Origin of the sequence: Kribbella sp. NPDC023855 (genome assembly GCF_040639475.1) — a bacterium.
Classification (GTDB): Bacteria; Actinomycetota; Actinomycetes; order Propionibacteriales; family Kribbellaceae; genus Kribbella.
In genome coordinates this window covers 54,494-166,838 of sequence record NZ_JBFAAA010000010.1, presented here as the reverse complement: position 1 = coordinate 166,838, position 112,345 = coordinate 54,494, and the positions used below count along the sequence as shown (strand labels likewise).

111 protein-coding genes (2 of these 111 cut by a window edge) are annotated in these 112,345 nt (G+C 68.1%); 56 read left to right on the top strand and 55 right to left on the bottom strand.

Going from position 1 to position 112,345, the window contains the following annotated elements; translation table 11 throughout:
- The 5 genes from AB0F51_RS29675 to AB0F51_RS29655 form a co-directional block, all read right to left on the bottom strand.
- On the bottom strand, positions 1-580 hold the 5' portion of the coding sequence (locus AB0F51_RS29675) for an ABC transporter ATP-binding protein (RefSeq protein WP_360285185.1). The gene continues 491 nt to the left of window position 1, outside the view; the window shows 580 of its 1,071 coding nt (coding positions 1-580); it begins with the start codon at positions 578-580; its stop codon lies off the left edge, out of view.
- 16 nt (positions 581-596) lie between these two features.
- Positions 597-986 (bottom strand): ABC transporter permease, encoded by a 390-nt coding sequence (locus tag AB0F51_RS29670; protein ID WP_360285184.1) that lies wholly within the window; start codon positions 984-986, stop codon positions 597-599.
- Positions 874-1,599, bottom strand: coding sequence for an ABC transporter permease (locus AB0F51_RS29665; protein WP_360285183.1), 726 nt, complete (start codon positions 1,597-1,599; stop codon positions 874-876). The genes AB0F51_RS29670 and AB0F51_RS29665 overlap by 113 nt, the downstream gene beginning before the upstream one ends.
- Positions 1,600-1,602: 3 nt before the next feature.
- Complete coding sequence (locus tag AB0F51_RS29660) at positions 1,603-2,649, bottom strand: ABC transporter permease (protein ID WP_360285181.1); 1,047 nt, start codon at positions 2,647-2,649, stop codon at positions 1,603-1,605.
- 144 nt (positions 2,650-2,793) lie between these two features.
- On the bottom strand, positions 2,794-3,183 hold the full coding sequence (locus AB0F51_RS29655; RefSeq protein WP_360285180.1) for a (deoxy)nucleoside triphosphate pyrophosphohydrolase: 390 nt from the start codon (positions 3,181-3,183) through the stop codon (positions 2,794-2,796).
- Between the two features lie 40 nt (positions 3,184-3,223).
- On the opposite strand from AB0F51_RS29655, the gene AB0F51_RS29650 reads away from it, so the two are divergent.
- The 11 genes from AB0F51_RS29650 (at position 3,224) to AB0F51_RS29600 (ending at position 15,250) form a co-directional block, all read left to right on the top strand.
- Positions 3,224-3,877, top strand: a complete 654-nt coding sequence (locus tag AB0F51_RS29650) for a hypothetical protein (RefSeq protein ID WP_360285179.1) — start codon at positions 3,224-3,226, stop codon at positions 3,875-3,877.
- 96 nt (positions 3,878-3,973) lie between these two features.
- Positions 3,974-4,267: a hypothetical protein gene (locus tag AB0F51_RS29645; RefSeq protein ID WP_360285177.1), complete on the top strand. Its 294-nt coding sequence runs from the start codon at positions 3,974-3,976 to the stop codon at positions 4,265-4,267.
- Positions 4,267-5,067 carry a hypothetical protein gene (locus tag AB0F51_RS29640; protein ID WP_360285176.1) on the top strand — a complete coding sequence of 267 codons (801 nt, stop codon included), beginning with the start codon at positions 4,267-4,269 and terminating at the stop codon, positions 5,065-5,067. The genes AB0F51_RS29645 and AB0F51_RS29640 overlap by 1 nt, the downstream gene beginning before the upstream one ends.
- 19 nt (positions 5,068-5,086) lie before the next feature.
- Entirely contained in the window at positions 5,087-6,964 is a 1,878-nt protein-coding gene (locus AB0F51_RS29635; protein ID WP_360285174.1) for a fumarate reductase/succinate dehydrogenase flavoprotein subunit, read from the top strand.
- A complete protein-coding gene (locus AB0F51_RS29630; RefSeq protein ID WP_360285173.1) occupies positions 6,961-7,713 on the top strand; it encodes a succinate dehydrogenase/fumarate reductase iron-sulfur subunit in 753 nt (250 codons plus the stop codon). Before AB0F51_RS29635 ends, AB0F51_RS29630 begins: the two co-directional genes overlap by 4 nt.
- Positions 7,714-8,419: 706 nt before the next feature.
- Positions 8,420-10,396 carry an AarF/UbiB family protein gene (locus AB0F51_RS29625; RefSeq protein ID WP_360285172.1) on the top strand — a complete coding sequence of 659 codons (1,977 nt, stop codon included), beginning with the start codon at positions 8,420-8,422 and terminating at the stop codon, positions 10,394-10,396.
- Positions 10,397-10,444: 48 nt separating this feature from the next.
- On the top strand, positions 10,445-11,830 hold the full coding sequence (locus AB0F51_RS29620; protein ID WP_360285171.1) for an MFS transporter: 1,386 nt from the start codon (positions 10,445-10,447) through the stop codon (positions 11,828-11,830).
- A 69-nt stretch (positions 11,831-11,899) separates the two neighbouring features.
- Positions 11,900-12,478, top strand: coding sequence for a TetR/AcrR family transcriptional regulator (locus AB0F51_RS29615; RefSeq protein WP_360285170.1), 579 nt, complete (start codon positions 11,900-11,902; stop codon positions 12,476-12,478).
- A 1-nt stretch (position 12,479) separates the two neighbouring features.
- Positions 12,480-14,060: a carboxylesterase family protein gene (locus tag AB0F51_RS29610; protein WP_360285168.1), complete on the top strand. Its 1,581-nt coding sequence runs from the start codon at positions 12,480-12,482 to the stop codon at positions 14,058-14,060.
- 19 nt (positions 14,061-14,079) lie between these two features.
- Positions 14,080-14,367 (top strand): 4a-hydroxytetrahydrobiopterin dehydratase, encoded by a 288-nt coding sequence (locus AB0F51_RS29605; RefSeq protein ID WP_360285167.1) that lies wholly within the window; start codon positions 14,080-14,082, stop codon positions 14,365-14,367.
- 55 nt (positions 14,368-14,422) lie between these two features.
- Positions 14,423-15,250, top strand: coding sequence for an acyltransferase domain-containing protein (locus tag AB0F51_RS29600; protein WP_360285166.1), 828 nt, complete (start codon positions 14,423-14,425; stop codon positions 15,248-15,250).
- Between the two features lie 21 nt (positions 15,251-15,271).
- Here AB0F51_RS29600 and AB0F51_RS29595 read toward each other — a convergent pair whose 3' ends face one another.
- From AB0F51_RS29595 to AB0F51_RS29585, 3 genes are all read right to left on the bottom strand, one after another.
- Positions 15,272-15,901, bottom strand: a complete 630-nt coding sequence (locus AB0F51_RS29595; protein WP_360285165.1) for a DedA family protein — start codon at positions 15,899-15,901, stop codon at positions 15,272-15,274.
- Positions 15,902-16,009: 108 nt separating this feature from the next.
- Positions 16,010-17,185, bottom strand: coding sequence for a cytochrome P450 (locus AB0F51_RS29590; protein ID WP_360285164.1), 1,176 nt, complete (start codon positions 17,183-17,185; stop codon positions 16,010-16,012).
- A 10-nt stretch (positions 17,186-17,195) separates the two neighbouring features.
- Complete coding sequence (locus AB0F51_RS29585; protein ID WP_360285163.1) at positions 17,196-19,976, bottom strand: AAA family ATPase; 2,781 nt, start codon at positions 19,974-19,976, stop codon at positions 17,196-17,198.
- A 99-nt stretch (positions 19,977-20,075) separates the two neighbouring features.
- Here AB0F51_RS29585 and AB0F51_RS29580 point away from each other — a divergent pair, with 99 nt between their 5' ends.
- Genes AB0F51_RS29580 through AB0F51_RS29565 form a run of 4 tightly spaced genes read left to right on the top strand, consistent with a single transcriptional unit; the run spans position 20,076 to position 24,037 of the window.
- On the top strand, positions 20,076-21,143 hold the full coding sequence (locus AB0F51_RS29580) for a class I SAM-dependent methyltransferase (protein WP_360285161.1): 1,068 nt from the start codon (positions 20,076-20,078) through the stop codon (positions 21,141-21,143).
- Between the two features lie 40 nt (positions 21,144-21,183).
- The gene (locus AB0F51_RS29575) at positions 21,184-23,274 is read left to right on the top strand and encodes an alpha/beta fold hydrolase (RefSeq protein ID WP_360285160.1); all 2,091 of its coding nucleotides are present in this window, start codon (positions 21,184-21,186) and stop codon (positions 23,272-23,274) included.
- Positions 23,275-23,313: 39 nt separating this feature from the next.
- Positions 23,314-23,631, top strand: a complete 318-nt coding sequence (locus tag AB0F51_RS29570) for a metalloregulator ArsR/SmtB family transcription factor (protein ID WP_360285159.1) — start codon at positions 23,314-23,316, stop codon at positions 23,629-23,631.
- Positions 23,621-24,037 carry an SRPBCC domain-containing protein gene (locus tag AB0F51_RS29565; RefSeq protein WP_360285157.1) on the top strand — a complete coding sequence of 139 codons (417 nt, stop codon included), beginning with the start codon at positions 23,621-23,623 and terminating at the stop codon, positions 24,035-24,037. The genes AB0F51_RS29570 and AB0F51_RS29565 overlap by 11 nt, the downstream gene beginning before the upstream one ends.
- Before the next feature lie 49 nt (positions 24,038-24,086).
- Here the strand turns inward: AB0F51_RS29565 and AB0F51_RS29560 are convergent, their stop codons facing one another.
- Positions 24,087-24,266: a DUF5302 domain-containing protein gene (locus tag AB0F51_RS29560; RefSeq protein WP_360285156.1), complete on the bottom strand. Its 180-nt coding sequence runs from the start codon at positions 24,264-24,266 to the stop codon at positions 24,087-24,089.
- A 180-nt stretch (positions 24,267-24,446) separates the two neighbouring features.
- Between AB0F51_RS29560 and AB0F51_RS29555 the strand changes: the two genes are divergently transcribed.
- The 3 genes from AB0F51_RS29555 to AB0F51_RS29545 all read left to right on the top strand — a co-directional run bounded on the left by AB0F51_RS29555 (position 24,447) and on the right by AB0F51_RS29545 (position 25,971).
- Positions 24,447-25,097, top strand: coding sequence for a LysE family translocator (locus AB0F51_RS29555; protein WP_360285154.1), 651 nt, complete (start codon positions 24,447-24,449; stop codon positions 25,095-25,097).
- A 248-nt stretch (positions 25,098-25,345) separates the two neighbouring features.
- Complete coding sequence (locus AB0F51_RS29550) at positions 25,346-25,582, top strand: hypothetical protein (protein ID WP_360285153.1); 237 nt, start codon at positions 25,346-25,348, stop codon at positions 25,580-25,582.
- On the top strand, positions 25,579-25,971 hold the full coding sequence (locus tag AB0F51_RS29545) for a type II toxin-antitoxin system VapC family toxin (RefSeq protein WP_360285151.1): 393 nt from the start codon (positions 25,579-25,581) through the stop codon (positions 25,969-25,971). Before AB0F51_RS29550 ends, AB0F51_RS29545 begins: the two co-directional genes overlap by 4 nt.
- Before the next feature lie 33 nt (positions 25,972-26,004).
- Here the strand turns inward: AB0F51_RS29545 and AB0F51_RS29540 are convergent, their stop codons facing one another.
- The 3 genes from AB0F51_RS29540 to ychF form a co-directional block, all read right to left on the bottom strand.
- Complete coding sequence (locus AB0F51_RS29540) at positions 26,005-26,733, bottom strand: class I SAM-dependent methyltransferase (protein WP_360285150.1); 729 nt, start codon at positions 26,731-26,733, stop codon at positions 26,005-26,007.
- A 54-nt stretch (positions 26,734-26,787) separates the two neighbouring features.
- The gene (locus AB0F51_RS29535) at positions 26,788-28,104 is read right to left on the bottom strand and encodes a replication-associated recombination protein A (protein WP_360285148.1); all 1,317 of its coding nucleotides are present in this window, start codon (positions 28,102-28,104) and stop codon (positions 26,788-26,790) included.
- A 139-nt stretch (positions 28,105-28,243) separates the two neighbouring features.
- Positions 28,244-29,320, bottom strand: a complete 1,077-nt coding sequence (ychF, locus tag AB0F51_RS29530; RefSeq protein WP_360285147.1) for a redox-regulated ATPase YchF — start codon at positions 29,318-29,320, stop codon at positions 28,244-28,246.
- A 234-nt stretch (positions 29,321-29,554) separates the two neighbouring features.
- On the opposite strand from ychF, the gene AB0F51_RS29525 reads away from it, so the two are divergent.
- The 3 genes from AB0F51_RS29525 to AB0F51_RS29515 are packed head-to-tail and all read left to right on the top strand — an operon-like array spanning position 29,555 to position 33,107.
- Positions 29,555-30,346, top strand: coding sequence for a polysaccharide deacetylase family protein (locus AB0F51_RS29525; protein WP_360285146.1), 792 nt, complete (start codon positions 29,555-29,557; stop codon positions 30,344-30,346).
- Between the two features lie 45 nt (positions 30,347-30,391).
- Positions 30,392-31,813: an MFS transporter gene (locus tag AB0F51_RS29520; protein ID WP_360285144.1), complete on the top strand. Its 1,422-nt coding sequence runs from the start codon at positions 30,392-30,394 to the stop codon at positions 31,811-31,813.
- A gap of 46 nt (positions 31,814-31,859) precedes the next feature.
- Positions 31,860-33,107, top strand: coding sequence for a DNA recombination protein RmuC (locus AB0F51_RS29515; protein WP_360285142.1), 1,248 nt, complete (start codon positions 31,860-31,862; stop codon positions 33,105-33,107).
- Between the two features lie 6 nt (positions 33,108-33,113).
- Here AB0F51_RS29515 and AB0F51_RS29510 read toward each other — a convergent pair whose 3' ends face one another.
- A complete protein-coding gene (locus tag AB0F51_RS29510; protein WP_360285141.1) occupies positions 33,114-34,193 on the bottom strand; it encodes an enolase C-terminal domain-like protein in 1,080 nt (359 codons plus the stop codon).
- A 224-nt stretch (positions 34,194-34,417) separates the two neighbouring features.
- Here AB0F51_RS29510 and AB0F51_RS29505 point away from each other — a divergent pair, with 224 nt between their 5' ends.
- Genes AB0F51_RS29505 through AB0F51_RS29495 form a run of 3 tightly spaced genes read left to right on the top strand, consistent with a single transcriptional unit; the run spans position 34,418 to position 36,430 of the window.
- On the top strand, positions 34,418-35,608 hold the full coding sequence (locus AB0F51_RS29505) for a glycoside hydrolase family 64 protein (protein ID WP_360285140.1): 1,191 nt from the start codon (positions 34,418-34,420) through the stop codon (positions 35,606-35,608).
- Between the two features lie 43 nt (positions 35,609-35,651).
- On the top strand, positions 35,652-35,987 hold the full coding sequence (locus AB0F51_RS29500; protein ID WP_360285138.1) for a metalloregulator ArsR/SmtB family transcription factor: 336 nt from the start codon (positions 35,652-35,654) through the stop codon (positions 35,985-35,987).
- Positions 35,984-36,430, top strand: a complete 447-nt coding sequence (locus AB0F51_RS29495) for an SRPBCC domain-containing protein (protein ID WP_360285137.1) — start codon at positions 35,984-35,986, stop codon at positions 36,428-36,430. Before AB0F51_RS29500 ends, AB0F51_RS29495 begins: the two co-directional genes overlap by 4 nt.
- Positions 36,431-36,435: 5 nt before the next feature.
- On the opposite strand, the gene AB0F51_RS29490 is transcribed toward AB0F51_RS29495, so the two are convergent.
- Entirely contained in the window at positions 36,436-37,044 is a 609-nt protein-coding gene (locus AB0F51_RS29490) for an NAD(P)H-binding protein (RefSeq protein ID WP_360285136.1), read from the bottom strand.
- Positions 37,045-37,130: 86 nt separating this feature from the next.
- Between AB0F51_RS29490 and AB0F51_RS29485 the strand changes: the two genes are divergently transcribed.
- The 3 genes from AB0F51_RS29485 (at position 37,131) to AB0F51_RS29475 (ending at position 38,833) form a co-directional block, all read left to right on the top strand.
- Positions 37,131-37,529, top strand: a complete 399-nt coding sequence (locus AB0F51_RS29485; RefSeq protein WP_360285135.1) for a helix-turn-helix domain-containing protein — start codon at positions 37,131-37,133, stop codon at positions 37,527-37,529.
- A 68-nt stretch (positions 37,530-37,597) separates the two neighbouring features.
- Complete coding sequence (locus tag AB0F51_RS29480) at positions 37,598-38,134, top strand: SigE family RNA polymerase sigma factor (protein ID WP_360285133.1); 537 nt, start codon at positions 37,598-37,600, stop codon at positions 38,132-38,134.
- A 3-nt stretch (positions 38,135-38,137) separates the two neighbouring features.
- Positions 38,138-38,833 carry a hypothetical protein gene (locus tag AB0F51_RS29475; protein WP_360285131.1) on the top strand — a complete coding sequence of 232 codons (696 nt, stop codon included), beginning with the start codon at positions 38,138-38,140 and terminating at the stop codon, positions 38,831-38,833.
- A 3-nt stretch (positions 38,834-38,836) separates the two neighbouring features.
- Here AB0F51_RS29475 and AB0F51_RS29470 read toward each other — a convergent pair whose 3' ends face one another.
- Complete coding sequence (locus AB0F51_RS29470) at positions 38,837-39,868, bottom strand: 4-hydroxy-3-methylbut-2-enyl diphosphate reductase (protein WP_360285130.1); 1,032 nt, start codon at positions 39,866-39,868, stop codon at positions 38,837-38,839.
- Positions 39,869-40,172: 304 nt separating this feature from the next.
- On the opposite strand from AB0F51_RS29470, the gene AB0F51_RS29465 reads away from it, so the two are divergent.
- From AB0F51_RS29465 to AB0F51_RS29455, 3 genes are all read left to right on the top strand, one after another.
- Positions 40,173-40,712 (top strand): TetR family transcriptional regulator, encoded by a 540-nt coding sequence (locus AB0F51_RS29465; protein ID WP_360285128.1) that lies wholly within the window; start codon positions 40,173-40,175, stop codon positions 40,710-40,712.
- Positions 40,713-40,782: 70 nt separating this feature from the next.
- Positions 40,783-41,997, top strand: coding sequence for an exodeoxyribonuclease VII large subunit (gene xseA, locus AB0F51_RS29460; protein ID WP_360285126.1), 1,215 nt, complete (start codon positions 40,783-40,785; stop codon positions 41,995-41,997).
- A complete protein-coding gene (locus AB0F51_RS29455) occupies positions 41,994-42,224 on the top strand; it encodes an exodeoxyribonuclease VII small subunit (protein WP_360285124.1) in 231 nt (76 codons plus the stop codon). Before xseA ends, AB0F51_RS29455 begins: the two co-directional genes overlap by 4 nt.
- 77 nt (positions 42,225-42,301) lie before the next feature.
- On the opposite strand, the gene AB0F51_RS29450 is transcribed toward AB0F51_RS29455, so the two are convergent.
- Positions 42,302-42,928: a helix-turn-helix domain-containing protein gene (locus AB0F51_RS29450; RefSeq protein WP_360285122.1), complete on the bottom strand. Its 627-nt coding sequence runs from the start codon at positions 42,926-42,928 to the stop codon at positions 42,302-42,304.
- A 42-nt stretch (positions 42,929-42,970) separates the two neighbouring features.
- On the opposite strand from AB0F51_RS29450, the gene AB0F51_RS29445 reads away from it, so the two are divergent.
- Positions 42,971-43,570 carry a flavodoxin family protein gene (locus AB0F51_RS29445; protein WP_360285121.1) on the top strand — a complete coding sequence of 200 codons (600 nt, stop codon included), beginning with the start codon at positions 42,971-42,973 and terminating at the stop codon, positions 43,568-43,570.
- Entirely contained in the window at positions 43,570-43,890 is a 321-nt protein-coding gene (locus tag AB0F51_RS29440; protein ID WP_360285119.1) for a multidrug efflux SMR transporter, read from the top strand. The genes AB0F51_RS29445 and AB0F51_RS29440 overlap by 1 nt, the downstream gene beginning before the upstream one ends.
- Before the next feature lie 12 nt (positions 43,891-43,902).
- Here AB0F51_RS29440 and AB0F51_RS29435 read toward each other — a convergent pair whose 3' ends face one another.
- Both AB0F51_RS29435 and AB0F51_RS29430 read right to left on the bottom strand, forming a co-directional pair.
- A complete protein-coding gene (locus AB0F51_RS29435) occupies positions 43,903-44,577 on the bottom strand; it encodes a nucleotidyltransferase family protein (RefSeq protein WP_360285117.1) in 675 nt (224 codons plus the stop codon).
- 116 nt (positions 44,578-44,693) lie between these two features.
- Complete coding sequence (locus AB0F51_RS29430) at positions 44,694-45,311, bottom strand: DUF4245 domain-containing protein (protein ID WP_360285115.1); 618 nt, start codon at positions 45,309-45,311, stop codon at positions 44,694-44,696.
- A 62-nt stretch (positions 45,312-45,373) separates the two neighbouring features.
- Between AB0F51_RS29430 and glpX the strand changes: the two genes are divergently transcribed.
- Together glpX and AB0F51_RS29420 are read left to right on the top strand one after the other, a co-directional pair.
- On the top strand, positions 45,374-46,408 hold the full coding sequence (glpX, locus tag AB0F51_RS29425) for a class II fructose-bisphosphatase (protein ID WP_360285113.1): 1,035 nt from the start codon (positions 45,374-45,376) through the stop codon (positions 46,406-46,408).
- Between the two features lie 151 nt (positions 46,409-46,559).
- Positions 46,560-47,516 carry a carbohydrate kinase gene (locus AB0F51_RS29420; protein ID WP_360285111.1) on the top strand — a complete coding sequence of 319 codons (957 nt, stop codon included), beginning with the start codon at positions 46,560-46,562 and terminating at the stop codon, positions 47,514-47,516.
- On the opposite strand, the gene AB0F51_RS29415 is transcribed toward AB0F51_RS29420, so the two are convergent.
- Together AB0F51_RS29415 and AB0F51_RS29410 are read right to left on the bottom strand one after the other, a co-directional pair.
- The gene (locus AB0F51_RS29415; protein WP_360285110.1) at positions 47,517-47,906 is read right to left on the bottom strand and encodes a hypothetical protein; all 390 of its coding nucleotides are present in this window, start codon (positions 47,904-47,906) and stop codon (positions 47,517-47,519) included. It abuts the gene before it with no gap.
- A gap of 142 nt (positions 47,907-48,048) precedes the next feature.
- Positions 48,049-48,774 carry a DUF1707 domain-containing protein gene (locus AB0F51_RS29410; protein ID WP_360285108.1) on the bottom strand — a complete coding sequence of 242 codons (726 nt, stop codon included), beginning with the start codon at positions 48,772-48,774 and terminating at the stop codon, positions 48,049-48,051.
- Between the two features lie 143 nt (positions 48,775-48,917).
- Between AB0F51_RS29410 and AB0F51_RS29405 the strand changes: the two genes are divergently transcribed.
- On the top strand, positions 48,918-49,403 hold the full coding sequence (locus AB0F51_RS29405; RefSeq protein ID WP_360285107.1) for a hypothetical protein: 486 nt from the start codon (positions 48,918-48,920) through the stop codon (positions 49,401-49,403).
- A gap of 119 nt (positions 49,404-49,522) precedes the next feature.
- Positions 49,523-51,193, top strand: a complete 1,671-nt coding sequence (locus AB0F51_RS29400; RefSeq protein WP_360285105.1) for a fumarate hydratase — start codon at positions 49,523-49,525, stop codon at positions 51,191-51,193.
- A gap of 387 nt (positions 51,194-51,580) precedes the next feature.
- On the opposite strand, the gene AB0F51_RS29395 is transcribed toward AB0F51_RS29400, so the two are convergent.
- From AB0F51_RS29395 to AB0F51_RS29380, 4 genes are all read right to left on the bottom strand, one after another.
- Positions 51,581-51,742, bottom strand: coding sequence for a hypothetical protein (locus AB0F51_RS29395; protein WP_360285104.1), 162 nt, complete (start codon positions 51,740-51,742; stop codon positions 51,581-51,583).
- A 71-nt stretch (positions 51,743-51,813) separates the two neighbouring features.
- Positions 51,814-52,341 carry a hypothetical protein gene (locus AB0F51_RS29390; protein ID WP_360285103.1) on the bottom strand — a complete coding sequence of 176 codons (528 nt, stop codon included), beginning with the start codon at positions 52,339-52,341 and terminating at the stop codon, positions 51,814-51,816.
- 341 nt (positions 52,342-52,682) lie between these two features.
- Complete coding sequence (locus AB0F51_RS29385; protein ID WP_360285101.1) at positions 52,683-53,372, bottom strand: DUF402 domain-containing protein; 690 nt, start codon at positions 53,370-53,372, stop codon at positions 52,683-52,685.
- Complete coding sequence (locus tag AB0F51_RS29380; protein WP_360285099.1) at positions 53,369-54,772, bottom strand: class II fumarate hydratase; 1,404 nt, start codon at positions 54,770-54,772, stop codon at positions 53,369-53,371. Before AB0F51_RS29380 ends, AB0F51_RS29385 begins: the two co-directional genes overlap by 4 nt.
- A 122-nt stretch (positions 54,773-54,894) precedes the next feature.
- Here AB0F51_RS29380 and AB0F51_RS29375 point away from each other — a divergent pair, with 122 nt between their 5' ends.
- Positions 54,895-55,287, top strand: a complete 393-nt coding sequence (locus AB0F51_RS29375; RefSeq protein WP_360285097.1) for a DUF3224 domain-containing protein — start codon at positions 54,895-54,897, stop codon at positions 55,285-55,287.
- Here AB0F51_RS29375 and AB0F51_RS29370 read toward each other — a convergent pair.
- The 4 genes from AB0F51_RS29370 to AB0F51_RS29355 all read right to left on the bottom strand — a co-directional run bounded on the left by AB0F51_RS29370 (position 55,272) and on the right by AB0F51_RS29355 (position 60,397).
- On the bottom strand, positions 55,272-55,817 hold the full coding sequence (locus AB0F51_RS29370) for a hypothetical protein (RefSeq protein ID WP_360285096.1): 546 nt from the start codon (positions 55,815-55,817) through the stop codon (positions 55,272-55,274). The two genes, AB0F51_RS29375 and AB0F51_RS29370, sit on opposite strands and share 16 nt — an antisense overlap.
- A gap of 95 nt (positions 55,818-55,912) precedes the next feature.
- Positions 55,913-56,611, bottom strand: coding sequence for a hypothetical protein (locus tag AB0F51_RS29365; RefSeq protein WP_360285095.1), 699 nt, complete (start codon positions 56,609-56,611; stop codon positions 55,913-55,915).
- Between the two features lie 158 nt (positions 56,612-56,769).
- Complete coding sequence (locus AB0F51_RS29360) at positions 56,770-58,104, bottom strand: PhoH family protein (protein WP_360285094.1); 1,335 nt, start codon at positions 58,102-58,104, stop codon at positions 56,770-56,772.
- 1,513 nt (positions 58,105-59,617) lie between these two features.
- Complete coding sequence (locus tag AB0F51_RS29355; protein WP_360285093.1) at positions 59,618-60,397, bottom strand: isoprenyl transferase; 780 nt, start codon at positions 60,395-60,397, stop codon at positions 59,618-59,620.
- 224 nt (positions 60,398-60,621) lie between these two features.
- Between AB0F51_RS29355 and AB0F51_RS29350 the strand changes: the two genes are divergently transcribed.
- From AB0F51_RS29350 to AB0F51_RS29340, 3 genes are all read left to right on the top strand, one after another.
- Positions 60,622-61,341 (top strand): hemolysin III family protein, encoded by a 720-nt coding sequence (locus tag AB0F51_RS29350; RefSeq protein ID WP_360285091.1) that lies wholly within the window; start codon positions 60,622-60,624, stop codon positions 61,339-61,341.
- 117 nt (positions 61,342-61,458) lie between these two features.
- On the top strand, positions 61,459-62,649 hold the full coding sequence (locus AB0F51_RS29345) for a phosphotransferase (RefSeq protein WP_360285090.1): 1,191 nt from the start codon (positions 61,459-61,461) through the stop codon (positions 62,647-62,649).
- Between the two features lie 179 nt (positions 62,650-62,828).
- Positions 62,829-67,484: a PxKF domain-containing protein gene (locus tag AB0F51_RS29340; protein ID WP_360285089.1), complete on the top strand. Its 4,656-nt coding sequence runs from the start codon at positions 62,829-62,831 to the stop codon at positions 67,482-67,484.
- Here AB0F51_RS29340 and AB0F51_RS29335 read toward each other — a convergent pair.
- Entirely contained in the window at positions 67,481-67,951 is a 471-nt protein-coding gene (locus AB0F51_RS29335) for a nitroreductase/quinone reductase family protein (protein ID WP_360285088.1), read from the bottom strand. The two genes, AB0F51_RS29340 and AB0F51_RS29335, sit on opposite strands and share 4 nt — an antisense overlap.
- Before the next feature lie 44 nt (positions 67,952-67,995).
- On the opposite strand from AB0F51_RS29335, the gene AB0F51_RS29330 reads away from it, so the two are divergent.
- Positions 67,996-68,502 carry a hypothetical protein gene (locus tag AB0F51_RS29330; protein ID WP_360285087.1) on the top strand — a complete coding sequence of 169 codons (507 nt, stop codon included), beginning with the start codon at positions 67,996-67,998 and terminating at the stop codon, positions 68,500-68,502.
- A 4-nt stretch (positions 68,503-68,506) separates the two neighbouring features.
- On the opposite strand, the gene AB0F51_RS29325 is transcribed toward AB0F51_RS29330, so the two are convergent.
- From AB0F51_RS29325 to mca, 7 genes are all read right to left on the bottom strand, one after another.
- Complete coding sequence (locus AB0F51_RS29325) at positions 68,507-69,925, bottom strand: M28 family metallopeptidase (protein WP_360285085.1); 1,419 nt, start codon at positions 69,923-69,925, stop codon at positions 68,507-68,509.
- A gap of 115 nt (positions 69,926-70,040) precedes the next feature.
- Positions 70,041-72,119, bottom strand: coding sequence for a M4 family metallopeptidase (locus tag AB0F51_RS29320; RefSeq protein WP_360285084.1), 2,079 nt, complete (start codon positions 72,117-72,119; stop codon positions 70,041-70,043).
- Between the two features lie 225 nt (positions 72,120-72,344).
- On the bottom strand, positions 72,345-74,354 hold the full coding sequence (locus tag AB0F51_RS29315; protein WP_360285082.1) for a thioredoxin domain-containing protein: 2,010 nt from the start codon (positions 74,352-74,354) through the stop codon (positions 72,345-72,347).
- A 16-nt stretch (positions 74,355-74,370) separates the two neighbouring features.
- Positions 74,371-74,742 (bottom strand): hypothetical protein, encoded by a 372-nt coding sequence (locus AB0F51_RS29310; protein ID WP_360285080.1) that lies wholly within the window; start codon positions 74,740-74,742, stop codon positions 74,371-74,373.
- 47 nt (positions 74,743-74,789) lie between these two features.
- Entirely contained in the window at positions 74,790-75,818 is a 1,029-nt protein-coding gene (locus AB0F51_RS29305) for a CopD family protein (RefSeq protein WP_360285078.1), read from the bottom strand.
- A gap of 209 nt (positions 75,819-76,027) precedes the next feature.
- A complete protein-coding gene (locus AB0F51_RS29300) occupies positions 76,028-76,324 on the bottom strand; it encodes a hypothetical protein (RefSeq protein WP_360285076.1) in 297 nt (98 codons plus the stop codon).
- A 40-nt stretch (positions 76,325-76,364) separates the two neighbouring features.
- Positions 76,365-77,228 carry a mycothiol conjugate amidase Mca gene (gene mca / locus AB0F51_RS29295; protein ID WP_360285074.1) on the bottom strand — a complete coding sequence of 288 codons (864 nt, stop codon included), beginning with the start codon at positions 77,226-77,228 and terminating at the stop codon, positions 76,365-76,367.
- Positions 77,229-77,263: 35 nt separating this feature from the next.
- Here mca and AB0F51_RS29290 point away from each other — a divergent pair, with 35 nt between their 5' ends.
- Positions 77,264-77,704 carry a DUF4307 domain-containing protein gene (locus AB0F51_RS29290; protein WP_360285073.1) on the top strand — a complete coding sequence of 147 codons (441 nt, stop codon included), beginning with the start codon at positions 77,264-77,266 and terminating at the stop codon, positions 77,702-77,704.
- 206 nt (positions 77,705-77,910) lie between these two features.
- Positions 77,911-78,423: a transcription elongation factor GreA gene (gene greA, locus AB0F51_RS29285; protein WP_360285071.1), complete on the top strand. Its 513-nt coding sequence runs from the start codon at positions 77,911-77,913 to the stop codon at positions 78,421-78,423.
- A gap of 85 nt (positions 78,424-78,508) precedes the next feature.
- Here greA and AB0F51_RS29280 read toward each other — a convergent pair whose 3' ends face one another.
- Both AB0F51_RS29280 and AB0F51_RS29275 read right to left on the bottom strand, forming a co-directional pair.
- Positions 78,509-79,348 (bottom strand): ABC transporter permease, encoded by an 840-nt coding sequence (locus AB0F51_RS29280; protein WP_360285069.1) that lies wholly within the window; start codon positions 79,346-79,348, stop codon positions 78,509-78,511.
- Positions 79,345-80,367, bottom strand: coding sequence for an ATP-binding cassette domain-containing protein (locus tag AB0F51_RS29275; protein WP_360285067.1), 1,023 nt, complete (start codon positions 80,365-80,367; stop codon positions 79,345-79,347). The genes AB0F51_RS29280 and AB0F51_RS29275 overlap by 4 nt, the downstream gene beginning before the upstream one ends.
- A gap of 159 nt (positions 80,368-80,526) precedes the next feature.
- Here AB0F51_RS29275 and AB0F51_RS29270 point away from each other — a divergent pair, with 159 nt between their 5' ends.
- Positions 80,527-81,798: an MFS transporter gene (locus tag AB0F51_RS29270; RefSeq protein ID WP_360285066.1), complete on the top strand. Its 1,272-nt coding sequence runs from the start codon at positions 80,527-80,529 to the stop codon at positions 81,796-81,798.
- Positions 81,799-81,906: 108 nt separating this feature from the next.
- On the opposite strand, the gene AB0F51_RS29265 is transcribed toward AB0F51_RS29270, so the two are convergent.
- The 3 genes from AB0F51_RS29265 to AB0F51_RS29255 all read right to left on the bottom strand — a co-directional run bounded on the left by AB0F51_RS29265 (position 81,907) and on the right by AB0F51_RS29255 (position 86,664).
- The gene (locus tag AB0F51_RS29265; protein ID WP_360285065.1) at positions 81,907-83,163 is read right to left on the bottom strand and encodes a hypothetical protein; all 1,257 of its coding nucleotides are present in this window, start codon (positions 83,161-83,163) and stop codon (positions 81,907-81,909) included.
- 91 nt (positions 83,164-83,254) lie between these two features.
- A complete protein-coding gene (locus AB0F51_RS29260) occupies positions 83,255-85,054 on the bottom strand; it encodes a protein kinase (protein ID WP_360285063.1) in 1,800 nt (599 codons plus the stop codon).
- Between the two features lie 107 nt (positions 85,055-85,161).
- On the bottom strand, positions 85,162-86,664 hold the full coding sequence (locus AB0F51_RS29255) for an MFS transporter (protein ID WP_360285061.1): 1,503 nt from the start codon (positions 86,662-86,664) through the stop codon (positions 85,162-85,164).
- Positions 86,665-86,752: 88 nt separating this feature from the next.
- On the opposite strand from AB0F51_RS29255, the gene AB0F51_RS29250 reads away from it, so the two are divergent.
- The gene (locus AB0F51_RS29250; protein WP_360285059.1) at positions 86,753-87,175 is read left to right on the top strand and encodes a MarR family transcriptional regulator; all 423 of its coding nucleotides are present in this window, start codon (positions 86,753-86,755) and stop codon (positions 87,173-87,175) included.
- A 3-nt stretch (positions 87,176-87,178) separates the two neighbouring features.
- Here the strand turns inward: AB0F51_RS29250 and AB0F51_RS29245 are convergent, their stop codons facing one another.
- The 5 genes from AB0F51_RS29245 to AB0F51_RS29225 are packed head-to-tail and all read right to left on the bottom strand — an operon-like array spanning position 87,179 to position 92,256.
- Complete coding sequence (locus tag AB0F51_RS29245; protein ID WP_360285058.1) at positions 87,179-87,985, bottom strand: carbohydrate ABC transporter permease; 807 nt, start codon at positions 87,983-87,985, stop codon at positions 87,179-87,181.
- The gene (locus AB0F51_RS29240; RefSeq protein ID WP_360285057.1) at positions 87,982-88,860 is read right to left on the bottom strand and encodes a sugar ABC transporter permease; all 879 of its coding nucleotides are present in this window, start codon (positions 88,858-88,860) and stop codon (positions 87,982-87,984) included. Before AB0F51_RS29240 ends, AB0F51_RS29245 begins: the two co-directional genes overlap by 4 nt.
- Positions 88,857-90,203 (bottom strand): extracellular solute-binding protein, encoded by a 1,347-nt coding sequence (locus tag AB0F51_RS29235; protein ID WP_360285056.1) that lies wholly within the window; start codon positions 90,201-90,203, stop codon positions 88,857-88,859. Before AB0F51_RS29235 ends, AB0F51_RS29240 begins: the two co-directional genes overlap by 4 nt.
- A gap of 9 nt (positions 90,204-90,212) precedes the next feature.
- Positions 90,213-91,418, bottom strand: a complete 1,206-nt coding sequence (ilvA, locus tag AB0F51_RS29230) for a threonine ammonia-lyase (RefSeq protein WP_360285055.1) — start codon at positions 91,416-91,418, stop codon at positions 90,213-90,215.
- Between the two features lie 40 nt (positions 91,419-91,458).
- Positions 91,459-92,256 (bottom strand): hypothetical protein, encoded by a 798-nt coding sequence (locus AB0F51_RS29225; protein ID WP_360285054.1) that lies wholly within the window; start codon positions 92,254-92,256, stop codon positions 91,459-91,461.
- A gap of 166 nt (positions 92,257-92,422) precedes the next feature.
- On the opposite strand from AB0F51_RS29225, the gene AB0F51_RS29220 reads away from it, so the two are divergent.
- Entirely contained in the window at positions 92,423-93,646 is a 1,224-nt protein-coding gene (locus AB0F51_RS29220; protein WP_360285053.1) for an aminoglycoside phosphotransferase family protein, read from the top strand.
- Here AB0F51_RS29220 and AB0F51_RS29215 read toward each other — a convergent pair.
- From AB0F51_RS29215 to AB0F51_RS29200, 4 genes are read right to left on the bottom strand one after another with little or no spacing between them, the layout of a single operon-like run.
- A complete protein-coding gene (locus tag AB0F51_RS29215; protein ID WP_360285051.1) occupies positions 93,639-94,442 on the bottom strand; it encodes an ABC transporter permease in 804 nt (267 codons plus the stop codon). The genes AB0F51_RS29220 and AB0F51_RS29215 overlap by 8 nt on opposite strands.
- Positions 94,442-95,224, bottom strand: coding sequence for an ABC transporter permease (locus tag AB0F51_RS29210; protein WP_360285049.1), 783 nt, complete (start codon positions 95,222-95,224; stop codon positions 94,442-94,444). The genes AB0F51_RS29215 and AB0F51_RS29210 overlap by 1 nt, the downstream gene beginning before the upstream one ends.
- On the bottom strand, positions 95,224-96,171 hold the full coding sequence (locus AB0F51_RS29205) for an ABC transporter ATP-binding protein (RefSeq protein ID WP_360285047.1): 948 nt from the start codon (positions 96,169-96,171) through the stop codon (positions 95,224-95,226). The genes AB0F51_RS29210 and AB0F51_RS29205 overlap by 1 nt, the downstream gene beginning before the upstream one ends.
- A gap of 42 nt (positions 96,172-96,213) precedes the next feature.
- Positions 96,214-96,972 carry an SDR family oxidoreductase gene (locus AB0F51_RS29200; RefSeq protein ID WP_360285045.1) on the bottom strand — a complete coding sequence of 253 codons (759 nt, stop codon included), beginning with the start codon at positions 96,970-96,972 and terminating at the stop codon, positions 96,214-96,216.
- A gap of 89 nt (positions 96,973-97,061) precedes the next feature.
- On the opposite strand from AB0F51_RS29200, the gene AB0F51_RS29195 reads away from it, so the two are divergent.
- The 5 genes from AB0F51_RS29195 (at position 97,062) to AB0F51_RS29175 (ending at position 100,657) form a co-directional block, all read left to right on the top strand.
- Complete coding sequence (locus AB0F51_RS29195) at positions 97,062-97,604, top strand: MarR family transcriptional regulator (RefSeq protein WP_360285044.1); 543 nt, start codon at positions 97,062-97,064, stop codon at positions 97,602-97,604.
- The gene (locus AB0F51_RS29190; RefSeq protein ID WP_360285043.1) at positions 97,601-99,217 is read left to right on the top strand and encodes an MDR family MFS transporter; all 1,617 of its coding nucleotides are present in this window, start codon (positions 97,601-97,603) and stop codon (positions 99,215-99,217) included. The genes AB0F51_RS29195 and AB0F51_RS29190 overlap by 4 nt, the downstream gene beginning before the upstream one ends.
- Before the next feature lie 145 nt (positions 99,218-99,362).
- Entirely contained in the window at positions 99,363-100,040 is a 678-nt protein-coding gene (locus tag AB0F51_RS29185; RefSeq protein WP_360285042.1) for a nucleotidyl transferase AbiEii/AbiGii toxin family protein, read from the top strand.
- Entirely contained in the window at positions 100,037-100,396 is a 360-nt protein-coding gene (locus AB0F51_RS29180; protein ID WP_360285041.1) for a hypothetical protein, read from the top strand. Before AB0F51_RS29185 ends, AB0F51_RS29180 begins: the two co-directional genes overlap by 4 nt.
- A 135-nt stretch (positions 100,397-100,531) precedes the next feature.
- Positions 100,532-100,657 (top strand): hypothetical protein, encoded by a 126-nt coding sequence (locus AB0F51_RS29175; protein WP_360285040.1) that lies wholly within the window; start codon positions 100,532-100,534, stop codon positions 100,655-100,657.
- Positions 100,658-100,710: 53 nt separating this feature from the next.
- Here AB0F51_RS29175 and AB0F51_RS29170 read toward each other — a convergent pair whose 3' ends face one another.
- From AB0F51_RS29170 to AB0F51_RS29160, 3 genes are read right to left on the bottom strand one after another with little or no spacing between them, the layout of a single operon-like run.
- Positions 100,711-102,012 carry an AI-2E family transporter gene (locus tag AB0F51_RS29170; RefSeq protein WP_360285039.1) on the bottom strand — a complete coding sequence of 434 codons (1,302 nt, stop codon included), beginning with the start codon at positions 102,010-102,012 and terminating at the stop codon, positions 100,711-100,713.
- 30 nt (positions 102,013-102,042) lie between these two features.
- A complete protein-coding gene (locus tag AB0F51_RS29165; RefSeq protein ID WP_360285037.1) occupies positions 102,043-103,413 on the bottom strand; it encodes a glutamate mutase L in 1,371 nt (456 codons plus the stop codon).
- The gene (locus AB0F51_RS29160) at positions 103,410-104,564 is read right to left on the bottom strand and encodes a cystathionine gamma-synthase (protein ID WP_360285035.1); all 1,155 of its coding nucleotides are present in this window, start codon (positions 104,562-104,564) and stop codon (positions 103,410-103,412) included. Before AB0F51_RS29160 ends, AB0F51_RS29165 begins: the two co-directional genes overlap by 4 nt.
- A gap of 159 nt (positions 104,565-104,723) precedes the next feature.
- Between AB0F51_RS29160 and AB0F51_RS29155 the strand changes: the two genes are divergently transcribed.
- Together AB0F51_RS29155 and AB0F51_RS29150 are read left to right on the top strand one after the other, a co-directional pair.
- On the top strand, positions 104,724-105,305 hold the full coding sequence (locus AB0F51_RS29155) for a hypothetical protein (RefSeq protein ID WP_360285034.1): 582 nt from the start codon (positions 104,724-104,726) through the stop codon (positions 105,303-105,305).
- Between the two features lie 7 nt (positions 105,306-105,312).
- Positions 105,313-106,638 (top strand): hypothetical protein, encoded by a 1,326-nt coding sequence (locus AB0F51_RS29150; RefSeq protein ID WP_360285033.1) that lies wholly within the window; start codon positions 105,313-105,315, stop codon positions 106,636-106,638.
- Positions 106,639-106,720: 82 nt separating this feature from the next.
- Here AB0F51_RS29150 and AB0F51_RS29145 read toward each other — a convergent pair whose 3' ends face one another.
- Positions 106,721-107,308, bottom strand: a complete 588-nt coding sequence (locus AB0F51_RS29145) for a helix-turn-helix domain-containing protein (protein ID WP_360285031.1) — start codon at positions 107,306-107,308, stop codon at positions 106,721-106,723.
- 92 nt (positions 107,309-107,400) lie between these two features.
- Here AB0F51_RS29145 and AB0F51_RS29140 point away from each other — a divergent pair, with 92 nt between their 5' ends.
- Entirely contained in the window at positions 107,401-109,563 is a 2,163-nt protein-coding gene (locus AB0F51_RS29140) for an MMPL family transporter (RefSeq protein ID WP_360285030.1), read from the top strand.
- Positions 109,564-109,696: 133 nt separating this feature from the next.
- Here the strand turns inward: AB0F51_RS29140 and AB0F51_RS29135 are convergent, their stop codons facing one another.
- The gene (locus AB0F51_RS29135; protein ID WP_360285029.1) at positions 109,697-110,368 is read right to left on the bottom strand and encodes a hypothetical protein; all 672 of its coding nucleotides are present in this window, start codon (positions 110,366-110,368) and stop codon (positions 109,697-109,699) included.
- 61 nt (positions 110,369-110,429) lie between these two features.
- Between AB0F51_RS29135 and AB0F51_RS29130 the strand changes: the two genes are divergently transcribed.
- Together AB0F51_RS29130 and msrA are read left to right on the top strand one after the other, a co-directional pair.
- Positions 110,430-111,869, top strand: coding sequence for a PLP-dependent aminotransferase family protein (locus tag AB0F51_RS29130; protein ID WP_360285027.1), 1,440 nt, complete (start codon positions 110,430-110,432; stop codon positions 111,867-111,869).
- A 96-nt stretch (positions 111,870-111,965) separates the two neighbouring features.
- Positions 111,966-112,345, top strand: the 5' portion of a protein-coding gene (gene msrA, locus AB0F51_RS29125; protein ID WP_360285026.1) for a peptide-methionine (S)-S-oxide reductase MsrA. Its footprint extends 265 nt past the window's final position; the window shows 380 of its 645 coding nt (coding positions 1-380); it begins with the start codon at positions 111,966-111,968; its stop codon lies beyond the right edge, outside the window.

Below are 112,345 nucleotides of genomic sequence, written 5' to 3'. Positions count from 1 at the left end.
CGGCGATCAGCAGCTGCGGGTCACACATCAGCGCCATCGCGATCATCGCGCGCTGCCGCATACCGCCGGAGAACTGGTGCGGGTAGTCGAAGAACCGCTTGTCCGGCGACGGGATGCCGACCCGGTCGAGCAGGTCGATGGCGCGCTTCTTGGCGACCGCCTTGGTCACGTTGTTGTGCACCCGGTACGCCTCGACCAGCTGGTCGCCGACGCGGTAGAAGGGGTGCATCGCCGACAGCGGGTCCTGGAAGATCATCGCCACCTGCTGGCCGCGTAGCCGGCGGATCTCCGGTACGGACATGCCCACCAGCTCGGCGCCGTCCAGCCAGATCTCACCGCCCACCTTGGCCCGGCTGCCCTTGTGCAGGCCCATGATGGCCAGGCTCGAGACGCTCTTGCCGGAGCCCGACTCGCCCACGATGCCCAGCGTCTTGCCGCGTTCCAGCGAGAAGCTCAACCCGTTGACGGCCTTCACCAGGCCGTCGTCGGTCGGGAAGTGCACCTGCAGGTCCTTCAGTTCCAGGAACGGCTTGCCGGTCCCGGCATTCGTGCTCGCTGTGGTTGTCACAGACTCGGTCACTTGTCTCCTCGTCGGGTCAGGACAACCGCACGCGCGGGTCGATGAAGGCGTACAGGACGTCGACGATCACGTTGGCCAGCACGACGAAGATCGCGGCGAACAAAACGACGCCCATGATCGCCGGCAGGTCGTTGCTGAGCACCGAGTCGATGGCGAACCGGCCCAGGCCGGTGATGCTGAAGATCTGCTCGGTGATCACCGCGCCGCCGAGCAGGCCGCCGACGTCGAGACCGAAGATGGTCACGATCGGCGTCAGCGCCGAGCGCAGCCCGTGCTTGAAGATCACCGTGCCCTCACCCAGGCCCTTGGCCCGGGCGGTACGGATGTAGTCCTCGTTCATCGTGTCGATCATGTTGGCCCGGGTGAGCCGGGTGTACAGCGCCGCGAAGACCAGCGCGAGCGTCATCCACGGCAGGATGTAGAACTGCATCCATTTCAGTGGACCGACGGTGAACAGCGCCGAGTTCGCGGTGTCCGGGAACGGGCCACTGGAGTTTGACGATGAACAGGTACAACAGCAGGTAACCGAACACGATGGTCGGGAACGAGACCCCGAACAGGGCCAGTCCCACGCTCAGCTTGTCGATCGCCTTGCCCTTGCGCAAGGCGGCGATCAATCCCAGCAGGACACCGAAGAACAGCCAGATGACGGCGGCCCCGGAGGCCAGCCAGAAGGTCGCCGGGAAGGCGGTGGAGATCGACTCCCAGACCGGGATGCCGTTCTGGTACGACTCACCGAAACACGGCCACGCACAGGTGCGTTCGTTGCCCTCGGAACCGATCTCGCGGCCGGTCGGGCTGACCAGCCCCTTCATGTACGTGCCGTACTGGACGATCAGCGGCTTGTCGAACCCGTAGGTCGCGTTCACCGTCGCGACCGTCTCGGTGTTGCAGTTCCGGCCACAGATCAGCAGGGCGGGGTTCGCCGGGGTGATCCAGAACAGGAAGAACGTGATGGCGCTGATCACCCAGAGGATGACGATCGTCTGGAGCAGACGCCGGATCAGATAACGGCCCATGGGTCAGCTCCTCCCGGCGCGCGGGTCGAGGGCGTCCCGCACGGAGTCGCCCAGCAGGTTGAAGGCCAGCACCGTGATGAACAGCGCCAGGCCCGGGAAGAACAGGTACAGCGGGTTGCTCTCGATCCAGTCCGAGGCGTCGTCGATCATCCGGCCCCACGAGGAGGTCGGCTCCTTGATCCCGACACCCAGGAAGGACAGCGCGGCCTCCGCGGTGATGTTGCCGGGGATCAGCAGGGTGGTGTAGACGAGCAGCGTCGGGATCAGGTTCGGCAGGATCTGCTTGAAGATCACGTACGCCGGACCGGCGCCCAGCGACCGGGCCGCCTCGACGAACTCCCGCTCGCGCAGCGACAGCGTCTGGCCGCGCACGATCCGGGCCAGGTAGGCCCAGCCGAAGAAGCCGAGCACGAACATCAGCACGCCTAGTCGGAGTCTGTTGTCGTCGGGTATGCCCAACAGGTCCTGCCCACGGTCCGCGACCACCGGCGTCAGCGCCATGATGAACAGCAGTGACGGGAAGCTCAGCATGATGTCCATCAGCCGGCTGAGCAGCGTGTCGACCCAGCCGCCGAAGTAGCCGGCCACCATGCCGATGATGGTGCCGAGCACGATCGCGATCAGCGTGCCGCCGAGCGCGACCAGCAGCGACACCCGGGTGCCGTAGACGAGCCGGGAGAAGACGTCGCGGCCGTTCTGCGGCTCGACACCGAGCCAGTGCTCGCTGCTCGTACCGCTGCCCCACAGGCCGCCGATCGGGATACCGCCGTCGCGGGTGTTCAGCAACGGGTTGCCGTTCGCGTCGACCTTGTTGAACTGGTCCGGCGGGAAGCCGTTGAGCTTGACGATCAACGGCGCGAAGATCGCCACCGCGATGATCAGCAGAATGATGATCGCGCTGATCACCGCGATCTTGTCCTTCTTCAGCCGGGCCCAGGCGATCTGCCCGAGGGAGCGCCCTTCGATCTGTTTGGCCTCAGCGGTCTCAGCCAAACCATCTGCCGGCAGACCGCCTTCTGGAGACAGGTCGTCCGAAACCCCCAGCGTCATCGCTGTTGCCTACCTTCCGCTTTTGGTCGCACCGCCGTCACCCGGACGGTCGAGTTGCCGGGAACCCTACGGATCTCGCACTGTGGACGCCACTGGGCTGGCGTCGATGTCACGGAATCGTGACGGATCTCGTGCGCTTAACACTTAGATGTCACAAACCATTACTTTGCGTAGCGCGGAGAGGAACGGACGGTCAGCGGGAAGCCAATCCAGTCCGTCCAGTTCGCTCACCTCGACCCATTTGATTGCGCTGTGTTCCTGCAATATTGGTTCACCGCTCAACAGATCGGCGGCGTATACCTTAAGCAAGTACTTTTCGCCGATCGCCTGGGGTGGTCCCAACGAGGCCCGTGGCTTGATCTCCAGGGCGAGTTCCTCGCGCAGTTCGCGGACGGCGGCCTGCTCGTCGGTCTCGCCCGGCTCGACCTTGCCGCCGGGGAACTCCCAGCCGCCGTCCGGTCCGGGACGCAGCGCGGCCAGCACCCGGCCGGCCCGGATCACGGCCACCCCGACGACGATCTGCGGCTCACTCATGGGCATGCACTGTGTCACGTCCTGCGGCGATGATGGTCGGGTGCCGCAACAGAACAGGCCGCTACAGAACAGAGTGCTGCCGACCCAGGAGATCGTGGCCGAGGCCGGCCGCGGTCTGCTGATGGGCAATCGGGGCACGCTGCACCGACCCGACCGCACCCTGGGCGTCACCCGCTGGCGGTCGAACGCCTGGATCTGTTGCGTCCTGGACTGGAAAGGCGTCCAGCGCGACCCGATGCCGCCCGGCCGCTGGACCGCACTGTTCTTCTTCGACGAGGCCGTCGCCCTGGCCGCCGGCCATCGCCCGTGCGCCTACTGCCGCCGCCGCGACTACCTCCTGTACGCCGGTGCGTGGGCCGCCGGGCGTGGTCTGTCCGAGCGTCCGCGAGCCGCCGCGATGGACCGCCAGCTGCACCTAGAACGCGTTGAACCCCGAACCCGCCGGCAACGCACCACCGTCGCCGAACTGGACGACCTGCCCGACGGCGCGATGATCCGGCTCGACGGACGGCCGGCCCTGGTCCTCGGCGGTTCGGTACTCAGCTGGTCCTGGGAGGGGTACGCCGTACCGACGCGACCCGCCGGGTTGCGGCAGGTCGAAGTACTGACTCCGCCCGCGAATCTCCTTGTCCTGAAGGCCGGATTCGCCCCATTACTCCACTCGTCGGCTCCTCGGCAACTGAGGCAGCCCTAACTAGAAACACGCCGTACCAAGGGGTCTTCCGTTGTGCGCCCGGCAGGGGCAAAGTGTGCCCATACTTACAGCGACAAAACCATCACTGGAGTCGGCATGGGTGACGGCAACAGCACCGTGGCAGCGGTGCAACGCGCTCTCGAAGCGCTGCATGCCAGCGTCGGAAAGCTCAGTCAGGAGTACGGTGACACTCTCGGCGTTCGCCGATTGGTGTCGGACGTGGCCCGGCTGAGTGACGACCTGGCCGAGCTCGGCCCGCCCGACCCTCATCACAGACCCGGACCAGTTCCGGAGGAACTCGAGGAGATCCCCGACGTGGAATACGACGCGTCCATGTGGACCGACGCGGAGCACGAAGGCTTCGGCGCACCGGACCGGCACGCCCCCTGATGGCTACTGGCACAAGCGCTCCCGGTCGCGCGCAGATCGGGCAGAAGACGCTGCGAACCGACCGCTGGTGGCTCGCGCCGCTGCGGATCGGGGTGATCCTGGGCTTCTTCGTCGTCTACGCGACGGTCCGGATCTTCATGAACAAGTGGTATTGGGTCGACGACTTCCACTACCTCACGCCGCTGTACTCGCCGTGCATCACCGAGTCCTGCGTCCCGGGCTCCAGCCACCTCGGCACCTGGTTCGGCGAGTTCCCGCGGGTGATCCCGTTCAGCATCATCACCTTCGCGGTGCTGGCCGGCTTCCGGGGTACCTGCTACTACTACCGCAAGGCCGGCTACCGCTCGCTGTTCTTCGCGCCGGCGGCCTGCGCCGTACCGGAGCCGCACAAGAGCTACACCGGTGAGCGGAAGTTCCCGCTGGTCGCGCTGAACCTGCACCGCTACTTCTTCTACGGCGCGCTGGTCTTCGGTGTGCTCAACGTGTACGACGGTGTGCTCGCCTTCCATGGCGAGGACGGCGGCTTCGGCATCGGCCTGGGCACCGTGATCATCTGGATCAACCTGGTCTTCCTGTGGCTGTACACGCTGTCCTGCCACGCCTGCCGGCACATCGTCGGCGGCCGGCTGAAGAACTTCTCCAAGCACCCGCTGCGCTACCGGTACTGGACCTTCGTGTCCAAGCTGAACCCGAAGCACGGCACCTTCGCGATGATCTCGCTGTTCACCGTGATCCTCACCGACGCGTACATCATGTCGCTGTCGGCGGGCTGGTTCTCCGATCTGCGCTTCTTCAACTGATACGGACGTCTGACTTCTTATGACTGAGCTGGAACGACACCAATACGACGTCGTCGTGATCGGGGCCGGCGGCGCCGGCCTGCGCGCGGCGATCGAGGCCCGCGAGCAGGGCAAGCGCACCGCGATCGTGTGCAAGTCGCTGTTCGGCAAGGCACACACCGTGATGGCCGAGGGTGGCTGCGCGGCGGCGATGGGCAACGCGAACTCCAACGACAACTGGCAGGTCCACTACCGCGACACGATGCGCGGCGGGAAGTTCCTGAACAACTGGCGGATGGCCGAACTGCACGCGCAGGAAGCCCCCGACCGGGTCTGGGAACTGGAGTCCTACGGCGCGCTGTTCGACCGGACGCCGGACGGCCGGATCAGCCAGCGCAACTTCGGCGGTCACTCCTACCCGCGGCTCGCCCACGTCGGCGACCGCACCGGCCTCGAACTGATCCGCACCCTGCAGCAGAAGATCGTCTCGCTGCAGCAGGAGGACTTCGCGGCCACCGGCGACTACGAGGCCAACCTCAAGGTGTACGCCGAGTGCACCGTGACCGAGCTGCTCAAGGACGGGGACGCGATCTCCGGTGCCTTCGGCTACTGGCGTGAGTCCGGCCGGTTCATCCTGTTCGACGCACCGGCGGTGATCCTGGCCACCGGTGGGGTCGGCAAGTCGTTCAAGGTCACCTCGAACTCGTGGGAGTACACCGGTGACGGTCACGCGCTCGCGATGCGGGCCGGCGCGACGCTGATCAACATGGAGTTCATCCAGTTCCACCCGACCGGCATGGTCTGGCCGCCGTCGGTGAAGGGCATCCTGGTCACCGAGTCGGTCCGCGGTGACGGCGGAGTACTGAAGAACTCCGAGGGCAAGCGGTTCATGTTCGAGTACGTGCCGGACGTGTTCCGGGCGCAGTACGCGGAGACCGAGGAAGAAGCCGACCGTTGGTACAAGGATGCCGACAACAACCGGCGTCCTCCCGAGCTGCTGCCGCGCGACGAGGTCGCCCGGGCGATCAACTCCGAGGTCAAGGCCGGCCGCGGTACGCCGCACGGTGGCGTCTTCCTGGACGTGTCGTCCCGACTCCCGGCCGAGGAGATCAAGCGCCGGCTGCCGTCGATGCACCACCAGTTCAAGGAACTCGCGGACGTCGACATCACCGCTGAGCCGATGGAGGTCGGCCCGACCTGTCACTACGTGATGGGTGGCGTCGAGGTCGACCCCGACACGGCGTCGTCCGTCGTACCGGGTCTGTTCGCGGCCGGTGAGGTTGCCGGTGGCATGCACGGGTCGAACCGGCTGGGCGGCAACTCGCTGTCCGACCTGCTCGTCTTCGGCCGCCGGGCCGGGATGGGCGCGGCGATGTACGTCGACTCGCTCGGCGCGAACCGGCCGAAGATCGCCGAGGCGGACATCGACACCGCGGCGGCCGAGGCGCTGGCGCCGTTCGAGCTCGAGGGCGGGGAGAACCCGTACACGATCCACCAGGAACTGCAGCAGGCGATGAACGACCTGGTCGGCATCATCCGCAAGGCCGAGGAGATGGAGCAGGCGCTGGCGCGGCTGGCCGAGTTCCGCGGCCGGATCGCGAAGATGACCGTCGAGGGCCACCGGCAGTTCAACCCGGGCTGGCACCTCGCGCTCGACCTGCGCAACATGCTGACCGTCTCGGAGTGCGTCGCCAAGGCGGCACTGGAGCGGGAGGAGTCGCGCGGCGGTCACACCCGCGACGACTTCCCGGGCATGAACGCCGAGTGGCGCAAGGTGCTGCTGGTCTGCGGGCTGAACGCCGACGGCAGCGTCGACGTGAGCCGCAAGGACCAGATCCCGATGCGCGAGGACCTGCTGGAGCTGTTCGAGCTGGACGAGCTGAAGAAGTACCTGACCGAGGAGGAGCTGCCGGCATGACCTACAAAGGCAAGTTCCGGGTCTGGCGGGGTGACGCCGAAGGTGGTGAGCTCCAGGACTACGAGGTGGACGTGAACGAGGGCGAGGTCGTCCTCGACGTCATCCACCGGCTGCAGGCGACCCAGACGCCGGACCTGGCGGTCCGCTGGAACTGCAAGGCCGGCAAGTGCGGCTCCTGCAGCGCCGAGATCAACGGCATGCCCAAGCTGATGTGCATGTGCCGGATGAACACGTTCGAGGAGGGCGAGACCGTCACGGTCACCCCGATGCGGACGTTCCCGGTGATCCGCGATCTGGTCACGGACGTCTCGTTCAACTACCAGAAGGCCCGCGAGATCCCCTCGTTCACTCCCCCGGCCGACCTGAAGCCCGGCGAGTACCGGATGCAGCAGGTTGATGTGGAGCGCTCGCAGGAGTTCCGCAAGTGCATCGAGTGCTTCCTGTGCCAGGACACCTGCCACGTGATCCGCGACCACGAGGAGAACAAGGAGTCCTTCTCGGGCCCGCGCTTCCTGATGCGGATCGCCGAGCTGGACATGCACCCGCTGGACGCCGCGGACCGCCAGCACCAGGCACAGGACCAGCACGGCCTCGGCTTCTGCAACATCACCAAGTGCTGCACCGAGGTCTGCCCCGAACACATCAAGATCACCGACAACGCCCTCATCCCGATGAAGGAACGAGTCGCCGACCGCAAGTACGACCCCATAGTCTGGCTAGGCAACAAAATCCGCCGCCGCCCAGCCTGACAACACCCGAAGGCCGCCCCCAGCACCAGCTGCGGGCGGCCTTCGCACGTCTACCAACCAAAAGAAGTGAAAAGTAAAAGAAGAAGAAATTAGGCTGCTGCCGCAGGCCGGCGGGAAGCTTCGGCGCTGCGGGCGCTGAGGCCGACAAGCCCAAGAGAACAACGAAGAAGACCAACAGTGCTGCCGTAGGCCGTGATCAACACTCAGGTCAGCGTACGCTCGCCGCGCTCTCCGAGGCTTCCTGGAATGCCTCTCGGACCGCCACTCCTCACAAACCTACCCAACGCAACCCGAGGCGCCCGGCTGTCCAGAGCTAGCGCGCGGTCGCATTCAAGAAGGCGACCCGGGGACTTGAGGTAGGCGGCGCGGGCGTTACCGCTGAGGCCTGTCATCGCGAGAAACCTCAGCGCGCGCCCGGCCGAAGATATCCAACAGCCGGCGGCAGCCCTCTATCTCTTGCTCTTGCTCTGCTCTTGCTCTTGCTCTTGTCTTTGCTCTTGCTCTGCTCTTGCTCTTGCTCTTGTCTTTGCTCTTGCTCTTGCTCTTGTCTTGCTCTTGTCTTTGCTCTTGCTCTTGTCTTTGCTCTTGTTCTTGGTCTTGTTCTTGTTCTTGTTCTTGTTCTTGTGGTCTGTGCTCCCTCTGGTGGCGGGGGTGGTCCCCCGGGTGGGTGAGGTGGGTGGGGTGCGGGGGCGCTTAGGGTGCGGGCATGGATGTGGTGGTTGTGGGGTTGGTGAATGTCGGTGTGTTCATGGTGGTGTTCGTGCCGTTCTCGCAGCGGTTGCTGGGGGTGCGGTTCGGGCTGGGGCGGTTGGCGGTCGGGGCGGCGTTGACGCTGGCCATGTTCGGGCCGTTGCTGACCGCGCTGGCGGGGCCGTTGCCGTGGAGCGGGTCGAACGGGGCGGCGTTCGCGTTGCTCGGGTTGACGGCGTTGTGCTCGATGCTGACCGGGCTGATCTTCCTGGTGCTGTCCGAAGCGCTGGTGCCGACCGGGTCGTTGCCGAGGGCCCGTGATCTGCGCCGGGACGTGAGCGGCCGGATCGCGCGCACTCGGCGCTACCTGCAGATCCTCCGGATCGCCATCAAGCACGGCCTCGGCCCGTACCTACGCGGCCGCCGCCGCCCAGGTCACGAGAACGCGGCCGGGCAGGCCGATCTGGCTCGTTCGCTGCGGCTCGCGCTCGACGAGGCCGGTGTCACCTTCGTCAAGCTCGGGCAGGTGCTGTCGACCCGCAGCGACGTCATCCCCGCATCGGTCGCGCTCGAGCTCAGCCGGCTGCAGGACCAGGTCTCCCCCGCACCCTGGGAACAGGTCGAGGCAGTGCTCACCGAGGAACTCGGCGCGCCGCCGCGCCAGGTGTTCGCCGACTTCGCCACCGAGCCTCTCGCCGCCGCTTCCGTGGCTCAGGTGTACGCCGCCCGGCTGGACGACGTACCGGTCGTGGTGAAGGTGCAACGGCCCGGTATCGCGAGTGTTGTCGCGCGGGATCTGGACATCGTGCAGCGACTCGCGCGGCTGCTCGAGCGCAACACCGACTGGGGCCGGTCGATGGGCGTGCGGTCGCTGGCCGAAGGCTTCGCGGACGCGATGCGCGAGGAGCTCGACTTCACCGTCGAGGCGGGCAACATGGCCAGCGTCGCGGCCGGCAAGTCGGTCACCAACAACCCCGACATGGTCGTACCGGAATTGCACACGCGCTTCTCCACGAGACGGGTGCTCACGATGCAGCGGCTCGACGGGATCGGGCTCGGGGCGGCCTCTCCCTCGATTGCCGAGCGCGGTCTCGATCCCGCCCGGCTGGCGAAGGTGCTCTTCGAGTGTCTGCTCGGGCAGGTCGCGATCGACGGTGTGTTCCACGCGGATCCGCACCCGGGCAACTTCCTGCTGCTGACCGACGGCCGGATCGGCATGCTCGATCTCGGCTCGGTCGGGCGGCTCGATCCGTCCACCCGCGAAGCGCTGCAACGGTTCCTGCTCGCCGTCGACCACGGCGACCCGGTCGCGGCGACCGACGCGTTGCTGGAGATCGTCCACCGGCCGGACGTGATCGACGAGCAGAGCCTGGAGCGCGCGGTCGGGCAGTTCATGGCGCGTCATCTCGGTGCGGGCGCCCAGCTCGGGCCGGCCATGTTCAACGACCTGTTCCGGATCATCGCGTCGCACGAGCTGGGGGTGCCACCCGAGGTCGCCGCGGTGTTCCGCGCACTCGCCACCGTGGAGGGCACGATCGCGCGGATCTTCCCGGGCTTCGATCTCGTCGGTGCGTCCCGCCAGTTCGCCGCCGCGCACGTCACCGATCGACTCGCCCCCGACGCACTGCGCCGTACGGCGACCGAGGAACTGGCCACCTTGCTGCCGATGCTCCGGCGGCTGCCACGCCGGATCGACCGGATCGCGGCTGCGGCGGAGAGCGGTCGGCTCAACCTCAACGTCCGCCTGTTCGCCGACGAGCGCGACCGCCGGCACCTGACCGGGCTGCTCCACCAGGCACTGCTGGTGATCCTCGGCTCGACCGCGGGACTGATGGCGGTCCTGCTGCTCGGCACGCCGGGAGGCCCGCGAGTGACCGCTTCGCTCACCCTCTACCAGCTCTTCGCCTACAACCTGCTGGTCATCTGCGCAGTCCTCGTACTCCGCGTCCTGGTGCTCGTCTTCCGCCTACCCGACAGCCGATCCCGCACGTAAATCCCCCCGGTTGACCTCAAGCGCGCTTTAACCCTGAGGATTGCCGGCATGTCTGCCACTGAGGTCTCCCCACCGCCCCGGCTGTTCAGCGGAACCCACCTGCCGCTCGTTCTCGGCGTCATCTCGCTGGTCACGCTGGCCGCGTTCGAGAACCGCGCGGTGGGAACCGCGCTGCCGACGATGGTGCAGGAGTTCGACGCGTTGAGCGCCTTCGGCCTGGCCAATGCCGCGCCGAACGCGAGCTACTTGGTGTCGCTCGCGATCGCCGGGTTGTGGAGTGATCGTCGCGGGCCGATCCCGACTCTGCGGGCCGGTGCGATCGCCTTCGCGCTGGCCCAGCTGCTGGTCGGTACCGCCCAGGGCATGCCGATGGTGGTCGCCGGCCGATTGCTGAGTGGTTTCGCGGAAGGTCTGCTCGACGTCGCCCTGATGGTGCTGGTGGCAAGGACTCTTCCAGCCGTACTACGCCCGCGGATGTTCTCGTTGTTCGCGGCAATGTGGATCCTCCCGTCGGTCGCGGGCCCATTCTTGACCGGCTTGGTGACCGAGCAGGCCGGCTGGCGATGGGTCTTCCTCGGCGCACTCTTCTTGCTGCTGCCGAGCTGGTTCCTGCTCCGGCCGGCGATGCGAGTCGCCGCCCGCACGCCCGCACCTGAACGCAGTACGGAGGATGCCGCGGAGCTGGCCGCGTGGCGGGCTGCCCTGCCGTGGGCGTTCGCGGCATCCGTTGCGCTCTTCTCGATGACGTTGGCCGGGGACCATCTGGAGCATCACCGCTGGCCGGCCGGGGTGACGATCGCGGTGAGCGTCGTGGTGCTCGCCACGGCCGCGGTTCGGGTGATGCCTCGGGGCACGTTCGTACTCCGGCGCGGCTTCCCGTCCGTCGTCGCGGCGCGCGGGCTGACCGGCGCGGCCTTCGCGGGCACTGGCGCCTACCTGCCGCTCCTGCTCACCCTGCAACACGACTTCAGCCCGTCCCGCGCCGGCATCACGTTGTCGATCACCGGTGTCAGCTGGGCGTTCGGCTCGTGGCTGCAAGGGCGCGAGCACGGCTTCCAGCGGGTGACGGTACTGCGTACAGGCCTGACGCTGATGACCGCCGGACTGGCCGGCACCACCCTGCTCGCGTGGGCCGGCGACATCATCTGGCTCGGCCTGGTCGGCTGGACGATCGCCGGAATCGGGATGGGTCTCAGCTCGTCGAGCCTGTCGGTGCTGACCCTCGATCTGTCCGACGACAGCAACTCGGGCCGCAACGTCAGCGCCGCCCAGATGGCCGGGACGATGAGCATCTCCACCGCGCTGGCGATCAGCGGCACCTTGCTCGCGCTCAACGCCGGCGATCCCCGCCCGTGGGTCTTCGGCGTCATCCTCTCCGCCGGCGTCGCCCTCGCGCTGGCCGCCCTCCTCACCGCGAGCCGAATCCGCACCTGAGGCGACCCGGCGGCCGCGTCAATGAGCTGCTAGCCACCACATTTTGCTCGACTGAGCTAATATTTGCTTATGCGAGCAAAACGGACCCTGACCGAGCAGGCGCGCCGGGCCCAGATCGTCACGGCGGCGATCGAGGTGATCGCCCGGGACGGCGTCGCGCAGGCGTCGTTCAAGGAGATCGCCCGCGAGGCCGGGCTGAGCAGCACCGGCCTGATCTCCTACCACTTCGCCGGCAAGCAGGAGCTGATCGAGGAGGTCGGCCGCGAGATCCTGACCCGGTTCGGCGAGTTCGTCCTCGCCCGGACCGACGGCGTCGAGGAGCCACTCGCCGTCCTGCACGGCTTCGTCGAGGCGAACGTCGCGTTCCTCCGCACCCATCGCAGCCACGCGTCCACCCTGGTCCGGATCAAGAACGATCTCGCGCTGGCCGAGCTGACCCGCTCCGACCAGACGGCCCTCGCCACAGTGCTCGAGCAGGGCCAGCGGACCGGCGTACTGCGGGACTTCGATCCGCAACTCGTTGCCGTGTTCCTCCTCTCGATTCGCGACGGTCTGATCCGCCAGCTCGACCTGGACCCCGAACTGGATCTCGACGCGGCGGCCCGGGAGTTCGCGACGCTCGTCGACCTCACCACCAGGAAGGCCTGAGATGAAACGTCTGACGACACTCGCCCTCGCCCTCCTCCTCACCGCCTGCAGCCAGACCCCAGCGCCACAAGCAGAACCGCCCGGCCCGGTCGTCCACACCGACACCGGCGACGTCCGCGGCATCGTGCATCCCGACCGCCGCGTCTTCAACGGCATCCCGTACGCCGCGCCGCCCGTCGGCGACCTGCGCTGGGCAGCACCCGCACCGGCCAAGCCGTGGACCGGCGAACGCGCCGCCACCAAACCCGGCAGCGCCTGCCCACAGAACAAGAACGCGATCGCAAACCTTGCCAGCAGCAACGAAGACTGCCTGTTCCTCAACGTCACCACGCCGAAGACCGCCTCACCCGAGCACCGCAAGCCGGTGATGGTGTGGATCCACGGCGACGGCGCGATCGGCGCGGGCGACCAGTTCGACCCGGCGCGACTCGCGGTCACCGGCGACGTCCTGGTGATCACCTTCAACTTCCGCCTCGGTGTCTTCGGCGGCTTCGGGTTCCCCGGCCTCGAGCACTCCGGCACGATCGGCCTGCAGGACCAACGCGCCGTACTGCGCTGGGTCCAGCGCAACGCGGCCGCCTTCGGTGGCGACCCGGCCAATGTGACGCTGTTCGGCGTCTCGTACGGCGCGACCGCGACCAGTGCTCACCTGATGTCGGAACAGTCGCGCGGACTGTTCCACCGGGTCATCATGCAGAGCGGGTTCACCCTGATGGACATGCCTGCCGGCGCGACCTACCCGGGGCTGCCCGCATTGCCGTGGTACGGGTGGACCACGACGAAGGATGCCGACACGCAAGGGCAGGTAGTTGCGAAACAGCTTGGCTGCAAGGATCTCGCCTGTCTTCGCAAGGTGCCGGTACCCAAGCTTCTCGCCATACCTCAGGTGATGAACATCTTCCAGCCGTATGCCCTGGGCAACGATCAGCTACCGGCCGATCCGGACAAGGCGCTTGCTGCTGGCAACTTCACCCAGGTGCCGGTGCTGTCGGGGACGACGCGGGACGAGCACACCACGTTCGTCGCGTTCTTCCGTGAGCTGGCGGGCAGTCCGGTGACCGCGGCCGGCTATCCGGAACTGCTTCGCACGGCGTTTGGCGACCAGGCGGCGAAGGTCGCCGCGGAGTACCCGTTGAAGGACTATCCGACGCCGGCCAGGGCATGGGCCGCAGTGATCACGGACCGGATGTGGGCCCGGGCTCAGCTCCGGCAGAACCAGTTGCTCTCGGCAAAGAACCCGTTGTGGTTCTACGAGTTCGCCGACCGGGACGCACCACTCGACATCCCGTTCCCGAAGGGCTACGACCCAGGCGCCTGGCACGCCGGCGACGTGGGCTACCTGTTCCGGGACGACAAGAGCGCCGCGGCGATGCGGCCGGACCAGGTCGCCCTGTCGGACACGATGATCCGCTACTGGGCGAACTTCGCCCATCGCGGCGACCCGAACGGCACCGGAGTACCGGAGTGGAAACGGTTCAGCGGGCCTGGGACCGTCCAGTCGCTGGCGCCGGGCAAGATCGCTCCAGTCGACTACGAGCAGGAGCACCGGCTGGCCTTCTGGCGGTCATTGGGCCAGGGGTAGACGCACTAGAGTGTCGGGTATGGCTGAGCTGCTGACCGATGACCAGATCGACGCCGCGTTGCGTGACCACCTGCCCGAGTGGAAGGTCGTGGACAACGCGCTGGTGCGCAGCGTGAAGAAGCCGTCCTTCATGGACGGCATCCGGCTGGTCGCGACGGTCGCCCAACTGGCCGAGTCGATGAACCACCACCCCGACATCGACATCCGCTACACCACGATCACCTTCCGCGTCACCAACCACGAAGCCGGCGGCCTCACCGACGACGACCTCGTCCTGGCCCGCCACATCGACACCGCCGCCGGCTAACCCAGTTACCGGAAACCCGGAGGCTCCGTAACTATCCAACGGCTACGGTTGAGGTGTGACTAGCGCTGACGAGTACCGCCTGCTGGGATTCACCGACGCCGATCGGGAGGCGGCGGAGCGGTTCGAGGCTGATCCGGGGGCGGTGGAGAAGCTGGCTGGGCAGCTTCGTGCTGCGATCGGGACGTTCCGGCCCGAGGGGGACGGGCTGGAGATGCCGGAGGACCCGCGGATCTCGGTCGCGGCGTTCCTGGAGACGTTGCCCGACATCCGGCGGTACCACCAGGAGCGTGGGGTCAGCGACGAGGTCAGCTGGGCGACACTGGCCGATCTGGGTCAGCAGCTCGACGTGCACCGCCGGACGTTCGGCGAGTACGGCCTGGCGACGCACTGGTGGATGGCGATCCACTGGAGTGGCGTGCTCTACGCGCTCGGCCGGCTCCAGTTCCTGCTGCACCAGGTGCCGGCGAACAACCCGGTGCCCGGTACCGAGCCGGGTGAGTGGGTCATCGGCGTCCACATCCCCGAGACGGGTCCGCTGACACCTGAGGCGATCGACGACAGTTTCGCTCAGGCTCGCGAGTTCTTCCCGCGGGTGTTCCCGGAGTACCCGGTGAAGGCCGCGACGCTCGGCTCCTGGCTGCTCGACCCGTACCTGCTGGACAACCTGCCGCAGGACTCCAACATGGTCCGCTTCGGCCGCCGCTTCACCCCGTACGGCGAACCGCGCGACTCTCAGGACAGCGCGATCTTCTTCACCTTCCGCAGCCACGACCTCGACAAGCTGGACGAGTTCCCGCAGGACACCAAGCTCCAGCGCCTGATCGTCGAGCGCATCAAGGCCGGCGGCACCTGGCAGACCGCCTTCGGCTACTTGAGACTCTGAAGCCGCACGCTGGAGAGCGCGTCAGCCCGCCGTGACCCTGGAGGCGCGGCGGCGGACCGCGATCCGGCGGCTGGTCTCGATCACGAGACCGATCGTGAAAGCCATGCCGAGACTGAACGCGAGTGCCTTGAGCGAGTCGTGCGCGAACGCGTCCCCGCCCAGGTAACCGAGCAGCGCCACGTAGGTGTACGCGACCGTGACGCCGGCCGCGGTGAACAGGATGAACTTGCGGAACGAGTACGCCGTCGCGCCCGCGGTCAGCGTCGCGACCATCCGCGCGCCCGGGACGTAGCGCACCGTCATCAGGATCAGCCCGCCGCGCGAGTGCAGTGCCTTGGACACCTTCTCGAACATCCGCTGCCGGGCGTCGCGGCGGCGCATCCAGCGATGCAGCGCGGGACCTGAACCGCGTCCGAGCAGGTAGCAGACAGACTCGCCGATGATCGAGCCGGCCATCGCGGCGACGATCACCAGCAGCAGATTCTGGTGTCCGGCCGCGGCTGCCATGCCCGCGGTGACGACCAGGCCCTCGCTCGGCACGACCGGGAAGACGGCGTCGATGGCGGCGGCCAGGAAGAGCACCAGGATCAGCCAGGGCGAAGCCATCGCGATCCCGAGCACGTGCCGGGCGGCCTCCATCAAGTCTGTCACGCGTTGAAGCATGCCATCCGAAGTCAACCCCCACCGAATCGACGAACCCACCGTCAGGCGGGAACCCACCAAGAATTCATCCCAAAGGACCACGGTGTTCCAGCGGTTCTACAGCCTCACCGGCAGGCGGGTGATGGCATTGATCAGCAGCCCCTGGCTGCGGATCGGGTCGTCCTCCGAGGCCAGTTTCAGCTCGGGGAAGCGGTCGAACAGCATGCCGAGCGCGATCCGGCCCTCCAGCCTGGCCAGCGGCGCACCGAGGCAGTGGTGGATGCCATGGCCGAACGCGACGTGCGAGGCGTCCCGGGTGATGTCGAGCTGATCGGGCTGCTCGAACTTGCCCGCATCACGGTTGGCGGCGAGCAGCGCGAACACGATCACCTCGCCGGTCCCGATCACGTTCCCGCCGATCTCGATCGGGGCCTTGGCGATGTACGGGATCGCGGCCTGCAGCGGGCCGTCGTACCGGAGGAGCTCCTCGACGGCGGCCGGCAGTCGCTCGGGCTCGGCTTTGAGCGGGGCCAGCTGGTCCGGGTTCCGCAGCAGCGCGTGGGTGCCGTTGGTGATCAGGCTGACGGTGGTCTCGTGCCCCGCCGCGAGCAGCAGGTAGACCATCGAGGTGAGTTCGTCCTGGCTCAGCCGGTCGCCGCCGTCGCGGACCGCGATCAGGTCCGACAGCAGGTCGTTCGAGGGGTTGACGCGCTTGTCCTCGATCAGCTCGCGGATGAACGTCACCATCGCGGTCGCGGCCTCGACGTAGACCTCGGCCGGGTGGACGGCCGCGTTGACGACGACCGACGACCAGCGCCGGAAGTCGTCCCGCCGGATCGCCGGGATGCCGATCAGCTCGCAGATCACCGTGATCGGCAACGGGTAGCTGTAGGAGTCGACCAGGTCGACCTCGCCACCCACGGCCGCCATCTCGTCCAGCAGGTCAGCGGCGATCTCCCGGATCCGCGGTTCCAGCAGCTCGATCCGGCGCCGGGTGAAGGCGGCCGAGACGAGCTTGCGCAGGCGGGTGTGGTCGGGCGGGTTGGCGCTGAGCATGTGCTGCTCCAGCGACTCGATCAGCTCGTCGGTCACCTGGTCGCGGTGCGGCCCCTCCAGGGCCGACCTGACCACGTCGGGATGCGCCAGCAACTCGCGCGTCTCGGCGTACCCGGTCACCAGCCAGACCGGCACGCCGGTGAACAACGTCAGGTGATGGATCGGGGCCTTCGCACCGAGTTCCGCGAAGCCCGCGTGCCGTTTGGTTCCACTCGTTTCCAGGTAGGGCGAGGTCACGTCGGCCAGATTACGTCCGCGCCGGGCCACCCTTCTCGAGAATTTCGGCCAGCTCCGGACGAGAGTGGATGCCGAGTTTCGTGTAGACCTTGCGCAGGTGGTACTCGACCGTCTTGGGGCTCAAGAAGAGTCGTGCCGCGACACTGCGGATGCTGTGTCCTTCGGAGAGGAGCCTGGCGATCTGCCGCTCCTGCGGAGTCAGGTCGTCCGCAGTACTGGGCTCTCGGCGGCGTGCTGTCTCCCCTGTGGCCTTCAGCTCGGCCGCAGCCTGGTCGGCCCAACCTGGTGCGCCTAGCTGGTCGAACGCCGCTACTGCGCGACGTAGCTGCTCTCTGGCGTCCACTCGCCGTCGTGCGCGCCGCAGCCAGGCTCCGTACACCAGGCGAGTCCGTGCAGCCTGGAAGACGTCCAGCGTCCGTTCATGCCACTCCAGCGCCTCCAGGAACTTCTGCTCGTCGTCCTCGACCAGCCCCAACGCCCTGGCCGCCCTCGCCAGGGCCCACGGCTGTCCCTTCTCACCAGCCCGTACTGCGAAAGCCCGCGCCACTGCAGAAGCGTCGTCGGCTCTCCCTAGTCGCAGGTAGACCTCAACCAGTTCCGGTACTGGCGACAGATCAGGGTCCAGCACTCCCAACGACGTCAGCACCTCAGCCAGCCGCTCGTACTGCGGCAGCGCAGCCTGCGGGTCGCCCTGACCCAGTGCGAGGTCCCCCAATGCAAACAGCGACCAGGCGAGCCCCAGGTGGATCTGCCGCTCTGAGCAGATCCCCATCGCCTCGGCCGCGAGTGCCCGGCACTCCGCTGCGCGCCCCTGCTGAGCCGACAACCACGCCAGGCCGGCCAGGTTGAGCGCCAGTTCGGTCGTCTGCCCGGTCTCACGGCTCAGCCGGATGCCCTCGTCGTACGACGCGGCCGCGTCGGCCCAGCGGTCGGTGGTGGCGTCGTCGCGAGCCAGCAGGAAGAGCACAGCCGGCAGTACTCCGACCGCGACCTGGTCCCGTCGTTCCCGCATCGCCTCTTCGATCAGGGCGCGGCCGGTCCCACTCTCGCGCAGGAACATCGGGGCGAGCATCATCCAGACCTGGCGGCGCCGGTCGCGTTCCAGGGCCACCGATGGTGCCAGCGCAAGGGCCTGACGGATCTCCTCGGTACCGCCACGGCCGGAGAGCACCTTGGCGACCCCACAAGCGAGCAGGCCGATCACGCGAGTCCCGGGACGCTCGATCTCTTGCAGCAACGTGCTCAGCTCGTCTGCCGCTTGCAGAGCCCCAGCAGCGTCGCCCAGCCGGAAGCAGGCGTTGACTACGTCGGCAAGCAGTCCCACTGCGGCTTCGGGGTCGGCAGTCTCGGTCGCAGCGAAGAGGATGTCGCGTGCTCTTGCCGGGGAGCCACACTTCAGCGCGATGTCGCCGCGCAGCTCATCGGCGTGAGTACGGGCCTGCCGGGGTGGCTCCAGGGCGAGTGCCTCACGGAGCAGCTCGTCTGCTCGCTCCGGCGAGCCGGCGAACCAGGCCGCCTCACCTGCTGCGACCAGCCGCAGCGCGCGAGCGCCCGTAGTACCGGTGAGGCGGGCGGCTCGTTCGAAGGCGGTTGCGGCGACTGCGTGTGCTCCGCGATCTACCGCGTGGTTGCCGGCTACCTCCAGTGCGGCGGCTACTGCGTCGTCTGTGCCGAGCGTTGCCTCGGAGAGGTGCCAGGCGCGCCGGTCGTCATCCTGTACTGCGTTGGCCACCGCGAGATGGACTGCACGGCGCTGAGCAGGCTCGGCGTTCGAGTAGATGGCTGAGCGGACCAGTGGGTGCCTGAACTCGACACGACCCTCCTTGAGCGCCACCAGCGAGGCCCGCTCTCCTTCGGCGAAGACAGCGAAGTCGACGCCCAGGTCGGCGCAGGCGCGTGCCACTACTCCCAACTCGCCGTCATCCACCGAGGCGACGAGCAGTGCGGTCCGGGCAGCCTCACTGAGCTTGTTTGCCCTTGCAGCAAAGGCTTCTGCGAGCAGTGCCGGGACAGGCACCGGTACTCCGGGCGGAACGCGTCGCAGCTGCTCGGGATCCCTTGCCAGCTCCAGGAGCGCCAGCGGGTTGCCCGCGACCGTGCGGTGGAGGCTCGCGACCAGGTCGACGGGTAGTCCCGCGACCAGCTCCTGTGCCGCCTCCAGGCCGACCCCGCTCAGTTGAAGCTGCGGCAGATCCGCCTGAGCCAACGGATGCACTTCACCGGCCCGCGCCGCGATCACCAGCACAATCGGATCAGCCACCAACCGCCGGGCCGCGAACAACAACGCCTCGGCACTCGGCAGATCGAGCAGCTGCGCATCATCCACCAGGATCGCCACCGGCGCCTCCTCAGCAAACCGGCAAACCAGACTCAACGTCGCCGCCCCCACCACGAACCGCTCCTGAGCACTCCCCGCGCCAGCCACCGCCTGGCGGGAACCTCTGCCCTTCTCCCCGCCGGCGAGCCCCGAAGGGCGAGCCGGCGGTTCTGGTGTGCCCAAGGCGAGTGCTGCAGCCAGGGCATCTCTTTGGGGTGCGGGGATGCGATCCAGCTCGCCGAGGGCAGGGCGGAGGAGTTGCAGGAGGCCGCCGAAGGGGATCTCGCGTTCGGCTTCGGTGCCGCGGGCGCGCAGGACGCGCAGGCCCGCGGCGAGGGTCGCCGCCTCGGTCACGAGAGCTGTCTTCCCGATGCCCGGTTCCCCGGTGATCAGGAGTACCCCGCTGGATCCCACCCGCGCCCCCGCGACCAGCCGTTCGATCGCCCGCCGTTCGGTGTCCCGCCCGATCAGCATGTCTGGCAGTACACCACCAACCGACTAGGTAGGTCACCTGATGCGAGCAACTGGCTTGCGCTCCTAGGTTCGCCGTACAGATCCAGGGAGGGAACTGACATGACCACAGTTGCGATCGACATGGACAAACTGATGGCGTTCGTGGGGCAGGCCGTGGGCGAGGTGGGGGCGACGCTGAACGCGGCGCTGGTCGTCATGGGCGACCGCCTCGGCTACTACCGCGCACTGGCCGACGCAGGTGCGACCACACCCGCTGAGCTGGCCGAGCGCACGAACACCAGCGAGCACTACGCACGCGAATGGCTCAACGCACAGGCCGCCGGTGGCTTCGTCGAGTACGACCCGGCCACCGGCAAGTACCTGCTGCCGCCGGAGCAGGCAGTAGCGCTGACGGACGAGAGCAGCCCGGCATTCCTGCCCGGCTTCTTCCAGATTGCTCTCGGCACCGTGCAGCACACCACCCAGACCATCGAGGCGGCCAGGAGTGGCGCGGGCATCGGCTGGCACGAGCACAACTCCGACGTGCACCTCGGCTGCGAGCGCTTCTTCCGCCCGGGCTACAACGCGAACCTGGTGGCCGGCTGGCTGCCTGCCCTCGACGGCGTCGTCCAGAAGCTGGAGACGGGTGCCAGCGTGGCCGACATCGGTTGCGGGCACGGCGCCTCGACCATCCTGATGGCCCAGGCCTTCCCGCGCTCCACCTTCCACGGTTCCGACTACCACGCGGAGTCGATCGAGACCGCCCGGTTGCGAGCTGCCGAGGCCGGCGTCGCGGATCGCGTGACGTTCGAGGTCGCGGCAGCTACGCAGTACGGCGGAACCAGGTACGACCTGGTGACCACCTTCGACGCGCTGCACGACATGGGCGACCCCGTCGGCGCCGCCAAGCATGTCCGGGAGTCGCTGGCGCCCGACGGCACCTGGATGGTCGTCGAGCCGATGGCAGGCGACCGTGTCGAGGACAACCTCAACCCGGTCGGCCGCGCGTACTACGGCTTCTCCACACTGCTCTGTACTCCGGCCTCGCTGTCGCAGGACGTCGGCCTGGCACTGGGCACTCAAGCCGGTCCGGCCCGGATCCGCGACGTCACCACGGCCGCCGGCTTCACCCGGTTCCGTACTGCGGCCGAGACCCCCTTCAACCTGGTCTTCGAGGTCCGGCCCTGAGACAGTGCCCACAGGGGGCAGTAGGAGCTGAGGGGGCGAGATGAAGGAGCGACCAGCTCGACCGGCTGACCAGGAGGGGGCGGTCGAGCGGGACGGCGTGACGATCGCGTACCAGGTCTGGGACGGTCCCGCCGGCAAGACAGTACCCACGGTTGTCCTACTGCCGACCTGGTCGATCGTGCCGTCGCGGGTGTGGAAGGCACAGGTGCCCTACCTGGCCAGGCACTTCCGGGTGATCACCTTCGACGGCAGAGGCGCTGGTGCTTCCAGCAAGCCGAGTGGTGCCGCGGCGTACGCGGATCAGGAGTACGTCGCGGACACCCTCGCAGTACTGGATGCAGCCGGTGCTCAGCAGTGCGTGCTCGTCGGGTTCTCGCGAGGCTGCCCGTGGGCTCTGCAGCTGGCAGCAGCGCAACCTGAACGAGTACTGGGCGTTGTCTGTGTCGGTGTGGCAGCAGGGCTCGTGCCGGACCTGGAGGAACGCACCCGCTGGACCTGGAACGAGCGGTACGAAAGCAACGAGGGCTGGGCGAAGTACAACCGCCACTACTGGCTGGAAGGCGGCTACGAGGACTTCGTCCGGTTCTTCTTCGGGCAACTGTTCAACGAGCCGCACTCCAGCAAGCAGACCGAGGACTGCATCCGGTGGAGCTTGCAGACCACCCCCGAGGTGCTGGTGGACACCGAGGAGGCCCGGCAGGACCGTACGCCGGGTGCGCCCGACGTGACGTGCCCGGTGCTGGTGGTGCAGGGCGACAAGGACGCCATCCGGCCTTATGCCGAAGGGGTTCGGCTCGCTGAGCTGACCGGCGGTTCGCTCGTCACGATCGCGGGTGGCGGCCACGCGCCGCACGCCCGCGATCCGGTGGCGTTCAACCGGCTCCTGAAGGACTTCGTCGACCAGGTCGCGCCACAGCCGGTACGGCGTACCTGGGTGCGGGCGATGAACCGGCCGCGACGGGCGCTCTACCTGTCGTCCCCGATCGGTCTCGGGCACGCCCGGCGCGACCTCGCGATCGCCCAGGAACTGCGCCGGCGGCGGCCGGAGCTGCAACTCGACTGGCTCGCGCAGCATCCCGTCACCCGGGTGCTCGAGGATGCCGGCGAGACGGTGCACCCGGCGTCGGCGTACCTGATCAACGAGTCGGCGCATGTGGAGTTCGAGGCAGAGGAGCACGACCTGCACGCGTTCCAGGCGATCCGCCGGATGGACGAGATCCTGGTCGCGAACTTCCTCACCTTCGCCGACGTGGTGGACGGCCGGCACTACGACCTGGTGATCGGCGACGAGGCGTGGGAGGTCGACTACTTCCTGCACGAGAACCCGGAGCTCAAACGCTTCTCCTATGCGTGGCTGACCGACTTCGTCGGCTGGCTCCCGATGCCCGACGGCGGCGCGGCGGAGGCTCACCTGACCGCCGACTACAACACCGAGATGCTGAACCACCGGGCCCGCTACCCGCGCCTGCGCGACCACTCGCTCTTCGTCGGCGACCCGGAAGACATCATCACCGCGACCTTCGGCCCCGGCCTGCCATCGATCCGCGACTGGACTACGGCGAACTACACCTTCACCGGCTACATCACGGGCTTCCCGCCAGCTCTTGAGCAGCCTCGGCGTCGGAGTGATCGGTTGTTGTGTGTGGTGACCGTCGGCGGATCAGGAGTCGGCTCTGCTCTGCTGCGGCGAGTCCTCGATGCAGTGCCGTTGGCTCGCCGACTGGTACCGGAGCTGGAGTTCGTGTTCGTCACCGGGCCACGGCTCGACCCGGGCGAGCTGCCCGCCGTCGAAGGGGTGACTGTGCACGGCTACCTGCCGGATCTGCCGCAGCACCTGGCGGTGGCCGATCTGGCCATCACCCAGGGTGGCTTGACTACGTGCATGGAGCTGACGGCACATCGGGTGCCGTTCATCTACGTGCCGCTTCAGCACCACTTCGAGCAGGAGTTCCACGTCCGCACGCGCCTCGACCGCTACAACGCCGGCCACCATCTGAGCTACGCCGAAGCTTCCGATCCGCAGGTGCTGGCCGAGGCGATCGCCAAGCGGCTGACCCAACCGGTCGACTACCTCCCGGTCGCCACCGACGGCGCCGCGCGAGCAGCCGACCTGCTCGACCAGCTCCTCTGACCGCTTGACAAACACTTCACCAATTGGTGAAGTGTTTTCATGCCTCTGGCCACCACCTTCGCCGCGCTCGCGGATCCGACGCGACTGGCGATTGTGCAGCAGTTGAGCCGGGGCGAGGCGACGATGGGTGAGCTGGCGGCGCCGCATCGCCTCACGGCACCGGCGATGACCAAGCATGTCGGCGTTCTCGTCGACGCCGGGGTGGTGCGCCGTCACAAACGCGGGCGCACCGTCGTCTGCACGCTGCAACCCGCCGCGCTGAACGAAGTACAGGGCTGGCTGGGTGACCTCACGACGTACTGGAACACCACGGTCGATCGGCTGGAAGAACTCCTCGGGAGCGAAGATGAGCACTGACATCCGGATCGAACGGGTGCTGAAGGCAACGATCGACCGCGTGTACGCCGCGTGGACCGAGCCCGGGCTGCTGACCCGCTGGTACTGCCCCAACCCGTCGCTCGACCTCCAGGTCGAAGCCGACGTCCGGGTCGGCGGCGAGTACGTCGTCACGATGGGCCCGTACGTCGTCCGCGGCCGCTACACCGTGGTCGACGCGCCGAAGCTTCTCGAGTTCACCTGGCAGTGGGATCACGAAGGTGAGCCTTCTCAGGTCCGGGTCGAGCTGACCGAGGTTGCCGACGGTACCCGGATGCTGCTCCGCCACACGGGTCTGAGCAGCCCTGAGGATGCCGGCGGTCACCTGGAGGGCTGGGAGCTCCAGCTCAGCCGGCTGACCGAGCTCGTCGTACCCGGGAAAAGCTAGAGCCCCGGGCGGTAACCCGGGGCTCGGTACGGATGGTTGGCGGCGGAAATCAGCTGCCGGACTTGCGCCGGAACTGGCGCTTCTGCTTGTCGTTGTGCGCCTCGCCGACACCCTCGTGCCGCGGCCCGCTACCCGGGTGCGACTCGTGGGTCTGGTTCTTCTTGGCGAGTGCCTCGCGGAACTTCTTCTGCAGATCGTCCTTGGCCGGCTTGCTGGGCGTCTCGCTCATACCGTCTCCTTCAAACCGTCAGGCATTCCAGGCTCTAGCTAACCAATTGTGACTGCTCTCCCGCCAGCGATTATCAGCGGGGGCCCTTCCACTCGTCTCAGCGGAGGAAAATCCCTGCGCCGGCGGACGCGGCGACTGTTAGTTTCACTGCGGCAGCAACGACGGCGGAGGGACAGTTCGATGGTGGTCAGCACTGAGGCACTGATCGGGATCGCGCTCATCGAGCTCGGCCTGGTCGTCATTCCCGGGCCGAACATGATCTATCTCGTCTCGCGCTCCGTCACCCAGGGTCGCCGCGCCGGGCTCACCTCGCTGGCCGGCGTCGGCGTCGGGTTCCTCGTCTACCTGCTCGCCGCGACCGCCGGCCTGGCGACCCTGTTCGCGCTGGTCCCGCAGATCTACGTGGTGCTGAAACTGGCCGGCGCGGCGTACCTGCTCTGGCTCGCCTGGGGCGCACTCCGGCCCGGCGGCAGCTCCGCCTTCACCCCGAACGCGCTCGAACCCGACCGCCCGCGCAAGCTCTTCGGGATGGGTCTGCTGACCTGCCTGCTCAACCCGAAGATCGCGATTCTGTACATCTCGCTGCTGCCCCAGTTCGTCGACCCGTCCCGCGGCCACGTCGCCGCCCAGAGCCTGATCCTCGGCCTCACCCAACTCGCCGTCGGCGTCTTGGTGAACGCGATCTTCGTCATCACCGCCGGCTCGGTGGCAATCTTCTTCAGCCGCAAACCACTGTGGGCCCGCGTCCACCGCTACCTGACGGGCACCGCGCTGGCCGCCTTCGCTGTGAAGCTCGCCACAGACCGCACCACCCCCGCCGCCGCTCCGTAACCCACCCCACACGCTCCGCCGCGGAAACCCTTTACCTACAGGCTTTCCGCCCATTCACCCCCACCGGCCGTTTGGCCCACCGACATATCTTTAAGCAGGCCAAGGTGCCGGTGACCCCCATCCCCTGCCCGGCACCTTGGCCGTACCAGGTACTACGCACCGTTCTCTCGCCACCTGGTAACCCCCTCCATCCCCACCGCACCCCGTGCTCGCTTGTTGTGTAAGACATTGTGTCTTACAGTGAAGGTATGGCTGACACCATCACGATCCGCAGCGATGCGGAGACCGAGCACGCCCTGGACGTTCTGACCCATGACGGCAGCTCCCGCTCGGCGGCCATCCGCCAAGCAGTACTGGAAGCCGCACTGCGTAAGGAGCGCTCCGCGGCGCTGCGTCGCGCCGTACTGCGGATGCCTCTCGGCGAACCGGACGGCGTCGATATCGCCGCTGAGATGGTCCGCGAGCGCGAAGACGACCGCCGATGATCTATCTCGACTCGGCCGCGATCGTGAAACTCGTCCACGCCGAGTCCGAAACACAGGCGTTGCGCGACTGGCTCGACGAGCGGGTGGAGACCGGCTGGACGAGTTCGGTTCTGGCCGAGATCGAGTCATCGCGGGCGCTGGCACGCCACGCCCCAGAAGCCGTCACCCGACTTCACTTGGTCCTCGACCTGATCGAGTTGGTTGACCTGGACGCCGGCATTCGCATACTCGCCCAGACCGTGAAGCCGCCGACCGTCCGGAGCCTGGACGCCATTCACCTGGCAACGGCTCTCCGCATCCGAGCCCAACTCACTTCATTTGTCACCTACGACAAACGCCTGGCGGACGCCGCCCAGGCCGCCGGCCTGACCGTCGACATGCCTGCCTGAGACAACCCTCCGCCACGGCATCTCTTGCCAGAGCTACGGCCGCCAGCTGGTGACGAAGACGAACTCGAGGTTGGGGCGGTCGGGGGCGTCTCGTACTTCGTCGATCGTGAAGCCGGCCTGGGTCAGTGATTTCTCGAGTTCGGGCTTCGTGCGGAAGCGCAGGGTGGATTGTGAAGTCAGGGTGGCGCCGTCTTCGGCGAAGACGTAGGTGGACTGGAACGTCACCAGAGGCAGCTGGACCTCGAGCAGTTCGGTCCAGTTCTCCACCACGCCGACACCTGGTACGTCGATCCGTTGGTAGGTGTCCTGACGGTTCCATCCCAGCCACGCCTGTTGCGCCGGATCCCTTGTCTCAAAGACGAAACGCCCACCCGGAGCAAGCGCACGCCGTACTGCGGCCAGCGTCGCGGCCCAGTCGTCATCCTCGACGAACACCTGCGCCACGTTGCCCGTCATCACCGCGAGGTCAACCTGCAACGGCGGCAACGCGCCCGCATCCCCATGAACCCAGCGAACCCGCTCAGCCCCCGCCTTCCCCCGAGCCACCTCCAGCGAAGCCAACGCCGGGTCGACCCCCACCACGTCAACCCCACGCTCGGCGAGCATCAGAGCGAAGGACCCCGTCCCACATCCCACATCCAGCACCCTGGACGCACCGAACTCCCCCACCATCGCCAGATAGACCTCGAGATCGGGCCGCTCCGGCTCCAACGGGTCATAGACAGCCACCAACCGAGGTACAGAAAACAAGGCGTCAGGCATGCCCACGACCCTAGGCCCGACGGCTTCGGGCGATCCATCGATTTCCTGGCCGCCTCACTCGGTGGCTTGGGAGCGGGCGCGCAACGCGGCCCACTGGCGCAGGCGCTCGGTGATCTGGGCTTCGTAGCCGTTCCGGGTGGGCTTGTAGTACGCCTCGCGGTCCATGTCGTCCGGGAAGTAGTCGGCGCCGGAGAAGCCCTCAGCGGTGTCCGGGTCGTACTGGTACTCCTTGCCGTAGCCAAGCTCTTTCATCAGCCGCGTCGGAGCGTTGAGGATATGGGCAGGCGGCATGAGTGAGCCCGTGCGGTGGGCGGATCGCTGCGCCGCACTGAAGCCCCGGTAGACAGCGATGGACTTGGGAGCGGTCGCCAGGTACACGACGGCCTGCGCGATCGCCAGTTCTCCCTCGGGAGAGCCGAGTCGCTCGTACACGTCCCAGGCGGCGAGTGCCTGCTGTACTGCGTGCGGGTCGGCCATGCCGATGTCCTCACTGGCGAACCGGACGATGCGCCGGGCCACGAAGAGGGGATCCTCACCGCCGTCGAGCATCCGGGCGAGCCAGTACAGGGCCGCGTCCGGATCGGAGCCGCGCATCGACTTGTGCAGCGCGGAAATCAGGTTGTAGTGGCCCTCCTGCGACTTGTCGTACAGCGGGGCCCGTTGCTGGACGTGCCGGGCGAGCGCGGTCGTGTCCAGCGGCTGCTCAGTGACGGGCAGGGCCTGGAGTTGCTCGATCATGTTGAGCAGATAGCGGCCGTCGCCGTCCGACATCGCGATCAGGGCCTGGCGGGCAGCGGCGTCGAGTGGCAACGGACGACCGGTGAGTTCCTCCGCGCGGCTGATGAGCGTGGACAGGGCCGTCTCGTCGAGGCGTTTGAGGACGAAGACCTGGGTGCGGGAGAGCAGAGCGCCGTTGAGTTCGAAACTCGGGTTCTCCGTCGTGGCGCCGACCAGAACCACCGTGCCGTCCTCGACGTACGGCAGGAAGCTGTCCTGCTGGGCACGGTTGAAGCGATGGATCTCGTCGACGAACAGCAGGGTGCCCTGTCCGACGGTGCGCCTCTTCTGGGCGGAGGCGAACACCTTACGCAGGTCGGCCACCCCGGAGAAGGTCGCCGAGACGGGCTCGAAGACGAGGTTGCTCTGCTCGGCAAGCAGACGAGCGATGGTCGTCTTGCCGACCCCGGGCGGCCCCCACAGGATCGAAGAGACCAGCCGCTGCTGGGCCACCATCCGGCCAAGCGGGGCGTCGGAGGCAAGAAGGTGTTCCTGCCCGACCACCTGATCCAGCCGGGTCGGCCGCATCCGGTCAGCCAGCGGCCGTGCGGGTTCGTCATCGAAGAGCGGCAGCGCTGCTTCAGTCGGTTCCATCGGTCTCTCGGCTCGGTATGGGATGGCCGCGCCGCTCGAGTCGCGGCGCCGGCTCCCATCATGTCCCGCACCACCGACAATCTGACTGAAGCCGTACAAGCGGGACTCGACTACGACGCCCCCACCGGCCCCGCAGGGTTCAGACGTTGAAGCGGAATTCCACGACGTCGCCGTCGGACATGATGTAGTCCTTGCCTTCCATGCGGACCTTGCCGGCGGCTTTGGCGGCGGCCATGGAGCCGGCTTCCATCAGGTCGTCGAAGGAGACGATTTCGGCCTTGATGAAGCCGCGCTGGAAGTCGGTGTGGATAACGCCGGCGGCTTCGGGGGCGGTGGCGCCCTTCTTGATGGTCCAGGCTCGGGATTCCTTCGGGCCTGCGGTCAGGTACGTCTGGAGGCCGAGGGTTTCGAAGCCGACCCGGGCCAGAACGTCCAGACCCGGCTCCTCGACGCCCATTTCGGCGAGCATCTCGCGGGCTTCGTCCTCGTCGCCGAGCTCGACCAGCTCGGCCTCGAACTTGGCGTCCAGGAAGATCGCCTCGGCCGGGGCGACCAGGTCGCGCATCTGCTGCTTGAGCGACTCGTCGGCCAGCTCGTCGGCGTCGCAGTTGAAGACGAACAGGTACGGCTTGGCCGTCATCAGCATGAGTTCGCGGATCGCGTCCCGGTCGACGTCGGTGGCGATGATCGGCGTACCGGCCTCGAGGTGCTTCTGCGCGACGCGGACGGCTTCCAGGGTGACCCCGGCCTCCTTCTTGAGGCGGGTCTCCTTCTCCAGCCGCGGGATCGCCTTCTCGACGGTCTGCAGGTCGGCCAGGATCAGCTCGGTCTGGATGGTGGAGATGTCGTCGGCGGGCGAGACCTTGCCGTCGACGTGCGTGACGTCGTCGTCGCGGAACACCCGGGTGACCTGGCAGATCGCGTCCGACTCACGGATGTGGCTGAGGAACTTGTTGCCCAGCCCCTCCCCCTCCGACGCGCCGCGGACGATGCCGGCGATGTCGACGAACTGCACGGTGGCCGGCAGCTGCTTGGCCGATCCGAACAGTTCGGCGAGCTTGCCCAGCCGGGCGTCCGGTACGCCGACCACCCCGACGTTGGGCTCGATCGTGGCGAACGGGTAGTTCGCCGCGAGCACGTTGTTCTTGGTCAGCGCGTTGAAGAGCGTGGACTTGCCCGCGTTGGGGAGCCCGACGATTCCGATGGAGAGTGCCACGGGCGACAAGACTACGCGGCCCGGCCCGGCCGACCTAAATAGTCGGCGCATCCACCCCGTCACACACCGTGGTCACCCGTACGCCGGTCCGCCGGCCACCACGGCAAGGTCACTGAGATGTGGTCGCAACACAGCGGCGCCAACCAGCGCGACGGGCAGGGCGTCTCCTCTTGTGAAAGCTCCTTGAGGGGGAGCGTCTCTGGGGAACATCCGCCTGATCCACAAGGGAGCATCATGTCCCGCAAGCTTGCCGCCTTCGTCGCGACCGGGGTCGCGGCCGCGCTGGTCGTCGGTTCACTCATCGCCCTGGCACTGGGACACACGACACCGCCCGAACCGGCCGTCTCGTCCCAGCCGCACACCACGCCATCGCAGCCGCCGCCCGCTCCGCCGGCCTCGACCCCGCCAACGACCCCGCCCACGGGCAAGCCGGAATCCGGTACGCCGGGCGTCCCGGCCGGCAACCCGACCGCAGCCGCGGCGGCGGGCAACAAGAAGGTCATCTTCTTCAGTTTCGACGACGGTCCCGATCCGGTCTGGACCCCGAAGATCCTGCAGGTGCTGGCCAAGTACGGCGCGCACGCCACCTTCTTCCAGCTGGGCTCGATGCAGGCGGCGCACCCCGGACTGCGTGAGCAGATCCTTGCCGCAGGCAACACCATCGGCAGCCACTCGATCTCGCACCCGCAACTGACCGCGATCTCGGCGGCCAGACGCCACCACGAGATCTTCGACGGCCCGCGGTCGAAGTGCTTCCGTCCGCCGTACGGCGCGTCGAACCCGAAGGTGCGGGCCGACATCAAGGCGGCCGGCATGGTCCAGGTGCTCTGGGACGTCGACCCTCGCGACTGGGCCCGTCCCGGTACGCAGGCGATCGTCAACAACATCCTCACGCACGCGCATCGCCGCAACATCGTCCTCATGCACGACGGCGGCGGCGACCGCAGCCAGACCGTCGCGGCTCTGGACAAGGCACTGCGCCTGCTGAAGGCCCAGGGCTACACCTTCCCCGCGATGGACTGCTGACCCGGGCTTGAGTTCAAGAGCCCTTGAAGTTCTACGGTCGGGCGCATGGAGACGACGACACAGACCGGTACCTGGCGCGAACTGCTCGGCCGCACCTACGCCCCCGTGGCGGTGGTGCTCGCCGGCGGCGTACTGATGGAAGCCAGCAACGTCTACCTCACCACCAGCCTGCTGCCGACGATCGTCGGCGACATCGGCGGCGCCGGCTTCTACGCCTGGACGATGACCGCCTTCCTGGTCGCTTCGGTGATCAGCTCGATGCTGGTCAGCCGGATCCTCACCACCCGTGGCTCACTGGTCGCCTACCTTCTCGCGTTCGGAGTGTTCGGCGCAGGCTCGCTGATAGCGGCCGCCAGCCCGGGGATCGGCGTCTTCCTGGCGGGCCGTGCCGTGCAAGGGTTCGGTGGAGGTCTCCTTGCCGGCCTTGGTTATGCACTCATCCAGCGAGCACTGCCTGAGCGGCTGTGGGCCAAAGGCGCGGCTCTCGTGTCGGCAATGTGGGGAGTCGGCAACCTGGTCGGTCCGGCCGCTGGAGGCGCGTTCGGCGAGGTCGGGATGTGGCGGCCGGCCTTCGGCATCCTGGTCGCGCTGGCCGCGGTACTGATGATCGTCGTCGTGCGGGTGATCCCGCGGACCGAGCGCTCGGCGTCGAGTTCCGCAGTACCGGGGGTCTCGCTGGTTTTGCTGACTGCTGCTGTTGCGATGGTCAGCATCGCGAGCATCGTGCCGGCAGGTTTGGCCACCGGTCTGGCGTTGGTCGTCGGGCTCGGGTTGGGTGCGGCGTTTGTTGCGCATGAGCGGACCGCCAAGGCAGCAGTTCTTCCGCGGGTCACCTTCGCCCGGGGCACTGCGCTGAAGTGGGTCTACCTGACCGTCGGGGTCCTTGCCTTTGGCATCGGTACCGAAGCATTCATCCCGCTGTTCGGTCAGGAGTTGGGCGGACTGTCGCCGTTGCTGGCCGGGTTCCTCGGTGCCGCACTGTCACTGGGCTGGTCGCTGAGCCAGACGGTCAGCGCGAGCGCCAACCAGCCGGGCGTCGTACGACGGTTGCTCGTCGGCGGTCCCGCCTTGCTGGCGATCGGCCTGGCGGCGTACTCCGCTCTGCAACAGCACACCCCGCCCGCGGTCGTGGTGACTTTGTGGTTCGTCACTCTGTTCGCGGCCGGCGCCGGGATCGGCATCGCCTTCCCGCACCTCGCGGTCGCCGCCTTCAGCAGCGTCGCGGACGAGGAGGAGGCAGCCAAGGCTTCGGCAGGTATCAACACGGTCTTCCTGATGGCAAGCGCCTTCAGCGCGGCGCTGGCCGGAGTACTGGTCAAGCTTGGCGAGCCTTCCGTGATCGACTCCGCCCACTTGCTGCTCTGGGTCTTTGCCGCGGCAGCCCTGCTGGGGACCATCCCGGCATGGCGTATCACGCGCTCCCGGGCCGTCCGCGAGGCCGGCGAAAAGCAGGAACTCGTGCTCTGACAACGGACAGTTCGAGGCCGCCTGGCTTGTCGGCGAGAAATTGTCGGTGCCGTCTGCAACTGTCGGTGACATGACCGGTACTGCGGTTCTGCTGCTCCTCGTGTTCTTGCTGGTCGGGCTTGGGCTCGGCTGGGTCTTCGGCCTGCTCTGGTCACGGGGGCGCGACGGTGCCGAGCTCGCCCGGATCACCGCCGAGCGGGACGCGGCGGAAGACCGGGTGGTGGAGCTCACGCAGGAGCGGACCACAGTCGGGCAGCAGATGTCGGGCCAGGCGGTCGTCAAGGAGTCGCTCGACCGATTGCATGCCCAGCTCAACCAGTTGGAGAAGGGGCGCGCCGCCTGGCAGAGCCAGTTGCACCAGCAGGTGAACGAAGTACGGATGAGTGGCGAGGCGTTGCGGCGCGAGACCGCGTCGCTGTCGACCGCGTTGCGCAAACCGCAGGTGCGCGGGCGATGGGGTGAGCTGCACCTTCGGCGTACGGTCGAGCTGGCCGGGATGGTCGCGCACTGCGACTTCACCGAGCAGACGACGACCACGTCCGTCGACGGAATGCTGCGCCCTGACATGGTGGTGAGACTTGCCGAGGGCAAGAACCTGGTCGTCGACTCGAAGGTGCCGCTGGCCGCGTTCCTGGAGGCGGCCGAGAGCGACGACGCTGACTTCCGCGAGGAGCGGTTGCGGGCGCACGCGCGCCACCTGCGCACCCACGTCGACCAACTCTCCGCCAAGGCGTACTGGTCGAGGCTGCCGTCGACACCGGAGTTCGTCATCCTCTTCGTGCCCGGGGAGTCGTTCCTGTCCGCGGCGCTCGACGTGGAGCCAAGCCTGCTCGAGTACGCCGCCGAACGCCGCGTCATCCTGGCGACGCCGACGACCCTGATCGCGACGCTGCGCGCGGCCGCGTACGCCTGGAACCAGTCGGCGCTGACCGAGTCGGCCCAGCAGGTCTTCGAGCTCGGCCGCGAACTCTACGAACGCCTCAGCACGATGGGCGAACACCTCAGCCGCGTCGGCCGCTCACTCACCTCTGCCGTCGACGCCTACAACAGCACCGTCGGCTCGTTCGAGCGCCGTGTCTTCACCTCGGCCCGCAAACTCCGCGATCTCCACGTCACCGAAGCCGAGCTCACCGCGATGGAATCCATCGAGGCTTCTACCCGTCCGCTCACCGCGCCCGAGTTCCTAGCCGTAGAAGACTCCGTCGACACCCACCGCTGGCTCCCCGGCCCCACCGTCGACAAGACCCGCCGTGAGCCACCGCCGCTTCCAGGCTTCGACACAGAGGCCGGGTGAGGCGCGTCAGACATCAAGCAGAAGTCCGAAGCCAGGTCGGTCGGGGACAGTGAGTTCGCCGTCCTGCCAGAGGTACGCACTCGTGTCGACGCCGAGCGTCTCGCCGGGCACGCCCTCCACGGTGTCCACGGAGCCCAGGCCGGCGGCGAGTTGGGCGGCGTACAGGGTCTTGAGTGGGAGGCCCCAGGCGTGGGGTGACGCGCGGACGCCGAGTTGCTCGACAGTCGGCATTACCGAGCGCCAACTGGTCAAGCCGAACGAGACCACATCCATCAGCAGGACGTCGAGGTCTCCACGGCGCGCGATCTCCAGCAGCAACTTCAGATCGGGGTTGCTCTCGCCCTCGGCGATCAGCGTCGCCGATCCGGTCTCCCGGAGATAGCCGCGCAGCCGGGCGAGATCGGCGGGGTCGTCGAGGAACGGCTCCTCGACCCAGTAGAGCTCGCAGTCGTCAACCGCCCGTAGATACTCGAGGAAGCCGGCACAGTCATAACCGTCGTTGGCGTCCACCAGCAGGCGATGGTCGGGATAGGCCGCCCGCACGGCCCGCGTCACCTCGATGTCCCGCGCATCACCGGCCGCGCGTTCCATCCACCGGTTGCCACGGCCGATCTTCAGCTTGAACGCCCGATACCCGGCCGCATCATCGGCAGCACAATCAGCCAGTACTGCGGACAGCCCGCCCGGCTGCTCCTCCGGATCGAGATCGGCGAAGTAGATCGCCCCGTCGTACGCCGGCACCGTCGTACGTCCTCGCCCGCCGAGGAGCGCGTAAACCGGTAGATCCTCGATCTGCCCCACCAGGTCGTGCAGCGCGAAGTCCAGCCCGCGCAGCGACTCGTCACGCACCCCGGCAGCAGGATCGATCAACTCCTCCACCGACCGCCCGACCACCTCTTCGGCCGCAACCGGGCCGGCCACAAGTCCCCACCCGACCTTGCCGGTATCGGTGCGCAGGACAACGATCTCGTCCGCTCCCCCGCCGCCATGGCTGCCGAGCCGCGCGTTCCGTCCGACCACCCGCGGATACCGCGTCCGCACGCTCGCCAGTTCGACACTCCGCACAAAATGTTGCCCAAGGCTCATGAACCGGAGCATTGACCGTCACGCGGCTCCAGAAACCCGCCCACCGGTACCTGTCTGCTCCGATGACAGCAGGTCGGCATATCAAGCGTCGGAAAGCCGCCACCCACCGGAGGTTGACAAGGGGAAAGAGCGACTCAAGTATGAGAGCGCTCTCACTCATCCGGCGATCCACCGTCCCTCGCCGGATGACGCCTTCTCACCTGGGACAAACCTGAGGAGGAGTTGTGCGCATCAAAACCAAGTTGCTGGCGGTTCTTGCCGCCGCGAGTACCGTCGCCGCCGGACTGGTGGCGACCGTCTCGGCCCCCGCCCAAGCCGTACCGTCGACCATCCCGCTGAAGATCTCCAACAGTTCCGGCCGGGGCGACGCCGTCTACATCTACAACCTCGGCACCAATCTGCAGACCGGCCAGCAGGGCTGGGCCGACGCGAACGGCACCTTCCACGCCTGGCCCGCCGGCGGAAACCCGCCCACCCCGGCACCCGACGCGTCGATCGCCGGACCCGCCAACGGCCAGTCCATCACCATCCGGATGCCGAAGTTCTCCGGCCGGGTGTACTTCTCCTACGGCCAGAAGCTGGTCTTCAAACTGACCACGGGCGGCCTGGTGCAGCCCGCGGTCCGGAACCCGAGCGACCCCAACCGCAACATCTTGTTCAACTGGACCGAGTACACGCTGAACGACTCCGGCCTGTGGATCAACAGCACCCAGGTCGACATGTTCTCGGCCCCGTACGCCGTCGGCGTCCAACTCGCGAACGGCAGCACGAAGAACACCGGCCACCTCAAGCCAGGCGGCTACACCAACTTCTTCAACGCCCTCCGCGGTCAGCCGGGCGGCTGGGCGAACCTGATCCAGACAGCACCCAACGGGACCATCCTGCGCGCTCTCGCCCCGACGTACGGGGTCGAGACGGGCGCGCTGCCGGCCTCGATCATGGACGACTACGTCAACCGGGTCTGGTCGAAGTACAGCTCGCAGACGCTCACCGTCACCCCGTTCGGCGACCAGCCGAACACCAAGTACTACGGGCGCGTCTCGGGCAACGTCATGAACTTCACCAACACCTCCGGTGCGGCCGTCACCTCGTTCCAGAAGCCCAACTCGGCCAGCATCTTCGGTTGCGCGGGCCTGCTCGACGCCCCGAACGACCTGGTCCGCGGCCCGATCTCGCGCACCCTGTGCGCCGGCTTCAACCGGTCCACGCTGCTGACCAACCCGAACCAGCCCGACGCGAACAACGCGTGCTTCTACCTCGACAACGTCACCAACCACTACTCGCGCAAGATCCACGCGCAGATGGTCGACGGCAAGGCCTACGGCTTCGCCTTCGACGACGTCGGCCACCACGAGTCCCTCGTCCACGACGGCAACCCGCAACAGGCCTACATCACCCTCGACCCCTTCAACTGACCACCTCTTGACAGGTTCGATGGTAAGTGGCAACTTACCGTTCGTGGGCACTTACCAAGCGGGCGCCGTCCTCGACGCCCTCGGCGATCCGACCCGGCGCACGATCCTGGAGACCCTGCGCCGGGGCGGACCGAGCTCGGTGGCCGGGCTGGCCGAACGCGTCCCGGTCAGCCGCCCGGCGATCTCCCAGCACCTGAAGGTGCTGGGACGGGCCGGGCTGGTCGACCACGAGACGCAGGGCACCCGGAACATCTACCGGATCGACCGCGGCGGCCTGGACGAGGTACGGGACTGGCTCGACCAGTTCTGGGGCGACGCGCTGGACGCCTTCGCTGAGCACGTCGAGCGCGTCGGCACGAACCAGGAGGAGCAGCAATGAGCATCGCGCCACTGATCAAACGACTGGTCGTGCCGGTCGGCCCGGAGCGCGCCTTCGAGTTGTTCACCGCCGAGATCGGCGCCTGGTGGCCGCTGGCCACGCACTCGGTCGGCCACGCCAAGGCGACCGACGTCAAACTCGAGGGCGCGGTCGGCGGCCGCATCGTCGAGTACGGCGAAGACGGCCCGCTCGGCTACTGGGGCACGATCTCGGACTGGGACCCGCCCAAGAGCCTGTCCTTCACCTGGCACCCGGGCACCGACCCGAAGCAGGCCGGCAGCATCAAGGTCAGCTTCATCCCGCTCGACGACGGCACCGAGGTCGAACTGATCCACACCGGCTGGGAACGCCGCCCCGACGGCGAGGAGGCCCGCACCTCCTACGACACCGGCTGGACCTACACCCTCGACCGCTACCTGGACTACTCCCAGAACCCCGGGTAGATCTTTCAGTAGCCGATCGTGAACCGCTGACGACGATGGGCGGGGGTTTCGAGCTCGTCGACGAGGGCGATGGCGTAGTCCTCGGCCGAGATCTCGGTGCCGACCGGCTCATCGAGGCCGAGGCGGAAGGTGCCGGTACGCTCGCCCGGCTGGATCACCTGAGCCGGTGACAGCATCGTCCACTCGACACCCTCGGGGGTCGCGCGCAACGTGTCGAGCACGCCGGCCACGACCAGCGCCTCCGACTTGTAGATCTCCGGGAAGCCCGGCGAGTCCACCAACCGCTTGCCATCGGCAACCAAGCTTCCGGCGCCACCGACGACCACCACACGGGTCCCGTCGGCTGCGGCGACCAGCGTGTCGATCGCGTTCACGAACTCCTGCGGGTCTCCACCGGTCCGGCTCGGCCCGATCGCCGACACCAGCACGTCGACCGTCGACGCGATCTCCTTCACCGACGCCACGTCGTTGGCACTGCCGACGACTGCCCGTACGCCGGCCGGCTGCTCGCCACCCGACCGCGTGATGCCGATGACCTCATGCCCACGGCTGACCGCCTCGGCGGCAATCCGGCTTCCGATCATCCCGCTCGCCCCGTACACCGCGATCTTCATGAACAGCTCTCCTCTCGTCGACCGGACACAACGGCGTCGACAGTAACCATTGGTAACCGGCTACTTCAACGTGCTATAAGTACCTGGTGGTTACTAATGGAGAGGACCTGGCCAACCGGCTGTTCACCCGGGGCGACGTGTTCGACCCCGACTGCCCGACGCGCCTGGTCCTGGACCGGATCGGCGACAAGTGGACCGTGCTCGCCGTCCTGTTGCTGAGCAGCGGTCCCCTGCGCTTCACCGAGCTGCGCGACGGCATCGGCAAGGTGGCGCCCAAGGTGCTCACCCAGACGCTGCGCCGGCTCCAGCGCGACGGCCTGGTGAGCCGCGAGATCTTCGCCGAAGTACCGCCGCGGGTCGTCTACACGCTGACCCCGCTGGGCGAGTCCCTCATCGGACCGATCCAGGCCGTCAGCGACTGGGCCGAGGAGCACATGCCGGCCATCTCGGCCGCACAGGACAGTTACGACCTCGACTCCGCCTGATCACACGTCAACCTTTTGCCCCCGCCCGGTCATCACACTGCTGACCGAGTCACTCGAGGGGGCATCTGATGGATCCAGGACTGGACGCCGAGTTCGCGGCGTTCGTGGACGGACGTTTCACCGCACTGCAACGGTTCGGCTACCTGCTGACCGGTGAATGGCATCTGGCCGAGGATCTCGTCCAGACCTCACTGACCAAGGTGTGGTTCCACCGCAAGTCACTCCGCAGTCCCAACGCACTGGAGTCCTACACCCGCACGGTGATGGTGAACACCAGCACCCAGTGGTGGCGCCGCAAGTGGAAGGGCGAGACGCCCACCGAGGAGCTGCCCGAACCCGCCGCGCCCTCGGCGTTCGGCACGATCGACGATCGCGACCTGCTGCTGCGCGCGCTGGCGACGCTCACCCGCCGCGTCCGGGCAACGCTCGTCCTGCGGTACTTCGAAGACCTGCCGGAAGCCGAGATCGCCCAGCTGATGGGCTGTTCGACCGGCACCGTGAAGAGCAACCTCTCGCGCGGGCTGGCCAAACTGCGCCAGCACCACCTACTCACCGATCCCCTGATCGCGCCGTCCACCAGCGCCGCGGCCCGGAAGGAGGGCTGACCGATGCCCGACGAGCTGAAGGACAAGTTCCAGCAACTGGTCGCGGATCCGCCGCCGCCCACCGCAGTACCGAGTGAAGCGGTGTTCGCGAAGGTCCGCACCGTACGCCGCCGCCGTACCGCGGGTGTCGCCGTACTGGCAGCCGCCGCGGTGGTCGCGATCACCGTGGCAGGCAGCAGCCTCACCGAGATCAACTCCAGCCCACCGGTCTCCAACAAGCCCGGAGGCGTCCGCACGACCGTGGGCCTGCCGCCGACCAGTGGCCCCACCGTCTCCGCGACCAAGGCACCGCCACCTGCCGCGAAGCCGATCGGCGTCGCCGTGACACTCACGCCGAAGGTGACCGGGCGGTCCCTGCTGATGAAGGTGACCCTCAAGGGCACGCTGATCTCACCGCTCGGCATCGAAGGGGACGCCACGGCCGGCACCGAGTTGCCGCCCGGCACCAGCTTCCTGAACCGGTCGCTCGGCACCGACTACACCTACGGCGACGGTGAGCAGAGCGGTTCCGACGGCGGCTCGGTCACCTGTACCGGCGCCAAGAAACGGATCACCTCAGAAGAGACCTACACCCTCATGGACGGTCCGCACGTCTACCAGAAAGCCGGCACGTACACCTTCAGCTACACGGTCATGTACTGCGGAGCGAACGGCAAGACGCTCCAGGCGACCAAGACCGCCAAGATCGTTGTTCGCTGACCCTCAGGCGTGGTCCGAGGTGCCGGTGGTCGGCATGCCCGCCGCCTTCAGGTCGGCGCGCAACTCGCGGGGGAGAGAGAAAACCAGGCTCTCCTCCGCGGTGGTGACCTCCTGGACGTCGGCGTACCCACGCTCGGCCAGCCAGCTGAGCACGTCACGCACCAGCAGCTCGGGCACGCTGGCGCCGCTGGTCACGCCGACCGAGTCGACGCCCTCCAGCCAGGCCTCGTCGATCTCCGCCGCGTAGTCGACCAGGTAGCCCGCCTTGGTGCCGTGCTCGAGGGCGACCTCGACCAGACGGACCGAGTTGGACGAGTTGCGCGAGCCGACCACGATCATCAGGTCGACGTCCGGCGCCATCTTCTTCACCGCGGTCTGCCGGTTCTGGGTGGCGTAGCAGATGTCGTCGCTCGGCGGGTCCTGCAGGTGCGGGAACCGTTCGCGCAGGCGGCGTACGGTCTCCATCGTCTCGTCCACCGAGAGGGTCGTCTGGGACAGCCAGACCACCTTCTCCGGGTCACGGACGACCACGTTCGGTACGTCGCCCGGGCCGTCCACCAGGTGCACGTGGTCGGGGGCCTCGCCGCTGGTGCCGATGACTTCCTCGTGCCCGTCGTGACCGATCAGCAGGATGTCGTAGTCGACGGCGGCGAACCGCTTCGCCTCGTGGTGCACCTTGGTGACCAGCGGGCAGGTCGCGTCGATCGTCTTGAGCTGCCGCGCGGCCGCCTCCTGGTGCACGACCGGCGCTACGCCGTGTGCGGAGAAGATCACCGTCTCGCCCTCGGGCACCTCGTCGGTCTCGTCGACGAAGATCGCGCCGCGCGCCTGCAGCGTGGAGACGACGTGCTTGTTGTGCACGATCTCCTTGCGCACGTAGACCGGCGGCCCGTACAGGTCGAGCGCCTTCTCGACCGCCACCACGGCCCGGTCGACGCCGGCGCAATATCCGCGGGGGGCCGCGAGAAGCACCCGCTTTGTCTTTACGGCGGTCGGCGTAACGGTCGTCTCAGGCTGGGCAGTCACGGCTCCCATCGTACGGGGCGTAGCTGAACGACCTTGCCGCCGTGGCCTATGTCACGCCAGCCAAGCGGCCGACCGGCTGACGCTGGTCAGCAGATCGGCCGATTGGTTGCTAACAGCAAACAAAGAAGTCGCCCGCCCTGTCCGGGCGACTCCTTTTCTAGGAGGTGTTTCACTTCCTTAAGAATGCGTCCCGTTCACCCCTTGACGCAAAGGGTTTATAGGTCAGTACTGCGATTCCGATGACGATCAAACTCGCCAACCACTCCATGCATAGTACTCTGGATGTAGTCATTTCAGCTCGGGAGGTTGAGGGATGCGGACCAATCCGGAGCGGCGGACGGCGCTGGTGGACGCGGCGATCGAAGTACTGGCGGCGGAAGGGGCGCGCGGGCTGACGTTTCGGTCGGTCGACGTCGCGGCCGGAGTACCGAACGGCACGGCGTCGAACTACTTCGCGAACCGCGACGGCCTGCTCACCCAGGCGGGCCTGCGCATCCACGACCGGCTCGGCCCCGACCCGGCACACCTCGACCAGCCCCCGTCAGCCGAGTTCCTCACGCAACGGCTCCGCCGGCGCCTGACCGAAGACCGCGTCGGCTACCTAGCCCTCCTGGAACTCCGCCTGGAAGCCACCCGCCGCCCAGCCCTCCAGGAAACCCTCACCCACCGAGTCCGCGAAAACCTCGACGAGAACATCCGCCTCCACCACCAAGCCGCCCTCCCCGGCGACCCCCTCCTCCTGTACTTCGCCCTCGGCGGCCTGATGCTCGAACACCTAACCCTCCCCGAAGTCCTCGACCCCCAAATCGACAACCTCATGGAGAAGGTCGTCACCCAGCTCCTCGTCGACTGACTCGGCAACTATCCCGGGCCTCTGGTGGGTGCGGACTGGGGTTGTCGGTGGGGGAACGTAGAGTCGGCGGGTGGCATTGGAGACTTCGCCGGACGCACCCGCGGCCGTTCGTACGATTGCGAACGGTATTGCCGGCTGGATCAATCAGCTCGGCGCCGTGTGGGTCGAGGGGCAGCTGACGGACGTCTCGGCCGGGCGGGGTATGACGACCGTGTTCGGCACCCTGCGCGATACCGACGCTGACATCTCGCTGCGCTTCACCTGCAACCGGCGGATCTTCGACGCGGTGGATCCACCCGTCACCGACGGCGCTCGGGTCGTGGTGAACGCGAAGGCCAACTTCTTCGCCAAGCGCGGCACGCTCGCGCTCGCGGTCAGCGAGATCCGGCACGTCGGCATCGGTGAGCTGCTGGCCCGGATCGAGCGGCTGAAGCAGTTGCTCGCCGCCGAGGGCTTGTTCGAGTCGTACCGCAAGAAGAAGCTGCCGTTCCTGCCGCACACGATCGGGCTGATCTGCGGTCGCGACTCCGCCGCCGAACGCGACGTGCTGGAGAACGCGAAGCGCCGTTGGCCGGCGGTCGCGTTCCGCGTCGAGTACGCGTCGGTCCAGGGCCCGGCCGCGGCCGGAGAGGTGATGACCGCGCTCCGGCGGCTCGACGGTGACGAGTCGGTCGAGGTGATCGTGATCGCCCGCGGCGGCGGTTCGCTCGAAGACCTGCTGCCGTTCTCCGACGAGGGCCTGATCCGCGCTGTCTCCCAGGCCCGTACGCCGATCGTCAGCGCGATCGGCCACGAGCCCGACTCCCCTCTGCTCGACCTGGTCGCCGACCTGCGCGCCTCGACCCCGACCGACGCGGCCAAGCGGATCGTGCCGGACGTGCGGGAGGAGCTCGACGGCGTACGGCTGCTGCGGGAGCGTGGGTCGCGTGCCATCCGCGGCTGGCTGGAGCGCGAGGCGCATGCGCTGGCCGCAATCCGCAGCCGGCCGTCGCTGGCCGCTCCGACGGCAGATCTGCAACGGCGGTCCGACGAGGTCTCCGCATTGCTCGACCGCAGCCGCCGCACACTGACCCACCGGCTGGATCGCGCGAGTGACGATCTCGCGCACCGGCTGGCGAGTGTCCGGGCACTGTCCCCCAAGGCCACGTTGGAGCGCGGGTACTCCGTGCTGCAGTTGGCCGACGGGACAGCAGTGCGCGAGGTCGGTCAGGTGGCAGCGGGTGATGTGCTGAACGCACGGGTCAGCGACGGCCGTTTCGACGTACAGGTGAAGGAGAGCAAGTGAGCAAGAGCGCCGAACCGGCGGCCCGCCCGGAGATCTCGTACGAACAGGCCCGCGAGGAACTCGTCGAGGTCGTCCGCAAACTCGAAGCCGGCGGCACCACCCTCGAAGAATCCCTGGCCCTGTGGGAACGCGGCGAGAAGCTCGCCACCACCTGCCAGCAATGGCTGGACGGCGCCCGCCAACGCCTAGCCGAAGCCCAAGCCACCCACGAGGAAAAGCCGAACTGACAGCACAACCACCGGACGTGCGCTTGGCCCGCCCAGAGGACCTGCACGGCGCCGCGCTGCCTGAGGTTCGGATGGTTTTAGGGGGTTAGTAAAGCTGTGGTGGCGGTGGTTAGGGCTGATTGCATGCGCGGTAGGGGGAAGCCTTCGGTGCGGAGGGCCTGGTGGAGGTCGGCTGCTAGGGGGGCCAGGATGAAGTGGGCGGTGTAGTCGGCGTCCAGGTCGGGGCGGGCCTCTTCGACGAGCATTGCGATGTGGCGGTGCCACAGGCGGTACGAGCCGATCCGGTAGCGGGCGCCGTCTGAGGCGTTCTCGCTGTCGACGAAGAGTTCGACGTGGCGGTCGAGCAGTTCGCAGTACGCCGTCAGGAAGGCGTTCACCCGGTCGATCGCGGGTGCCCCCGGACCGAGGGGTGGCGGGCCGGACAGGATTTTCGCCTGCAGCTCCACCTCGCGCTCGTCCAGCAGCGCGACCGCGAGGCCGGCCCGGTCGCCGAAGCGCCGGAAGACCGTGCCTTTGCCCACACCCGCCTCGGCCGCGATCGCGTCGAGCGACACGTTCTTGACGCCCTGCTCGGCGAAGAGCCGTTCAGCCGCCTCCAGCACCTTCAGCCGGTTCCGGCGCGCGTCGGCACGTTCCGGGCGTGGTTCACCGAGCAACGGCAAGGTCGTTGGAGAAACGGACTGCGGTCCGGTACTGTCGTTCATAAGACGGACTGTAGTCCGCACACGACCGTTGGAGGAAGCACCATGAGCAACACATCCGTCCGGATCGCGATCGCCTTCCACTCCGGCTACGGGCACACCGCGAAGCAGGCCGAGGCCGTCGCGGCGGGCGCGTCCGCAGTACCGGGGGCTGTCGCCGAGCTGATCCCGCTGGACGAACTGACCGATGAGGTGTGGGAGCGGCTGGAGGCCGCCGACGCGATCATCTTCGGCGCGCCGACCTACATGGGCAGCCCGAGCGCCGTGTTCAAGGCCTTCGCCGAGGCCAGCGCGAAGGTCTGGGCCAACAACCTGCCCTGGCGGGACAAGATCGCCGCCGGGTTCACCAACTCGAAGGCGATGTCGGGCGACAAGCTGAACAGCCTGGTCGACATGGCCGTCTTCGCCGCCCAGCACGGGATGATCTGGGTCGGCCTCGACCTCTACCCGGGCTGGGCCGAGTCGACCGCGAGCATCGAGGACCTCAACCGCCTCGGCAGCTGGCTCGGCGCGATGGCACAGTCCGACGCGGACCTGTCGGCGGAGAAGGCGCCGCCGGAGACCGACCTGCGGACCGCCGCCGCCCTCGGCGCCCGGGTCGCGAACGTCACGCTGCGCCACCAGCGCGGTTCGCTGGCGGCCTGATGGCCTGGCTGGTGCTGATCGCCGCGGCCGTGTTCGAGATCGCGTTCGCACTGAGCCTCAAACCGAGCGACGGGTTCAGCCGGTTCTGGCCGACGGCCGGCGTCCTCGTCTTCGGGGTGATCTCGGTGGTGCTGCTGTCCAAGACCCTGGACCGCCTCCCGGTCGGCACGGCGTACGCCGTCTGGACGGGGCTGGGCTCGCTCGGCGTCGTCACCCTCGGCGTCGTGTTGTTCGGCGAGCAACTCAGCTTCGCCCGGCTGGCCTGTATCGCGCTGATCCTCGTCGGTGTCATCGGGCTTCGCCTCACCGGCGCCGAATAGCCGCACCGAGTATCAGACGCGGCGGCGGTGGTGGGGGCGGCGGGTGATCCGGCCGCGTGTGGGGAGCGCGGCCGGGGGGACGACCGGCGGGTCGAGGCCGCGGGTGTGGGGCTGGGCGACGAGCGACTGGTAGTCGTCCCAGCTCTCGACCCGGAGCGGAATGTTGCCTACGGCATCTACATCGGTGACCGGGTGACGGCTGGCCGCGATCACCGCCCAGATGTCCTGGTCGCTGCGCAGCTGCCGCAGCTCGCCGAACAGTTCGCGGCCGAACCAGCACGGGTTGCCGCGGCCGTTGTCGTAGCGGCTCACGCCGATCGGCGTCGACGGCCCGGCCACCTCGGCGACCAGCGACCAGACCGTGGCCGATGTCACTCCCGGCTGGTCACCGAGCATCACGACGATGCCGTCGGTACGCCGGTCGACAGCGTCCAGCGCGGGCACGATCGAAGAGCTCCCGGTGTCGGCATGCGGCGACTCGATCACCCGCGCGCCGTCCAGATCGACCCGTTCTCTGACCTGCTCCGACGCCGTCCCGAGCGTCACGATCAACTGGTCGAACCCGCACTCCCGCGCGGTCTCCAGGGACGCGTCCAGCAACGTGCTGCCCTGATAGGCAAGGAGTTGCTTCGGTACGCCGAGATGCGGCGACCCTTCGGCGGCCAGCACCAGTCCGGTGACGAACATGCCGCATCAACCCCTGGCCCGGTCGATGCGAAACATCGGAACTCCTCCGTCGATGCCGACCCGACGATAGAACCGCGTCCGGCCCGGTGTGTCAACGGCTGAATAGCTCCGGGAATTCAGCGCAAAGTGGCGGCAAACGTTTCCAGCGCGGGATAACCCGCATTTCCGGTGACGATCGTGGTGACCCCGGAGCCGATCAGCACCAGCGCCTGCTCGTTCTTCCGTTCCAGCAGGGTTTTGCGCTGCCAGACCACACCCGCCACGGTCGACGTACCGTCGTCTTCGGTTTTGCCGAGTTTGTCGGTCTGGAATCCTTTGCTGGTCACGTTCGACTGCTCCAGCCCGACGTATTTCTTCTGGTCGGTGACAATTCCCAGGTGCCAGGTCATCGGGCTTTGCTGCGGTGCCAGGAATCTCGCGTTGTTCGCGAACCAGCCGGCCGGCATCGGTTCGGGCCCGCGAACCCACGGGGCGACCTTGCGGGCCTCGGCCAGTTGAGGCGCGTAGTCCACCGGGCGGATCCGCTCCTCCTTCGGCCGCCAGGTGACCAGCATCAGGAACGCGACCACGACGAAGCAGGCCAGCAGGGCCCAGACCATGTTGGTCAGCGTCCGCGCCTTCGCCCGGTCGATCTTGTTCTGCGCACGGTAGGCCTCCGCCTCGGCACGCACCCGTGCGCGCTCCGCCTGGGCCCGTGTCTGCGCCGCCGTCTGCTCCTCACCCGTCGAGCTCATGGCACCAGTGTCCCCCGAGACCGCCAACGGCCGGACACCGGTCGTTGGCTACGATCCGTGGCATGAGCGACCCGTCCACTCCCCCGGCCCATCTCGAGGTCGACGAGCACGCGCCCGACCGCAACCTCGCCCTGGAACTCGTCCGGGTCACCGAGGCAGCCGCGATGGCGGCCGGGCGGTGGGTCGGCCGGGGCGACAAGAACGGCGCCGACGGCGCGGCCGTGAACGCGATGCGGACCCTGATCGGCACCGTCGGGATGAACGGCGTGGTGGTGATCGGCGAGGGCGAGAAGGACAACGCCCCGATGCTCTACAACGGCGAGCAGGTCGGGTCCGGCGACGGCCCGGAGTGCGACGTCGCGGTCGACCCGGTGGACGGGACGACGCTGGTCGCCAAGGGGATGGCCAACGGCATCGCGGTGATGGCGGTGGCGCCGCGCAACACGATGTACGACCCGTCCGCGGTGTTCTACATGGAGAAGCTGGTCGTTGGCCCGGAAGCCGCCGACGTGGTGGACATCCGGCTGCCGGTCGCCGAGAACATCCGCCGGGTCGCCAAGGCCAAGGGGTCCTCGGTCGACGACGTCACCGTCGTACTGCTCGACCGCCCCCGGCATGATGACCTGGCCGCGCAGATCCGGGCGACCGGCGCGCGGATCAAGTTCATCAGCGACGGCGATGTCGCGGGTGCCGTCGAGGCGGCGCGGCCCGACACCGGGCTGGACATGCTGGTCGGCATCGGCGGTACGCCGGAGGGCATCATCGCGGCCTGCGCGATGAAGTGCATGGGCGGCATGATCCAGGGCCGGCTCTGGCCGAAGGACGACGACGAACGGCAGAAGGCGATCGACGCCGGCCACGACCTCGACCGGGTGCTGTCGACCGACGACCTGGTCAGCGGCGACGACTGCTTCTTCGTCGCGACCGGCATCACCGATGGTGAGTTGCTCCGCGGCGTGCGCTACCGCAGCGCGATCGCGCGCACCCACTCACTGGTGATGCGCTCCCGCAGCGGCACCATCCGCAGCATCGAAAGCGAACACCAGCTCTCGAAGCTCCGCGCCTACTCCGCCATCGACTTCGAGCACGCGAGATGACTGTGCTTTTGGCCTCGCCTCCGGCTCGGCGGGTCATGGGGCTGGAACTCCCGGTCTTCCCTCGTCGCTCCAGTCGCTTCGCTCCCTCCGCTCCTCAGTCCAGACCGGGAGGCCCCATGACCGGCGGGCACCCCCAAGGCCGGGAGGCCCTATGACCGCGCCTGTACTTGTGATCGGTGAGGCGCTCGTGGACATCGTCTCGACTCGTAATGGGTCGGGGACTGGTTCTGGGCGGAATGGGAAGAACGGGAGCAAGGCGACGCCTGGTGGGTCGCCTGCCAACGTGGCGGTTGGGCTGGCTCGGCTGGGGCTGCCGACTGAGCTCGTCACCCGCTTCGGCACCGACCCGTACGGCGACCAGCTCGGTGCGCACCTGTTCGGCAACGGTGTCCAGCTCTCGCCCGGGTCGGTCGACCCGACCTTCCGGACCAGTACTGCGACCGCGACGCTCGACGCCAACGGGGTTGCGTCGTACCAGTTCGACATCACCTGGGAGCCGCCTGCACTCTCGTTGCGACGCGGCTGCCCGGCGGTGCACACGGGTTCGATCGCGACCGTGCTCGAACCGGGTGCCGCCGCGATCCGCACCTTCCTCGCATCGCTGGCCGAGCAGCCCGTCACGGTGACTCTCGACCCGAACGCGCGCCCGACGATCACGCCCGACCCGGAAAGCACCTGGACCGCAGTACGGGAGCTGGCGGCGTCGGCGGACCTGGTGAAGCTGAGCGACGAGGACTGTGAGTTCCTGCGGCCCGGTGCGTCGCCGGACGAGATCGCGGCCGAACTGCTGACCGTCGACCGGACCAAGTGCGTGGTGATCACCCGCGGTGGCGACGGCGCGATCGGCATCAGCCGCACCGCCCGGGTCGAGGTGAGCGCCCCGGCGATCAAGGTCGTCGACACGGTCGGCGCCGGCGACTCCTTCATGTCAGCCCTGATCGCAGGCCTGCAGACCCGCGGCCTGCTGGGCGCAGTACGCCTGGAGGGCCTGGACGAGCAAACCCTGCACGACGTCATCGACTACGCCGTCAAAGCCGCCGCCATCACCTGCACCCGCCCCGGCGCCGACCCACCAACCGCCACAGACCACACCACAACCTGGGGCTGATCACCTTCGGCTCATGCCTACCAGGTAGCCGACTCCAGTGCCGATCGCCAGTACCGCGCACAGACCCGCTATGACGATCCAGAGCCCACGATCGGCACGCGCGGCTTCCACGGCCCACACCGCACGGGCCTGGCTCGGCCGCGCGACGGCGTACTCGATCGGCAGCGAATCCTTCAGCCGCAGAAAGTGCTCACCGGGATCCCTGCCGATCTCCAGCTCGTACTCCGCGCCGCCGGCGGCGTACCGGACGAGAACGCTGCCGGAGCCCTTCTCCATCAGGCCCGGTTCGAAGACCTCAACGACCACTCCGTCAACGACTGCCGATGCCTCATCCCACGCCTGCGAGTCCTTCCACGACTGCGCGGCAAGGAACCCGAAACACAGGGTCATCAGCAAGAAGAACCCCACCAACGACCCGGGAACCAACGGCCGACCGCGCCCGGTCCTTCCAGCATGCCGCCCCTGCGGCTGCCGGCGTCGGGGTGCCGGTCGGCTGCCTTTCATCCGGCGGAGGGCCGACGGGCCCGCGTCATCAGGTCAGGCCGAGGCGTTTGGTGAGGCGGGGGCCTCGTTTGATTTTGATTTCGCCGAGGATGGCGGTGCCGCGGATGTGGAAGGTCTTGGGTGGGGTGGTCGGGGCCGCGGCGACCGGGCCGAGGACGCTTTCGGCTTGTTCGGAGACGGAGCCCAGGACCGGGTTGCTGTCCAGGTGGACGATTGCGTTCTGCGGGACGCGGATCTTCACGTCCGCGAGGATCGCCTTCACGTCGATGAAGACCTCGTCGTGCGGGATGTGCGCCTCCGTGTAGTCCAGCGTCACGTCGCCGAGGACCGCGTTGACCTCCTGACGTTGCGGGGCTAGCCAGCTGCCGACGCGCTTCGCGTCCGACAGGAAGACCCTGATGGCCGGCGCGTGCACTGTCATCCCGGGCTCCGCGGCCGGCGTGACCGCGCTTGTCGCACCGCTCGCCTGACCGACCGGGCCGGGCACGGTGGGGCCGTTCGGGAGGTCTGCAGTGATCTCGACGAGCTCGCCGTAGGTCTTGGCGGAGTACAAGGTCTCCAGCCGGTCCTCCAGCTCGGCGTAGCTCAGCCGGCCTTCAGCCGCGGACTCGCGCAGTACGTCGGCGACCTCTTCGCGCTCGAAGTCCGACACCCGCCGCCGCAACGCCAACTCATCGCCACTCAGCGGCGCCGGCCGCGCAGGCGGCGGGGTGTCCTGCGGGCGGTCGGGCTGCGGTGCGTCGTCGTGGGCCACAACCAAACCTTACGCGCGAGAACGGCCACTCGCCGATGCGTTATCACCCCGATCCACCCCTGACGCAACCCCTGAGATCACGATCGAAGTGAACCTTGCGCCGCGCCATCCTGGACGCTCAGCTTTCACCGAGGAGACCAACCTTGAAACGAACGATGACTGTGTTCGCCGCGCTCGTCGCCGCGGTCGTGGCGTTCTGCCTCCAGCCGTCCGCCGCCCAGGCGGCCCCCTACAGTTCGGGCAACTACGGCGCCCTGGCCTATGAGGGGTCCTACCCGACAATCGCCGGGTGCAGCGGCACCTTCTTCCTTCCGTACGACGTCCCGCGCGGCTCGGTCCAGTACGCCGCTTGGCAGGGCCGCCAGGTCAAACTGGAGTTCTACTACTCGAACCGCTGCGGCGCCTACGGGCGGATCAGCAACGCACCGCAGGGCTGTTCTGTCATCGTCCACCGCGACTCCAACGGTGACCGGATCTCCGACGGAGCCGTCAGCGAGAGCGTCGATCCCGGCATCGACTTCGCCTACACCAAGATGGCCAACAATCTGAACGGACGCCTGGCCAAGGCGGGCCTGGTCTGCAGGGACGTCAACGGTTCCTGGGCGCTCGCCTACACCGACTGGTACTGATCCGGCGACCCTCGGTCCGGCGTGAGGGACGGCACAGTCCGTCCCCTGTCGGACCGGGGGCGACCCGGGCGGCTTAGGCTGAGTACCGACTCAGACCACTTGCCAGGAGGTACGCACCGGTGTCCGCCGACTTCAACTACTCCGAACTGCTGCCGCTCGGCGCCGACAACACGGAGTACAGGCTCCTCACCACCGAGGGCGTGAGCACGTTCACCGCGGGCGGCCGCACGTTCCTGCAGGTGGAGCCGGCTGTGCTGCAGCAGCTCACGGCCGAGGCGATGCACGACATCTCGCACTACCTCCGTACTGCGCACCTCACCCAGCTGCGGCGGATCATCGACGACCCGGAGGCGTCGGGCAACGACCGGTTCGTGGCGCTCGACCTGCTGAAGAACGCGAACATCTCGGCCGGCGGCGTACTGCCGATGTGCCAGGACACCGGTACGGCGATCGTGATGGGCAAGAAGTCCGAGGGCGTGCTCACCGGCGCGGTCGACGAGGAGTGGATCAGCCGGGGCGTGTACGACGCATACACCAAGCTCAACCTGCGCTACTCGCAGATGGCGCCGCTGACCATGTGGGACGAGAAGAACACCGGCTCCAACCTGCCGGCCCAGATCGAGCTCTACTCGACGCCGGGCTCGGCCGCGGCGGACCCGGCGTACAAGTTCCTCTTCATGGCCAAGGGTGGCGGGTCGGCGAACAAGTCGTTCCTGTTCCAGGAGACCAAGGCGGTGCTGAACCCTGACGGGATGATGAAGTTCCTGGACGAGAAGATCCGCTCGCTCGGGACCGCGGCCTGCCCGCCGTACCACCTCGCGATCGTCGTCGGCGGGACGTCCGCGGAGTACGCGCTGAAGACCGCGAAGTACGCCTCGGCGCACTACCTCGACGCGCTGCCGACGACGGGATCGCCGCTGGGGCACGGGTTCCGCGACGTCGAGCTGGAGGAGGAAGTCTTCAAGCTGACCCAGGAGTTCGGGATCGGCGCGCAGTTCGGCGGCAAATACTTCTGCCACGACGTCCGGGTGATCCGGCTGCCGCGGCACGGCGCGTCCTGCCCGGTCGCGATCGCGGTGTCCTGCTCGGCGGACCGGCAGGCGCTGGCGAAGATCACGCCGGAGGGCGTCTTCCTGGAGCAGCTCGAGCGCGACCCGGCGCGGTTCCTGCCGGACACCACCGACGAGCACCTCGCCGATGACACTGACGTCGTACGGATCGACCTGAACCGGCCGATGAGCGAGATCCGCGCGGAGCTGTCGAAGCTGCCGGTGAAGACGCGGTTGTCACTGAGCGGGCCGCTGGTGGTGGCGCGCGACATCGCGCACGCCAAGATCAAGGAGCGGCTCGACGCGGGTGAGCCGATGCCGCAGTACCTGAAGGACCACGCCGTGTACTACGCGGGCCCGGCCAAGACGCCGGAGGGTTACGCGTCGGGGTCGTTCGGGCCGACCACGGCCGGGCGGATGGACGCGTACGTCGACCAGTTCCAGGCGGCCGGTGGATCCTTCGTAATGCTTGCCAAGGGCAACCGCTCGGCGAAGGTGACGCAGGCGTGCAAGGAGCACGGCGGCTTCTACCTCGGCTCGATCGGCGGACCGGCGGCGCGGCTGGCGCAGGACTGCATCAAGTCCGTCGACGTGATCGAGTACGCCGAACTCGGGATGGAAGCGGTCTGGAAGATCGAGGTCGAGGACTTCCCCGCCTTCGTCGTGGTCGATGACAAAGGCAACGACTTCTTCACCGACACCCGCAAGCCGGTCCCCCTCACCGTCCGCCCCCGAAGCTGACCACAAGCACCCGCACTGCGCCGGTGTGCGCGGTGCGCTGGTGTGCGCGGAGGCGAGCTACGCGCTGCGCTCATACAGATGTTGTGTGAGCGGGCGGGATGCACTGGCGGCCGCAGCAGCATGCGGTGCGGGCGGAGGCGCGGTGCGAGCCTGCACGCACGGAGCGCTGGCACCGCGTGCGGTGCGGCGGGCACGAAGCGCTAGCACCGGGTGCGGTGCGGCGGGCACGAAGCGCTGGCGCCGTGGGGGGTGCGGTGGGCACGGAAGGCTGGCACCGGGTGGGGTGCGGGGCGCCTGCAGGCCGGGCGGGTGCGTCGGCGGCGGGGCCGCGTGGTGTCCGGGTGTGACGCAAGCAGCAGGTGTGCTGGGCTCGGCCCGGGGGTGGGGTTAGCCGGCGTTGGCTGCTGTGGCTGGGTCGGGGAGTCGCATCATCAAGTGTTTGGCCGCGCGCAACTGGTCGGCTTCGTTGTGGCCGAAGGCCTGGAGGTAGGAGCGGAGGGCGTAGCGCAGCAGCCGGAGCTCCTCGTCGGTCAGTTCGATAGTGTGCATGTTTCTCACGGTAAACCCGTCTCCGCCGAAAAGCGCCGCCCGTGATCGAGCCGTTGCCGTCGGCTCCGGAGTCAGCGGTCGATCCAGCCTGCGGTCAGCAGGATCTCGGTGGCGACCTCCGGCACCGCGCGGTCGTTCACGACGGCGAAGTCCTCGAGCCCCGGGGTTTCGTCGTACTCCGCGAGCGCGCGCTGGAGGTCCCACTCCGGCCCGCGGACGGTCCCCCGGGTGCGGCTCTCGACCAGCGCTGGCGCAGTCAGCAACTTGACCAGCTGAACGTCACAGCCCGCAAGACAGTCGGTGAAAGCCTGCCGGAGCTCCGCGCTGTTGATGCACCCGCTGACGACGACGAACCGCGCACCGGCTGCTCGATAAGTCGCCCACACGGCTGCGAGGTTGCGGATCCGGAGCCGATCGTTGAACCCACGCTGGTCAGCCGGTGCCGGCCCGTACTGCGCCAGCGCGTCGAGGTCGATCACGGCGACCGGCAGCAACCGGCTGGTGAGAATCCGCCCGATCGCCTGCCCCATCGTCGTCTTCCCGGCTCCCCCACCCCCACCGATCAACAACCCCCGGCAGCCGGTATCCATCATCGCCATCCCCCAAGTCTGCCGGACCCCGCCCCCTCACCAGCCGACATCACCCGGCGCGGCTCACCCCCACTACCGGCCCTGCCTGGCCGACTGTGGAGCCGCTGGCCCGCTGCAGCAGGCCATCGGACAGCCAAGGGGGCTATCGGCTCGGCGGCGTCGGCGACTCGGCGCACGACCGCGTCGGCGACTCGGCACCGGCGGCGTCGGCACCCGAGGCTCGGCGCTCGGGCTTCAGCGGCTCGGCGGCGTCGGCTACTCGGCGCACGGCCGCGTCGGCGACTCGGCGCCAGCGGCGGCGGCACTCGACGCTCGGCGGGTCGGCGCCGAGCGATTCAGCGGTTCGGCGGTTAGCCGAGGAGGTCTTTGGTGATGTGGGTGACGGTGTAACCGGTGGGGGCTTCGGGGAGGCGGAGGGTGGGGTCGGGGCGCCAGTCTTTCCAGTTGTCGGAGAACGGCGGGCTCCAGGCTTCGATCTCCTGGACCGCGGCGTGGGCGTCGGCGGTGATGCGGGTCGCCTCGGCGGCGGTGAAGCGGCCGGTGGTGACGGCGCCTTCCAGTTCGTCCTCGTCCTTCCAGTCGATCCGGCGGTCCGGGTTGATCCACAGGTCGAGGACATGGTCGACCGAGCTGGTACGCCGGGCCGCCACGTCGCGCCGGTGCTCGGCTTCCAGGTTGACGTACCACCCCAGGAAGGTGTCGTCGGCCGCCCAGAAGTGCCAGATCGACCAGGGCTTGCCGGTCGGGGCGACCTTGAGGATGCCGGTGCCGTGCCAGATGTCCAGCTTGAGCACGCGGTCCTCGGTGAACATGCCCTCCGGACCGGCGTACCGCATCTCACGGCCGTCGGTCAGCACCGGCTTGATCACCGGAGTGCCGGGCGCTAGCCAGGCGACCAGCCCGTCCTTGTCGTCGCGGACCACCGTCATCGGCCGCACGTTCGGCAGGTGGCTGAACCGGCCCGTCCCTTCGTAGATCCACTCGATCGTCGTCCCGGGCGCCCAGTGCAGGTCCGTCCCGGTCGTCGCGCCGGCCGTCACGAGTCGGCCGGCCGGGTCATCGAGAGCAGGTCGAGGGCGGCGTCGAGCTGGGCCTCGGTCAGGTCGCCGTTCGCGACGTGACCGTTCTCGATCACGACCTCGCGGATCGTTTTGCCCTGCTTGAGCGCGCTCTTGGCCACCGACGCGGCGTTCTCGTACCCGATGTAGCGGTTCAGCGGGGTGACGATCGACGGCGACGACTCGGCCAGCGCGCGGGCGTGCTCGACGTTCGCGGTGATGCCGTCGACACAGCGGTCAGCGAGCAGACGGGAGGCGTTGCTCAGCAGCTGGATCGACTCGAGCAGGTTGCGCGCAATCACCGGCAGCATCACGTTCAGCTCGAAGTTGCCGCCCGCGCCGGACACCGTGATGGCGGTGTCGTTGCCGATCACCTGTGCGGCCACCATCAGCGTCGCCTCGCAGATCACCGGGTTCACCTTGCCGGGCATGATGCTGGAGCCCGGCTGCAGGTCCGGCAGCGCGATCTCGCCGAGCCCGGCGCGTGGCCCCGATCCCATCCAGCGCAGGTCGTTGCAGATCTTCGTCAGGCTGACCGCGATCGTCTTCAACTGCCCCGACAGCTCCACCAACGCGTCCCGAGCACCCTGCGCCTCGAAGTGGTCGGCCGCCTCGCTGAGCTCCAGCCCGGTACGCCGGTTCAGCTCGGTGATCACCTTGGCCGCGAACCCCGCCGGTGTGTTGATCCCGGTCCCGACCGCCGTCCCGCCCAGCGGCAACTCCGTCACTCGCGGCAGGGTCGCCCGGACTCGATCGGCACCGCGGTTGATCTGCGCGGCGTACCCGTTGAACTCCTGTCCAAGCGTGACCGGCGTCGCGTCCATCAAGTGCGTGCGGCCGGACTTCACCACCTCGGCGAACTCAGAACCCTTACGTGACAGGGACTCCGCCAGATGCTCCAAGGCCGGCAGCAGGTCGTGGACGACACCCGCCGTCGCGGCGACGTGGATCGCCGACGGGAAGGTGTCGTTGCTGGACTGGCTCGCGTTGACGTGGTCGTTCGGGTGCACCTCGGCTTCCAGCTCGCGGGTCGCCAAGGTGGCCAGCACCTCGTTCACGTTCATGTTGGTCGACGTCCCGGAACCCGTCTGGAACACGTCGATCGGGAACTCGGCGTCGAACTCCCCCGCGGCCACCCGGTCCGCGGCCGCGACGATGCCGTCGGCAAGCTTCTTCTCCACCACCCCGAGCTCCGCGTTGACCACCGCGGCCGACGCCTTGATCTGGGCGAGCGCGTGCACGAGGGCCGGCGCCAGCGGCCGGCCGGAGATCGGGAAGTTCTCCACCGCACGCTGGGTCTGCGCCCGCCACAACGCGTCGCGGGGCACCTTCACCTCGCCCATCGTGTCGTGCTCGATCCTGAATTCCACGTTGTCTCCCATACCTGCAGAGTACGTCGATCCGCACTGTCCGCCGGGACTGATAGAACCGTTGTGGACAACAGCACACCACAGCGGGGACAACCCCCGAAACGACCCACCGGCACCACCCCGAGGGAGTACCGATGCGCTTCACCCAGGCTTTCGAGATCACCAAGTGGGACCAGTCGGACTACGACGACGCGGGTGACCTCACCCTAGGACGCGCCGTGGTCGGCAAGAACTTCAGCAGCGCCGAGCTGGAGGGCGCCGGTCTCGACGGGACCAGCTCGGCCGAGCTGCTGATGGTGGGCACCCCGGCCGGCCCCGCGGCGTACACGGCGGTGGAGCGGTTCACCGGCACGCTGGCCGGTCGCGAGGGCACCTTCGTGATGGTGCACGGCGCCAGCGCCGACCAGGACTCCTCCCCCGGCAAGATCGTTGCGGCCGACGGCGACCTGACCGGCATCACCGGCACGGTCGTCTTCGAGCACGACGACAAGGGCCCGCGCCTCACCCTCGACTACGAACTGCCCTGATAGACGTAGTACGCCTCGGCTCGTCCCTGCAGCTGCACGGGGACGGGCCGCACCTCACAGCTGCCGAAGGTCTCCCGCATCGCCGTCTCCAACGCGGCCGATGCCGACGACGACCACACCGTCAGCACCCCACCCGGAGCCAGCCGCCGCCTGCACTCACCCAGGAAGTCACTCTCGTACAACGCCGAATTCTCGTTGTACACAAGGAAATCCGGCCCGTTGTCCACATCCAGCAACAATCCGTCCAACGACGCAGACGGCTGAGCCAGTACTACGTCCCGCACGTCGCCCACCTCGACAGCAACCCGGTCGTCGTCCAGCACCGACGGCACCAGCCCGTCGCGCATCCACTGCACGACTGCGGGCTCGATCTCCGCAACCAAAACCGACTCCACGCGCGAGTCGGCCAGTAGCGCGCGCACGGTGTAGCCGAGCCCCAACCCGCCCACCAGCACCCGGGCGGGCAGTAGTACGGCGTCCAGAGCCGCAGAGGCGAGCAGCTCCTCGCTGGAGGTCTCGGCGTCGTCCATCACGAACACACCGTTCACCCGCAGCTCGAGTGCCCCGTCTTCTCGGCGTCGCAGCAGGAGCTCGCCCCGCTCGCTGACCGCCCGCGCCAGCTCGCTCAGTACCAGCCCTTAGCTCTGGAGTGGGCCCAGGCGCCGCAGGGGGAGTTGTGGCGGTTCTCGATGTAGTCGAGGCCCCACTTGATCTGGGTGACCGGGTTGGTGCGCCAGTCCTTGCCGTACGCCGCCATCCGGTTGCCGGGGAGGGCCTGCGGGATGCCGTAGGCGCTGGAGGTCGGGTTGTCCGCCGACACCCGCCAGCCCGACTCCTTCATCCACAACTTGTCCAGGCAGCTGAACTGGCTCTCGCCCCAGCCGTGGTCGGCCAGCAGGTTCTTCGCGATCTCCCGCGGGGTGCCCTCGAGCTTCTTGCGCTCGGCGTCCCGGCTGGCGCGTTCCTCGCGGGAGCTCTCTTCGGTCTTCTTCAGTGCCTTGTACCGGGCGAGGGCGGTGTTCTTGGCCTTCTGCTTCCGGTCGGAGGCGTCCTGCGCGGCCCGGCGGGCGGCGTCGACGGCCTCGATCTGGTTGCGCAGCTGGATGACTTCCTGGGCCTGCTCGGCGGCCGACTTCGGCTTCGGGGTCGGCGCCTTGGCGGCCAGCGCGCGCTCGCTGTTCATCACGGCCATCTCGGCGCGCCCGGAGACCGCGCCGGACGCCGAGTTACTGCCCGGCGAGGCGAAGAGGTCGAAGCCTGCGACAACCGAAACAACGGCGATACCACTGACTGCGAGGATCGCGACAGAGCGCTTCGCTTTCATCTGTCCTTCCGAGATACCCGACCCCCGTCGGCTGCAACAGGACCATACTCTGGCCTAATCAGAGCGTGATCACAACAACGTCACAATGAAAGGTGCGGCCACATGGCAGGTGGCCGCACCGGGTACCGCGAAAGTCTTACCCTTGTTTTACAGAACACCTAGAGCTGGACGTCCTCCAGCATCTCGGTGACCAGCGCCGCGATCGGCGAGCGCTCCGACCGGGTCAGCGTCACGTGGGCGAAGAGTGGGTGACCCTTCAGCTTTTCGACCACCGCGACGACGCCGTCATGCCGGCCGACCCGCAGGTTGTCACGCTGCGCCACGTCGTGGGTGAGCACCACCCGTGAATTCGCGCCGATCCGGGACAGCACCGTGAGCAGCACGTTGCGCTCCAGCGACTGGGCCTCGTCGACGATCACGAACGCGTCGTGCAGCGACCGGCCGCGGATGTGGGTCAGCGGCAGTACTTCGAGCATGCCGCGGTCCATCACCTCGTCGATCACGTCACCGCTGGTCAGCGCGCCGAGCGTGTCGTGCACGGCCTGCGCCCAGGGCGCCATCTTCTCGGACTCCGAACCGGGCAGGTAGCCCAGCTCCTGGCCGCCGACCGCGAACAGCGGCCGGAAGACGACCACCTTCTTGTGCTGGCGGCGCTCCATCACCGCCTCGAGCCCGGCGCACAGCGCCAGCGCCGACTTGCCGGTGCCGGCCCGGCCGCCGAGCGAGATGATCCCCACGTCGGGATCCAGCAGCAGGTCGAGCGCGACCCGCTGCTCTGCCGAGCGTCCGCGGATCCCGAACGCCTCCCGGTCGCCGCGCACCAGCCGGATCCGCTTGTCCGGCATCACCCGGCCCAGCGCGCTACCGCGCTCCGACAGCAGCACCAGTCCGGTGTGGGTCGGGAACTCACGGCCCTCCGGGATGTCCAGTACGCCGTCCTCGTACAAGGCGTCGACATCGCTCACCGGGACCTCGAGCTCGTCCATCCCGGTCCAGCCCGACTCCAGGGCCAGCTCGGCCCGGTACTCCTCGGCGTCCAGCCCGCAGGCCGAGGCCTTCACCCGCATCGGCAGGTCCTTGGAGACCAGCGTGACGTTGCGGCCCTCGGCCTGGAAGTTGCAGGCCACCGCGAGGATGCGGCTGTCGTTGTCGCCGAGCCGGAAACCGGCCGGCAGGCTCTCGGGATCGGTGTGATTGAGCTCGACCCGGAGTGTTCCACCCTTCTCCCCCCCTGGCAGGGGTGCGTCCAACCGTCCGTGCTGGATCCGGAGCTCGTCCATCAAGCGCAACGCGGTGCGAGCGAAGTAGCCGAGCTCAGGGTGATGCCGTTTTGCCTCCAGTTCGGTGACGACGACCACCGGAATGATCACCTCGTGCTCGTCGAACCGCTCCATCGCATGCGGGTCCGACAGCAGCACCGAGGTGTCCAGCACGAAAGTGCGCTGGTCCGGCGTGGATGAGGGGTTTGACGCCTTGGCGTGGGTGGCAGCCATGTCGCACGTCCTCTCGGACCGCAGCGTGCACCACGCCCGGCCCACCAGTGGTTAGGTGTTGGACCGGGTCCGGACCCGGAGGTCTGGTGCAGACCCCCTCCGTTCCGCAACGCGCACGGAACCGGAAATCAGCGAGAATGAGACCGTGGGTCTCGGGCACTCCGTTCGGCCCCTCATGGGGCTACCGGCGAGCAGTTGCGTCTCATCTGATCGGGCCTCCCGGACAGCCGGCTTCCCCTCCGACCGTCACTAGTGAGCGTAGGTCTGTCCCGCAAATGGCGCAGCCCGACACGCCCGGCCACGGGGTTAACGGCTTGTTACACGTTTCCCTCCACCGGGCGACGCCGTTCACCCCACCGGGTGAGCCGGTACGCCGGTACGCCGCCGCACGCTCTACGTATGCCGAAAAACGCGCTCGGTTACGCCACCTCGCTGTGGTCGCTGACTTACGGAGTACTAGGCACCTATTGGGCCACCGGCGGCTCCGGCTACCCGTTCGCCCGCGTCGACGACGACCACTCCACCGCCTCGATCCTGGAAGGCGCTCCAGTCGAAGTAGTGGGCCCGGCAATGGCCGCCCTCGGCCTCTTCGGCGCAATCGCCGCCGTGCTGATGACCCTGCACCGTCCGCAGCCCGCACCCGCCCGGACCGGCAGAGCCGGCGGCCGCGGGGCCGGAGGGGGCAGGGCCGGCGGGGGTGGCGGTGTCTTGTTGCTGGGGTTTGCTGGGGTGATGGCGGTACTTCTGGCGTTGGTTGTGCCGGATTACACGCCGTTGGGGATGTTGGCTCTGGCGCCGGCGATTCTTGTGTTTGCGTTTACCGGGGTGCCGGGGGCGCAGGACGGCGTGGGCGACATTCTGTACTGGCACCGGGTGAACATTCTGGTCATGTTCCTTGGCGGGCTTCTGTGGGCTGCTACGGCTGTCAGCTACCACCGCAGGCGTCGTCAGGCCTGTGGCAGCTGTGGCCGGAGTGAGCGGCCGCTCAAGGCCTGGCAGACGCCCGAGGGCGCTCTGCGCTGGGGCCGCCGCGCAGTACTCGTCGCGGTAGTTGCCAACATCCCCTACGAGCTCACCCGGATCGCCTGGTACTTCGGCTGGAAGCTCGGCATCACCGACGAGTTCCACCAGATGATGGCCGACACCCCCGGCATGCTCGAGATGGGTCTCGCGATGGCGCTGATGGCCATCGGCGGCAACATCCTGACGCACGGGCTGGTGCACCGCTGGGGTGAGGTCTACCCGCGCTGGATCTGGTTCAAGGCCGGCCAGCGGGTCCCACCGCTCCTGGCGATCATCCCAGCGACGATCGTGGCCGTAGTACTGGTCCCTGCCGGGCTGATGAACCTCCGGCTGTCAGACGACGACGGCGGCGACCTGTGGGGACTGACGCTGCCAGGCACCCTGTGGGTCGTCTGGGGCGTGGCACTGGGCGCAGCAACCTACGCCTACTACCTCCGACGCCGTACTACGTGCCGCCGCTGCGGCCGGGGTGCTCCCGAGGCCGCAGTACTCACGTCCCGAAGCGGCGCTCGCGCTGGGCGTAGCTCCGGATTGCCCGCAGGAAGTCAACGTGCCGGAAGTCCGGCCAGAGCGCCTCGCAGAAGTAGAACTCGCTCAGCGCGCTCTGCCACAGCAGGAACCCGCCCAGCCGCTGCTCCCCCGACGTCCGGATGACCAGGTCCGGATCCGGCTGGCCCTTGGTGTACAGGTGCTCGGCGATGTGCTCGACGTCGACCCGCTCGGCCAGCTCCTCGATGGAGATGCCCTTGGCGGCCTCCTCCAGCAGCAGCGACCGGACCGCGTCGGCCAGCTCGCGACGGCCGCCGTACCCGACGGCGACGTTGACCAGCATGCCCTCCGCGTGCTCGGTGGCGGCCTCGGCGCCTTTCAGTACTTCGGCGGTCGCACCGGGCAGCAGGTCGAGCGCGCCGACCGGGTGGATCCGCCACTGGCCGATCTCGGTCAGCTCCTCGACGGTCTGCTCGATGATCCGCAGCAGCGGCTCCAGCTCCTCCGCCGGGCGGGTCAGGTTGTCGGTGGACAGCATCCACACCGTGACCACCTTGACCCCGACCTCGTCGCACCAGTGCAGGAACTCGGTGATCTTGGTGGCGCCCGCCTCGTGGCCGCGCGACACCGGGTCACCGGCGGCCCTGGCCCAGCGCCGGTTGCCGTCGATGATGACGCCGATGTGGCGGGGCATCCGGTCCGGCGACAGCGATCGCGCCAGCCTGCGCTCGTAGAGTCCGTAGACCAGGTCGCGCAGCTTGGCCTTGCCAGGTGTCCGCATGGGCAGTGTGCTCTCCTCGACGACGCTGAGACTTCGAGGCTAGCCGACATTTCCGGTTCGTAGCGGGATCGAACTTTTGCCGGACTTCGTGCATCGGACACTCCGGGGAGGCTGTGTCCGTGCCGGTGATCTCGCCTACATTTCATCCGTGGGGAGGACCCAACCTACGGTCCCGTAGGTTACGGTTGCGTAAGGATTTACGAACGCCCAGCGAGAGGACGGCGATGACGGCCAGGACCGCAGCCAGCACCCCGACCGATGCCACTCCGCACGAGCACGAGCACGGCCGGCTGAGCGACAAGCTCTCGCCGCTGAAGCCCAAACTGCGCGGCTGGCTGCACGCCGGCACCTTCCCGCTCGCGACCGCGGCCGGCATCGTGCTGATCTGTCTCGCGCCGACCTCGAGCGCCCGCTGGGCCGCCGCCGTCTACACGCTGGGCTCGATGCTGCTGTTCGGCATCTCCGCGCTCTACCACCGGTTCTACTGGGGCTCGACCGGCGAGGCGATCCTGCGCCGGCTAGACCACAGCAACATCTTCCTGCTGATCGCCGGCACCTACACCCCACTGGGCGTCGTGCTGCTGCGCGGCAACGACCGGATCCTGCTGCTCAGCCTGGCCTGGGGTGGCGCGCTGATCGGCATCCTGTTCCGGATCTTCTGGGTCGGCGCCCCGCGCTGGCTCTACACCCCGATCTACCTGGCCCTGGGCTGGGTGGCGATCTTCTGGATGGGTGACTTCTACCAGCTGGGCGGCGCGGCCGTGGTGAGCCTGCTGGCCGTCGGCGGCGGGCTCTACTCGATCGGCGCGGTCATCTACGGCACCAAGCGGCCGAACCCGTCCCCGCTGTGGTTCGGCTTCCACGAGATCTTCCACGCCTGCACGGTGGCCGCGTTCATCTGCCACTACATCGCCGTCAGCATCGCCACCTACCGGGCGGGCTGATCCGGGCGGGCTGACTCAGGGCGGGCTGATTCAGGGGCCCGTCGAGGCGATCTGAAGGTGAGCTGAAGGTTCTGGGTGCATCCTCGAACCATCACCGCAGAACGCCGGGGGGGACCCATGGACATCACCACCATCACCAGCCTGTCCGCACTGGGCCGGGACACACCTGACGACGCCGCCCTGGCCGAGCTGGTCCGCGCAGTCACCGGCAGCGCCGACGCTCACCCGCTCTCCGCGCGGGTCGAACCGGTCGACTACGAGATCGGTACGCCGAGCACCGAGCAACTCCTCCGGGTGGCCGGCACCGCGACCGTCGCCGGCCGGACCGTCGAGTGGTCCACCTTCGTCAAGAAGCTCCGGTCGGCCCGGCACTGGCCACTGATCCACCTCGTCCCGGAACCGTTCCGCGAACACTTCGTCGACAACTTGCCCTGGGAACTCGAGATCGCGGCGCACCGGAGCAACATCGCGACCCTGCTGCCGGACGGACTGCGACTGCCCGCGATGTACCGGATCACCGAGTACGACGACGACCGGGCGACCCTGTGGATGGAAGACGTCGACCAGGCGCCCGGTGCCTGGCCGCTCGGGCGCTTCGAGCACGCGGCCTACCTGATCGGCCAGTTGTCGGCCCGTCGCCAGGCTCACCTTGTCGAGCCACTCCTCCCCCGGGCCAACGTGCACGAACCCGGGGCCGGCCTGCGGTACTACGCGAACGGCCGAGTCATCATGGGCGCACTCCCGTTGCTGGCCGACGACCAGACCTGGCGTCACCCGCTGCTGGCCGAGGCTGTCTGCGCAACCGGCGATCACGGGCTTCGGGACGAGCTGCTCGACCTGGGGAGCCGGCTGCCCGCAGTACTGGATCGGCTGGATGCTTTGCCGCAGACGTATCAGCATGGGGATGCGAGTCCGCAGAATCTGCTGGTGCCGAAGGACAATCCGGACGAGTTCGTTGTGATCGACTGGGGTTTCGACTGTCCCCAGGCCATCGGGTTCGACCTGGGCCAGCTCCTGGTGGGCCTGGCGCATGCCGGCGAGGTGGCGGCGGAGGAACTGCCCACGATCCACACGATCATCTTCCGGGGGTTCCTGGACGGAGTGGCCGCGGAGGGCATGATCGTTGCCGAGGACGAGGTGCTGTACGGCTACCTCGGCTCGCTGATGGTCCGGGCAACCTTCACCGCGCTGCCGCTGGAGCAGTTGGGCAAGCAAACCGAGTGCGGTCTCGAGCTTTTCGAGGAGCGAGTTCGCCTGACCCGAGCGCTGGTCGACCTGGTCTCGACGGTGATCGAACGGACCGTTTAGAAGGATGAACACTTGACGACTACCGATCGTTAAAATCGTGGGGCACAGTAGGCGCCGTGGCTACGTTGGGTAGCCACGGGGGTGAGCGTTGATCCGCCGGGGCTATTTGGTCGCCAACAGGGGCCCGGCGGGGAGCAATGGCGAAACCGGCACCTTCCCGATCTGTGGGGGGTCCACGCATGCCCGGTCAGCGCACCACGTCCAACTACTTCCGAGGCCGCCGTCGTCTCGCGGCCTCTGGCGCCGCGGCCACGGCCGCCGCCACCGCCCTGATCGTGGGTGGTCTCGTCCTTCCCGCCCAGGCTTCGACAGTCACCACCGCCGTCTTCACCGGAGGCGCCGGCACGGTCTCGTCCGGCGGCACGCTGTACGCCAAGCAGGGCGCGACCGTGACGCTGACAGTCACCACCAGCAGTGATACGCAGTGTGTCGACGTTGCGGGCGCGTTCGTCAGCCACCAGACATCCAACACAGCGAAGAGCACCTGGACGTTCGCGACGACCGCCGGCGCCGGAGACGGCACGCAGGCCGTGACGATCGCGCCAACCGCGGCCTTCAACGGACAGGGCAAGTGCACCGGCTCGGCCGTCGGCGGCCAGGCCTCGTACACGCTCGACAACACCGGACCGACGCTGACCGCAGCGGTCGCACCGGCGCCCAACGCGGCCGGCTGGAACAAGGCCAACGCCGCGATCACCTGGTCGGCCTCCGACGCCGGCTCGGGAGTGAGCTCCGGCCCGACCCCGGCGACCGACACCGTTAATACCAACACTGCGGGCATCACCAAGACAGCGACCGCTACAGACCGTCTCGGCAACGTCGGTAACGGCGCGGTGCTGGTGAAGCTCGACAAGACCAGCCCGACCATCTCCGGCAGCCGAGCTCCGGCTGCCAACGGGTTCGGCTGGAACAACACCGACGTCACCGTCGGCTTCACCTGTACCGACACGCTGTCCGGCATCAAGAGCTGCACCGGCGGCGGGTCCGTCCTGCTCTCCACCGAAGGCGCCAACCAGTCCGTGCCCGGTAGCGCGGTGGACAACGCCGACAACTCCGCAAGCACCGCAGTGGGCAACATCAACATCGACAAGACGGCACCGGCACTGACCGGTACGCCGACCACAGCGGCCAACGCGTTCGGCTGGTACAAGGGCGACGTCACCATCGGGTGGAGCGCCTCGGACGCGTTGTCCGGCCTCCAGTCCGCGGCGCCGGCCAACAGCACGATCACCGGCGAGGGCGCGGCCCTCAAGGCCAGCCAATCCGTCAGTGACAAGGCAGGCAACACGACCGCGGCCGACAGTGCCCTGGTCAAGATCGACCGGACCGCGCCGACTACCGGCATCAGCGGCACCTCGAACGCCTGGACCAACGGTGACGTCACCGTGGCCCTCTCCCCCGCCGACAACCTGTCCGGAGTCGCCGGTACGACGTACGTCGTCGACGGTGGCGCTCCGCAGCCCGGCACCACCTTCACCCTCTCCAGCGAGGGCGACCACACCGTCACCTTCTTCAGCACGGACAAGGCCGGCAACGCCGAAGCCGTCCGGACCGCGCACGTGAAGATCGACAAGACGGCACCGTCGATCGGCCACTCGTTCACTCCGTCCGGTTACACCGACGGCGCCTGGACCAACCAGAACGTGACAGTGACCTTCGACTGCACCGACGCCGGCTCCGGCGTGGCCAGCTGCAGCCCGGCCGCGACCAAGTCGACCGAGGGTGCCGGCCAGCAGGTCGTCGGCACGGCGACCGACACGGCCGGCAACACCGCGACCGACACCGCCGTGGTGAGCATCGACAAGACCGACCCGACCATCACCGCAAACGCCGACCGGGCCGCGAACGACGACGGCTGGTACAACGACGACGTCACCGTCGCCTTCTCGGCAGCCGATGCGCTTTCGGGTATCGCGAGCACGTCGCCCGCGAAGGTACTCGGTGAAGGCACCAACCAGTCGGCCACCGGAACAGCCACCGACGCGGCCGGCAACAGCGCCACCGCCGGAGTGTCGGGGATCAACGTCGACAAGACCGGACCGGTCCTGAGCGCCAGCCACACGGGGGGCTGGCACACCGACGACGTCGCCGTCACCTGGTCGTGCACGGACGCACGCTCGGGCGTCGCGACCGGACCGGCGAACGACACCGTCACCGGCGCAGGCGATGACCTCTCCTCGACGGCGACTTGCACGGACAAGGCAGGCAACACGTCGACCAAGACCGTGACGGGCATCAAGATCGACCGCACCGCGCCCACCACGACTGTCGCAGTACCGGACGCGCTGGCCAGTGGCTGGTACGCCGATGCCGTCCTGGTCACGCTGACCGGCCACGACTCGCTGTCCGGCGTGGGCGCCACGCAGTACAGCGTCGACGGTGGTGCCGCGCAGACCTACAGCGGCCCGTTCTCCTTTGCCACCAAGGGTTCGCACACGATCAGCTACTGGAGCACGGACGTCGCCGGCAACGTCGAGGACCAGGCTCTCAACAGCATCGAGCTGAAGATCGACGGCAACGCGCCGATCACGACGGTGATCAACCCGATCTCGCCCGCCAGCGGCTGGTTCGTCACCAGCGGCATCCCGGTCGCGTTCAGCGCCGACGACGCCGAGTCGGGCATCGCGGCGACCTATTACCAGATCGACGGTGGCGCCGCGCAGACCTACGGCGCACCCTTCTCCGCGGAGCTGTCGACCGGAAGCCACACCATCACCTACTGGAGCGTCGACCTGGCCGGCAACGCCGAGGCCAAGAAGACGACCGAGGTCAAGGTCGACCTCGTACCGCCGGTGATCGTCGGCAGCCGCAGCCCGGTCGCCAACGCCAATGGCTGGAACAACACCAACGTCGGTGTGACCTTCACCTGCTCCGACGCGGATTCCGGAATCGCTGGGATCCTCGGTTGTGGGCCGGACGCGATCGTCAGCAGCGAGGGCAAGGACCAGTCGGTCCAGGGCGACGCCCAGGACGTGGCCGGTAACAAGAGCTCGACCACGGTGGACAAGATCAGCATCGACAAGACCGCGCCTTCGCTGACCGGAGCCCCGACCACCGACGGCAACGGCGCGGGCTGGTACCGCGACGACGTCACCATCGCCTGGTCCGGCGACGACGGCCTGTCCGGTATCGACCCGGCGACCCAGCCGGCCAACAGTGTCATCACCGGCGAAGGCGGCAACCTGACCGCATCCGCCGCGATCTCCGACCAGGCGGGCAACCAGAAGACCGCCTCGGTGACCGGCATCAAGATCGACCGCACGGCACCGGTGGTCACCGGCGGCCCGACCAGCAGCCCTAACAGCGCCGGCTGGTACCGCGACCAGGTGATCGTCGACTTCAGCTGCACCGACCCCCTGTCCGGAGTGGCGTCCTGCCCGACCAGCAAGGCGATCGCCGGCGACGGCGCGAACCAGAGCGTCACCAGCGATCCCGCCAGTGACAAGGCCGGGAACGACAGCGCCGGCAAGACCATCGGTGGTATCAACATCGACGGCACCGCACCCAGCACGACCTCCAACAACCAGTGCACGAAGGTCAACGGCTGGTGCACCGGCTCGACCGCGAACGTCCTGCTCACCGCGACGGACCAGACCGGCCTGTCCGGGGTGAAGGAACTCCACTACAAGATCGACGGCGGCGCCGAGCAGGTTGCGGCCGGAGCCACCAAGACCCTCAGCGTTCCGCTCGACGGAAGCGGCGCCGGCACGGTCACCTACTGGGCGGTCGACAACGCGGGCAACGCGGAGACCTCCAACTCGGTCGCGCTCAAGTGGGACAACATCGCTCCGACCGTCACCCACACGATCGCCCCGGCGCCGAACGCCAACGACTGGAACAAGAGCGACGTCACCGTGACGTTCGTTGCCAAGGACGACGACTCCGGATCCGGCGTCGCGACGGTGACCGCACCGGTGACCGTGTCGACCGAGACCTCCGGCCAGGTCGTCAACGGCTCGGCGAAGGACACGGCCGGCAACATCGGTACCGACTCGGCCACCGTCCGGCTCGACAAGACAGCGCCGAGCATCACCGCGGCGATCGTCAGCGGCACACTCGGCAGCAACGGCTGGTACACCGGACCGGTGGGCGTGCACTTCACCTGCACCGACGCACTGTCCGGGATCGCCACCTGTCCTGACGACGTGACGCTGACGGACAACGGCACCAACTCGGCGCCCGGTACGGCGACCGACAAGGCCGGGAACAGCGCCAGCACGACGCTGGCCGGGATCAAGATCGACAAGGAACTCCCGACCATCACCGACGTCAACGTCGCCGGCGGCTACTACGTGCTCGGTTCCGCACCGGCAGCCACCTGCACCGCGACCGACAGCTTCTCCGGCCTCGCCACCTGCACGGTGACGGTGACCGGCGGAACTGCCAACGGTGTCGGGACGTTCTCCTACACCGCGACCGCAACCGATGCCGCAGGCAACAAGGCGACGACGACCGGCACCTACAAGGTGGTCTACCGGTTCGACGGGTTCCTGCAGCCGATCAACGACACCGCCCACCAGGTCGGTACGTCGATCAGCGTCTTCAAGGGCGGCAGCACCGTACCGGCGAAGTTCCAGCTCAAGAAGGCCAACGGGACCGTGGTCCTGGCCAACACCGCGCCGGTCTGGCCGACCCCGGCCAAGGGTGCCGCGATGGGCCTGCCGGTCGACGAGAGCCTGTACGCCGCTCCGGCGGACAGCGGCAGCACCTACCGTCTCGACACCGGGCAGTACATCTACAACTGGAAGACGAGCGGTGGCGGGTTCTACTACCGGATCGGTGTGACTCTGGACGACGGCCAGTCGTACTACGTGAACATCGGCCTGCGGAACTAGACAGGAGTCAAGACGAAGACCCGGATCGCACGGCCGCTGCGCTCGACGTACGTGTCGTAGGCAGGCCAGACCCGGGTCACCAGAGGCCAGACCCGGTCCCGCTCAGCCCCTTCTGCCAGGGCTGCGCGGACCGGGATCTGGCGTCCACCCGGCAGGGCGACCGTCGCCTCCTTGCAGGCGAGCAGGTTGCCCGACCACGCCGGGTGGTTTTCCTGTCCCCAGTTCGAGGCAGTGACGACGAAGTTGTCGCCGTCGGGCGCGTAGAGCAGCGGCACAGTCCGCGGCAGGCCGGACTTCCGTCCTCGCGTGGTCAGCAGCAAAGTGGGCAGGGCGAGCCGGCCGAGGATCATGATGCGCCCGCCGGTCTTCTGTTGCAGCCAGCGATCGACCGGTACCGCAGCGCGACCGACCGTGGCGAAGACCGGCCGATGCCCTAACGAGCGGATGACATTCGTGTACCAGCCCATGCACGAAGTCTGCCGTCAGCCGATTGGTGGGTATGCATGAGGGTGTGAGACACCTTCGGTTCGCAGTACTGGCAGCCACCGCCACCCTGGCCCTGGCCGGGTGTGGCGACGAATCCGACCCAGGGGCGGGCAGTACGCCGCCTCTGCCCGGAGCGACTACACCGATCACCAGTACTCCGAGCGCGACGCCCAGCGCCGGCCCGTTGCCGTTCACGGTCACCCGGACGGGCGGTTTCGCCGGGTTCAACGACACGGTCGTGGTGGGCGCCGACGGGATCGTCACCGTCACCTCGATGGGCAAGGATCCGTCGAAGTGCAAGCTGGAGCCCGGTCTGCTCGGTGAACTCACCACAGCGATCAAGCAGGTCGACTGGGCTTCGGTCGGCATCACCAAGCCGACGGTGCGTCACCCCGACGACATGATCATCGCGGTGTCGGCCGGTGGAGGACTGGCCCGGCTGGAGGACCCGAAGCTGAAGCCGATGGTGGCCCCGGTGAGCACGCTGCTCACCGAAGCCACCAAACCCGGCAACCGCTGCAAGCCGGTCTAGCCGTTCAGCCGGCGGACACCGCGACATCGTCGATCACGAAGCTCGTCTGCAACGACGAGTCCTCGGCGCCGACGAACTTCACCGTGATCGTTTTGCCCTTGTAGGCAAGGACGTTGAACGTCTTCTGCACGTACGACGTGGACTTGTTGAGATTCGAGTACGTCGCCAGCGTGGTCGTCGTCGTACCGTCGACCACCTGCACCTTCACGGTGTCGTAGACGGTCGAGGTGGTGGTCTCCGCGGTGTCGATGCGAACCCACAACGACAGGGAGGCAGCGGTCGCCGACGCCGGGATGGTGACGGACTGGCCGATGTTCTCGGTGCTGGTGCTGCCGTTGCCCTGCAGCCATGCCTTGTACGAGCCGGTGCGGGCCGGCTTGGAGGTGCTGTTGGTGATCACGCCGGTGGTGCCGGTCCAGTTCACCGCGCCCGACTCGAAGCCCGGGTTCTGGAGCAGGTTGTCACCGGTCGGCGGCTCGGTCGTGCCGTAGTCCTTCTGCGCGTAGTTCCAGACCATGTGACCGATCGCGTCGATCTGGCGGTCCAGCGACGTCAGGTTGAGGTTGTTGATGGTGTCGCACGAGCGGTGGTAGCAGGGGTCGTAAGCCTGTCCGGCCGTGCCTCCCCACTTGGTCGCCTGGGCCGACGTCTTGGTGCCCTCGGCACCGGAGAACGTTCCGGCCGTGGCGATCCCGAGCGACCGGAACGCCGCGTGGTCGGAGCGGCCCTGCACGTCGATGTACTCGGTCTGGATGTTCTTGCTGGTGAAGTAGCTGGTCAGGTCGTCACGCGCGCCGTTGCCGGCCGGGTTGTCGTTGTAGACGAAGTAGCCCGGGTTCGGCGAGGCGATCATGTCGAAGTTCAGGTAGAGCTCGATCTTGTCGCGCTCGACCGAGGACAGGCTGTTCACGTAGTACTTCGAGCCGAGCAGGCCGAGCTCTTCGGCTCCCCAGAAGCCGAATCGCAAACGATTCTTGGGCACCTGGCCACTGGCGGCGTACGCCAGCGCGGTTTCCAGCACACCCGCGCTGCCCGAGCCGTTGTCGTTGATGCCGGGACCGGAGCTGACGCTGTCGAGATGCGAGCCGGCCATCACGACGTGGTTCGCATCGCCGTACGGCCACTCCGCGATCACGTTGTACGACGTACCGGCCGAGGTGGAGAACGACTGCAGGAAGGTGGTGTAGCCGGCCGCGTCGAGCTTGGACTTCACCCAGTTGGCGGACGCGAGATAGCCGGGGCGGCCGGTGTAGCGGTTGCCACCGTTGCTGGTGGCGATCGACTGGAGCTGGTCCAGGTGGGCCTTGGCGTTGGTGACCGAGATGTCGGGCGAGACGACAGCCTGGGCGGAGCTGCCGGGGACGAGGACGGCGGCAGCGACGAGGGCGGTGCCGAGGACGCCGATCAGAGGGGACTTGCGCATGGGGGGACTCCTTGCCTCACAAGGGCGGTGGTGCGGAGAAACAGACGGGGCGTACGGCCTGGGCGGAGGCCGTACGCCCCGGGCTTGTTGAAGCGGGACTATCTGGGTGCTGTGATCAGCTGGTGGCCAGCGACGTGTCGTCGATGACGAAGCTGGTCTGCAGCGAGGAGTCCTCGTTGCCGAGGAACTTCACCGAGATCGTCTTACCCTTGTACGCCGTCACGTTGAAGGTCTTCTGCGTGTACGTCGTGTTCTTGTTGAGGTTCGAGTACGTCGCCAGCGTGGTGGTGGTGCCGCCGTCGACGATCTGGACCTTGGCGGTGTCGTACACGGTCGAGGAGGTCGTCTCGGCAGTGTCGATCCGGATCCAGAACGAGAGGGTGGCGCTGGTCGCCGTCGCCGGGATACTGACCGACTGGCTCACGTTCTCGCTCGTGGTGGTGCCGTTCCCCTGCAGCCACAGCTTCCAGCTACCGGTCCGCGCCGGGCGGCCGGTGTTGTTGGTGATCGGGCCGGTGGTGCCGGTCCAGTCCACCGCGCCGGACTCGAAGCCCGGGTTCTTCAGCAGGTTGGTACCGGTCGGCGGCTCCGGGTCGGTGCCACCGCCACAGACGGCCGCGCCGGCCGGGACCGAGATGCCGTCGAAGGCAGCCTGGATGCCCTTGCACTGAGCGGAGTCCGCGCCGTACAGCTCCTTGGCGGAGTTGATCGCCCCTTCGCGGGCGGCCTTGTAGTTGCTGCCGGAGGTCAGCTTGGTGCTCAGCGTGCGGTACCAGACCTTGGCCGCCACGTCGCGGCCGACCGGGGTGATGGTGGCGCCGTTGCAGGCGGTGCTGCTGTGCGTGACGCCGCCGATGACCTTGCTGCCGGTGCCCTCGGAGGCCAGGTAGAACCAGTGGTTCAGCGGGCCGGAGGAGTAGTGCGGGTCCATGCCTCCGGTGCTGGTCGACCAGCAGTCGACGCTGCGGCCGTCCTTGGACGGCTTGTCCATGTAGCGTAGCGGCGTGCCGTTGCCGTTGATGTTGATCTTCTCGCCGATCAGGTAGTCACCCGGGTCGGACGTGTTGTTCGCGGCAAACTCGACCGCGGTGCCGAAGATGTCCGAGGTGGACTCGTTCAGGCCGCCCGCGTCACCGGAGTAGTTCAGGTTGGCGGTCGCCTCGGTGACGCCGTGGCTCATCTCGTGGCCGGCCACGTCGATCGAGGTCAGCGGCCGGGCGTTGCCCGAGCCGTCGCCGTACGTCATCTGGGTGCCGTCCCAGAACGCGTTCACGTACGCGTTGCCGTAGTGCACGCGGGACCGCGCACCCTGGCCGTTGTTGAAGATGCCGTTGCGGCCGTGAACGTTCTTGTAGTAGTCCCAGGTCAGCTGGGCACCGTAGTGCGCGTCGACACCAGCGGTCTGGCGGTTCGCGGTGGTGCCGCTGCCCCAGGTGTCGTCGGGATCGGTGAACGTGGTGCCGTTACCGGAGGTCGCGCCGTTCAGGTCGGTGGTGTAGTTACCACCGCGGCTCGGGTCCGACATCGTGTAGCTGCCGGACGTCCCGATGCTGACCTGGCCGGAGTACATCGAGTTACCGGTACCGGTCTTGATCTCGTCGTCCTGCTCGAGCACGGCGCCGGTCTTGGCGTCGATGATCGAGTGCAGCACCGACGGGGTCTGGTCGGCCTTGACGCCGGAGGTGACGACCTCGTAGGCCAGCACCGGCTTGGCGGTGCCGACGAAGACGACCAGCGTCCCCTTGTTGCTGGTGGCCTTGAAGTTCGCTGACTTCGAGCCCTTGGCCAGGGCGGCGGCCTGGGACAGTGACGGCTTGGTGGAGGCGACCCCGACGGCCTTCGCGCCGCGGTTGTAGACCACCTTCTTGATCGCGTTGCTCTTGCGCTCCACGATCAGGTCACCGCCGATGACCTTCAGGCCGTTGAACGTCCGGTCGTAGCGCACGTGCTCGGTACCGTCGGCGTCCTTGACGATGTCGCGGACCTGCAGTACCTCACCGCCCGCCAGACCGAGAGCTGCGGCCGTCTGCGCGGTCAGCGCCTGTTCGGCCTGGACGGCGGCCGGCTGGTTGAAGCCGGATGCCGGGAGCGGAGCCGTACGGTTGGCGGCTCCTGCGGGCGATCCTGTGAAAGCTCCGGCCATTCCCGCTGCTGCGACGATGGCCACCGCCCCTGCTGATGTCAGTCGTTTCAAGACAACATCTCCTCACGGTGTGGTCGCTGTTTGGGCGCAACGACCAATTCAATTGGGGACGCCGGATGCTTCTGGCCCAGCAGTGCCACTGCTCACTTGTGACACTACGTATCAGGACATGCGAATTCTGTTACATCCGACTGAGGGAGGACTCTGGCCCCCAGGACCCCAAGAGTCAAGAGATTCCGGCGAAACGACAGGGAAAACCCGCACTGACGCAGGTTGTCAGCGAGCAGCCCTCAACTCACGGCGAAGGTCTTCCGGCAACACGACCGGAAGCCGGCAGGTGAACTTCTGACACACGTACGCCGCGGGGCTCCCATCGACGAGCCCACGACCCGCCAGCAGTGGAACGTTCGAACCGGGCAACCCGGTAGCGATCGCAGTCCCCCAAGGCGCCTCCACCATTGCCACCCGCAACAACCCGGCGCCTGCTTCTTCACCCTCGGGGCGGCCCGAAGGGCTGCCGATGATGGCGATCTCGAGCGGACCGGCGGCGATCGCTTCAGCAACGGCGAGAGCTCGACCGGCGAAGCGCGGCGCTCGGCCGGCGATGGCCGCGGACAACTGCAGTGCTTGCTGCGCAGCGTCCTCATAGCGGGCCGATCCGGTCACCGACGCGAGCGTGGTGAACGCCTCGGCTGCCAGCGACACACCAGATGGACTCGCATTGTCCGTCGCATCCTGCGGCCGCCAGACCAGCGCCTCCGCATCCCCCGCCGTGTCATAGAAGGTGCCGTCAGCAACAAATTGATCCAGCACCCGGTCCAGCAAGGTTTGCGCCAGCTCCAGCCACGAACTGTTGCCCGTGACACCCAGCAACGTCAGGCACGCCTGTGCGAACGCGGCATAGTCCTCCAGCACACCGTGCGCGCCACCGACCTGCCCGTCCCGAGATGTCCGATGCAGGATCCCGTCCTGATCCAGATGAACCTCCCGGACCAATTCGGCCGCCCTCACCGCAGCCTCGACATACTCCGGCTTCTCCAGTACTACGCCCGCGCGCGCAAGAGCCGTGATCGCAAGGCCGTTCCACGCGGCGACCACCTTGTCGTCGCGCCCGGGATACGTCCGGGCGCGACGGGCGTCGCGTAGTACCGACCTGATCCTCTGCCAGCGAGCCGGATCGTCGGGATCCTGGCGCAACTGGAGAACGGACGTGCCGTGCTCGAACGTGCCGGTGACGTCGCAGAGGTCGATCACCCAGTCGGCGTCGTCGCCGAGCAACTGGCGGAGCTCCTCAGGCGTCCAGACGTAGTACCGGCCCTCTTCGCCTTCCGTGTCGGCGTCGAGCGCGGAGGCGAAGCCGCCCTCGGGGGTGCGCAACTCGGCGAGCAGGAAGTCGGCGGTCTCGATGGCGATCCGCTGCGCCAGTGGCTCCTCGGTGATCGCCCACCAGTGGGTGTAGACGTCGAGCAGCAGGGCGTTGTCGTACAGCATCTTCTCGAAATGCGGGATCACCCACTGCCCGTCCACGCTGTACCGCGCGAATCCGCCGGCGAGCTGGTCGTACATGCCACCGCGCGCCATCCGCTCACAGGTCTGGCTGACCATCTGGAGAGCCTCGGCCGACCCTGTCCGCCGGTGGTACCGGAGCAGGAAGTCGAGGACCATCGACGGCGGGAACTTCGGCGCTCTCCCGAAGCCCGCGTCGACGGGATCGAAGTCGACCTTCAGCAACGCGACTGCGCGTTCCAGCGTCTCCGCGCCGATGGACCCTTCGGCGGCTGCCGCCGGCGCACCGAGCTGCTCGACGACCGAGCGGCCGACCTTGTCGATGTCCGCTCGCTTGGTCTGCCACGCGTTGACCAGCGACTCCAGCACCTGCCGGAAACTCGCCATCCCGTGCCGCGGCTCGGACGGGAAGTAGGTCCCACAGAAGAACGGCTCCCCGGTCGGCGTCAGGAACACCGACATCGGCCAGCCACCGTGCCCGGTCATCGCGACGGTCGCCTGCATGTAGATGGCGTCCACGTCCGGCCGCTCCTCGCGGTCGACCTTCACACAGACGAAGTTCTCGTTCAGATAGGCGGCCGTGGCCTCGTCCTCGAACGACTCGTGCGCCATCACATGACACCAGTGACAAGCCGAGTAGCCCACCGACAAGAACACCGGAACATCCCGCTCCCGCGCCTCCGCGAACACCCCCTCCGACCACTCCCGCCAGTGCACCGGGTTGTCAGCGTGCTGCCGGAGATACGGAGAAGTGGACTTACCAAGCTCGTTGGAGGCCATACCCCAACGTTAGTCGTCAGCTCTCGTGCCGGTGGACAGCTGACTGGAACGTGGCGATCAGATCGTCGACCTGCTCGGCCGAGGCATGGTCGAGCTTGATCTCGTAGCCATCGAGCTGAACGTACACACCGCGATCCTTGTGGCGCCTGGCAAAACCGGTGAGCACCCGGACCAAAGCCTCGATCTGTTCCGGGTCGACGCCCGTCCGCACGTTCAGCACGGCAGGCTCTACGTCCCCCTTGGCCCCAAGCTTCGGTTCGCCGACCAGCCTGGACACCTCGCCGACCTCTGACAGTTCCGCCTCGAGCTCTGTCGTCAACCGATCGAGGCCCAGCTCGTCATCGCCGGCCAGAATGTCGAAACTGACCTGGCTCTGTACTTCGGTCACGGCGCCCACCCCTTGTCCTTGTGTGCTCAGCACACTAGGCCAACGGGTCAGGTGGTCTGGGCGAGGGCGACCGAGAGGCCTATGGCTACGGCCATGATGAAGAGTTCGGTGCCGACCAGTTGCCAGAAGCGGTGGCCGGTGGTGTCGAGGTTGGCGATGGTGTGGCGGCGGTGGAACCAGCCACCGATGATGAGGGCGACGAAGGCGACGGTTTTGGCGAGCAGGAGGCCGCCGTACGCGTCCGAGGTGAGCACGTCGAGGACCGAGCCGAAGCCACCACCCTTGGCGGCGAGGCGGCCGGCCGCGCTGATCAGGCCGCTGAGCAGGACGGCGATCGAGGAAGCCAGCGCGACCTGGCTGAAGCGTTCGAGGACGAGTGGGAGACCGTTGCGGCTGGCCCGGCCGTAGCGGACCAGGCCGGCCAGGCCGCCGACCCAGCTGGTCGCCGCGATCACGTGGATGACGAGGGCCGCGCCTGCGAGGACGACGTACGACTCGTTGCGGGGATAGCTGGTCAGCGCGGGTGGGACGAGGGCGGCGATCGCCACCAGTACGCCGAGTCCGGCGGCCGAGGACGTTTCGACGCGACGGATGCCGACGGCCAGCGCGACCACCAGGATGGTGGTGATCAGCAGCGCCTTCACCTCGGGAACGCCGAGTGCGTCGTCCAGGCGAAGGCGGAGCAGGTCGACCGGGGTGTTCAGCAGAATCGCGGCAGTCAGAATCGCGCCGGCCAGTGCGGCGACAGCCCAGATGATCGCGGAGTTGCTGGCGTCCCGGATCGCCCGCCGGCCTTGCAGACCGAGCGGTCCGCCGTCGGTCCGCAGCAGGACGACCGCTGCCAGCAAGGCGCCGGCGCAGCCGACGGTGGCCATCGTGGCGAGCAACCGGGACAGCGGAAGCAGCCACTCGGTGAGGGCGCTGGGCCCGCCGAGTCCTCCGACCTCACCCGTCGGCTCGCTGCCGGACGCGTAGAGAGCGATCACCATCGCCGCCGCGGCGACCAGGACAGCGCTTGCACCACCCGCGACCAGACGTCCGGGCATACGATGCCGGGCGGCGCGGGTCGCGGTCACAGAGCGTTCCCGCCCTCAGGGCCATGGATGGACACGCGCACACTATAGGTGAGCTGTCTAACAGTGTCCCGGCACGACACCATCTCGTGATCAGACCGGCGCAAACGGTTGCCAGAGCGTGACTTTCGGCGATCCCGGCCCCGCGCCGCCGGCCCCGACCGTTGCCCCAGGCACCAACTCCCGGCGCTGCCTACACGCGGTGAGCAGCGTCAGTTGGTGGGATGGTCCACCGGGCGGTCCGCGTCAGTGGCTTTGTCCGTCGTCTTCGGCTCGGCAGCGTCCGCCCCGGCCGGGGAGGTGGTCGGCGGGACGTCGGACGGTGCTCGGTCGCGCGCACCAGCGTCCGGATCGAAGTCGATCCGCTTCAGCTGCTTGGCCATGTTGCGCCACAGCAGGAACGTGGCGGCACCCAGCGCGAGCACGATCAGCAGCGCGACCCATCCGGGACGCACCGAGTTCGGGTCGATCTCGGTCGCCGGGAGACTGATGCTCAGGAGTGGGCTCATCGCTGTCACCTTGCCAGTGTCTCACCGTCTGCTCCCGCCGTCAGCGCAGCCCCGCGAAGAGGTCGTCCTCCGGCAGTTCGGACTCCACCAGACTGCGGGCCAGCTCGTAGTCCTCGGTCGGCCAGGCCTGCTGGTGAACGTCCAGCGGTACTGCGAACCACGCGCCGTCGGGGTCGATCTGGGTGGCGTGCGCGAGCAACGCGCGATCGCGCACCTCGAAGTACTGGGCGCACTCGACCCGGGTGGTGATCCGCTTCTCGTTCTCCGGGTCCGGCTTCCAGTCCTTCAGCCGGTCCGCGTACGGCGACTCCAGCCCGCGCGCGAGCATCGCGTCGTGCAGCGCCTTCATCCGCTCGCGGTGGAAGGTGTGGTGGTAGTAGAGCTTCAGCGGCTGGTACGGCGTACCGAGCTCCGGGTACGCGTCCGGGTCGCCGGCCGCCTCGAACGCCGCCACCGTGATCTGGTGGCACATCACGTGATCGGGATGCGGGTAGCCGCCGTTCTCGTCGTACGTCGTGACGACCTGCGGACGGAACTCGCGAATCAGCTTCACCAGCGGTGCCGCGGCGTCCTCCACCTTGAGCGAGGCGAAGCAGCCCTCCGGCAGCGGCGGCAACGGGTCACCCTCGGGGAACCCGGAGTCGACCCAGCCGAGCCATTCCTGCCGGACCCCGAGGATCTCGCGGGCCGCGTCCATCTCCTGGCGGCGGATCTCGGAGATGTTCGCCAGCACGTCCGGGCGGTCCATCTTGGGGTTGAGGATCGAGCCGCGCTCCCCGCCGGTACAGGTGGCGACCATCACATCGACGCCTTCGGCGACGTAGCGGGCGGTCGACGCGGCGCCCTTGCTGGACTCGTCATCGGGGTGGGCATGGACATGCAGCAGGCGAAGATCTTCGGTCACAAGACACAATGGTCCTCCAAGCCCGAGGAGAACCAGTGACCGACCCACGCCCTGCCGCCCCGACCGGCAGCCGGAGCGCCGCCCTGGACGCCCGCTACGGACGGACCGGCCGCGGCCGCAAGCCGCTGCTGTTCGGCGTCATCGGCGCGCTCGCCCTGGTCGCGCTGGTCTGGCTGCTGTGGGTCGCGCTGATCCAGTCGAACCCGCCGGTTTCCTCACGCCTGCTGGGTTTCCGGATCACCTCACCGACCTCGGCGACCGCGACGATCCAGGTCGACCGGTCCAAGTCGGTCGAGGCGCAGTGCCGGCTGCAGGCGAAGGCGGCCGACTTCTCGATCGTCGGCGAGATCACCGTGACGGTGGCCGCCGATTCGCCCCGCCAGCAAGCCATCGACGCGACCCTGACGACTCAGCGGGCCGCGACGGCCGTCGTACTGGTCGGCTGTACTACGGCCGACGCCCACCGGCCGAACTGAGGATCGCGCCGCCGGCCGGCACCGGAAGGCACTGTGACAGGGCAAACGATTACCTCGGCAGCGTCGGTAAACGTTTGCCAAGTGTTTGCGGGGGCGAAGAACTGTGGGGTTCTGAGCGCAGTCTTGCTACGCTCAGTGGATTGGTCGCCGTCGACGACGGCGGCCCTGTTGCTTTTCTACCCATCCCATCGACAAAGGAGCAGCCCGTGACGCAGAAGATCGACGAGGACAGCGTTGTCTGGCTGACACAGGATGGTTACGACCAGCTGAAGTCCGAGCTCGAGGAGCTGAAGGGTCCCGGCCGGTCCGAGATCACCCAGCGGATCAGCGAGGCGCGGGACGAGGGCGACCTCAAGGAGAACGGTGGCTACCACGCCGCCAAGGACGAGCAGGGCAAGATGGAGGCGCGGATCCGGCAGCTGGAGGACATGCTGCGTCGCGCCCGCGTCGGCGAGACCCCGAAGGCCGGCGGCAAGGTCGAGCCCGGGATGAAGGTCTCGATCAAGTTCGCCGGTGACGACGACGTCGAGACGTTCCTGCTCGGCTCCCGCGAGCTGCTCGCGCTGGACACCTCGGTCGACATCGACGTGTACTCCCCGCAGTCCCCGCTCGGCTCCGCCATCCTGGGCAAGAAGAAGGGTGAGAAGGCGACCTACGAGGCCCCGAACGGCAAGCCCGTCACGGTGGAAATCGTCGCCGCGGTCCCCTTCAAAGCCTGACCGCTTCCTGAAAGGCACCCCGGGGACCATCGGTCCCCGGGGTTCTTCTTTGCCCCGGTACTACGTCCGAGCCGGTACTGCGGGGTCAGTGACCCGTGGCTCGGCGGTACTTGTTGACGGCCAGTGGGGCGAAGATGGCGATGATGACGGTGCACCAGATCAGCGAGAGCAGGACCGGGTGCTGGGCGGGGAAGCCGTCAGGGCTGGCGAACGGGCTCGGGTTGCCGAACAGATGGCGGCAGGCGGCGACGATCGAGGAGATCGGGTTCCACTCGGCCACCGGTTGCAGACCGCCGGGCAGGTTGGGTGTCGGCACGAAGGCGTTCGAGAGGAACGTCAACGGGAACAGCCAGATCAGGCCGGCTGAGGCCGCGACCTCCGGGCCGCCGACCGACAGGCCGATCAGCGCGCCGACCCACAGCATGGCGAACGCGAACAGCAGCAGGATCGCGAACGCCGCCAGCGCGTTGCCCAGGCCGTTGTGCCAGCGCCATCCGACGATGAAGCCGCAGATCACCATCACCAGCATGACGAACGCGTTGAAGACGACATCACCGATTACCCGGCCGGCGATCACTCCCGAGCGCGCCATCGGCAGCGAACGGAACCGGTCGATCAGCCCCTTGGACATGTCGTCGGCGAGCCCGACGCTGGCCGAGGCGACCGCGAACGCCATCGTCTGCGCGAAGATCCCGGACATCAGGAACTCCCGGTAGGCCCGCGCCCCCGGGAACCCAGGGATCGGGATCGCGTTGCCGAAGACGTACGCGAACAGCAGCACGAACATGATCGGCTGGATCGTCGCGTAGATCAGCATGTCCGGAGTCCGCGGGATGCGCTTCAGGCTCCGCCAGGCGAGGATGCCCGCATCCGAGACGGCCCGGCCGATCGGGCTCACCTTTACCGGCGTACCGGTCGTGCTCATGACTTCACCTTCTTCTTCGCGGAGCCGGCCTGGTCCTCGTCGGTGGCCGTGTCGGGGTTGTCGGTCACGTGGCCGGTCAGGCTGAGGAACACGTCGTCCAGCGTCGGCCGGCGCAGACCGATGTCGGCGATCCGGATCCCGGCACCGTCGAGCGTGCGGATCACTGTGACCAGCGCGTCCGAGCCGCCCGGTGCCGGCATCGTCACCCGCTTGCTGTGCTGCTCGAGCGTGGTCGCGTCCGGGTCGGTGATCTCCAGTGCCGCGGTCAGCAGCTCGAGCGCCCGATAGGTCTCGTCCGGCTCGCTCACCACGAGCTCGATCCGCTCACCACCGACCTTGGCCTTCAGCTCGTCCGCCGTACCGCGGGCGATCACCGAGCCGTGGTCGACCACGGCGATCGTGTCGGCCAGCTCGTCGGCCTCTTCCAGGTACTGCGTGGTCAGCAGGATCGTCACGCCCTCGCTGACCCGGTCACGGATGATCTTCCACAGGTCGAGCCGGCTGCGCGGGTCGAGCCCGGTGGTCGGCTCGTCCAGGAACAGCACCTTCGGGTGCGCGATCAGCGAACCGGCCAGGTCGAGCCGGCGGCGCATGCCACCGGAGTACGTCTTCAGGATCCGGTCGGCCGCGTCGGTCAGGTCGAAGATCTCGAGCAGTTCGTCGGCCCGCTGCTTGGCCTGCGCGCTGTTCAGCCGGTAGAGCCGGCCGAACATCCACAGGTTCTCCCGGCCGGTGAGTAGCTCGTCCACCGCGGCGTACTGGCCGGACAGCCCGACCAGGCTGCGCACGGTGTCGGCCTCTTTCACCACGTCGTGGCCGAGCACGCGCGCGCTGCCCGCGTCCGGTTTCATCAGCGTGGTGAGCACCCGGACCGTGGTGGTCTTGCCCGCGCCGTTCGGTCCGAGCAGGCCCAGCACGGTGCCTTCGGGCACCTCCAGGTCGATTCCGTCGAGCGCTTTGACCGTGTTCTTGCGGGCCTTGAACGTCTTCACGAGGCCGGTCGCCTCGATTGCAGCCATCGCAGCCGCTCCTTCCAGGAATGTGATGCAGGTCATCCTGGCGGACTTCGCCGACAGTTTTCGAGAGATTTCCCGCGCGTCGCAAACTTGAGTCGAAGGGGCTCAACTTTGTTGACATTGAGTCGACAAGGCTCAAGTCTGCGTCCTACCGTCGGCTTCATGACGCCTCCCGCTGACGACGGGTCCGGCCCCACGCCGCCGGGCATCCTTCGCCACCCCGACTTCCGCCGCCTGTGGACCGCGGACCTGCTGAGCCAACTCGGCAGCCGACTCGGCATGATGGCCGCGCCGCTGCTCGCAGTACTGGTCCTGGACGCTTCTACGCTGCAGGTCTCGCTACTGCGCACCTGCGAGACGGCGGCCTGGCTCCTGATCGGACTCTTCGCGGGCGCTTGGGTTGATCGAGTCCGCTGCCTGCCGGTGCTCGTCGCTGCGGACCTGGGTCGGGCGGTGCTCTTCGGGTCCATCCCGGTCGCGGCGTGGTTCGGAGTACTGACTCTCACGCAGCTGTACGTCGTACTGGCGGTGGCTGGTCTGCTGACTGTGCTGTTCGACGTGGCGCACAGCTCCTACCCGCCGCGGTTGCTCGCTCCTGAACAGTTGCTGCCGGGCAACGCGAAGCTCGCTGCCAACCACTCCGTCGCTGCGATCGCCGGAGCCGGTGCTGGCGGCTTCCTCGTGCAGTGGATCGGTGCAGCCGTCACGCTCGGCCTCAACGCCGTCGGCTTCCTGTGGTCAGCCCTGTGGCTCCGCTCGATCCGTACTCCGGAACCGCGGCCGGCGCCGGCGGAACGGCCGAACCTGCGGCGGGAGATCGGTGAAGGGCTGCAGTACGTGTTCCGGCATCCGCTGTTGCGGCCGATCGCGTTGAACACCACGACGACCATGCTGTTCCAGGCGGCGAGTGGGGCGGTGATGATCGTGTTCCTGGTGCGGGAGATCCACCTGTCGCCGAGCACGATCGGCCTGCTGAGCATGGTCGGCTTGCTGGGCGCGCTGGCGGCCTCATGGTTCACCGAGCGGCTGAGCAGGCTTCTTGGTGATGCCCGCACCCTGGTACTGGCGTCGGCCGGGATCGGGGTGGCATTCACGATGCAGGCACTGACCGGACCCGGCTGGGGACTCACCTGGTACGTGCTGGGCACCCTGCTCGCGGCGATCTGCATCATCGTCAGCTACATCCTGGCGATCAGCACCCGCCAACGCCTGTGCCCACCAGACCTCCAGGGCCGAGTCAGCGCCACCATGAGCTTCGTCGCCTGGGGAGCCGCCCCCATCGGCAGCCTCCTAGGCGGTCTGACCGCCACCGCCCTAGGCCTGCGCCCCACTCTCCTCTTGTCCGGCGCAGCCACCCTCCTAGGCACCACTTGGCTCCTCGCCTCCCCCTTCCGTACCCTCCACACAATCCCCACCCCAGCCAGTAACCACTGAGGTGGTGCGTGTTACGCGCGGAGGTGGCCACGGCGGAGCCGCACTCCGGCGAGGCGAGGTGCTGGAGCCCACCCCGGAGCGAGGTGCTCCGGGGTGTGTGCGGGGCGGTTAGTCGGAGGTGATTTGGGCGGAGCCGACCAGGACCTCAACGTCGAGGGCGGCTCGGCCTCGGCCTATTTCTACGTCCTTGGATTGGCCGGAGACGGCGCCGGACCAGCTGACGCGGCCGAGTTGGGCTTCGGTGTGGACGCGGACGTCGGAGCCGCGGCGGAGGATGACGTTGGCGGCGCCGGACTCGACCCGCACCCGGGAGCGGCCCTTGGTGATCTGGGCGTCGAGGGTGGCGGTGCCGGCCTGGACGAGCAGGTCGATCGGGCCGTCGACGTCGGTGACCTTCGCCGTACCGGCGGTGACGCGGACGCGGGCCAGGCCCGGGAGGCGTTCGGCCGTGACGCTTCCGCCGGTCACCTCGATCTCCACCTGGAGCATCGGGTTGACCCGGATCGACAGCTCCTTGGCGAAGCCGTTCACGTGCGACTTCAGGTCGGTCGGGTTGCGCAACATGCTCAGCCCGTCGATCGAGACGCCCATGTCGCCTTCGCTGTTGATCGCCAGGGTGTCGCCGTCGCGCTTGATCACGTGCGGCCCGTCGACAGCCACGCCGGTGACGGCGGGCTCTCCGATCAGCCGCACCCGGCGGCCGATCGCGCGAATCGTCACCCGCCGGACACCGGCCGGTACGACGAGATCGCTGTGCAACGTCTCGTCGACCACCGGCTCGGCGGCCGGCGCCGGCTTCGCCGTCCGCTCGGGCTCCGGCACGACCGCGGCGTCATCCACCACGCTGCCTTCACCACCCGAGGGCGGCTGGCCGGTCGACCCGGACGGTCCACCCGAACCGGTCGGCTCAGCAGCGTGCTTCGGCGCGCCGGGCGCCGGGATCGTGGTGTCAGGCGTGTCGACAACCTCAGCCCAAACAGCCGCCGACGGCGTACCGGAATCACCCTCAGCGTCAGACGCGGTGGCTGAGCCAGCACCGGGTTCGCCGGAGGCGCCGGGGGTAGGTGGGGCGCTCTGCGTGCTGCCCTCACCGGCCGCGCTGGAACCTGTTCCAGCAGCGGACGTTGCCGGTTCGCCGGAGGCGCCGGGGGTGGGTGGGGCGCTCTCACCGGTCGTGCTGGAGCCGGCGGACGTGCCCGGCCAACCCGCGGCGGGGCCGGCGGTCGCGCCTGGCCCGCTCGCTGAGCTGGGTGTGGTGGGGATGGCAGCGATCAGGGTCGCGGCTTCTTCGGAGGTGAGGTGGCCGTTGGCGACTCGGTCGAGGATGTCCTTGACCCGTCGGTCGTAGTTGCTCTGATCGCTCATACCCCCAGTCCAGCACCCGGACGGGTCGAAACCAATCGGGGATGGCCCGGAGCTCCCCCGCGCAGCCCCTGAACTGCCCGCCGACCAGGGGTCAGGAGGCCGGACGGAAGCTGTCGGTGATGGCGCGCCACAGGTCCTGACTGTCCGCCCACTGCCGATCGGGCGTCGACCAGTAGATCCCGTACGCCTGGCGCGGGCTGGTGACCACGCCACGGTTCAGCACGTGCTGCCGCCCACCACCCACCGCGTACGTGAACTCCCAGTCCGCGGCCTTCTGGAAGTAGTCCACCGCCTCCAGCCGGACCCGCCTGTACTCCGGATAGCCGTCCCGTCGCGCAGCCTCCTGCTGACGCCAGTCGGCCACCGGATCCGCCTTCGGCTGGTCGGTCTGGTCGATCAGAAGGAAACGCGATCCCCCGGGCTCACGGAAGTACACGCGCCCACCTTCGCGCCGTACGGTCCAGTTGTCCGGTACTGCGAGCGAGAACCCGGTCGGATCGACATGCCGCTCGAACCCAGCCGGTACTGCGCCGGCGCCCGGCTGCGTGTTCCGACTGGTCGGCCGGCTCGTCGGAGCCGATGACGGCAGCGCACTGCTCCGTGGCGCCGTGGTCCGGGGCTGACTCGTCTGAGGCTGACTCGTCTGAGGCTTGCTGGTCTGGGGCTGACTACTCGGAGCGGCACTGCTCTTCCCGGCGACGGTCGACGATGCCTTCGACGTGGGCGCGACCGTAGGTGCCGCGCTGGAAGTCCCCGGTGACCGGCTCTGCTTGTCGTCGTCCGGGCGGAAGGCGGCCCACGCCCCAAGACCTGCGATCACCAGCAGACAAGCCGCCAGCACAAGCAGCAACTTAGGCACCCGCTCAGCCGGCTCCCTCGCCGGAGGCGGCGGAGAGACGGGCGGCGGCACAACGGGCGAGGTGGACGCAGAGGAAACCGCCGGCACCTCTGCCTCCGGAACCACCGGCGACATTGGAAGCACACGAGTCCCCTGCCCATGATCAGAGGAAGAGCCACCAACAGGTGGTGGGACGGGGGCAGGGCGGGGTGCGGTTGCCGGGGTGATGGGAGTGGCTGCTTGCAGTAACAACTGGCGGGCGGTGGCGGCGTCTATGCGATCAGCCGGGCTCTTGCGGAGCAGACCTTCCAGTGCCGGCCACAGCGGCCCCGCCAGCCTCGGCGGGTCGGGAGGCTCGGTCACCGCGGCGGTCAAGGTGGTGAGCGCACTGCCGCGCTCATAAGGTGGGCGACCCTCGACTGCTGTGTACAGAGTGGCGCCCAGCGACCACAGATCCGACTCAGGTCCCGCGCCTCGCGCCTGCACCCGTTCGGGAGCGATGTACGCCGGTGATCCCACCAGCGTGCCCGACTGAGTCAGCGTCGACTCCCCCTCGAGCGTCGCGATGCCGAAGTCGGTCAGCACGACGCGGCCGTCGTCGGCCAGCAGAACATTGCTCGGCTTCACATCGCGATGCAGCACGCCCGCCGGGTGGGCCGCCTCCAGTGCGGCCAGCACCTGCAGCCCGATCTTCGCCACCTGCCGGTACGGCAGCGGCCCTTGCTGCCGAACCACGTCGGCCAGCGTGCGGGACTTGACGAACTCCATCACGATCCACGGCCGGCCCTCTTCCTCCACCACGTCGTACACGGCGACGACGTTCGGGTCACTCAGCCTGGCGGCCGAGCGGGCCTCCCGCAGCGTACGGCGACGCAGTACGGCGCGTTCCTCCTCCGGCAGCTCGGGCGGCAGCACGATCTCCTTGACTGCCACGTCGCGGTCGAGGATCTCGTCCCGCGCGTGCCAGACCAGACCCATCCCACCCCGGCCGAGTACTTCGAGTAGCCGGTACCTCGCGGCCAGGAGGCGACCATCCGGCTCTTCGGTGCGCATCCATTACCGGTGCCCAGCCGCGCCCAACTGGAACATGCCCAACGGAACATGAGAGTGCGGGTCACGGCGGAGTAGCCCGTGACCCGCACTGCTCATCTCTATATGGTTCAGGCGACCGGGGTCATTTCCTCGTCCGCCAGTTCTTTCTGCACTGCCTTGAGTTCGGCGACCTCTGTGGCCGCGGCGGCGCGCCGGGCGCTCAGGCCACGCAGCCCCGCCAGGCCGATCAGCAGACCGGCGATGGTGATCGCGGTGATGACGATCAGCGCCGGCTTGTACGCCGAGAGCATCCCGCTCGGCGTGGTGACGCCGTGCGACTGGCTGCCGATCACCGCGGTGGTGATGGCGAGCACGATCGCGCCACCGACCTGGCTGGAGGTGTTGAACAGCCCCGAGGCGAGCCCCTGCTCGTTGTCCGGGATGCCGTTCACCGCCTGCATGTTCAGCGCCGGGAAGCTGAGCGCGAAGCCGAGACCGATCAGCACGATCGTCGGCAGCACGGTCGCCACGTAGTCCGACGACGGGCCGATCCGCAGGAACAGCGCGTAGCCGACGACGAACAGCGCCATGCCCGTCGCGACCATCCGCTCGGTACCGATCCGGTCCGCCACCTTGCCGGCGTTCGGTGCCAGGAAGGCCACGATCAGACCGGCCGGCAGGAAGCCCAGCGCGGTTTCCAGCGAGGACCAGCCGAGCATGTTCTGCAGGTAGAGCGTTCCGATGAACTGGAAGGAGACGTACGCCCCGAAGACCGTCATGATCGCGAGGTTCGCGCGGCGCAGGTTGCCCTCGCGGAGGATGCCGAGCCGGACCAGCGGGTGCTTGGTCTTCAGTTCGATCGTGACGAAGGCGGCCAGCAACGCGGCGGCCAGGACGAACAGCCCGATGGTGCGGAAGGAGGCCCAGCCGGCCCCTTCGGCGCCGACGACCGCGAAGACCAGCGTCAGCATGCCGGCCGTGACCGTGACGGCACCCGGTACGTCGTACCCACCGGCGGTCTCGTCGCGGGGGCTGTTCGGGATCAGCTTGAGGGCGAACAGCAGCACGATCAGCGCGACCGGGCCGGGCATCAGGAAGGTCCAGCGCCAGCCGACCTCGGTCAGCAGACCGCCGAGGATCAGGCCCATCGAGAAGCCGCTGGCGGCGCAGGTGGTGAAGATGCTGAGGGCGCGGTTGCGATCCGGGCCCTCGTGGAAGGTGGTGGTGATGATCGAGAGCGCGGCCGGCGCGGTGAACGCGGCGGCGACGCCCTTCACGAACCGCGCGGCGATGAGCAGTTCGGGGTTGGTTGCCAGGGAGCTCAGCATGGAGACCACGGCGAAGACCGCCAGCGCGATCAGGAAGACCCGGCGACGGCCGAGCAGGTCCGCGGTCCGGCCGCCGAGCAGCAGGAACCCGCCGTACCCGAGCACGTAGCCGGTGACGACCCATTGGAGGGAGGAGAGCGAGACGCCGAGGTCGGCCCCGATGGAGGGCAGCGACATCCCGACCATGGACACGTCCAGGCCGTCGAGGAAGATCACGCCGCAGACCACGAGGAGGGCGCCCCAAAGGCGCGCGTCCCAGGTCAGGCGGGCCGGTGCGGTGGTGGTTTGCGTTGTCTGTGTCACAAGACGAGAGCATTGCATGCATCTGCATCTAATGTCTACTCATTAATTGCGTTTGCATTGAATGCAGATGCATGATAACGTCCTCAGCATGACCGACACGAAGGTCAGCGCTGAGACTGGTGAGATCAGCGCCGATGTCCGCGAATGGCGCGAGCTGCTGGCTCGCCACGCCGACCTGAGCTGCGCGCTCGACCGCGAGCTGCAGCAGCACGGCCTGGGCATGAGTGAGTACGAGGTGCTCGAGCGGCTGGCCGAGTTGCCCGACCGGTACGCGAAGGTGCAGACCATCGCGAAGTCGGTCCACCTGAGCCAGAGCGCACTGTCCCGCGTGATCGGCCGGCTGGAGGTCGCCGGGCTGGTCGAGCGCAGCATGTGCCCCGAGGACCGCCGCGCGATCACAGTCAAGCTGACTGACCAGGGCCTGCTCAAGCAGGCCGAGGCGAGCCCGACCCAGCGCCGGGTGCTCGCCGAGCGGCTGCACGCTCCCCTCCGCAAGAGCTGCGAGCCGTAGCCGCTACTCCCGTACTGCGCCCTCCAGCATCCCCGCGATGAAGTGGCGCTGCAGGAACGCGTAGACCAGTACTACCGGCGTGCCCACGATCACTGCGCCGGCCGCGAGCAGTGTGAAGCCGGACGTGTACTGCCCAGAGAAGAACGCCAGCCCCAGCGGCGCGGTCCGCAACGACTCGCTCGTCACCATCACCAGCGGGATCAGGAACTCGTTCCAGGTCCACATGAAGACCAGAACGATCAGCGTCACCAAAGCGGGCCGGGCCGGCGGTACGAGCACGGCCCACAGCGTCCGCCAGTGCCCGGCGCCGTCGAGCCGCGCCGCTTCGACCAGCGACCGGCTGGACGACCGGAAGTACGCCCGCATCCAAAAGGTGCCGAAGGCAACAGACTGCGCGACCTGGGGTAACGCGATCGCCCAGAACGTGTCGGTCAGCCCGAGCGTGCGCAGGTCGAAGTACAGGGGGACGATGATCGCCTCGGTCGGCATCATGATGCCGAGCAGGAACAGGTAGAACAGCACCCCTGCTCCACGGAAGCGCATGGTGCCGAAGGCATAGCCGCTCAAGACGGACAGCAGCACACTCACCACGACCACCGAGACCGACACCAGCACGCTGGTCCGCAGATAGCTGCCGAAGTGCCCGATCTCCCAGGCCCTGCCGAAGTTCCCGAACCCGCTCGTCCCGCCGCCGCCGTCGTCGGGTCCGAGCGCCGCGACCAGGATCGTCACGATCGGTCCGAGCGCGAACAGCCCGAACACGGTCAGCAGGAGATAGTTGCCGACGCGCTCGGCCAGCGGCGCTCTCACGCCGTACTCCGGTCCGCCAGGCGGTTCACGCCCAGCGTGATCACGAAGATCAGCACCGTCAGGCAGACCCCGATCGCCGCCGCCGAACCGACCTGCCCGAGCTCGAAGGCCCGGTGGTAGACCTCGTACGACGGAACGCTGGTCGACGTCCCGGGACCGCCACTCGTGGTCACGTAGACCAGGTCGAACGTCCGCAACGCGGCGATCACCGTCAACGTCACCGCGACGGCGATCTCACCCCGTACGGCGGGCAGCACCACCGCGAAGAACTCCGAGAACGCCCCGGCCCCGTCGAGTCGCGCCGCCTCGTAACGCTCCTTGGGAATCCGCGCCATCCCCGCCAGCAACAACACCGTGACCAACCCGGTTTCGAACCACGTGCCGATCACCCCAACGGCCGGCAGCGCAAACGCGTAGTCCCCCAACCAGCCCCGAGCAACAGAGTCGAGCCCGACGGCCCGCAGTACGTCGTTCAGCGGCCCATCCGGCGCGTAGATGTGTCGCCAGGACACGGCAACGACCACCATCGCGACCACCTGCGGCAGGAACACCACCGTCCGGAAGAACCCGAGCCCGCGAACCCGGGCCCGCTGCAGCACCGAAGCCAGCGCGAGTCCGATCACCACCGGCAGCCCCGAGTAGAAGACGATCAGCACCAGCGCGTGCCCGAAGGCCGCGCGCAGCCCGGCGTCCGCGACCACGTCCGCATAGTTGCTCAGGCCAACGAATTTGCCGAGCGTGATGCCGTTCCACTCGAACAGCGACAGATGCACGGCCCGGCCGAGCGGATAGAGCAGGAAGGCACCGTAGATCAACAGGGCCGGTAGGATGTAGAGATAGCCGATCTTGCGCGGCTCGCCCGGAGGTGAGCTCACTTGCCGGCGAACTTGCTGTAGTCGGCCTCCAGCTTGTCGATGAACTGTTGTGGCGTCGCCTTCTTGGCCAGCAGGTCCTGCAACGCGGCGCCGATCGTGTCGTACATGGTCGGCGTCGCGTAGTCGAGGTACGGGACCAGGCCTTCCTTGCTGACCGCCGTACCGAAGGCGTTGAAGATGTCGCCGGCCAGTCCGGCCGGCGCCTGCTGCGCCGAGGTGTCGGCGATCGGCAGGTTGCCTGTGCTCGCGAGTACCTTCATCGCGTCCGGGCTGGTGATGAAGTTGATGTACGCCGCGGCCGCGTCGGGGTTCTTCGCCTTGTTGGTCACGGCAAACGGAAGTCCGGTACCACCGGTCACCACCGGCTTCTCGTCGGCGGAGTTCCCCGGCGGGAGCATGAAGCCGACCTTGTCGCCCAGTGCCTTCTGCAGATCGGCCTGCAGCCAGGTGCCGGCGATCAGGAAGACGCCCTTGCCCTTGCCGAAGTCCTGCCAGGCCGGGTCGTACCCCTGCCCGTTGAAGCCGGGGTTGAAGTACCCCTTGTCCACCCACGACACCAACGTCTCGGCAGCCTTGGTGTTCTCGGCCGTCTTCCAGCTCGCGCCCGCGCGCCCGAAGGCGAGCGTGGTGATCTGCTCGGCCGGCACCACCTTGTCCTGCACCGTGCCGAACACGTGGATGGCCGGCCACTTGTCGAGGTTGCCGAGTTGCAGCGGTACTTCGCCTGCCGCCTTGGCCTTGCCGAGCGCGCTCTCGAAGTCGGCCCAGGTCTTAGGCGGCTCCAGCCCGAGTGCGGTGAGCTTGGTCTTGTTGTAGTAGATCCCGACGACCTCACCGACCTGCGGCATGCCGTACAGGTCGCCCTCCCCGAAGGTCTTGCCGTCCGACGAGTACCGCGAGTACTGCAGAACGGAGGCCGGGTAGCGGCTCTTCCAGTTGTAGGCATCTGCCCACTTGTCCAGGGGCACCAACTGCCCCGCCTTGACGAACTCCCCCATGTCCGAGCGCCCGTTGTTTGCCTGGACGACGTCCGGTGCGTCGTTGCCCGACAGCGCCAGCCGCAACGTGGTCTTCAGATCGTCGAACGACCGCGAGACCCGCTTGAGCTTGATGTTGGGGTACTTCGCCTGGAACTGCTTGTTCAGCTCGGCCATCTGAGCCGCCTGACCGCCACGGACCTCCTGGTCCCAGACCGTCAGCGACACCTCGCCCAGCGCGGCCGCGTCGGTCTTGACCGAGCTCGGCGCACTCGCACCGCCCTCAGGAGTGTCGGAGCCCGGCGTACAGGCTGCTGTGAGCAACAAGGCTGCAGTGGCCAGCGCGACCTGCTGGGTGATCTTCACGGGCGCTCCTCAGTTCAGCGTGTACGTGTATCCGTTGGTGCTCAGACTCGCCAATACCCGCTCCCGGTGCTCCTCACCCCGGGTCTCGAGTTGCAAAGCGACCTCGACCTCGTCCAGGTTGAGGGTTTCGGAGATGCGCTCGTGCACCACCTCGATGAGGTTGGCGTCCACCTCGGCGAGCCGGGTCAGCAGTGTCGCCAGCCCACCCGGGTTGTCGGGGATGCGGACCCGCAGGGACAGGTACCGGCCCGCTGCCGCCATGCCGTGCCGGATCACCCGCATCAGCAGCAGCGGATCGATGTTGCCGCCGGACAGCACCACGACGAGCGGCGGCTTGAACCGCTTCGGGTTGTCCAGTACTGCGGCGACCGCAGCCGCACCGGCCGGCTCGACCACCAGCTTGGCGCGTTCGAGGATCAGCAAGAGTGCCTTGGACAACGAGTTCTCGTCGACCGTGAGCACGTCACCGACGTGCTGCTGGATCGCCCCGAACGGGACCAGGCCGGGCAGCCCGACGGCGATCCCGTCCGCCATCGTGGCCATCTTGTCCAGCTGCAGCGGCTCACCGGCCGCGAGCGAGGGCGGGTACGCCGCGGCGCCCTTGGCCTGCACCCCGAAGACCTCGATCGGCATCCCGTCGCGCTGCATCGCCAGCGCGATCCCGGCGATCAGCCCGCCACCACCGGTCGGTACGACGACGGTCCGCACCTGCGGGCACTGCTCGACGATCTCCAGCCCGGTGGTCGCCTGCCCGGCGACGATGTCGCGGTGGTCGAACGGGTGGATCAGGATCGCGCCGGTCTCCGCCTCGAACGCCCGCGCCGCGGCGAGACAGTCGTCGATCGACGTACCGACGAAGCGGATGTCGGCGCCGTACGCGCGGGTCGCCTTCTCCTTCGGGATCGGGGCGCCGTACGGCATGAACACCGTCGCCTTGATGCCGAGCAGCTGCGCCGCGAGCGCGACACCCTGGGCGTGGTTGCCCGCGCTGGCCGCGACCACGCCGCGGGCCCGCTCCTTCTTGGTCAGCCGCGCCATCCGGACGTACGCCCCGCGCAGCTTGAACGAGCCGGTCCGCTGCAGGTTCTCGCACTTGAGGAAGACGTCACCGCCGACGAGGTCGCTCAACCACCGCGAGTACTCCAGCGGGGTGGGCGCCACCACGTCGTGCAGCAGATCCGCTGCCCGGGCAATCTCAGCCGCAGTGATACTCACCAGCCCACACTAAAGCGGTTGAGCCCCCTGTGGGCGTTATTTACCGGGCTGTGCCGCTTTCTTCGAGTTTGTGGAGCCGGGCGGCGAGCCCGGCCCGGACCGGGACGTCCAGTTCGTCCTCCCAGGGTGGCATCGTCCGCGCGCCCTGCAGGAAGGCGTAGTACGCGAGGGCGTCGGTCAGCGCCCGCTCGCGCAGGTAGAACATGCCCATCCGCAGGTTGTTGGTGCCTCCGGGCGGGCGGCCGAAGGACGCGTTGGCGATGAAGATGCCGAGCCCGTGGAAGACGACGAGCAGATCGGTCAGCGACTCCTGGTCCGGCCGGGAGACGCTGACCCGGCCCGAGCCGAGCAGCACCTCGTGACCGATCTCGTGGGCGAAGTTCGCCACCAGCACGGACGGCTCGGCGAGCAGGCGCCCGCTGATGAAAACGGTGTTGTACTCCTTGCCCGGCAGCCACGACCCGAACCGCATCCGCGTCGCTCCGGCGATCTGGGGAGCCTGCCTACCGCGGTACCTGTCGAGGTGGCCGTCGACGGCATCCAGGTCGAAGCGCACCACCAGCCGGCCGGGCGGTACGCCCATCCGCTCGCGAACTTGCTCGAACAGAGCGCGCGCCGCCACCTCGGAGCCGTCGTACTCCGCCGGGACGAACTCGGACGGCAGCACGATCGGACGCTCCAGCACGTCGCGCCCGAACTGCTCGACGAACCAGTCCATCGAGTCCTGGATCCACTGATCCTGACCGCCGGGGAGCTCCTCCAAGGGCGCTTTCAGTTGCTCCAGGACGGCCGCTTGATCCTTGACCCGGCTGAACCAGGCTCTGAAGAGGTTGACCATACCCGTCGGACGCGGCGTGCGACCGAGTGGTTGCAGCAGGTGACCGTCGCGGCATCGGAATTTGAGTTGTGCCGCTCAACTAGGGTCAACCAGTGTGAGAGTCACGGCGGTAGTGGTACGACCGGACGACGAAACCCTTCTGGTGTTGCCTTCTGGGCTCCCTCGGGTGCAGATCGCGAACGAGATCTGGTTCCCCGATGTCGAGGCCGCGGTGCGAGCCTTGAGGGATCAGCTCGGGATCGAGGCTTACGTGCTGAGCTGCCTCGACGACGGCACCGGTCCGGCCGGCGCCGGCGAGACGCAGTACCTGATGATGAACACCGGTTCGCTCCCTCCCGGCGCGCGCTGGGTTGCCGACTTCGACGACCCGGCGGTCGAGTCCGCGCGACGGCAGCTCGCCCTGCCCGCGGATGCTCCCGTCACACCGGCCTGGACGAGACCTGGCTGGTACGCCGAGGCGATGCCGTGGATCGAGGAGCAGCTGGCCGAGGCGGGCGCCCCGCTGACCGCCGTACCGGCTCAAGTGCGGTCGTGGGGGTTGTCGAACGTACTGCGTTGTCCCACGGCCAAGGGGGACGTGTATTTCAAGGCGCTCGCGCATTCGAGTACGATCCGGCCGGCCCGGCCCGACGCATTGCCGCTGCTGTTTGCGCATGAGCCGGTGCTGTTGCGGCGGCTGTCCGAGGTCCGCCCTGGTGAGGTGCCCGCGCCGCTGGCGATCGACGAGAAGCGCGCTTGGATGCTGCTCCCTGATCTCGGGCTCGCATTGGCGCACGAATCCGATCTCGAGCTGTGGACCGAATCCTTGCGTGGTCATGCGCGGTTGCAGCGCAGCTTCGCGGACCAGACCGACCAGCTGGTGTCCTTCACCTGTGTGGATCGCCGGCTCGCGGTGCTCGATCGCGAACTCGACCGGCTGGTCGGGCCGAACGCCGCGACCGAGCGACTCGAGCCGGGCGAGCGGGCGAAACTGCCGCGCCGGGCGGAGGAGTTGCGGGAGGCAATCAGCGAGCTGGCGGCGATCGGCGTACCGGAGACGTTGCTGCACGGCGACCTGCACCCGGGCAACCTCGCAGTACGGGACGGCAAGGTGCTGGCGTTCGACTGGACCGACGCGGCGGTGTCGCATCCGTTCCTCGATCTGGTCACCTTCGTCGGGAAACGGTCACCGCTGTCGACCGATCCTCGCGTGCGGGACGCCTACCTGGCCGAGTGGCAGGAGTACGCGTCACCAGCCGAGCTGAACCGCGCACTCAAGCTGGCCGGAGAACTGGGCGCGCTGCATCAGACGATGACGTCCCTGGGCCTGCCGGACCACCTCGCCAACCCGAGTGCCGACTCCATGATCCGCGGAGCTGTCTGGTGGCTCCGAAGCCTGATCTCTACTTGAGGAGGAGCTTGCCGAGGCGGCGGGAGGCGACGTACATGCCGGCGGTGCCCATCGCGGCGAGGTACAGGGCGTTGATGAGCAGCGTCCAGCTGACCGTGCCGGTGGTGAGGGCTCGCTCCAGCACCACCCCTTGGTAGAGCGGAGTGATCTCGACCAGCCAGCGGATCCAGTCCGGGTAGGTCTCGACCGGGTAGAAGGTCGCCGAGAACAGGAACATCGGCATCGTCGCCAGCTGGACGAACTCGAAGTCCTGCCAGCTCCGCATGAACGTGGTCAGCGCCATCCCCGCGCCGGCGAACGCGTAGCCGAGCAGCACCGACACCGGCAGCGCGAGCACCGCCCACCAGGACTCGATCAGGCCCAGCGCGAGCATCACCAGGATGAACATCGCCGAGTAGCACGCCCCGCGCAGCAGCGCCCAGGTCACCTCACCGGTCGCGACGTCCCACGGCCGCAGCGGCGTGGCGAGGATCGAGTCGTAGAGCTTGGCGTACTTCATCCGGAAGAAGATGTTGTACGTCGAGTCGAAGATCGCCCCGTTCATCGCGGAGCTGGCCAGCATCGCGGGCGCGACGAACGCGGCGTACCCGATCACCGTGCCGTCGGACAGCGTGAAGTCACCGACCAGCTGGGCCACCCCGATACCGATCGACAGCAGGTAGAACACCGGCTCGAAGAAACCGGAGACGAAAACCACCCACGCCCGGCGGTAGACCAGGAAGTTGCGTTCCACGAGCTGGCGGCCGTTGCCGGGACGCACCGGGACCGGTACGACGCGGGCGGCGAGTGTCGCCATCAGCTGATCAACCTCTCGTGCAGGCGGCGGACCGCGAACCAGGTGCCGACGCCGAACCAGGCGGACAGGTAGGCGAGGTTGCCGAGCGCGGGCAGCAGCTCGACCGTGCCGAGACTGAGGTCACGGGACAACTCGACGCCGTGCCACAGCGGACTGACGTACGCGAGCCATTCGATCCAGTTCGGCAGTTGCGAGACCGGGAAGAACGCGCCGGAGAACAGGAACGCCGGGATGACGCCGAACCGGAAGATCATCGCGAAGCCGGCGTCGTTGTCGAGCGTGACCGCGACCGCGCAGACCGGCGCCGACGCCGCCATCCCGGTGAGCAACGCGACCGGCAACGCGAGCAGGCCCCACGCCGATCCCAGTCCACCGAAGGCGGCGATCACCGCGAGGAACACCAGGCAGGTGGTCAGCACGCGGAAGGCGATGAAGGCCAGCTGCCCGTACATCACGTCGGCCGGCCGCAACGGAGTGGCGACCATCGAGAAGTAGGTCTTGTGCCACCTGATCCCGCCCATCACCGGGTACGTCGACTCACCGACCGCGATCTGCAACGCGGTCGCGGCGAGCAACCCCGGCGCGATGAACTGCAGATAGCTGACGCCGCCGAGCGCGCCCGTCCCGTTGCCGTCGACAAACGAACCGAGCCCGATCCCCATTGCTGCCAGATAGAGCAGTGGCAACAGGAAGCTGCTGACCAGGCTGCCCTTCCAGGTGCGTTTGTAGACCGTGAGCCAGTAGTCGAACTGGCGCAGGCCGTTCTCCACCGCGACGGACATCAGTCGACCAGGGTCCGGCCGGTCAACCGGAGGAACACGTCCTCCAGGGTGGACCGGCGTACCAGGACGGCCGCGGGCTGCAGACCACGCTCGTGCACCGCTGCCACCGCACGCTCACCGTCATCGGTGTAGAGCAACAACCGATCAGGCAGTACTTCGACGCGCTGCGCGAGGTCCTCCACCTTGCCGGCCAGCGCATCGTGATCCGAACTCATCACCTCCGGCCCGAACCGCAGCTCGGTCACCTCACGGGTCGAGTAGTCGCGGATCAGCTCGGCCGGCGACCCCTCGGCCGCGATCTTGCCCGCGTCCATCACGACCAGCCGGTCACACAGCTGCTCGGCCTCGTCCATGTAGTGGGTGGTGATGATGAGCGTGACGCCCGCTTGCTTCAGCCGGAACAACTTGTCCCAGAGCAGGTGTCGCGCCTGCGGGTCCAGCCCGGTCGTCGGCTCGTCCAGCAGCAACAGGTCCGGCTTGCTCACCAGCGAGCGGGCGATCGTCAGCCGCCGCTTCATCCCGCCCGACAGCTCGTCGACCTTGACCTTGGCCTTCTCGGTCAGCGCGACGAACTCGAGCAACTCGTCGGCCCGCTCCCGGCACACGGCCCGGCTGAGCCCGAAGTACCGGCCGTAGATCGTCAGGTTCTCGTGCACGGACAACTCGAGGTCGAGCGAGTCGTCCTGCGGGCAGACCCCCAGCCGCCCTCGGATCGCGGGCCCGTCGGTGCCCGGATCCATCCCGAGAATCCGCAGCTCACCGCCGCTGACCGGGGACACCGCACCGATCATCCGCATCGTCGACGACTTGCCGGCGCCGTTCGGCCCGAGGAACCCGAACGCCTCGCCCTTCCAGACATCCAGGTCGATCCCCGCGACGGCCTCGAAGTCCCCGTAGGACTTCCGCAACCCTCGCGCCCGCACCAACGACTCCCGCAACTCCGCCACAACACCGACCCTAGACGGCCCCACCGACAAGCCGCCCGCGAATCAGCCCCGCCCCACGAAGGGCATGCCCGCCGCCATCACGGTCAGCGTCGGCACGGCGACATCCGTCGGCAACTGCGCGATCCGCACCACGAAGTCGGCGACGATCTTCGGATCGAACGTCGGCTCCACCGCCACCGACCCGTCCGCCTGCAGCACTCCGTCACCCATCTTGGCGGTCATCGAGGTGGCCGCGTTGCCGATATCGATCTGGCAGGCCGTGATTCCCCGCCCCCGCCCCTCGAGCTCCAGCGCCTTGGTCAACCCGCTGATCGCGTGCTTGGACGCCGTATAGGCGATCGAGTGCGGCCGAGGAACGTGCGCCGAGATCGACCCGTTGTTGATGATCCGCCCACCGGACGGCTCCTGCCGCAGCATCAACGCGAACGCCGCCTGCGCACACAAGAACGACCCGGTCAGATTCGTGTCGACAACCCGCCGCCAGTCCTCCTCGGTCACATCCTGTACGGCGGCCGCCGGCGCGCCCGTCCCCGCGTTGTTCACCAACACATCGATCCGCTCCAACGACCCGAAGAACTCAGCAACCGCACGACCGTCCACAACATCCAGTACTGCGGTACGCACCTCCCCCACACCCGCCGACCCCACAGCTGCCACCTCAGCCGCTGCCTCGGCCGTCTCGCGCAGTTTCGCCTCGGTCCGCCCCGTCACGGTGACCTGGAATCCGGCCGCCGCGAGGGCCAGAGCCATCTCCCGCCCGAGCCCCGATCCCCCGCCGGTCACCACCGCCACCTGCTGCATGTCCGTCCTCCAAGGTCGCCCGATGGCCTCATTCTGTCCTGCCCAGAAACCATTTGCGTGCATCACGCAAGTATGTATATGCTTGCACCATGCATGTAAATGAGGGCTGGGCGCCGAAGACGCCGGTGGAGGGCGTTCTGCACGCCTTCACCCGGATCGGCCGCCGGCTGAAGTCGAAGCAACCCGGCGACACGATCGACCACAGCGCCCACCTGGTGCTGTTCGTCCTGCGGTGCAACGGCGCACTGCGGCTGTCCGATCTCGCCGCCAAGATGGAGATCGACGCCTCGACCGCGAGCCGGCACGTCCGGGCGCTCGAGCAAGCCGGTCTGATCCGCCGCTCCCCGGACCCCGACGACGGCCGCGCCTTCCGGGTCGAGCTGACCGAGCAGGGCACGCAGGAGTGGGAAGCCGCCGCCAAGCGCCGGATGGAACTGCTCAGCCAGGCGATGAACGGCTGGTCGGAGACCGATATCGAGACTTTCGAGCGACTGATGACCCGGTTCGCCGACGGCGTCACCAGTCTCGTCGACGAGCGTGGCGACGCAAGCAAGGCCTGGGCCGACAAGGGCTGGGCCGCTGCCGCCGCCGCGCACCGCAAATCCGTAGAGAACGTGGAGAACAACGCATGAGCACCACAGAGCCCGCCGTCGCCGGCGGCGGCGCTGCCGCGCCAGAACCAGACGCCCCGAGCTACCTGTCCCACAAACAGATCATGGTGGTCCTCGGCGGCCTGATGGCCGGCATGTTCCTGGCCGCCCTCGACCAAAGCATCGTCGGTACCGCGCTGCCGCAGATCGTCAGCGAGTTCAACAGCCTCGACAAGCTGTCCTGGGTGGTCACGGCGTACCTGCTGACCTCCACCGCCTCCACTCCCCTGTGGGGCAAGATCTCCGACCTGTACGGCCGCCGCCCGCTGTTCATCGCGGCGATCGTCACCTTCCTGGCCGGTTCGGTGCTGTCCGCGCTGGCGCAGAACATCGAGATGCTGATCGGCTTCCGGGCCGTCCAGGGTCTGGGCGCCGGCGGCCTGATGTCGCTGGCGTTCGCCACCATCGGCGACGTGATCCCGCCGCGCGAGCGCGGTAAGTACATGGGGTACTTCGGTGCCGTGTTCGGTCTCTCCTCGGTGGCCGGTCCGCTGCTCGGCGGTCTGCTCACCGACGGTCCGGGCTGGCGCTGGATCTTCTGGATCAACCTGCCGATCGGCCTGGTTGCCCTGGGCATCGTCGCCGCGGTGCTGAAACTGCCGCACGTGAAGCGCAGCCACAAGATCGACTACCTCGGTGCCGCGATCGTGACCGGCGCGGTGACCGCGCTGCTGCTGGCCGTCTCCTGGTCCGGCCCGGAGAACGGCTGGGGCAACGGGACCACGCTCGCGCTGCTGATCGGCGCCGTCGTGCTGGCCGTCGCCTTCGTCCTGGTCGAGCTGCGGGTGTCCGAGCCGATCATCCCGATGGACCTGTTCAAGGGCCGGATCTTCTCCGGCTACGCGGGCTACGCGTTCCTGCTCGGCTTCGCGATGTTCGGCGCGCTCATCTTCCTGCCGTTGTACCTGCAGGCGGTCAAGGACATGTCCCCGACCCGGTCGGGTCTGGCCCTGCTGCCGATGATCATGGGCATCTTCTCCGCCTCGATCCCGAGCGGCCAGCTGATGAGCAAGACCGGCCGGTACAAGATCTACCCGATCATCTCCGCGGTCCTGGTCGGCGGCGCGATGGTGATGCTGTCCACGATCGGGATGACCACGCCGTACTGGCACCTGGCGATCTACATGTTCGTGATGGGTACCGGCCTGGGCCTGTCGATGCAGATCACCGTCACCGCCGCGCAGAACAGCGTTCCCCGCCAGCACATGGGGACCGCCACCTCGACGATGACGTTCTTCCGCTCGATGGGTGGCGCGATCGGCACGGCCGTGTACGGCGCGGTGCTGACCAGCCGGCTGGAGGTCCACCTGAAGGACATCGTCCCGAACGCCACCCAGAGCATGGTCGACGGACTCGCCAAAGCCGCCAACAGCGTCCAGGCCCTGCACAGCCTGAAGGAACCGATGAAGGGCTGGGCCCTCAACGGCCTGGTCAGCGCGATGGACGACGTCTTCCTGGTCTCGCTACCGTTCCTGGCGATCGCCCTGGTCCTGGCGATCATCACCCCGGAACAACGCCTGGCCGGCCGCACCGACGCCCCCCAAAAGCCCGAAGACCAAACCCTCGAGTCATCCTCCGCCGCCGCAATGCACTGATCCACCCCAACACCAACAGCCGCCCCCGGGAGTCCCCGGGGGCGGCTGCTCTGTGCCCGGTGCTTTGACTGCCGACACGGCCGACGCCGGGCGACTCGGCCGGGCGTTCCGGCGTACCGGGGTTGGGCTGACGCAGACTGTCGGCATGAATCCGCTGCAGACCAGGCTGGCGACTGTCGGCTTGCGTGCCGTTGCCGACGACGGGTTCGTCCTGGCCGGCGGCTACGCGTTGCGAGCGCACGGCTTCGGCGAACGCGACTCCGACGACATCGACCTGTTCACCAACGTGCTGGACCCCGAGCTCTTCGCCAAGGCGGTCGAACGGCTCTCCGTGGCGTACCGGGCCGATGGTCTCGACGTCGTGGTGGCCCGGCAGGCTCCACTTTTCGCCCGGCTCGTCGTCACCGCGGAGGACGGCACGACCGCCAAGGCCGACCTCGGCGTCGACCACCGCAGCCACCCGCCCGTCGAGCTGGCCGTCGGCCCGGTGCTGTCAGAGGCCGACGCGGTCAGCAGCAAGGTCGGTGCGCTGTACTCCCGCCTGGAGCCCCGGGACCTGATGGACATCCAGTCCGTCCTCGACAGCGGCCGCTACGACACGGACGCCTTACTCACGCTCGCCGATCACCGCGAAGCCACTCCCCTGGACCGCCCGATGCTCGCCACCCAACTCCTCGCCGCCAGCCACCTCCCACCCACCGGCTTCGAACGCTACGGCGCATCACCGGACCTGATCACGAGGATCTGCGAGACGGCCAGGAGCTGGGGCGAACAGCTGGCCGGTGACGCGGCGGACCCTCGATCGAAGACAATCGACTCATGACCGACGATCGGCTGGCCCAGCCCGGGGACACGTACGCATCCAGAATCCCGTACGTCGTACCGGCGTCCCTCGACCTGCTCACCGGGCCGACGACCGGCGTCATCGAGCTGCCCACCCGCATCGACACCGGCCCCGACAGCCGCTACGACCTGGCGAGCATCGACGACGCGACGACCCTGTACACCAAGGTGATCAGCGAGTCGAACGACCAGGCCGACCTGGCCCTCTTCCTGAACCGCGACCTGCTGGTCACGCTCTGGCCGCGGCTGCGGCTACCGCGCCGGTGCGCGGACCTGTGGAGCCGCGCCTTTCCGCAGCTCGGCGCCACCGGTCCGGGCCGCGGATCTCGGGGATGAAGCCCGAGCACGAGCAGGCCGCCCGCGTCGCCCTGGCTGCCATCCGCGACCGCGGCTTCGCACTCGCCGGCGGGAACGCACTCTCCGCGCACGGCCATCCGCACCCGCGAGGCCAATCCGGACATCGACAAGTCGATGGGCTTGCTCCAGACCGGCCAGAGCAGGCCCGGCCAGACTCAGGCGGCCGTGACCAGTGGCGAAGCCGCCCGCCGGCACTCGCCGTACGAGCAGTCGCGCGGCACCGACGACCGCACCCGCTGACACCGGCGCAAGCCGCATAGCGGCGTGCACGGCGCGGTGCGAAGAGGCCTGGGTTACGGGAGGGGGTCGTCTACCGGTCTTGTGGGTGGGCGGCGGCGGGGGATTGTTCTGGGGATGGGGCGTGGGGGTTCTGGGTCTACGTCGTTGCCGGCCAGGTGGTTGATGATGGTGTTGAGGACTGCGGCTGTTGGGACCGCTAGTAGGGCGCCGACGATGCCTGCGACTACTACGCCGGTCGCGATGGCCAGGATGACTGCCAGCGGGTGGACGCTGACGGCGCGGCCGAGCAAGAACGGCTGCAGGACGTGGGCCTCCAGTTGCTGGACCCCGATCACCACGCCCAGCATGATGATCGCGACGATCGGGCCCTTGGCAACCAGAGCGACCAGGACCGCGACGATGCCGCTGACCAGCGCGCCGACCACCGGGACGAAGGCGCCGACGAAGACCAGGATGCCGATCGCGCTCACCAGCGGCAGGCCGAGGATCGCCGCGCCGAGGGAGATGCCGATCGCGTCGACCGCCGCCACGATGATCGTCGCGCGGACGAACGCGGTCAGCGAGACCCAGGCCTTGCGCCCGGACGAGTCCGCCTTGTCGCGCGCGTGCAGCGGGAACAGCCGCACCACCCAGGCCCAGATCTGCGGTCCCTGGTAGAGGAAGAAGAACAGGCAGAACAGCGCGATGAACATGCCCGCGATGGCGTGCGTCGCCGTCGTCCCGACCTCGGCCGCGCGCTGGCCGAGGCCGCCGCCGCTCATCACGGTTTCGCGGAGCTTGTTCAGTGAGTCGGTGATGTCCTTCTCGGTCAGCCCGAAGCTGATCCGGAGCATGTCGCGCACCTGCTGCACGCCCTGGCCGACCTGGGCCGACAGCTTGTCGAACTGCTGGGCGATCTGCGTCCCGACCAGGGTCAGCAGCCCGGCCACCAGCACGATCGTCCCGAGCACGGTGATCCCGGCGGCCGCACCGCGCGGCAGCCGAAGCTTCTGCAGCCCGTTGGTCACCGGCACGAGCAGCGCGGTGAGCAGGACGCCGACCGTCACCGGTACGACGACCTCCGACAGGTACCGCATCCCGTAGCCGATCACCAGCACGGCCGCCACGATCACCAGGAACCGCCACGACCACGCGCTGGCGATCTGCATCGCCGGGGTCACCCCGAGATCCACCCGCCCGCGACTCGACGACGCGATCAGATGTTCCTCAGCGGCGGGCACCGTCGTACTGACCTGGGTGGCGGCGGAGTTGTCCGCGATCGGGCTGTCCTGGTCCCCGCCGACGTCGGGCACACCGGGATGCGGCACACCGGCGTCGTCGGATTCCGGTCGAACCGGCTCGTCCGGCTTGCTCATGACACCTCCGGAGTCTCAAGTGGTTCGAGACTAGTGCCCGGCGTCGACGGTTCCATGAATCTGTGCGGCCAGTCCTTCGGCGGCAACCGGATCGAGGTCAGCCAGCAGCCCGACGCCCGCCAGCACGTAGTCCGAGTCCACGCAGGTGCGCGGCGAGGTCGGCACCAGCCAGCCTTCCTCCTGCGCCCCCAGCGAGATGCCGCCGAGGATCCGCGCCGCGACCTCCGGCCCGTTGTGCCGCAGCACTCCCCCGGACCCGACCAGCAGGTCCACCTCGCGCAGATCCTTGCCGGAACGCTCGATCACCCGTCCGCCGGGCCCGAAGATCACCCGCTGCCGGCCCGCATGCCGCCGCAACGCCACCGTCGCGGCCACCCGCGCCAGAGTTTCGTCGTACGACGCCTCCGTCGCATCACCCGGCAGGAACGAGGGATCCTCATGTCGCCGGGCGGCGGCAGCGTCCAGCGGCGTACCGGCTTCGAGCAGACCGGCCTCGATCCCGGCCGCCACCACCGGTACTGCGCTCCAGCGCATCCCGAGATCGCCTTCGACGGTCCGGGTGACCGGGTGGGTCGCGACCACCTCACGGCCGAGGTTCGCGTCCTCCGGGTCGAGCTCGATGACCGAGTGCACGTCCGTGGTCGCGCCACCGATGTCGACCACCGCGACGTCACCGTGCAACTTGGCGAGCACCTCGACACCGCGCAGTACGACGTCCGGCGTCGCCGCCCGGACCATCGCGGCGAATCCTGGATCGCGGGACAGGTTCTTTCCACCGATCACATGCGCCAGGAACATCTCCCGGATCGCGGCCCGCGCACCGTCGGGCGCGAACACCCCGATCTCCGGCACGACGTTCGCCGCGATCACGTGCGGAACGTTGGCCGCCGACAACAACTCACGGATCTCGGCCTGAGCATCAACGTTGCCAGCAGCAACCACCGGACGCCGCCACTTGTACTTCGCCAGTACGGCGGCCGCGTTCGTGATCACCGCCGAGTTGCCGCCATCCGTGCCGCCGAGCAGCAGAACGACGTCCGGCCGCTCGGCCCGCAAAGCCTTCAAAGAAGTTGCCGTCAGCCCACCGTTGACCACGGCAACCACTCGTCCACCGCTGGACAACGCGACCCGCCGGCCCGCCTCCGCGGTGACGAGCTCTTCGTTGCCTACGACACCGATCCGCAGCCCGCCACCCGCACTGGAGCAAGCGAGCACGTCAGCCTTGGCGACACCGGCGTCAGCCGCCAGCAGCGCGGTACGGCAGGCCTGCCAGCCGTCCAGTACGTCGGTGTCGATGGTGGTGCGGTGTTCGGCCCGGGCGACCAGGTCGCCCGAGCCCGCGTCCACCGCGATCGCCTTCGTGAAGGTCGACCCGAAGTCGACCGCCACCCACAGGCTCACGCCATCGCGCGGTCGAGGTCCTGCAGCAGGTCGTCGATCGTCTCGATGCCCACGCTGAGCCGGATCAGGTCGGCCGGCACCTCCAGCGGCGTACCGGCGACCGAGGCGTGCGTCATCTTGCCCGGGTGCTCGATCAGCGACTCGACCCCGCCGAGTGACTCGCCCAGGGTGAAGACCTCGGCCTTGTTACAGATCTCCAGCGCATGCTCCAGACCACCGGTGACCCGGAACGACACGATCCCGCCGAACCGCTTCATCTGCTTGGCGGCGGTCTCGTGGCCGGGGTGCCCGTCGATGCCCGGGTAGAGCACCGAGGTGACGCCCGGGTGCCGCTGCAGGAACTCGACGACCTTCTCGGCGTTGTCGCTGTGCCGGTCCATCCGGACGCCGAGCGTCTTGATGCCGCGCAGCACCAGGAAGGAGTCGAACGGGCCGGCCACCGCACCGATCGCGTTCTGGTGGAAGGCGATCTTGTCGGCCAGCTCCTGGTCGCGCACGATCAGCGCGCCGCCGATCACGTCGGAGTGCCCACCCATGTACTTCGTGGTCGAGTGCACCACCACGTCGGCACCGAGCTCGAGCGGCTGCTGCAGGTACGCCGAGGCGAACGTGTTGTCGACCACCAGCAAGGCGCCGGCGTCGTGCGCGATCTGCGCGACGATCGCGATGTCGGCCACGTTGAGCAGCGGGTTGGTCGGCGTCTCCAGCCAGACCACCTTGGTCTTGCCCGGCCGGATCGCGGCCCGGATCGCGTCCGGGTGCGTCACCGCCGCCGGGGTCATCTCGACACCCCAGTTGCCGAGCACCTTGGAGAACAGCCGGAAGGTGCCGCCGTACGCGTCGTCGGGGAAGACCACGTGGTCGCCCGGCACGCACAGTGACCGGATCAGCGTGTCCTCGGCCGCCAGCCCGCTCGCGAACGCGAACCCGCGGGTGCCCGCCTCGATCGCCGCCAGACACTCCTCCAGCGCCGTCCGGGTCGGGTTCGCCGACCGGGAGTACTCGTAACCGTTGCGCAGCCCGCCGACACCGTCCTGCTTGTAGGTGCTGGTCGCGTAGATCGGCGGTACCACTGCGCCGGTGGTCGGGTCGGGCTCGTTCCCGGCGTGGATCGCAAGCGTCTCGAAGCCGTAGGAGTGTTCAGAGTTCACCGGACCAGCGTACGTCCTGGTCCCATCCGGCCAGGCACCCCGTCCACCCCCACCGGACCGGCGTACGGACCGCCTGTGGATGGCGACTGGCGGTGACCCCGCGGGGGGCCTACGGTTTCCCTGGTTGACGCGTTGTGACGCACGGAAGGAACGCCGCGGATGAGAACGCAGGACAGGCCCCTCGACCAGGACGATCGGGCGTTGGCCGACTTCGCCGAGATCGCCGACTGGAGCGTGCTGGCCGGTCCGGACGACGACGAGTCGGGTCCGGCGGTGGTCCGTGCCCTGGTCAACCGGGTGATGACGCACACGAACTGGAAGCCGTGGCCGCTCGAACCGGGCGAGGTGATCGACGAGGAGATGGTCTCCTGGGGCTTCACCACCCCGCGCGGGACCACGATGATCGTCTTCGCCGGGCTGGCGTTCTCGGACTGCCCGGACAGCGGCTGGTCGGCGTACGACATCGGCCCGGACGACCTGGCCGCGGCCGAGGCCGGGCTGGACGCGCACTGGCCGGATCACCTCGCGCTGGCGAGCCGTCACTTCGGCGTACCGGACTACGTGGGCGACGACTCCGTCGACGGGTTCGACGACGAGTGGGAACCGGGTGCGGGCGCGGGCCGTCGACACCTTGCGGTCTGGGTGCGCCCGGGGGCGCAGCTGCGGCTGTACAGCACCAAGCCGACCAAGGATCCGCTGACCACGGCCGTCGGGGTCAACTACGCCGTCTACATCGACTAGGAGAACCGTGAGCCTCTCGAACCCGTCCCCGCGCCGGATGACCCGGCGAGGCACGAGGACCCTGAAGGCCGCGTACGCCCAGGCGGCGCGGGACGTCAAGCGGATGGACCCGGCCGTCCTGGCCGCCGTGGGGCGCTCCGGGATGAACAGCAGCGACCTGAAGCACCTGGCGCACGCCAACGTCGAGGGCCTGTACGGGAACGGGCACGAGCGCTTCGCCCAGCAACTCAACGCCCAGGCCGCCGCGCAGGTCCAGGCGACGACGCCGTCGAACCAGCGGACCCGCAACCCGTTCAAGAAGCTTTCCCGGTGGAACGAGAACCGCAAGGACGTCCGCCAGGGCAAGTACCTGCTCAAGATGGCCTATGCCCAGGCCAAGAGCGAGGTGAAGCGGGTCGACCCGAAGGTCCGGGAGGCGATCGGCCGCTCAGGGGTGAACAAGCAGGATCTGAAGATGCTCTCGCACGCCCAGCTGAGTGGAGTCGTGCGCAACGGCATCGAGCAGGCGGCGCAGCAGCACTACGCCCAGGCGCGCGCTGCCGCGGCTGCGGTGGCCGCGCGACCAGCTGCTGCCCGCGACACCATGGGTCAGCGAGCGGCCAACGTGGTCAACACGGCATCGCGCTGGTCCAAGGCGGTGGCAGAGGGCTCGCGAGCGGTGGCGGGCGGCGCGAAGGCGATGGCGGGCAGCGCCAAGGAGAAGGCCGAGAAGTTCCGCGCCGACTACAACGAACGCCGCCAGAACCCGACCGGTCGCAGCGCACCGCAGCCCACGGCCGCCGCGGCTGCGCCGGGTCGGGAGGAAGCGCCGGCGGTGCAGGTGCCGACCCCGGCCGAGAACACGCCCGCTGCCGCTGTCGATGTCAACGGGCCGCCGACGTTGCTTCGGGTGCCGATCGTGCCGGAGAACGCGCAGACTCCCAACCTCGCCGCGGACAAGGCCTTGGAGGCCAAGGCTTTCCACGCCGGGCTCAACAACACGGTGCCGATGCCTGCCGCCGAGGCGCAGAAGCCCGGCGGACGCCACCGGGCGCCCGAGGTCGAGGCCGGGAGCAACGGCCCGACCTTCAACGGCCCGGTGAACGGCGTACAGATGGCCAACGGCAACACCGGCTCGGTGACGCAGACCCAGAACGGTGTGACCGGTCAGCAGTCGGGTGAAGGTGGCAAACCGGCCAAGAGCGGCCCGCCGGCACCGGGTGCCGACCCAGCGATGGCTCCCGCCTCCGCTGCGGTCGCAGCCAAGCCGGCCCCTCAGGCGGCCGCCGGTCACAAGGGCGAAGCTGCCAACAGCCACAACAAGCACCGCAGGCCAGACGGCCGGGAGCTCTGACCCCAGCACTCCACCGCTGACGCCCGCCCACCCGGCCGGGCGTCAGCGTCATTTACAGAGCCAGTACTGCGTCCGCCTGGGCTCAGCGGGTTCTGCGGGACAGTACTGCGCCCGCGGCGTCCAGGAGGATGGCCCGCATCTCCTCGTCGGGCATCACGTCCGGATCCATCCCGGCCGACAGCACCGCACCGAGAACCTCGACCGCTGCCGCCGCCCGCACCCGATCGGCCGGGGTCGGATCCGGCCCGGCCAGCCACAGCTGGAAGCGCCGGCTGTGCTTGATCAGGTTGTCCAGCTCGTCGCCGAAGGCGGCCAGTACGGCGGTCATGTCCCGCACCAGGGTCGGCCCGGTCGCCCGGTGCTTGATGATGACGTCCAGGTACTCACCCAGGAGCTCCAGCTCGGACTCCGGTGACCACTCGAGACTGTCGACCCGCTCGAACAGCACCGCGATGTCCTCGAAGAACGTCCCCATGATCGCCCGCAGCAGGTCCTGCTTGGACGAGTAGTGGTAGTACAGCGACGCCTTCGTGATGCCGACCTGCTCGGCGATCTCCCGCAGACTCGTCTTCTCGTAGCCCTGGCTGGAGAACAGCGCGAGCGCCGCCCGATGGATCTCTGCCTTGGTGTCGCGGACCCGGCCACCGTCTTGCGAAGTCTCGTGCTGCACGGCACCACCTTCTCACTTTTCTTATCTACCGGGCGGCAGGTAGTCTACCTACCGACCGGCAGGTAGTGGGACACGACCAACAGGAGAGACCTGTGTTCACCAAACTCGGACGCTTTGTCGTCCAGAACCCGTGGAAGGTGATCGCCGCCTGGGTGATCGCGGCCATTGCCGTGGTCGCCTTCGCGCCGACCCTGGCCGACGTGACCAACAAGGACCAGGCGAGTTTCCTGCCTGATTCCTACGAGTCCGTCCAGGCGCAGAAACTGGCCGCCGACGCGTTCGGCCAGACCAACGACGCCACGGCGAGCATCGTGGTGAAACGCTCGGACGGCGGCGCGCTGACGGCGGCCGACCAGACGAAGGTGGCCGGCCTCGCGACCAAGATCACCGCGGCGAAGATCGAGCGGGTCACCGGTGCGGTCACCGGCCCTCAGGCGGTCTCGCCGAACAAACAGGTCCAACTCGTCAGCGTCGGCCTCAAGGGTCTGGCCGAGGACCAGGCCGTGCTCGACGCGGTCCAGAAGGTCCGCGACGTGACCGGCCCGGCGATGAAGGACAGCGGCCTCCAGTACGGCGTCACTGGTGATGTCGCGCTCTTCCTCGACAACCAGGACGCGTTCGAGAACGCCTTCGTCGTGGTCGGGATCGCGACGCTCGTCCTCATCGTCGGCCTGCTGCTGTTCATCTACCGCAGCCCGGTCGCGGCCCTGCTGCCGATCCTCACGGTCGGTCTGGTCAGCGCGATCGCTCCCGGCCTGATCGCCCTTGCTGCCAAGGCGTTCGACCTGCAGGTGACCCAGGATCTGCAGACCATCCTGACCGTCGTCCTGTACGGCGTCGGGACGGACTACATCCTGTTCCTACTGTTCCGCTTCCGGGAACGCCTTCGCGCCGGGGAGCAGCCGAAGGAGGCACTGATCTCGGCGACCGCCCGGGTGTCCGAGGTGATCGTGTCGGCGGCCGGCGCGATCGTGGTCGCCTTCAGCGCGCTGCTGCTGGCCGTGTTCGGCGGCTTCAAGAGCCTCGGCCCAGGCCTGGCGATCGCTGTCGCGGTGATGGCCTTCGCCGCGATCACCTTGATCCCGGCGGTCGTCTCGCTGCTCGGCCCCAAGGTGTTCTGGCCGTCGAAGTCCTGGCAGAAGACGCCGAAGGGCGCCGCCTTCAAGCGGCTCGGCCGGTTCACCGCGCGCCGGCCGGGTTTGGTCGCACTGGTCTCCGGCGGGATCATGGTCCTGCTCGCTCTCGGCACCCTCGGGATGAAGGTCGACTACGACGCCTTCAGCCAGCTTCCGAAGGACACCGAGTCCGGCCGCGCGATCAAGGATCTCCAGGCCGGCTTCCCAGCCGGCGCACTCAGCCCGACGACGGTCTACGTCAAGAGCGCCGACGGTACGCCGCTCGACCCCGCCGAGCTCCAGACATTCGCCGGCAAGCTGGCGGAGGTCCCGGGTGTCGGCTCCGTCCTGCCCGCCGGTGCCGACGGTTCGCCGGCCGCGCTCAACCCGGACAAGTCAGTTGCCCAGATCAACGTGGTGCTGGCCGACGCGCCGTACGCGAAAGCCTCGCTGGATCTCATCGACGGGGAGCTGAACGACGTCGCCCACGCCCAGGCCCCGGCCGGTACGACGACGCTGATCGGCGGGGTCAGCGCGAGCTACGCCGACATCCGGGATGCCAACAGCCGCGACCTCAAGGTGATCTTCCCGGTCGCGGGCGGGCTGATCGCGATCATCCTGGCGCTCCTGCTGCGCAGCCTGCTGGCTCCGCTGATGCTGATGCTCGCGGTCGTGCTCAGCTTCTTCAGCACCACCGGTGCGACCGTGCTGGTCTTCCAGGGCGCGGCCGGGCACGCGGGCGTGACGTTCTCGCTGCCGATCATGCTCTACCTGTTCGTCGTTGCCATCGGCACCGACTACAACATCCTGATGATCGCGCGGCTGCGCGAGGAGGCCGAGCTCGGTACCGATCCGCGGGAGGCGGCGGATCTGGCCATCGAGCACGGCGGTCCGTCGGTTGCGGCGGCCGGGCTGATCCTGGCCGGGACGTTCTCGTCGCTGATGCTGGCCGGGATGGCGCTGCTGACCGAGATGGGCTTCTCGGTCGCGGCGGGGATCGCGATCTCGGCGTTCCTGATGTCGATCTTCCTGGTCCCGAGCCTGACCGCGCTGCTCGGCCACCGCATCTGGTGGCCGCGGAAGCTGAAGGTCAAGCCGGCCGCGCAGGTCGAGGACCGCGCGATGGAACCGGTCGGCTGATCCACCGGACGCAGGCTGAGGGGTCCTGCGAAACAAGCGGCTCCCGATCCACCTGGATCGGGAGCCGCTGCCTGGTCGGGCTGCCTGGTCGGGCCGCGTCCGGCCGGCCTCGGGTTTGGCGGGGCCTGCCGCCTCAGGGGCGCTCGGGGAGTTTGACGGTGAAGATGGGGAGCAGCACGTGGACGAGCGGGCCGATCGCGAGGGCGTAGAAGACAGTGCCGAAGCCGACCACGCCGCCGAGCAGCCAGCCGACCGCGAGCACGGTGACCTCGATGCTGGTGCGAACCAGCCGCACACTCTTGCCGGTACGCCGGACCAGGCCGGTCATCATCCCGTCGCGCGGCCCCGGGCCGAACTGCGCACCGATGTAGAGCGCGCCTGCCAGCGCGTTCACCACGACGCCGGCGGTCATGAACACGATCCGCAGCCAGAGCGCGTCCGGCCGGTCCACGGTCGACAGCGTCAGGTCCGTGACCAGGCCGATCACGATGGCGTTGCTGATCGTGCCGAGGCCCGGCCACTGCCGCAGCGGGATCCAGGCGAGCAACACGAGGAAGCTCATCGCGATCACCACAGTGCCGAAGCTCACGTCGATGTGCTGGGTGATGCCGTAGTGCAGGACGTCCCACGGGTCGAGTCCCAGGTTGCCCTGGATCATCAGGCCCATCGACGCGCCGTACAGGGTCAGGCCGACGTAGAGCTGGACGAGGCGGCGCGGGAGGTGGCCGGCACGAAGCTGCTCGATCGGGTTCAGCGCGGCTAGTTGGCGGCCCCGAGCGGGCGGGGCTTCAGAAGTGGCGGTCACAGATCCAGTTTGCGGCCGACTGGCCTGGTATTCGATAGCCAATTGGGTAATAGTGGACTGCATGACAGGGCAACAAGTTCCCGCCAGCACACTCGCCGGTCTGCTCGGAAGCTGGTCGGACGGCTCCGGACCGGCGTACCGGAGTCTTGCCGAGCGGTTGCGGTTGCTGATCGCGGACGGGCGGCTGATGCCCGGCGCCCGGGTTCCGTCCGAGCGCGAGCTGACCGACGCGTTGGGAGTCAGCCGCACGACGGTCGCCTCGGCGTACCGGGAGTTGCGTGATCGCGGCTATCTGACCAGCCGGCGCGGTTCGGGCAGTGTCACCTCGCTGCCGTCGAAGGTCGAGCCGGAGCTCGGCCGCCATCACGCGCCGGGGATCGACACGGATGGGCTCTACGACTTCACCTGTGCCGCGTCACCGGCCGTGCCGGGGATCAGCAGTGCGGTGAGCGAGGCGCTCGAGGATCTGCCGCTTCACCTCGCCACACCCGGGTATCACCCGCAGGGGCTGCCGGCGTTGCGGGAGGAGATCGCCGCGTCGTACCGGGAGCGTGGGTTGCCGACGACAGCCGACCAGATCATCGTCACCGCCGGCGCGCTGGCCGCGACGTCGCTCGCGATCCGCGCGATGACGCAGATCGGCGACCGGGTGCTGACCGAGAGCCCGACCCACCCGAACTCCGTCGACGCGATCCGGCGCAGCGGCTGCCGGGTCGTGGCCGTCCCGATGAGCCCGCACGGCTGGGACCTTCCCTTGCTGGAGGCAACGATTCGGCAGTCGTCACCGCGCGCCGCCTGGCTGGTGATCGACTTCCAGAACCCCACCGGCCGGCTGATGTCCACCGACGACCGGCAGCGGCTGGCGACCGCGTTCGCGCGGGCCCGGACCACCGCGATCGTCGACGAGACGCTGTACGAACTGTCGCTGGACGGGCAGGAGATGCCGCCGCCGTTCGCCGCCTTCGACCCGCAAGGCGTACTCACGATCGGCTCGGTCAGCAAGTCGTTCTGGGGCGGTCTGCGGATCGGCTGGCTGCGCGCCCCCGAAACCCTCGTCGCCCGCATCCTCGACGCCCGCGCCTCCCTCGACCTGGGCGCCCCGGTGCTCGAGCAACTCATCGTCACCCGGCTGCTGCGGTCGCGCACCTCGCTGATGACCGAGCGCCGAGCCGAACTCGCCCGCCGCCGCGACACCCTTGCCGACGCCCTCCGTACTGCGCTTCCGTCCTGGCGGTTCGAGTTGCCCGGCGGCGGCCTGTCGATGTGGTGCGAACTCCCCGAACCGGTGAGCTCCAGCCTGGTGGGTGTGGCCCAGCGGAACGGAGTACTGGTGGTGGCTGGGTCGCGCTTCTCGCCTGATGGAGGGTTGGAGTCGTTTTTGCGGCTGCCTTTTACGCTCGACCCGGACACCCTGCGTGATGCGGTCGCGCGGCTCGCCGCGTCGTACGAGTCGCTGACCGAGGCGCCCCCGTTCCGGCGTACGGCGGCGATGATCGCCTGATGGTCTCGACGTAAACGCGCCGTAATCGGCTGGGGGAAGGTTCACCCGTGGCGGGGCGTTGGGAGACTATGAGAGTCACTCTGCGAGAGGCGTGAGATGTCGTTCTTCAACCGCAAGACAGCCCTGGTCGAGCCAGAGGCCGCCCTGCCGGGCCGGCCGGAGCCCGCATTCGCCGTACCGGCGGAGAACATCGTGCTCGGTACGCCGCAGACCGCCCCCGCCCCTGAAGGGTTCGAGGAGGTCTGGTTCGGCACCGGCTGCTTCTGGGGTACCGAGGAGATCTTCTGGCAGCAGCCCGGGGTCTACACCACCGCGGTCGGCTACGCCGGCGGCTACACCCCGAACCCGACGTACGAGGAAGTCTGCAGCGGCCGCACCGGCCAGACCGAGGCGGTCCGGGTCGTCTACGACCCGTCGAAAACCACCTTCACCGACTTGCTCAAGGTCTTCTGGGAAACCCACGACCCGACGCAGGG

What these genes read in the sequence shown, in the direction of transcription:
- AB0F51_RS29670 (WP_360285184.1), bottom strand. Translation starts at nt 986, where the DNA reads ATGACGCTCGCGCTGGTCTTCGCGGCGCTGTACACCCGGCTCACCCGG.
- AB0F51_RS29665 (WP_360285183.1), bottom strand. Translation starts at nt 1,599, where the DNA reads ATGGGCCGTTATCTGATCCGGCGTCTGCTCCAGACGATCGTCATCCTC.
- AB0F51_RS29660 (WP_360285181.1), bottom strand. Translation starts at nt 2,649, where the DNA reads ATGACGCTGGGGGTTTCGGACGACCTGTCTCCAGAAGGCGGTCTGCCG.
- AB0F51_RS29655 (WP_360285180.1), bottom strand. Translation starts at nt 3,183, where the DNA reads ATGAGTGAGCCGCAGATCGTCGTCGGGGTGGCCGTGATCCGGGCCGGC.
- AB0F51_RS29645 (WP_360285177.1), top strand. Translation starts at nt 3,974, where the DNA reads ATGGGTGACGGCAACAGCACCGTGGCAGCGGTGCAACGCGCTCTCGAA.
- AB0F51_RS29640 (WP_360285176.1), top strand. Translation starts at nt 4,267, where the DNA reads ATGGCTACTGGCACAAGCGCTCCCGGTCGCGCGCAGATCGGGCAGAAG.
- AB0F51_RS29635 (WP_360285174.1), top strand. Translation starts at nt 5,087, where the DNA reads ATGACTGAGCTGGAACGACACCAATACGACGTCGTCGTGATCGGGGCC.
- AB0F51_RS29630 (WP_360285173.1), top strand. Translation starts at nt 6,961, where the DNA reads ATGACCTACAAAGGCAAGTTCCGGGTCTGGCGGGGTGACGCCGAAGGT.
- AB0F51_RS29625 (WP_360285172.1), top strand. Translation starts at nt 8,420, where the DNA reads ATGGATGTGGTGGTTGTGGGGTTGGTGAATGTCGGTGTGTTCATGGTG.
- AB0F51_RS29620 (WP_360285171.1), top strand. Translation starts at nt 10,445, where the DNA reads ATGTCTGCCACTGAGGTCTCCCCACCGCCCCGGCTGTTCAGCGGAACC.
- AB0F51_RS29615 (WP_360285170.1), top strand. Translation starts at nt 11,900, where the DNA reads ATGCGAGCAAAACGGACCCTGACCGAGCAGGCGCGCCGGGCCCAGATC.
- AB0F51_RS29610 (WP_360285168.1), top strand. Translation starts at nt 12,480, where the DNA reads ATGAAACGTCTGACGACACTCGCCCTCGCCCTCCTCCTCACCGCCTGC.
- AB0F51_RS29605 (WP_360285167.1), top strand. Translation starts at nt 14,080, where the DNA reads ATGGCTGAGCTGCTGACCGATGACCAGATCGACGCCGCGTTGCGTGAC.
- AB0F51_RS29585 (WP_360285163.1), bottom strand. Translation starts at nt 19,976, where the DNA reads ATGCTGATCGGGCGGGACACCGAACGGCGGGCGATCGAACGGCTGGTC.
- AB0F51_RS29580 (WP_360285161.1), top strand. Translation starts at nt 20,076, where the DNA reads ATGACCACAGTTGCGATCGACATGGACAAACTGATGGCGTTCGTGGGG.
- AB0F51_RS29575 (WP_360285160.1), top strand. Translation starts at nt 21,184, where the DNA reads ATGAAGGAGCGACCAGCTCGACCGGCTGACCAGGAGGGGGCGGTCGAG.
- AB0F51_RS29570 (WP_360285159.1), top strand. Translation starts at nt 23,314, where the DNA reads ATGCCTCTGGCCACCACCTTCGCCGCGCTCGCGGATCCGACGCGACTG.
- AB0F51_RS29565 (WP_360285157.1), top strand. Translation starts at nt 23,621, where the DNA reads ATGAGCACTGACATCCGGATCGAACGGGTGCTGAAGGCAACGATCGAC.
- AB0F51_RS29560 (WP_360285156.1), bottom strand. Translation starts at nt 24,266, where the DNA reads ATGAGCGAGACGCCCAGCAAGCCGGCCAAGGACGATCTGCAGAAGAAG.
- AB0F51_RS29555 (WP_360285154.1), top strand. Translation starts at nt 24,447, where the DNA reads ATGGTGGTCAGCACTGAGGCACTGATCGGGATCGCGCTCATCGAGCTC.
- AB0F51_RS29550 (WP_360285153.1), top strand. Translation starts at nt 25,346, where the DNA reads ATGGCTGACACCATCACGATCCGCAGCGATGCGGAGACCGAGCACGCC.
- AB0F51_RS29545 (WP_360285151.1), top strand. Translation starts at nt 25,579, where the DNA reads ATGATCTATCTCGACTCGGCCGCGATCGTGAAACTCGTCCACGCCGAG.
- AB0F51_RS29540 (WP_360285150.1), bottom strand. Translation starts at nt 26,733, where the DNA reads ATGCCTGACGCCTTGTTTTCTGTACCTCGGTTGGTGGCTGTCTATGAC.
- AB0F51_RS29535 (WP_360285148.1), bottom strand. Translation starts at nt 28,104, where the DNA reads ATGGAACCGACTGAAGCAGCGCTGCCGCTCTTCGATGACGAACCCGCA.
- AB0F51_RS29525 (WP_360285146.1), top strand. Translation starts at nt 29,555, where the DNA reads ATGTCCCGCAAGCTTGCCGCCTTCGTCGCGACCGGGGTCGCGGCCGCG.
- AB0F51_RS29520 (WP_360285144.1), top strand. Translation starts at nt 30,392, where the DNA reads ATGGAGACGACGACACAGACCGGTACCTGGCGCGAACTGCTCGGCCGC.
- AB0F51_RS29510 (WP_360285141.1), bottom strand. Translation starts at nt 34,193, where the DNA reads ATGAGCCTTGGGCAACATTTTGTGCGGAGTGTCGAACTGGCGAGCGTG.
- AB0F51_RS29495 (WP_360285137.1), top strand. Translation starts at nt 35,984, where the DNA reads ATGAGCATCGCGCCACTGATCAAACGACTGGTCGTGCCGGTCGGCCCG.
- AB0F51_RS29490 (WP_360285136.1), bottom strand. Translation starts at nt 37,044, where the DNA reads ATGAAGATCGCGGTGTACGGGGCGAGCGGGATGATCGGAAGCCGGATT.
- AB0F51_RS29480 (WP_360285133.1), top strand. Translation starts at nt 37,598, where the DNA reads ATGGATCCAGGACTGGACGCCGAGTTCGCGGCGTTCGTGGACGGACGT.
- AB0F51_RS29475 (WP_360285131.1), top strand. Translation starts at nt 38,138, where the DNA reads ATGCCCGACGAGCTGAAGGACAAGTTCCAGCAACTGGTCGCGGATCCG.
- AB0F51_RS29470 (WP_360285130.1), bottom strand. Translation starts at nt 39,868, where the DNA reads ATGGGAGCCGTGACTGCCCAGCCTGAGACGACCGTTACGCCGACCGCC.
- AB0F51_RS29465 (WP_360285128.1), top strand. Translation starts at nt 40,173, where the DNA reads ATGCGGACCAATCCGGAGCGGCGGACGGCGCTGGTGGACGCGGCGATC.
- AB0F51_RS29450 (WP_360285122.1), bottom strand. Translation starts at nt 42,928, where the DNA reads ATGAACGACAGTACCGGACCGCAGTCCGTTTCTCCAACGACCTTGCCG.
- AB0F51_RS29445 (WP_360285121.1), top strand. Translation starts at nt 42,971, where the DNA reads ATGAGCAACACATCCGTCCGGATCGCGATCGCCTTCCACTCCGGCTAC.
- AB0F51_RS29440 (WP_360285119.1), top strand. Translation starts at nt 43,570, where the DNA reads ATGGCCTGGCTGGTGCTGATCGCCGCGGCCGTGTTCGAGATCGCGTTC.
- AB0F51_RS29435 (WP_360285117.1), bottom strand. Translation starts at nt 44,577, where the DNA reads ATGTTCGTCACCGGACTGGTGCTGGCCGCCGAAGGGTCGCCGCATCTC.
- AB0F51_RS29430 (WP_360285115.1), bottom strand. Translation starts at nt 45,311, where the DNA reads ATGAGCTCGACGGGTGAGGAGCAGACGGCGGCGCAGACACGGGCCCAG.
- glpX (WP_360285113.1), top strand. Translation starts at nt 45,374, where the DNA reads ATGAGCGACCCGTCCACTCCCCCGGCCCATCTCGAGGTCGACGAGCAC.
- AB0F51_RS29420 (WP_360285111.1), top strand. Translation starts at nt 46,560, where the DNA reads ATGACCGCGCCTGTACTTGTGATCGGTGAGGCGCTCGTGGACATCGTC.
- AB0F51_RS29415 (WP_360285110.1), bottom strand. Translation starts at nt 47,906, where the DNA reads ATGACCCTGTGTTTCGGGTTCCTTGCCGCGCAGTCGTGGAAGGACTCG.
- AB0F51_RS29395 (WP_360285104.1), bottom strand. Translation starts at nt 51,742, where the DNA reads ATGCACACTATCGAACTGACCGACGAGGAGCTCCGGCTGCTGCGCTAC.
- AB0F51_RS29390 (WP_360285103.1), bottom strand. Translation starts at nt 52,341, where the DNA reads ATGGCGATGATGGATACCGGCTGCCGGGGGTTGTTGATCGGTGGGGGT.
- AB0F51_RS29380 (WP_360285099.1), bottom strand. Translation starts at nt 54,772, where the DNA reads ATGGGAGACAACGTGGAATTCAGGATCGAGCACGACACGATGGGCGAG.
- AB0F51_RS29375 (WP_360285097.1), top strand. Translation starts at nt 54,895, where the DNA reads ATGCGCTTCACCCAGGCTTTCGAGATCACCAAGTGGGACCAGTCGGAC.
- AB0F51_RS29370 (WP_360285096.1), bottom strand. Translation starts at nt 55,817, where the DNA reads ATGGACGACGCCGAGACCTCCAGCGAGGAGCTGCTCGCCTCTGCGGCT.
- AB0F51_RS29365 (WP_360285095.1), bottom strand. Translation starts at nt 56,611, where the DNA reads ATGAAAGCGAAGCGCTCTGTCGCGATCCTCGCAGTCAGTGGTATCGCC.
- AB0F51_RS29360 (WP_360285094.1), bottom strand. Translation starts at nt 58,104, where the DNA reads ATGGCTGCCACCCACGCCAAGGCGTCAAACCCCTCATCCACGCCGGAC.
- AB0F51_RS29355 (WP_360285093.1), bottom strand. Translation starts at nt 60,397, where the DNA reads ATGCGGACACCTGGCAAGGCCAAGCTGCGCGACCTGGTCTACGGACTC.
- AB0F51_RS29350 (WP_360285091.1), top strand. Translation starts at nt 60,622, where the DNA reads ATGACGGCCAGGACCGCAGCCAGCACCCCGACCGATGCCACTCCGCAC.
- AB0F51_RS29345 (WP_360285090.1), top strand. Translation starts at nt 61,459, where the DNA reads ATGGACATCACCACCATCACCAGCCTGTCCGCACTGGGCCGGGACACA.
- AB0F51_RS29340 (WP_360285089.1), top strand. Translation starts at nt 62,829, where the DNA reads ATGCCCGGTCAGCGCACCACGTCCAACTACTTCCGAGGCCGCCGTCGT.
- AB0F51_RS29335 (WP_360285088.1), bottom strand. Translation starts at nt 67,951, where the DNA reads ATGGGCTGGTACACGAATGTCATCCGCTCGTTAGGGCATCGGCCGGTC.
- AB0F51_RS29325 (WP_360285085.1), bottom strand. Translation starts at nt 69,925, where the DNA reads ATGCGCAAGTCCCCTCTGATCGGCGTCCTCGGCACCGCCCTCGTCGCT.
- AB0F51_RS29315 (WP_360285082.1), bottom strand. Translation starts at nt 74,354, where the DNA reads ATGGCCTCCAACGAGCTTGGTAAGTCCACTTCTCCGTATCTCCGGCAG.
- AB0F51_RS29300 (WP_360285076.1), bottom strand. Translation starts at nt 76,324, where the DNA reads ATGAGCCCACTCCTGAGCATCAGTCTCCCGGCGACCGAGATCGACCCG.
- AB0F51_RS29280 (WP_360285069.1), bottom strand. Translation starts at nt 79,348, where the DNA reads ATGAGCACGACCGGTACGCCGGTAAAGGTGAGCCCGATCGGCCGGGCC.
- AB0F51_RS29275 (WP_360285067.1), bottom strand. Translation starts at nt 80,367, where the DNA reads ATGGCTGCAATCGAGGCGACCGGCCTCGTGAAGACGTTCAAGGCCCGC.
- AB0F51_RS29270 (WP_360285066.1), top strand. Translation starts at nt 80,527, where the DNA reads ATGACGCCTCCCGCTGACGACGGGTCCGGCCCCACGCCGCCGGGCATC.
- AB0F51_RS29265 (WP_360285065.1), bottom strand. Translation starts at nt 83,163, where the DNA reads ATGAGCGATCAGAGCAACTACGACCGACGGGTCAAGGACATCCTCGAC.
- AB0F51_RS29260 (WP_360285063.1), bottom strand. Translation starts at nt 85,054, where the DNA reads ATGCGCACCGAAGAGCCGGATGGTCGCCTCCTGGCCGCGAGGTACCGG.
- AB0F51_RS29250 (WP_360285059.1), top strand. Translation starts at nt 86,753, where the DNA reads ATGACCGACACGAAGGTCAGCGCTGAGACTGGTGAGATCAGCGCCGAT.
- AB0F51_RS29225 (WP_360285054.1), bottom strand. Translation starts at nt 92,256, where the DNA reads ATGGTCAACCTCTTCAGAGCCTGGTTCAGCCGGGTCAAGGATCAAGCG.
- AB0F51_RS29215 (WP_360285051.1), bottom strand. Translation starts at nt 94,442, where the DNA reads ATGGCGACACTCGCCGCCCGCGTCGTACCGGTCCCGGTGCGTCCCGGC.
- AB0F51_RS29210 (WP_360285049.1), bottom strand. Translation starts at nt 95,224, where the DNA reads ATGTCCGTCGCGGTGGAGAACGGCCTGCGCCAGTTCGACTACTGGCTC.
- AB0F51_RS29200 (WP_360285045.1), bottom strand. Translation starts at nt 96,972, where the DNA reads ATGCAGCAGGTGGCGGTGGTGACCGGCGGGGGATCGGGGCTCGGGCGG.
- AB0F51_RS29195 (WP_360285044.1), top strand. Translation starts at nt 97,062, where the DNA reads ATGCATGTAAATGAGGGCTGGGCGCCGAAGACGCCGGTGGAGGGCGTT.
- AB0F51_RS29190 (WP_360285043.1), top strand. Translation starts at nt 97,601, where the DNA reads ATGAGCACCACAGAGCCCGCCGTCGCCGGCGGCGGCGCTGCCGCGCCA.
- AB0F51_RS29185 (WP_360285042.1), top strand. Translation starts at nt 99,363, where the DNA reads ATGAATCCGCTGCAGACCAGGCTGGCGACTGTCGGCTTGCGTGCCGTT.
- AB0F51_RS29180 (WP_360285041.1), top strand. Translation starts at nt 100,037, where the DNA reads ATGACCGACGATCGGCTGGCCCAGCCCGGGGACACGTACGCATCCAGA.
- AB0F51_RS29175 (WP_360285040.1), top strand. Translation starts at nt 100,532, where the DNA reads ATGGGCTTGCTCCAGACCGGCCAGAGCAGGCCCGGCCAGACTCAGGCG.
- AB0F51_RS29170 (WP_360285039.1), bottom strand. Translation starts at nt 102,012, where the DNA reads ATGAGCAAGCCGGACGAGCCGGTTCGACCGGAATCCGACGACGCCGGT.
- AB0F51_RS29155 (WP_360285034.1), top strand. Translation starts at nt 104,724, where the DNA reads ATGAGAACGCAGGACAGGCCCCTCGACCAGGACGATCGGGCGTTGGCC.
- AB0F51_RS29130 (WP_360285027.1), top strand. Translation starts at nt 110,430, where the DNA reads ATGACAGGGCAACAAGTTCCCGCCAGCACACTCGCCGGTCTGCTCGGA.